The organism is Haloarcula sp. MBLA0138 (genome assembly GCF_055632455.1).
Genome location: NZ_JBVMVU010000002.1, coordinates 220,203 through 334,255, shown reverse-complemented (window position 1 = coordinate 334,255; position 114,053 = coordinate 220,203). Strand labels below are relative to the sequence as shown.

The 114,053-nt window shown below is 67.4% G+C and carries 102 protein-coding genes and 1 pseudogene (2 of these 103 cut by a window edge); 58 read left to right on the top strand and 45 right to left on the bottom strand.

Annotated elements, in window-relative coordinates; translation table 11 throughout:
- From ACV7JO_RS17130 to ACV7JO_RS17105, 6 genes are all read left to right on the top strand, one after another.
- Positions 1 to 787, top strand: the 3' portion of a protein-coding gene (locus tag ACV7JO_RS17130) for an ABC transporter substrate-binding protein (protein WP_470355880.1). It extends 719 nt beyond the left edge of the window; only the last 787 of its 1,506 coding nucleotides appear in the window; its start codon lies off the left edge, out of view; its stop codon occupies positions 785 to 787.
- An 83-nt stretch (positions 788 to 870) separates the two neighbouring features.
- Positions 871 to 1,821: a carbohydrate ABC transporter permease gene (locus ACV7JO_RS17125; protein WP_470355879.1), complete on the top strand. Its 951-nt coding sequence runs from the start codon at positions 871 to 873 to the stop codon at positions 1,819 to 1,821.
- A complete protein-coding gene (locus ACV7JO_RS17120) occupies positions 1,818 to 2,729 on the top strand; it encodes a carbohydrate ABC transporter permease (RefSeq protein ID WP_470355878.1) in 912 nt (303 codons plus the stop codon). The genes ACV7JO_RS17125 and ACV7JO_RS17120 overlap by 4 nt, the downstream gene beginning before the upstream one ends.
- 6 nt (positions 2,730 to 2,735) lie before the next feature.
- A complete protein-coding gene (locus ACV7JO_RS17115; protein WP_470355877.1) occupies positions 2,736 to 3,896 on the top strand; it encodes an ABC transporter ATP-binding protein in 1,161 nt (386 codons plus the stop codon).
- Position 3,897: 1 nt separating this feature from the next.
- Complete coding sequence (locus tag ACV7JO_RS17110; RefSeq protein ID WP_470355876.1) at positions 3,898 to 4,062, top strand: DUF8005 family protein; 165 nt, start codon at positions 3,898 to 3,900, stop codon at positions 4,060 to 4,062.
- A 138-nt stretch (positions 4,063 to 4,200) separates the two neighbouring features.
- A complete protein-coding gene (locus ACV7JO_RS17105) occupies positions 4,201 to 5,010 on the top strand; it encodes an aldo/keto reductase (RefSeq protein WP_470355875.1) in 810 nt (269 codons plus the stop codon).
- Between the two features lie 132 nt (positions 5,011 to 5,142).
- Here ACV7JO_RS17105 and ACV7JO_RS17100 read toward each other — a convergent pair whose 3' ends face one another.
- The 7 genes from ACV7JO_RS17100 to ACV7JO_RS17070 form a co-directional block, all read right to left on the bottom strand.
- Positions 5,143 to 6,240 carry a Gfo/Idh/MocA family protein gene (locus ACV7JO_RS17100; RefSeq protein WP_470355874.1) on the bottom strand — a complete coding sequence of 366 codons (1,098 nt, stop codon included), beginning with the start codon at positions 6,238 to 6,240 and terminating at the stop codon, positions 5,143 to 5,145.
- 178 nt (positions 6,241 to 6,418) lie between these two features.
- Entirely contained in the window at positions 6,419 to 7,768 is a 1,350-nt protein-coding gene (locus ACV7JO_RS17095) for a nickel pincer cofactor-dependent isomerase, group 22 (protein ID WP_470355873.1), read from the bottom strand.
- 69 nt (positions 7,769 to 7,837) lie between these two features.
- Positions 7,838 to 9,172: a glycerate kinase type-2 family protein gene (locus ACV7JO_RS17090; protein WP_470355872.1), complete on the bottom strand. Its 1,335-nt coding sequence runs from the start codon at positions 9,170 to 9,172 to the stop codon at positions 7,838 to 7,840.
- Positions 9,173 to 9,241: 69 nt separating this feature from the next.
- Entirely contained in the window at positions 9,242 to 10,312 is a 1,071-nt protein-coding gene (locus ACV7JO_RS17085; protein WP_470355871.1) for a glycoside hydrolase family 88 protein, read from the bottom strand.
- An 888-nt stretch (positions 10,313 to 11,200) separates the two neighbouring features.
- On the bottom strand, positions 11,201 to 11,458 hold the full coding sequence (locus ACV7JO_RS17080) for a hypothetical protein (protein WP_470355870.1): 258 nt from the start codon (positions 11,456 to 11,458) through the stop codon (positions 11,201 to 11,203).
- A gap of 457 nt (positions 11,459 to 11,915) precedes the next feature.
- Entirely contained in the window at positions 11,916 to 13,271 is a 1,356-nt protein-coding gene (locus ACV7JO_RS17075) for a TIGR00341 family protein (RefSeq protein ID WP_470355869.1), read from the bottom strand.
- 37 nt (positions 13,272 to 13,308) lie between these two features.
- Positions 13,309 to 13,773, bottom strand: coding sequence for a DUF1269 domain-containing protein (locus ACV7JO_RS17070; protein ID WP_470356242.1), 465 nt, complete (start codon positions 13,771 to 13,773; stop codon positions 13,309 to 13,311).
- A 309-nt stretch (positions 13,774 to 14,082) separates the two neighbouring features.
- Between ACV7JO_RS17070 and ACV7JO_RS17065 the strand changes: the two genes are divergently transcribed.
- The 3 genes from ACV7JO_RS17065 to ACV7JO_RS17055 all read left to right on the top strand — a co-directional run bounded on the left by ACV7JO_RS17065 (position 14,083) and on the right by ACV7JO_RS17055 (position 16,529).
- Positions 14,083 to 14,691, top strand: a complete 609-nt coding sequence (locus ACV7JO_RS17065) for an HdeD family acid-resistance protein (protein ID WP_470355868.1) — start codon at positions 14,083 to 14,085, stop codon at positions 14,689 to 14,691.
- Positions 14,692 to 14,724: 33 nt separating this feature from the next.
- Positions 14,725 to 16,113 (top strand): AI-2E family transporter, encoded by a 1,389-nt coding sequence (locus tag ACV7JO_RS17060; RefSeq protein WP_470355867.1) that lies wholly within the window; start codon positions 14,725 to 14,727, stop codon positions 16,111 to 16,113.
- Positions 16,114 to 16,310: 197 nt separating this feature from the next.
- Positions 16,311 to 16,529 carry an STAS domain-containing protein gene (locus tag ACV7JO_RS17055; protein ID WP_470355866.1) on the top strand — a complete coding sequence of 73 codons (219 nt, stop codon included), beginning with the start codon at positions 16,311 to 16,313 and terminating at the stop codon, positions 16,527 to 16,529.
- Positions 16,530 to 16,569: 40 nt separating this feature from the next.
- Here ACV7JO_RS17055 and ACV7JO_RS17050 read toward each other — a convergent pair whose 3' ends face one another.
- From ACV7JO_RS17050 to ACV7JO_RS17010, 9 genes are all read right to left on the bottom strand, one after another.
- Positions 16,570 to 16,962 carry a DUF5518 domain-containing protein gene (locus ACV7JO_RS17050; protein WP_470355865.1) on the bottom strand — a complete coding sequence of 131 codons (393 nt, stop codon included), beginning with the start codon at positions 16,960 to 16,962 and terminating at the stop codon, positions 16,570 to 16,572.
- A 132-nt stretch (positions 16,963 to 17,094) separates the two neighbouring features.
- The gene (locus tag ACV7JO_RS17045) at positions 17,095 to 17,466 is read right to left on the bottom strand and encodes a DUF5518 domain-containing protein (protein ID WP_470355864.1); all 372 of its coding nucleotides are present in this window, start codon (positions 17,464 to 17,466) and stop codon (positions 17,095 to 17,097) included.
- Between the two features lie 107 nt (positions 17,467 to 17,573).
- A complete protein-coding gene (locus ACV7JO_RS17040) occupies positions 17,574 to 18,020 on the bottom strand; it encodes a DUF7970 domain-containing protein (protein WP_470355863.1) in 447 nt (148 codons plus the stop codon).
- Entirely contained in the window at positions 18,017 to 19,003 is a 987-nt protein-coding gene (locus ACV7JO_RS17035; RefSeq protein WP_470355862.1) for a ParA family protein, read from the bottom strand. Before ACV7JO_RS17035 ends, ACV7JO_RS17040 begins: the two co-directional genes overlap by 4 nt.
- Before the next feature lie 556 nt (positions 19,004 to 19,559).
- Entirely contained in the window at positions 19,560 to 19,928 is a 369-nt protein-coding gene (locus ACV7JO_RS17030) for a metal-dependent transcriptional regulator (protein WP_470355861.1), read from the bottom strand.
- A 123-nt stretch (positions 19,929 to 20,051) separates the two neighbouring features.
- Complete coding sequence (locus ACV7JO_RS17025) at positions 20,052 to 21,254, bottom strand: ABC transporter substrate-binding protein (protein ID WP_470355860.1); 1,203 nt, start codon at positions 21,252 to 21,254, stop codon at positions 20,052 to 20,054.
- The gene (locus ACV7JO_RS17020) at positions 21,251 to 22,447 is read right to left on the bottom strand and encodes an ABC transporter substrate-binding protein (protein ID WP_470355859.1); all 1,197 of its coding nucleotides are present in this window, start codon (positions 22,445 to 22,447) and stop codon (positions 21,251 to 21,253) included. The genes ACV7JO_RS17025 and ACV7JO_RS17020 overlap by 4 nt, the downstream gene beginning before the upstream one ends.
- A 103-nt stretch (positions 22,448 to 22,550) precedes the next feature.
- Positions 22,551 to 23,720 carry an ABC transporter substrate-binding protein gene (locus tag ACV7JO_RS17015; RefSeq protein ID WP_470355858.1) on the bottom strand — a complete coding sequence of 390 codons (1,170 nt, stop codon included), beginning with the start codon at positions 23,718 to 23,720 and terminating at the stop codon, positions 22,551 to 22,553.
- Between the two features lie 64 nt (positions 23,721 to 23,784).
- Entirely contained in the window at positions 23,785 to 24,777 is a 993-nt protein-coding gene (locus ACV7JO_RS17010) for a zinc ribbon domain-containing protein (protein WP_470355857.1), read from the bottom strand.
- Positions 24,778 to 24,875: 98 nt separating this feature from the next.
- On the opposite strand from ACV7JO_RS17010, the gene ACV7JO_RS17005 reads away from it, so the two are divergent.
- The gene (locus tag ACV7JO_RS17005) at positions 24,876 to 25,202 is read left to right on the top strand and encodes a DUF7471 family protein (protein WP_470355856.1); all 327 of its coding nucleotides are present in this window, start codon (positions 24,876 to 24,878) and stop codon (positions 25,200 to 25,202) included.
- Entirely contained in the window at positions 25,199 to 25,732 is a 534-nt protein-coding gene (locus tag ACV7JO_RS17000) for a winged helix-turn-helix transcriptional regulator (protein WP_470355855.1), read from the top strand. Before ACV7JO_RS17005 ends, ACV7JO_RS17000 begins: the two co-directional genes overlap by 4 nt.
- 23 nt (positions 25,733 to 25,755) lie before the next feature.
- Here ACV7JO_RS17000 and ACV7JO_RS16995 read toward each other — a convergent pair whose 3' ends face one another.
- Positions 25,756 to 25,923, bottom strand: a complete 168-nt coding sequence (locus tag ACV7JO_RS16995) for a hypothetical protein (protein ID WP_470355854.1) — start codon at positions 25,921 to 25,923, stop codon at positions 25,756 to 25,758.
- A 59-nt stretch (positions 25,924 to 25,982) separates the two neighbouring features.
- On the bottom strand, positions 25,983 to 27,503 hold the full coding sequence (locus tag ACV7JO_RS16990; protein WP_470355853.1) for a sugar transferase: 1,521 nt from the start codon (positions 27,501 to 27,503) through the stop codon (positions 25,983 to 25,985).
- Between the two features lie 150 nt (positions 27,504 to 27,653).
- On the opposite strand from ACV7JO_RS16990, the gene ACV7JO_RS16985 reads away from it, so the two are divergent.
- Both ACV7JO_RS16985 and ACV7JO_RS16980 read left to right on the top strand, forming a co-directional pair.
- A complete protein-coding gene (locus ACV7JO_RS16985; protein WP_470355852.1) occupies positions 27,654 to 28,772 on the top strand; it encodes a glycosyltransferase in 1,119 nt (372 codons plus the stop codon).
- Positions 28,773 to 28,839: 67 nt separating this feature from the next.
- Positions 28,840 to 30,054: a hypothetical protein gene (locus ACV7JO_RS16980; RefSeq protein WP_470355851.1), complete on the top strand. Its 1,215-nt coding sequence runs from the start codon at positions 28,840 to 28,842 to the stop codon at positions 30,052 to 30,054.
- On the opposite strand, the gene ACV7JO_RS16975 is transcribed toward ACV7JO_RS16980, so the two are convergent.
- Positions 29,962 to 30,231 (bottom strand): hypothetical protein, encoded by a 270-nt coding sequence (locus tag ACV7JO_RS16975; protein ID WP_470355850.1) that lies wholly within the window; start codon positions 30,229 to 30,231, stop codon positions 29,962 to 29,964. The two genes, ACV7JO_RS16980 and ACV7JO_RS16975, sit on opposite strands and share 93 nt — an antisense overlap.
- Before the next feature lie 110 nt (positions 30,232 to 30,341).
- Between ACV7JO_RS16975 and ACV7JO_RS16970 the strand changes: the two genes are divergently transcribed.
- Positions 30,342 to 30,554 carry a hypothetical protein gene (locus tag ACV7JO_RS16970; protein ID WP_470355849.1) on the top strand — a complete coding sequence of 71 codons (213 nt, stop codon included), beginning with the start codon at positions 30,342 to 30,344 and terminating at the stop codon, positions 30,552 to 30,554.
- Between the two features lie 616 nt (positions 30,555 to 31,170).
- Here ACV7JO_RS16970 and ACV7JO_RS16965 read toward each other — a convergent pair.
- Positions 31,171 to 32,943, bottom strand: a complete 1,773-nt coding sequence (locus ACV7JO_RS16965; RefSeq protein ID WP_470355848.1) for a PAS domain-containing sensor histidine kinase — start codon at positions 32,941 to 32,943, stop codon at positions 31,171 to 31,173.
- A 162-nt stretch (positions 32,944 to 33,105) separates the two neighbouring features.
- Positions 33,106 to 34,299 (bottom strand): glycosyltransferase family 4 protein, encoded by a 1,194-nt coding sequence (locus ACV7JO_RS16960; protein WP_470355847.1) that lies wholly within the window; start codon positions 34,297 to 34,299, stop codon positions 33,106 to 33,108.
- 111 nt (positions 34,300 to 34,410) lie between these two features.
- Here ACV7JO_RS16960 and ACV7JO_RS16955 point away from each other — a divergent pair, with 111 nt between their 5' ends.
- From ACV7JO_RS16955 to ACV7JO_RS16930, 6 genes are all read left to right on the top strand, one after another.
- Entirely contained in the window at positions 34,411 to 35,343 is a 933-nt protein-coding gene (locus tag ACV7JO_RS16955; RefSeq protein ID WP_470355846.1) for an alkaline phosphatase family protein, read from the top strand.
- Positions 35,344 to 35,403: 60 nt separating this feature from the next.
- Positions 35,404 to 36,624 carry a glycosyltransferase family 4 protein gene (locus ACV7JO_RS16950; RefSeq protein ID WP_470355845.1) on the top strand — a complete coding sequence of 407 codons (1,221 nt, stop codon included), beginning with the start codon at positions 35,404 to 35,406 and terminating at the stop codon, positions 36,622 to 36,624.
- Between the two features lie 182 nt (positions 36,625 to 36,806).
- Entirely contained in the window at positions 36,807 to 37,922 is a 1,116-nt protein-coding gene (locus ACV7JO_RS16945) for a DUF4330 domain-containing protein (protein ID WP_470355844.1), read from the top strand.
- A 214-nt stretch (positions 37,923 to 38,136) separates the two neighbouring features.
- A complete protein-coding gene (locus tag ACV7JO_RS16940) occupies positions 38,137 to 38,724 on the top strand; it encodes a GNAT family N-acetyltransferase (protein ID WP_470355843.1) in 588 nt (195 codons plus the stop codon).
- Positions 38,721 to 40,088, top strand: coding sequence for a lysine N(6)-hydroxylase/L-ornithine N(5)-oxygenase family protein (locus ACV7JO_RS16935; protein WP_470355842.1), 1,368 nt, complete (start codon positions 38,721 to 38,723; stop codon positions 40,086 to 40,088). The genes ACV7JO_RS16940 and ACV7JO_RS16935 overlap by 4 nt, the downstream gene beginning before the upstream one ends.
- A 1-nt stretch (position 40,089) precedes the next feature.
- Positions 40,090 to 41,913 carry an asparagine synthase-related protein gene (locus ACV7JO_RS16930; RefSeq protein WP_470355841.1) on the top strand — a complete coding sequence of 608 codons (1,824 nt, stop codon included), beginning with the start codon at positions 40,090 to 40,092 and terminating at the stop codon, positions 41,911 to 41,913.
- 1 nt (position 41,914) lies between these two features.
- On the opposite strand, the gene ACV7JO_RS16925 is transcribed toward ACV7JO_RS16930, so the two are convergent.
- Genes ACV7JO_RS16925 through ACV7JO_RS16915 form a run of 3 tightly spaced genes read right to left on the bottom strand, consistent with a single transcriptional unit; the run spans position 41,915 to position 45,989 of the window.
- The gene (locus ACV7JO_RS16925) at positions 41,915 to 43,051 is read right to left on the bottom strand and encodes an ABC transporter ATP-binding protein (protein ID WP_470355840.1); all 1,137 of its coding nucleotides are present in this window, start codon (positions 43,049 to 43,051) and stop codon (positions 41,915 to 41,917) included.
- Between the two features lie 3 nt (positions 43,052 to 43,054).
- The gene (locus tag ACV7JO_RS16920) at positions 43,055 to 44,710 is read right to left on the bottom strand and encodes an ABC transporter permease (RefSeq protein ID WP_470355839.1); all 1,656 of its coding nucleotides are present in this window, start codon (positions 44,708 to 44,710) and stop codon (positions 43,055 to 43,057) included.
- A gap of 1 nt (position 44,711) precedes the next feature.
- Positions 44,712 to 45,989: an extracellular solute-binding protein gene (locus ACV7JO_RS16915; protein WP_470355838.1), complete on the bottom strand. Its 1,278-nt coding sequence runs from the start codon at positions 45,987 to 45,989 to the stop codon at positions 44,712 to 44,714.
- A 159-nt stretch (positions 45,990 to 46,148) separates the two neighbouring features.
- Here ACV7JO_RS16915 and ACV7JO_RS16910 point away from each other — a divergent pair, with 159 nt between their 5' ends.
- From ACV7JO_RS16910 to ACV7JO_RS16890, 5 genes are all read left to right on the top strand, one after another.
- The gene (locus tag ACV7JO_RS16910) at positions 46,149 to 47,024 is read left to right on the top strand and encodes a glycosyltransferase family 2 protein (RefSeq protein ID WP_470355837.1); all 876 of its coding nucleotides are present in this window, start codon (positions 46,149 to 46,151) and stop codon (positions 47,022 to 47,024) included.
- 128 nt (positions 47,025 to 47,152) lie between these two features.
- Entirely contained in the window at positions 47,153 to 50,020 is a 2,868-nt protein-coding gene (locus ACV7JO_RS16905) for an FtsX-like permease family protein (RefSeq protein WP_470355836.1), read from the top strand.
- Positions 50,017 to 51,642, top strand: coding sequence for a sodium/phosphate symporter (locus ACV7JO_RS16900; RefSeq protein ID WP_470355835.1), 1,626 nt, complete (start codon positions 50,017 to 50,019; stop codon positions 51,640 to 51,642). The genes ACV7JO_RS16905 and ACV7JO_RS16900 overlap by 4 nt, the downstream gene beginning before the upstream one ends.
- Positions 51,639 to 52,313, top strand: a complete 675-nt coding sequence (locus ACV7JO_RS16895; RefSeq protein ID WP_470355834.1) for an ABC transporter ATP-binding protein — start codon at positions 51,639 to 51,641, stop codon at positions 52,311 to 52,313. Before ACV7JO_RS16900 ends, ACV7JO_RS16895 begins: the two co-directional genes overlap by 4 nt.
- An 88-nt stretch (positions 52,314 to 52,401) precedes the next feature.
- Positions 52,402 to 53,310 carry a DpnII family type II restriction endonuclease gene (locus tag ACV7JO_RS16890; protein WP_470355833.1) on the top strand — a complete coding sequence of 303 codons (909 nt, stop codon included), beginning with the start codon at positions 52,402 to 52,404 and terminating at the stop codon, positions 53,308 to 53,310.
- A 32-nt stretch (positions 53,311 to 53,342) separates the two neighbouring features.
- Here ACV7JO_RS16890 and ACV7JO_RS16885 read toward each other — a convergent pair whose 3' ends face one another.
- A complete protein-coding gene (locus ACV7JO_RS16885) occupies positions 53,343 to 54,263 on the bottom strand; it encodes a DNA adenine methylase (protein WP_470355832.1) in 921 nt (306 codons plus the stop codon).
- A 107-nt stretch (positions 54,264 to 54,370) separates the two neighbouring features.
- On the opposite strand from ACV7JO_RS16885, the gene ACV7JO_RS16880 reads away from it, so the two are divergent.
- Entirely contained in the window at positions 54,371 to 54,592 is a 222-nt protein-coding gene (locus tag ACV7JO_RS16880) for a transcriptional regulator (protein WP_470355831.1), read from the top strand.
- 15 nt (positions 54,593 to 54,607) lie between these two features.
- On the opposite strand, the gene ACV7JO_RS16875 is transcribed toward ACV7JO_RS16880, so the two are convergent.
- The gene (locus ACV7JO_RS16875; protein ID WP_470355830.1) at positions 54,608 to 55,801 is read right to left on the bottom strand and encodes an ArnT family glycosyltransferase; all 1,194 of its coding nucleotides are present in this window, start codon (positions 55,799 to 55,801) and stop codon (positions 54,608 to 54,610) included.
- Between the two features lie 154 nt (positions 55,802 to 55,955).
- On the opposite strand from ACV7JO_RS16875, the gene ACV7JO_RS16870 reads away from it, so the two are divergent.
- The gene (locus ACV7JO_RS16870) at positions 55,956 to 56,984 is read left to right on the top strand and encodes a DUF1616 domain-containing protein (RefSeq protein ID WP_470355829.1); all 1,029 of its coding nucleotides are present in this window, start codon (positions 55,956 to 55,958) and stop codon (positions 56,982 to 56,984) included.
- A 58-nt stretch (positions 56,985 to 57,042) separates the two neighbouring features.
- On the opposite strand, the gene ACV7JO_RS16865 is transcribed toward ACV7JO_RS16870, so the two are convergent.
- Both ACV7JO_RS16865 and ACV7JO_RS16860 read right to left on the bottom strand, forming a co-directional pair.
- Positions 57,043 to 58,512 carry an MATE family efflux transporter gene (locus ACV7JO_RS16865; protein ID WP_470355828.1) on the bottom strand — a complete coding sequence of 490 codons (1,470 nt, stop codon included), beginning with the start codon at positions 58,510 to 58,512 and terminating at the stop codon, positions 57,043 to 57,045.
- Positions 58,512 to 59,105 carry a TetR/AcrR family transcriptional regulator gene (locus tag ACV7JO_RS16860; protein ID WP_470355827.1) on the bottom strand — a complete coding sequence of 198 codons (594 nt, stop codon included), beginning with the start codon at positions 59,103 to 59,105 and terminating at the stop codon, positions 58,512 to 58,514. Before ACV7JO_RS16860 ends, ACV7JO_RS16865 begins: the two co-directional genes overlap by 1 nt.
- 179 nt (positions 59,106 to 59,284) lie before the next feature.
- On the opposite strand from ACV7JO_RS16860, the gene ACV7JO_RS16855 reads away from it, so the two are divergent.
- Positions 59,285 to 59,875, top strand: coding sequence for a TetR/AcrR family transcriptional regulator (locus tag ACV7JO_RS16855; protein WP_470355826.1), 591 nt, complete (start codon positions 59,285 to 59,287; stop codon positions 59,873 to 59,875).
- Here the strand turns inward: ACV7JO_RS16855 and ACV7JO_RS16850 are convergent.
- Together ACV7JO_RS16850 and ACV7JO_RS16845 are read right to left on the bottom strand one after the other, a co-directional pair.
- The gene (locus tag ACV7JO_RS16850; RefSeq protein ID WP_470355825.1) at positions 59,872 to 60,474 is read right to left on the bottom strand and encodes a TetR/AcrR family transcriptional regulator; all 603 of its coding nucleotides are present in this window, start codon (positions 60,472 to 60,474) and stop codon (positions 59,872 to 59,874) included. The two genes, ACV7JO_RS16855 and ACV7JO_RS16850, sit on opposite strands and share 4 nt — an antisense overlap.
- Positions 60,475 to 60,571: 97 nt before the next feature.
- Positions 60,572 to 61,198, bottom strand: coding sequence for a TetR/AcrR family transcriptional regulator (locus ACV7JO_RS16845; protein WP_470355824.1), 627 nt, complete (start codon positions 61,196 to 61,198; stop codon positions 60,572 to 60,574).
- A gap of 211 nt (positions 61,199 to 61,409) precedes the next feature.
- Between ACV7JO_RS16845 and ACV7JO_RS16840 the strand changes: the two genes are divergently transcribed.
- On the top strand, positions 61,410 to 63,341 hold the full coding sequence (locus ACV7JO_RS16840; protein ID WP_470355823.1) for a COG1361 S-layer family protein: 1,932 nt from the start codon (positions 61,410 to 61,412) through the stop codon (positions 63,339 to 63,341).
- Positions 63,342 to 63,360: 19 nt separating this feature from the next.
- Positions 63,361 to 65,835 (top strand): efflux RND transporter permease subunit, encoded by a 2,475-nt coding sequence (locus ACV7JO_RS16835; protein ID WP_470355822.1) that lies wholly within the window; start codon positions 63,361 to 63,363, stop codon positions 65,833 to 65,835.
- Positions 65,836 to 65,918: 83 nt separating this feature from the next.
- On the opposite strand, the gene ACV7JO_RS16830 is transcribed toward ACV7JO_RS16835, so the two are convergent.
- A complete protein-coding gene (locus tag ACV7JO_RS16830) occupies positions 65,919 to 67,319 on the bottom strand; it encodes a hypothetical protein (protein ID WP_470355821.1) in 1,401 nt (466 codons plus the stop codon).
- A gap of 104 nt (positions 67,320 to 67,423) precedes the next feature.
- Between ACV7JO_RS16830 and ACV7JO_RS16825 the strand changes: the two genes are divergently transcribed.
- The 5 genes from ACV7JO_RS16825 to ACV7JO_RS16805 all read left to right on the top strand — a co-directional run bounded on the left by ACV7JO_RS16825 (position 67,424) and on the right by ACV7JO_RS16805 (position 74,425).
- Positions 67,424 to 68,674 carry an outer membrane protein assembly factor BamB family protein gene (locus ACV7JO_RS16825; RefSeq protein ID WP_470355820.1) on the top strand — a complete coding sequence of 417 codons (1,251 nt, stop codon included), beginning with the start codon at positions 67,424 to 67,426 and terminating at the stop codon, positions 68,672 to 68,674.
- Positions 68,675 to 68,861: 187 nt separating this feature from the next.
- Positions 68,862 to 70,304, top strand: coding sequence for an FG-GAP repeat protein (locus ACV7JO_RS16820; protein WP_470355819.1), 1,443 nt, complete (start codon positions 68,862 to 68,864; stop codon positions 70,302 to 70,304).
- 124 nt (positions 70,305 to 70,428) lie between these two features.
- Positions 70,429 to 71,646, top strand: coding sequence for a LolA family protein (locus ACV7JO_RS16815; protein ID WP_470355818.1), 1,218 nt, complete (start codon positions 70,429 to 70,431; stop codon positions 71,644 to 71,646).
- A 182-nt stretch (positions 71,647 to 71,828) separates the two neighbouring features.
- Positions 71,829 to 72,446, top strand: coding sequence for a GAP family protein (locus tag ACV7JO_RS16810; protein ID WP_470355817.1), 618 nt, complete (start codon positions 71,829 to 71,831; stop codon positions 72,444 to 72,446).
- A gap of 179 nt (positions 72,447 to 72,625) precedes the next feature.
- Entirely contained in the window at positions 72,626 to 74,425 is a 1,800-nt protein-coding gene (locus tag ACV7JO_RS16805) for an ABC transporter ATP-binding protein (RefSeq protein WP_470355816.1), read from the top strand.
- Positions 74,426 to 74,533: 108 nt separating this feature from the next.
- On the opposite strand, the gene ACV7JO_RS16800 is transcribed toward ACV7JO_RS16805, so the two are convergent.
- Both ACV7JO_RS16800 and ACV7JO_RS16795 read right to left on the bottom strand, forming a co-directional pair.
- Positions 74,534 to 76,357, bottom strand: a complete 1,824-nt coding sequence (locus ACV7JO_RS16800; RefSeq protein ID WP_470355815.1) for an asparagine synthase-related protein — start codon at positions 76,355 to 76,357, stop codon at positions 74,534 to 74,536.
- 158 nt (positions 76,358 to 76,515) lie between these two features.
- On the bottom strand, positions 76,516 to 77,472 hold the full coding sequence (locus ACV7JO_RS16795) for a hypothetical protein (protein WP_470355814.1): 957 nt from the start codon (positions 77,470 to 77,472) through the stop codon (positions 76,516 to 76,518).
- 167 nt (positions 77,473 to 77,639) lie between these two features.
- Between ACV7JO_RS16795 and ACV7JO_RS16790 the strand changes: the two genes are divergently transcribed.
- From ACV7JO_RS16790 to ACV7JO_RS16735, 12 genes and pseudogenes are all read left to right on the top strand, one after another.
- A complete protein-coding gene (locus ACV7JO_RS16790; protein WP_470355813.1) occupies positions 77,640 to 78,278 on the top strand; it encodes a hypothetical protein in 639 nt (212 codons plus the stop codon).
- Positions 78,262 to 79,230: a hypothetical protein gene (locus tag ACV7JO_RS16785; protein WP_470355812.1), complete on the top strand. Its 969-nt coding sequence runs from the start codon at positions 78,262 to 78,264 to the stop codon at positions 79,228 to 79,230. The genes ACV7JO_RS16790 and ACV7JO_RS16785 overlap by 17 nt, the downstream gene beginning before the upstream one ends.
- A gap of 168 nt (positions 79,231 to 79,398) precedes the next feature.
- Positions 79,399 to 80,427 carry an ABC transporter substrate-binding protein gene (locus ACV7JO_RS16780; RefSeq protein ID WP_470355811.1) on the top strand — a complete coding sequence of 343 codons (1,029 nt, stop codon included), beginning with the start codon at positions 79,399 to 79,401 and terminating at the stop codon, positions 80,425 to 80,427.
- On the top strand, positions 80,424 to 81,266 hold the full coding sequence (locus tag ACV7JO_RS16775) for an ABC transporter permease (protein ID WP_470355810.1): 843 nt from the start codon (positions 80,424 to 80,426) through the stop codon (positions 81,264 to 81,266). Before ACV7JO_RS16780 ends, ACV7JO_RS16775 begins: the two co-directional genes overlap by 4 nt.
- Positions 81,257 to 82,045 carry an ABC transporter ATP-binding protein gene (locus ACV7JO_RS16770; RefSeq protein WP_470355809.1) on the top strand — a complete coding sequence of 263 codons (789 nt, stop codon included), beginning with the start codon at positions 81,257 to 81,259 and terminating at the stop codon, positions 82,043 to 82,045. The genes ACV7JO_RS16775 and ACV7JO_RS16770 overlap by 10 nt, the downstream gene beginning before the upstream one ends.
- Before the next feature lie 106 nt (positions 82,046 to 82,151).
- Positions 82,152 to 82,331 (top strand): annotated as a pseudogene (locus ACV7JO_RS16765) (nickel-responsive transcriptional regulator NikR); the annotation flags it as partial.
- Positions 82,332 to 82,468: 137 nt separating this feature from the next.
- Entirely contained in the window at positions 82,469 to 83,149 is a 681-nt protein-coding gene (locus ACV7JO_RS16760; protein WP_470355808.1) for an energy-coupling factor ABC transporter permease, read from the top strand.
- A complete protein-coding gene (locus tag ACV7JO_RS16755) occupies positions 83,149 to 83,472 on the top strand; it encodes a cobalamin transport operon protein (protein WP_470355807.1) in 324 nt (107 codons plus the stop codon). The genes ACV7JO_RS16760 and ACV7JO_RS16755 overlap by 1 nt, the downstream gene beginning before the upstream one ends.
- Before the next feature lie 2 nt (positions 83,473 to 83,474).
- The gene (locus ACV7JO_RS16750; protein ID WP_470355806.1) at positions 83,475 to 84,287 is read left to right on the top strand and encodes an energy-coupling factor transporter transmembrane component T family protein; all 813 of its coding nucleotides are present in this window, start codon (positions 83,475 to 83,477) and stop codon (positions 84,285 to 84,287) included.
- 68 nt (positions 84,288 to 84,355) lie between these two features.
- Positions 84,356 to 85,159 (top strand): energy-coupling factor ABC transporter ATP-binding protein, encoded by an 804-nt coding sequence (locus tag ACV7JO_RS16745; protein WP_470356241.1) that lies wholly within the window; start codon positions 84,356 to 84,358, stop codon positions 85,157 to 85,159.
- 183 nt (positions 85,160 to 85,342) lie between these two features.
- Positions 85,343 to 85,735: a hypothetical protein gene (locus tag ACV7JO_RS16740; protein WP_470355805.1), complete on the top strand. Its 393-nt coding sequence runs from the start codon at positions 85,343 to 85,345 to the stop codon at positions 85,733 to 85,735.
- Between the two features lie 102 nt (positions 85,736 to 85,837).
- Entirely contained in the window at positions 85,838 to 86,155 is a 318-nt protein-coding gene (locus tag ACV7JO_RS16735; RefSeq protein ID WP_470355804.1) for an RPA12/RPB9/RPC11 RNA polymerase family protein, read from the top strand.
- 123 nt (positions 86,156 to 86,278) lie between these two features.
- Here the strand turns inward: ACV7JO_RS16735 and ACV7JO_RS16730 are convergent, their stop codons facing one another.
- Both ACV7JO_RS16730 and ACV7JO_RS16725 read right to left on the bottom strand, forming a co-directional pair.
- Positions 86,279 to 88,756 carry an efflux RND transporter permease subunit gene (locus tag ACV7JO_RS16730; protein ID WP_470355803.1) on the bottom strand — a complete coding sequence of 826 codons (2,478 nt, stop codon included), beginning with the start codon at positions 88,754 to 88,756 and terminating at the stop codon, positions 86,279 to 86,281.
- On the bottom strand, positions 88,756 to 90,696 hold the full coding sequence (locus tag ACV7JO_RS16725; protein ID WP_470355802.1) for a COG1361 S-layer family protein: 1,941 nt from the start codon (positions 90,694 to 90,696) through the stop codon (positions 88,756 to 88,758). The genes ACV7JO_RS16730 and ACV7JO_RS16725 overlap by 1 nt, the downstream gene beginning before the upstream one ends.
- Positions 90,697 to 91,052: 356 nt before the next feature.
- On the opposite strand from ACV7JO_RS16725, the gene ACV7JO_RS16720 reads away from it, so the two are divergent.
- Together ACV7JO_RS16720 and ACV7JO_RS16715 are read left to right on the top strand one after the other, a co-directional pair.
- Positions 91,053 to 91,400: a helix-turn-helix domain-containing protein gene (locus ACV7JO_RS16720; RefSeq protein ID WP_470355801.1), complete on the top strand. Its 348-nt coding sequence runs from the start codon at positions 91,053 to 91,055 to the stop codon at positions 91,398 to 91,400.
- Positions 91,400 to 91,738: a DUF7521 family protein gene (locus tag ACV7JO_RS16715; RefSeq protein ID WP_470355800.1), complete on the top strand. Its 339-nt coding sequence runs from the start codon at positions 91,400 to 91,402 to the stop codon at positions 91,736 to 91,738. Before ACV7JO_RS16720 ends, ACV7JO_RS16715 begins: the two co-directional genes overlap by 1 nt.
- A gap of 369 nt (positions 91,739 to 92,107) precedes the next feature.
- On the opposite strand, the gene ACV7JO_RS16710 is transcribed toward ACV7JO_RS16715, so the two are convergent.
- The 3 genes from ACV7JO_RS16710 to ACV7JO_RS16700 form a co-directional block, all read right to left on the bottom strand.
- Entirely contained in the window at positions 92,108 to 95,743 is a 3,636-nt protein-coding gene (locus ACV7JO_RS16710; protein WP_470355799.1) for a UvrD-helicase domain-containing protein, read from the bottom strand.
- Entirely contained in the window at positions 95,736 to 98,918 is a 3,183-nt protein-coding gene (locus ACV7JO_RS16705) for a PD-(D/E)XK nuclease family protein (protein WP_470356230.1), read from the bottom strand. The genes ACV7JO_RS16710 and ACV7JO_RS16705 overlap by 8 nt, the downstream gene beginning before the upstream one ends.
- Positions 98,919 to 99,014: 96 nt before the next feature.
- The gene (locus ACV7JO_RS16700; RefSeq protein WP_470356229.1) at positions 99,015 to 99,266 is read right to left on the bottom strand and encodes a PAS domain-containing protein; all 252 of its coding nucleotides are present in this window, start codon (positions 99,264 to 99,266) and stop codon (positions 99,015 to 99,017) included.
- Between the two features lie 311 nt (positions 99,267 to 99,577).
- Here ACV7JO_RS16700 and ACV7JO_RS16695 point away from each other — a divergent pair, with 311 nt between their 5' ends.
- Positions 99,578 to 100,111 (top strand): amino acid-binding protein, encoded by a 534-nt coding sequence (locus ACV7JO_RS16695; protein WP_470356228.1) that lies wholly within the window; start codon positions 99,578 to 99,580, stop codon positions 100,109 to 100,111.
- Positions 100,108 to 101,049, top strand: a complete 942-nt coding sequence (locus tag ACV7JO_RS16690; protein ID WP_470356227.1) for a homoserine dehydrogenase — start codon at positions 100,108 to 100,110, stop codon at positions 101,047 to 101,049. Before ACV7JO_RS16695 ends, ACV7JO_RS16690 begins: the two co-directional genes overlap by 4 nt.
- Positions 101,050 to 101,075: 26 nt before the next feature.
- Here the strand turns inward: ACV7JO_RS16690 and ACV7JO_RS16685 are convergent, their stop codons facing one another.
- Together ACV7JO_RS16685 and ACV7JO_RS16680 are read right to left on the bottom strand one after the other, a co-directional pair.
- Positions 101,076 to 101,753 carry a type I 3-dehydroquinate dehydratase gene (locus ACV7JO_RS16685; RefSeq protein WP_470356240.1) on the bottom strand — a complete coding sequence of 226 codons (678 nt, stop codon included), beginning with the start codon at positions 101,751 to 101,753 and terminating at the stop codon, positions 101,076 to 101,078.
- Positions 101,754 to 102,052: 299 nt separating this feature from the next.
- Positions 102,053 to 102,766, bottom strand: a complete 714-nt coding sequence (locus tag ACV7JO_RS16680) for a type I 3-dehydroquinate dehydratase (RefSeq protein ID WP_470356226.1) — start codon at positions 102,764 to 102,766, stop codon at positions 102,053 to 102,055.
- A 155-nt stretch (positions 102,767 to 102,921) separates the two neighbouring features.
- On the opposite strand from ACV7JO_RS16680, the gene ACV7JO_RS16675 reads away from it, so the two are divergent.
- A complete protein-coding gene (locus ACV7JO_RS16675) occupies positions 102,922 to 103,506 on the top strand; it encodes a GNAT family N-acetyltransferase (protein WP_470356225.1) in 585 nt (194 codons plus the stop codon).
- 422 nt (positions 103,507 to 103,928) lie between these two features.
- Complete coding sequence (locus tag ACV7JO_RS16670; RefSeq protein ID WP_470356224.1) at positions 103,929 to 104,825, top strand: NAD-dependent epimerase/dehydratase family protein; 897 nt, start codon at positions 103,929 to 103,931, stop codon at positions 104,823 to 104,825.
- A gap of 36 nt (positions 104,826 to 104,861) precedes the next feature.
- Here ACV7JO_RS16670 and ACV7JO_RS16665 read toward each other — a convergent pair whose 3' ends face one another.
- A complete protein-coding gene (locus tag ACV7JO_RS16665; protein WP_470356223.1) occupies positions 104,862 to 105,638 on the bottom strand; it encodes an IclR family transcriptional regulator in 777 nt (258 codons plus the stop codon).
- A 114-nt stretch (positions 105,639 to 105,752) separates the two neighbouring features.
- Positions 105,753 to 106,442, bottom strand: coding sequence for a 4-carboxy-4-hydroxy-2-oxoadipate aldolase/oxaloacetate decarboxylase (locus ACV7JO_RS16660; RefSeq protein ID WP_470356222.1), 690 nt, complete (start codon positions 106,440 to 106,442; stop codon positions 105,753 to 105,755).
- Positions 106,443 to 106,656: 214 nt separating this feature from the next.
- Between ACV7JO_RS16660 and ACV7JO_RS16655 the strand changes: the two genes are divergently transcribed.
- Positions 106,657 to 107,700 (top strand): zinc-dependent alcohol dehydrogenase, encoded by a 1,044-nt coding sequence (locus ACV7JO_RS16655; RefSeq protein WP_470356221.1) that lies wholly within the window; start codon positions 106,657 to 106,659, stop codon positions 107,698 to 107,700.
- An 87-nt stretch (positions 107,701 to 107,787) separates the two neighbouring features.
- Here ACV7JO_RS16655 and ACV7JO_RS16650 read toward each other — a convergent pair whose 3' ends face one another.
- Complete coding sequence (locus ACV7JO_RS16650) at positions 107,788 to 108,459, bottom strand: MBL fold metallo-hydrolase (protein ID WP_470356220.1); 672 nt, start codon at positions 108,457 to 108,459, stop codon at positions 107,788 to 107,790.
- Positions 108,460 to 109,076: 617 nt separating this feature from the next.
- Here ACV7JO_RS16650 and ACV7JO_RS16645 point away from each other — a divergent pair.
- Complete coding sequence (locus tag ACV7JO_RS16645; RefSeq protein WP_470356219.1) at positions 109,077 to 110,183, top strand: TRAP transporter substrate-binding protein; 1,107 nt, start codon at positions 109,077 to 109,079, stop codon at positions 110,181 to 110,183.
- Positions 110,184 to 110,294: 111 nt separating this feature from the next.
- On the opposite strand, the gene ACV7JO_RS16640 is transcribed toward ACV7JO_RS16645, so the two are convergent.
- Positions 110,295 to 110,789 (bottom strand): VOC family protein, encoded by a 495-nt coding sequence (locus ACV7JO_RS16640; RefSeq protein ID WP_470356218.1) that lies wholly within the window; start codon positions 110,787 to 110,789, stop codon positions 110,295 to 110,297.
- Positions 110,790 to 111,010: 221 nt separating this feature from the next.
- Between ACV7JO_RS16640 and ACV7JO_RS16635 the strand changes: the two genes are divergently transcribed.
- Together ACV7JO_RS16635 and ACV7JO_RS16630 are read left to right on the top strand one after the other, a co-directional pair.
- Positions 111,011 to 111,430, top strand: a complete 420-nt coding sequence (locus tag ACV7JO_RS16635; protein WP_470356217.1) for a TRAP transporter small permease subunit — start codon at positions 111,011 to 111,013, stop codon at positions 111,428 to 111,430.
- Positions 111,423 to 112,721: a TRAP transporter large permease gene (locus tag ACV7JO_RS16630; RefSeq protein ID WP_470356216.1), complete on the top strand. Its 1,299-nt coding sequence runs from the start codon at positions 111,423 to 111,425 to the stop codon at positions 112,719 to 112,721. The genes ACV7JO_RS16635 and ACV7JO_RS16630 overlap by 8 nt, the downstream gene beginning before the upstream one ends.
- Before the next feature lie 89 nt (positions 112,722 to 112,810).
- Here the strand turns inward: ACV7JO_RS16630 and ACV7JO_RS16625 are convergent, their stop codons facing one another.
- Positions 112,811 to 113,770, bottom strand: a complete 960-nt coding sequence (locus ACV7JO_RS16625) for an AEC family transporter (protein WP_470356215.1) — start codon at positions 113,768 to 113,770, stop codon at positions 112,811 to 112,813.
- A 181-nt stretch (positions 113,771 to 113,951) separates the two neighbouring features.
- Between ACV7JO_RS16625 and ACV7JO_RS16620 the strand changes: the two genes are divergently transcribed.
- A protein-coding gene (locus ACV7JO_RS16620; RefSeq protein ID WP_470356214.1) for a universal stress protein crosses the window boundary here: on the top strand, positions 113,952 to 114,053 show its beginning. It continues 333 nt past the right edge of the window; only the first 102 of its 435 coding nucleotides appear in the window; the start codon lies at positions 113,952 to 113,954; its stop codon lies off the right edge, out of view.

Here is a 114,053-nt window from a genome sequence, read left to right as displayed (position 1 = left end):
ACGGAACCTCGGCTCCATCGCCGGCTACGAGCAGTTGGTCACCAACGGCGGCAACTACTTCGGCGACATGTCGAACCAAGCCGGCCCCATCGGCGACCGACCGGTCACCATCGACGAGGACCAGACCGTCCGGACGCTCCGCCAACTCCGGACGTTCATCTACGGCAGCGACGACCAGCACGCCATCGAGGGCCTCTCCGGCAATATCACCCCCTCCGAATCGCTCGGGTGGGACACCAACCCCTCGATGGAGTCGTTCTCGGCGGGCGAGGCGGTGGCCCACCGCAACTGGTCGTTCGCCATCGCCGACTTCGGCGCGGCGGAGAACTTCGGCGAGGACCTCGGCGTGATGCCCTACCCCTACGGAACGCCGGCGTCCGAAGCGCCCTACGAGGGGACCGGCGGGTCGAACTCCAAACTCGGCGGCTGGCACCTCTCTGTCAACCCCAACACCGAACGACTGGCCGCCACGGTGGAGGTCATCAAGGCGATGACGACCGACGAGTTCTACCTCACCATCTTCGAGGAACTGGGGTCGACGCCGCCCAAGCCGGAACTGCTCGGCACCGACCGCGCGAACAACGTCGACGTCATGAGCCGCCACCTCGACACGCTCCAGTATCAAGCGAACAACCAGTTCGCTCCGCCCATCAACGCGGTGTGGAGCGCGGAGAAGACGGCCATCGGCGAGCAGTTCCTCGCCTGTCTCAAACAGCAGAAGTCGCCGACTGCGGCGGCACAGGCTGCACAGAATCAGGTGGAGCAGATAGAGAATCAGGAGTCCTGAGCTCCCACCGGGGCCGTCACGCTCCCGCGACAACTATCACAAGCTACAAACCGATTGGCTCGGTCTACCCTAGCACACACACAATGATGCAGAAAGTCCAACAGGTGGTATCGCCGGTCTTCCTCAAGATCGAGCAGTTGGACGAGGAGAAGTACGGGTACCTCTTGGTGGCCCCGGTGTTCGCCGTTCTCTCGGTGCTCGCCTTTTACCCGCTGCTCAGAACGCTGTTCTTCTCGTTCCACGACGACTCGCTCACGGGCGTGAGCCCCGTCGGCGCGTTCGTCGGCCTCGAAAACTACGTCCAACTCCTCACCGGAGGGATGAACGTCCTTCTGAACTACCCCTTCCTCAGCCTCGAGGACCCCTTTTCGAGTGCGCTCCCGGTCACGCTCCTCATCACGGGCGTGAGCGTCGCCGTGGGGACGCTGCTGGGGCTGGCGATGGCGATAATCCTGAACAAGGAGTTCCGTGGCCGTGCGCTCGCTCGGACCGTCGTCATCCTGCCGTGGTCGATTCCCATCGTCATCCAAGGGATGATGTTCTACCTGCTGTTCCAGCCGTCGATCAGCTTCCTCGTCGAACCGCTGGCGGCGCTGGGCGTCTTCTCGGGAAATCCGCTGGTGAGCAGTCAGGACTCGACGCTCATCATCATCCTGATAGACATCTGGCGGAAGATTCCCTTCATCGCGCTCATCATCATGGCCGGGCTCGCCAGCATTGACCAGAACCTCTACGACGTGGCGAAGGTCGCAGGCGCGTCGAAGTGGCAGCAGTTCCGATACATCACGCTGCCGCTGGTCAAGCCGGTGCTGTTCATCGGGATGATATTCTACACCATCAGCTCGATGAAGATCTACGGCATCGTCGAGGCGTCGGCGGGGTGTAGCACGGTGCCGACGCTGACGTGTCTGGTGGTGTCGACGTTCAGACAGCAGCGCTGGCCCACCGCCTCCGCGATAGCGTTCCTGTCCGCGATACTCATCGCGGGCATCGTCATGGTGTACGTCCTGCGGTTCCGGGAGGCGAGAGAATGAGCGGCGAGGAGTACACCGGGACGACGGGACGACTCGTCGAGTACGCGGTCCACAACGCGACCGACGTCTACCGGCTCGGCTTCTACGTCGGGCTCACATCGTTCATCATGATCACGCTGTTCCCGTTCTACTGGCTGCTGGTGCTGGCGGTGACACCCAGCGACCGGCTCTACCAGATGGGCGTCCTGCCGGAGTCGTTCAATCCGGACGTGTTCATCACCGTCTTCCAGCAGTACCCGCTGCACCACTACATCTTCAACAGCGTCCTGCTGGCCTCCATCACCGTGGTGTTTTGCATCACGCTCGGGAGCCTCGCCGGCTACGCTTTCGGGCGGGTCGACTTCCCCGGGAAGGGGCCGCTCCTGCTGTTGTTGCTAGTCATCTCGTACTTCCCGGGCATCGCCTTCCTCATCCCCCTGTTCGAACTCCTCACGGGGTCGGTGAGCGTGCTGGGCGTGTCGTCGCCGGACCTCTACAACACGCCGTGGGGGATGGTGTTCCCGTTCACGATGCTCAGCCTCCCCATCACCATCTTCATCCTCACGACGTTCTACGAGCAGATTCCGGACGGCTTGGAGGACGCCGCACGCGTCGAGGGGACGACCCGGCTGGGCGCGCTGTTCCGCGTCATCATGCCCCTGTCCGCGCCGGGCGTGGTGACCGCGGCCATCATCGTCTTCATCGGCGTCTACCGCGAGTTCTTCTTCTCGTTCATCATGACCGACGGCTCGCCGGAGAACTGGGCCGTGTTGGTGTACGGGATTCTGAACTTCCAGCAGCAGTACACGACGCAGTACAACCTGATGGCGGCCGCGAGCCTCATGGGTATCATCCCCATCGCGGTGCTCGTCATCTTCGCGCAGGACCACATCGTCCGGGGCCTGACCTCGGGCGGCCTCAAGGAGTGATACAACATGGGACAAGTCAACCTCACGGACGTTCGCAAAGAGTACGAAGACGTCGTCGCGGTCGAAGGGATGGACCTCACTATCGAGGACGGCGAGTTCGTCTGCTTCGTCGGCCCGTCGGGCTGTGGGAAGTCGACGACGCTCGAAACCGTCGCCGGCCTCACCACGCCGACCGACGGAACGGTCGAGATAGCCGGCCGGGACGTGACCGACAAGCCGCCCAAGGACAGGGAGATAGCGATGGTGTTCCAGAACATCGCGCTGTTTCCCCACATGAACGTCTACGAGAACGTCTCCTTCGGCCTCCGACTGCGAAACTACGACGACGGCGAGATCGAGCGCCGGGTCGAGGAGGCCGTCGAAATCGTCCAACTCGAGGGGATGCTCGACAGGAGCCCGGACGAACTCTCGGGCGGCCAACAGCAACGCGTGGGCATCGCACGCGCCATCGTCCGCCAGCCGGAGGTGTTCCTGATGGACGAGCCACTGGCGAACTTAGACGCGAAGCTCCGGGTGTCGATGCGGACCGAAATCCAGCGACTCCAGAAAGAACTCGGCATCACGACGGTGTACGTCACCCACGACCAAGAAGAGGCGATGACGATGTCCGACCGCATCGCCATCATCAACGACGGCCAACTCCAGCAGTGTTCGCCGCCCCTCGAGTGTTACAACCGCCCGGTCAACACCTTCGTCGCGCAGTTCATCGGCAGTCCCTCGATGAACATGTTCGACGGCCGGGCCACCGCCGACGCCCTCGACGTCGACGAGTTCAGCGTCGCACACGACATGGCCGCGCCGCCGCTGGAACCCGACGAGCCCGTCACGCTGGGGATTCGCCCGGAGGACATCTACCTCGCGTCCGACACCGACGACATCGCGTACCCGAGTCGGTCCGTCACCGTGACCGTCGACGTGCTGGAACCCATCGGGAACCAGACCTACGCGTACTTACTCGTCGGCGACCGCGGGGCCGACGGCGAGACGACGGAACTGCTCATGAGCCTCGACCCCGACGCGGACGTCAGCGAGGGAGACACGATAGAGGTCGCGTTCGCCCGCGACAACGTCCACGTCTTCGACGGCGCGACCGGCGACGCCATCGCACACAGCCTCGTCGACGCCGCCGCTATCGCCGACGGCGTCGCCGCGGAGGGGGAGGTCTGAGATGCCCACGTCCCTCGGCCTCGCCTACATCGGGGCGATGACGGTCCTGTTCGGCCTCTGGATATACGGCGCGGTGTCGCTGTACTTCGATATCCGCCACAAGTTCCTGCCGCTGTTGCGCGGCTGGCTACGGAAGCGGCGGTCCGACAGGCGGCACCTGCTGTAGCGCCGGCCGCCGGGATTCGCCGCCGCTCACTTCTCTCGGATTTCCGTCTAATTGGTACTGTGCGACAGCACCGAGTTCTATCGAGAACCTGTCACACAAACCCGAAGAAATATAGGGGCCGGTAGCGATGTGGCTACCATGAGCGAGCTCCCAGCCATCGGTCTCGGCACGTGGCAGAACACCGACCCGGAAACGTGCGCACAGAGCGTCCAGATAGCCCTCGAAGCGGGCTACCGGCACATAGACACGGCGCAGTACTACGGCAACGAGGAGGCCGTCGGCGAGGGCATCGCGCGGGCCGACGTCCCCCGCGAGGAGGTAATCGTCGGCTCGAAGGTCCACGCCGAGAAGTTCGGCCTCGCGTACGACGAGGTCATCGAGGGGTTGGAGGTCACGCTCGACCGGCTCGGTCTCGACTACCTCGACCTGCTGTACGTCCACTGGCCGGTCGGGAACTACGACGCCGCGGAGACGATGCCGGCCTTCGACGAACTCGTCGACCGGGGGCGCATCGACCACGTGGGCGTCTGTAACTTCAGCACCGACCTGCTGGACGAGGCGATGGCCCACATGGAGTCACCGCTGTTCGCCCATCAGGCGGAGACGCACCCGCTGCTCCAGCAGGACGAACTCGTCGCCCACGCCCAAGACAACGACTACAACCACGTCGCGTACTCCCCGCTGGCCCGCGGCAACGTCTTCGACGTGCCCGAAGTCGTCGACATCGCCGAGAAACACGGCGTCAGCGCGTCGCAGGTCAGCCTCGCGTGGCTCCTCTCGCGGGACAACGTCGGCGTCGTCCCGAAGGCGACCGGCGAGTTCCACATCACGGACAACCTCGCCGCGACGGACCTCGAACTCGACGACGAGGACGTAGAGCGCATCCGGGACATCGAGCGGACCGAGCGCTACGTCAGCCGCGACGGCGCGCCGTGGCTCAACGACTGACCGGCGACTGCGGCTCCGCTTCTCACTTCGACGCACCGACGCCGAGAGCTACCGCTGTCGGTGTGGTGTCGGCCGCGGCCCCGGGACGGTGATACGGTACCGCGAGAACTGCGGTCGGCACGGGACGGTCGATTACCAAGACGTAATCGGTATCTCGCGCAGCGGTTGGGCCAGCGGGATGTCGACCGTCGACCCGGTGTAGTGCGAGAGGTAGAAGCCGACGATGATTTCGAGCGAGCGGGTCGCCTCGACCCCGGGCGAGTAATTCTCCGCCTCGCCGTTCAGGATGTCTTGGACGTGCGTCGCCGCGTTCGCGAACGACCGCTTGTAGTCGTCCTCCCACGTCCACGCCCCGTCGATACCGGGGAGTGACTGCTCGACGTGCTCGCCGTCTTCGAGCGCCCAGTACCGCCACTCGCCGTCGTCGTTGTTCATGTAGAGCTTCCCCTCGGTGCCGATGAAGTTCAGCGTCATCGACGACACGTCCCGGGGAATCGTGCAGTCGACCGTGACGAACGAGCCGTCGTCCATCACGACGTGACCCCCGCCCCCCGCGTCGACCACGTCCTGTGTCGCGTCCAGCGAGTCGACGGCCTCGTTCTCGCCCGTGATGTAGCCCGAGACCCGCTGTGCGCGGGCGTCGAGGAGGTAGACGAGCGTGTCCAGAACGTGCGTGGAGTTGCGCATCAACTCCATCCGGTACTGGGTGCTCACCGACTTGACTTCGCCGAGGATGTTCCGGTCGTGGATGAGGTCGTGGAGCCGCCGGAGCTTGTCGGTGAATCGGAACGAGTGGTTGACGACGAGTTCGGTGTCCGTCTCCGCGCACACCTCGACCATCTCCTCGGCGGCGCTGACCTGCGAGGCGATGGGCTTCTCACACCAGACGACTTCGGGGTCGGCGGCCGACTGCGCGGCGTCGATGGCGTGTTCGTGGTGGAGAAAAGAGGGCGTACAGACCGAGACGACGTCGAGGTCCTCCGCCGCGAGCATCGCCTCGTGGCCCACGTACTGCCGCTCCGACGGGATGTCCCACGCGCGGCCGAACGTCGCCAGCTTCTCCTCGTCCACGTCGGCGACCGCGACGAGCTCTATCTCGTCGGTACTCGCGTACCCGCCGGCGTGGCTGGCGTCGATCTTCTCCGTGCCGATGGCTTCCTCGTCGTGCATCCCGAGGATACCCATGCCTGCGATACCGCCCGTTCCGATTACGCCTGCTCTGTATGTCATGTCTGTATCGGACCCGCGGCTGGTCACAGGGGCGGCTCGCCCGCTATCCGCGGCGCTGACGAGACAGCCCGCTACCAGTGTCGGTCGATATCCGTAGGTAGTGTATCAGTATCACACCATATAAATCTTTGAGTGCGCGTCCGACGCCACCGTCCTCTCCCGCCCCGAAGACGGCCGGCTATTCCCGGAGCGACGGGGCGGCGAACTGCCCGTCGTCGAACTCGATGGGCGACGGCTCCGCGACGACGCGGAGGTCGTCGCGGTCGCGCGCGGCCTCGACCAGCGCCGGCGAGGCGTAGAGGCGGTGGAGATGCATCGTATCGGCCGCGCGGAGGACCCGGACGGTGTCGGTGTCGACGACGCCGATGGTCGACAGCGCGGCCACGAGGCCGGCGCGGTCGGTCTCGACCACCGGCGGGAGCTTCACGCCGCGAATCGTGCTGGCGGTGAGCGCGTTGATGAGCGTCGTCGTCGCGTCGAGTTCGGCGACGATGTCCTCGTGGACGACGTCGGCCGAACCGACGCCCATCGCGTTGCCGTGGGTCGCCTCGGTCAGCCCGCGGGTGTAGATGCGCTTGATGTCCGGGCTCTCGGGCTCCGGCTCGTTGATGGCAAAGGGCCGGCGACCGACGACGTTCGTGTCGATACCCTGTCCGCTGACCTCCTTGCCCTGCCGGTCGAACACCACGAGGTCGAGGTCGTCGAACGGGAGCTTCGGCATCAGGTCGTAGGCCCGCTCCAGCAGTTCGGCCTCGCGGTCGAGAAAGCCGCTGGGCGGGACGCCCTCGACGAGCGTCGTCTCGTCGTGTTGGTCCTCGACGACGGCGACGCCGCCGACGATGGGGAGTTCCGCGAGGAGTTGGCCGGTGATTTCGGGTATCATCCGCCTGAACGACCAGTCGACCGCCCACTTGTGGGCTATCTGTGCGCCGCGTTGCTTGCCCATGCCGATGACGAGCATCTTCGAGAGGCCGCTCTCGACGGTACCGTCGAAGTCCGTGTGTGGCTTGACCCGGTTGACCGGGACGATGGCGTCCGCCGCGACGGCGTTGGCGTCCGCGACGACGGGCACGTCGCGGTCCGGCGTCCGGCCGACCTCGACGACATCCATGCTCGACCGTATCTCGCAGCCGACCGCCGACTCGGTCACGCCGAGTTCGTTCAGCATCTCCCGCTGGCCCTCGCCGGTGGCCCCGCCGTGGCTCCCCATCGCCGGGAAGACGAACGGCTCGTAGCCGGCGTCGGTGACCGCCTCGACGACCCCCGTGACGATGGCCGGGAGGTTGGCGATACCGCGACTGCCGACCCCGAGCGCGACCTCGCCGCCGTCGGGGACGTCGGCGAACGACAGCGACGCGACGGCGTCGGCCGCGTGCGCCGCGGCGTCGCTCGGCGCTATCGGGTCGGTCTCCCAGACCTGTTCGACGACTCCAAGCTCCGGCAACGGCGGGTCGCCGCAGGCGTCGACTATCGTCCCCTCCGGGACGGAGAGCGCATCCACCGCTGTCGCTCGGTCGTTGGCGTCCATACTCGCCGTATCGGCCCGTCCGCTCATAAACGTGCCCCTCGGTCGTCACGGGACCGCTCCGTCGGGTCGCTACCCGTCCGCCTCTGGGACCACCAACACGACCACGTCGTTGACGTTGGTTCCGGTCGGTCCGGTCTCTATCGTCGCGCCGGCGGCCGAGAGATACGACCCCGCGTCGTTCGCGCGGAGCGCCTCTCGGGCTCGTTCGCGGTCGCTCGCCGTCGTCGCGTCGGCGATAGCGCCGGCCGCGTCGGAGCGCCCGTCCTCGCCGTCCGTGTCGACGGCGGCGACGACCGCGGTCCCGTCGTGTTCCAGCGCGCCCGAGAGGACGAGTTCCTGATTGGGACCGCCCCGTCCCCCGTCGCCGGTGACCGTGACGGTCGTCTCGCCGCCCGCCAGCAGCACCGCCGGCGGGTCGACCGGTGTCCCCGTCGCCGCGGCTTCCTCGGCGACGGCGACCAGCGGCTTGGCGACCTCCCGGGCCTCGCCGCGGAGGCGGGCGGTGAGTACGAGCGGCTCGTAGCCCCGCTTGCGTGCCGCGTCGGCGGCGGCGTCGAGTGCGGTGGCGCTGTCCCCGACGAGGTGGTTGGTGGCGCGGTCGAACGCCGCCGCGCCCGGTGCCGGCGTCTCCGCGAGTTCCCCCGCGACGCCGGCGTCGAGGTGGTCGCGGACGGCCGCCGGCGGGACGAGGTCGTGTCGCTCGAACACCGCGCGGGCGTCCGCATAGGTCGTCTCGTCGGGTACCGACGGCCCGCTGCCGATGGCCGAGCGGTCGTTCCCGACCACGTCGCTCAGCAGGAGGCCGGCGACGGTCGCCGGTGCCGCCCGCCGCGCGAGCCGACCCCCCTTCAGCGCCGAGAGGTGTTTGCGGACGGCGTTGACCTCGCCGATGGGCACGCCGCCGTCGAGCAGTCGCTCCGTCGTCGTCCGGAGGTCGGCGACGGTCAGTTCGCCGGCCGGCGCGGACAGGAGCGCGCTGGCACCGCCGGTCAGGGCGAACAGGACCAGCGTGTCCGCGTCGGCCTCGTCGACGACGTCGAGGACCGCCGCCGTCCCCTCGACGTTGCGTTCCGACGGGAGCGGGTGGTCGCCGACCGTACTCCCCACGACGGCGGTGTCGACGGGCTCCTTGACGACGACGTGACCCCCGGTGAGACGCTCGCCGAGGACGGCTTCGAGCGCGCGCGTCACGCCGCCCGCGGCTTTCCCGCCGCCGACGAGGACGACGTCGTCGTACTCCGCGAGGTCGTACGTCGACGCGCCGACGCGCAGCGTCTCGCCCTCCAGCCCGACGGCCGCTCGGGTGGCCGTCTCAGGCGCGGCGGCGTCGATGGCGGCCTCGATGCAATCGAGCGCCACCTCGTGGCCGCGGCTGGCCTCGAGGTCGCTTCTGTTGCGAATCATACTCGCGTTTCCGTGCCGGACGGTAAAAGTCTGCCTCAGCGGGGCGGGGGTTCGCGGGCGGCAGCGCGGTCAGCGAGCGGCGGCCGCCGCCATGAGATACCACCCTTGGCCGTACGGCGTCACAGTCAGAGGGGCCTCCGGTCCGCCCGGGGGGCCGGCGACGCGGCCGACCGCGCCGTCGTCGCCGACGATTCGTGTCACCGCGTCGAGCGCGTCCGCCGCCGCGGGGCCGTACGCCGCCTCGTCGAGCAGTCCGAGTTCGACGCCGCGGTCGAACGCGTATGCGAACATCAGCGTCCCGGAGGACTCGAGCGGAGTGTCCGGGTCGTCGACGAGGTTGTGCCAGAACCCGCTCCCGTCCTGTAGCGGGCGCAGGGCCTCGCAGTGGTCCGTGAACGCCTCGACCAGCGCGTCCCGTCGCTCGTGGGCCGCCGGCAGCCGGTCGAGTATCTCGACGGCCGCCGCGGCGGCCCAGCCGTTGCCCCGCGCCCAGAAGGTCCCCTGCGGGTAGTGGTCGGGCTGCTCGACCCAGATGTGCCGGAACAGTCCGGTCCGCGGGTCGCGGAGGTGTTCGGCGTGGACCAGATACTGCTCGACGGCAGCGTCGTGGGCCGCCCGCTCGCCGGCCGCTTCGGCGTACCGGCTGAAGAACGGGCACATCATGTACACCGAGTCTATCCAGAGGGATTTGATGCCCGCGACCGCCGGGTCGTGGTGTGGAATCCCGCCGTTCTCGGTTCGGTCGACGGACATGAGCCATTCGTACTCGTTTTTTGCCGCATCGAGATACCGCCTCTCGCCCGTCCGCTCGTAGAAGTCGAGGACGCCGTGGCCGATAGCGGTCGTGTTGTTGGCGTTCATGCACTTCTTCACTGTCAGCTCCCAGCTCGCCTCGTACTCCCGGCCGTGGCTGAACACCTCGATGGGGTAGCTCGGGCCGTACCCCAACTGCCCGTCGTCGTTCTGTGTCGCGACGGCCTTGTCGACGAGTTCTCTGGCGGTCGCGACCGACTGCTCGCTTCCCTCCGCCAGCAGGCCGTTGATAGCGACGCCGGTAATCCACGACTTCCCGTCGAGGTCCCGCGCCCGGAGATACGACGCTGCACTCGTTGCTGTAGACGAGAGGCTGTCTGACGACATCTACCGGTGTTCGTCCCCGTACCGTTAAAAAAGTACGTGTACGGGGACCGACCCGGTCGAGACGCTGAACGCAACGGGGGATGCGCGCCGGGGCTCGGTCCGGCTGCCGGTAGCCGTTACGAACCGATGAGCCCGATATGTGTGCCTTTCGCTATCGAAGCAGGTATATGCGAGTGGAATGCTCCAGATTCCCACGAATCAGACTATATCACCCACTCAAAATTCTTATAGATAAATTTACGATTGAAAACTGGTTTTTGGTAGTCATATATCGTATAAAACCTGACTCGCATGTATATCTGATTCGGTAATGAAATATGTGGACGAGATAGAACATATTGCTGAAAGTGAGGCCCTATACGACGACAGTTCGGTTGAAACGAATTCAGGAGATACGCGACGCTATTTCGACGCCGGCCCGCCGTGACGGCCACCGTTGCGCGTCAGGTGCTCGTGACTGCGCTGTCGCCGCGGAGGAATGCCGGATATTTTCCGCTCTTGTACCGTAATTCGGACTATATATCTATATTGTCGGCAAACTGTTCGAGGATACTGAACGGAAATCCGACCCGAAGTCGGTAGCTTCCGACGGAGATAGAGGGGTGGTTCTCGTGAGTATCGATATTTTGCGCCGGAGGAGCGCTCTATCGAAGTGGTATCGCACCCCGTATCGAAAACACGTGTACTTCTGTTATTCATTCTGTTCATCATCGGTGAACGGACTTTTGGCTAGGTCGTACGCCACGGCCGAGAGTAGCGTAACTGCCGCGGCTGGATGCTTCAGAGCGGTGGTGGTCCCCTCCTGAACCGGTCACCGGGTAGGAAATACAGCTGTCGCTCGACACGTCCACGTCCGGGAAGCGGGCCCTCCGCGTCTCGGGCAGCGTTCTAGGCCGCGGTGTCGGGGCGACGGGCGCTACTGCGTTCGCTGACCCGCGGTCTCCAGTGGCGGGTCCGACTGCGCGAGGATTTGATGCCGTCCGACTGCCAGAACAGGTGCAGCCGTTCCTCGTCGAAGGCGAGCGCCAGTTCCTGACCCGTATCGGGTTTGTGGTTCCCCGGAACGCGGCCCCAACACTCCTCGCCCGCAACGTCGAAGTGGAGGCAGTTGTGCGACCCGACCGGCTCGCGGACGTCGAGATACACGTCGACCGCGTTCGGCTCACCCGCTTCGCTGTCTCGACTGGCGGCATGGGACCCGCACGCATCGGCCGGCGAGTTCGGACAGACTCACCGATGGAAGAACAAGATTTAAATACTATCCGCTCCAGATCTTTAGCGGCGGGAGAGCGTAACTCGTAGTCAGTCACAGCCCACCAATCCTCAGCCCACTGCGGACACGCTACTGCGGACTCGGCTCGATGCCACTCTGCTGCCGTACGAAGCGTGTGCCTCCCGCCGCGTCTGTCTCACCGCTGATTCCGTGCGGTGTCACGGTACGAATATAGCTTCGGATTCGCCGAAGATATCCACACTACTGCCAAGAGCGAGAGCGTTACTGATAATACGGGCCCTTTCTGCCAGATATGGAAACAAAAACGAAGATACCGATAGAAATACCCGCTTGTATTTTCATACAGCGTAGTTCCGAATATACCATCCCTCAGCGCGTGATGCGTCGGCGGGGGGTCCGCTCGGGCGACCGAGCCGCCGGCGTGTGCTCGGGCGGGATTTCGCCCGACGTCTGGGCCTCGATAAAGCCCACGCGAACGGTCACGTCGCGGCCCAACTCGCTGGAAAGCTGCGCGTCCCACCGCTCGGCCAAGTCCGGTGGGGCGTCGACCTCACGCAGGATACCGACGAGGACCGTCACCTGCGGGTCGTTGCCGAGGATGCGGTCGTCGAGTTCGTAGTCGACGCTGACCGAGACGAGTTCGACCCCCTCGATGTCCGCCGCGTCGACCCGCTGTTGGAGTTCGGACTGGGCGCGCTGCTCGAACGCCTGCGTCTGGAACGAGGTCCACGTGACGACGCCGAGAGCGACAGAGAGTACGGCTATCCCGACCACGAGGACGACGACCCGAGAGACGACGGACGCGCGGACACCCTCGAACTGCCCGGCGTCGAGCGGCTTGAAACCGGCCGCGTAGAACAGGACGAGCGCGGAGATGTTGATTGCGAGCAGGTTCACGACGACGAGGACCGCCGCGGCGAGGGCGACGCCGGGAAGCCCGAACGCGATGCCGAGTCCGGACGTGGCGGCCGGGGGCACGAGCGCGACGGCGATAGCCACGCCGACGAGCGTCGACCCGGCCCCGCGCATGATACTGAGCGACCCGGCGATGCCCGACCCCAGCGCGAGAAACAACGACAGGAAGTTCGGGCTCGTCCGCTCGGCTATCTGCGGGATGGCCCGGATGTCGAGCCCCGGTGGGATGAGCACGGTCTGCTGGAGCACCCACCCCATGACCGCGGCCGTCGCTATCGCCGCGAACAGCCCCGCGACCTGCAACACGACGCCCCGCCTGCCCATCTCCGGTTCGTCCAGCACCGTCCCGACCGACGCGGAGATGGCCGGCCCCATCAGGGGGGCGACGACCATCGCGCCGATTATCGTCGCCGCGGAGTCGAGCAACAACCCCGTCGTCGCGATGACGGTACTCAGGAGGAGAAAGGCGAAGAACGTGGAGTTCGCCGGGGCGAGGTCTTGGGCCCGCGCGTACAGCTCCTCGCGCGAGATGCGGAGGCCCGGAAAGCGCTCGGTGAGCGCCGAGAGGCGCTGTGAGACGACCGTCTCCGTCGGGAGGACGATGGTGTAGGAGTCCTCGCGGATGCCGGCGTCGACGAGGTCTTCGAGCACCGGCTCGACGCCGCTTGGCGGGACGGGGAACTGGACCATCGCCTCGAAGTCGCCTCGTCCGACCTCGTCGAAGACCGCGTAGTCGATGCCCTCTCCGTCGAGCGCGTCGAGCACCGACGAGCGGTTCCCCTCCGGAATCAGTACTTGGACCAGTCGCATGTGTTCGTTCGAATCCGCGAGCGCCGGCGCGCGACGGTCACCCGGCGACTTCCTCGGCGGCGAAGGTCTCCCGGAGGCGCGTCTCGTCCTCCGGCGAGAGGTTCGTCTCGATGAGTTCGAACTCCACGTCGCCGATTTCCGCCTCGATTCGCTCTAACTGGGCCTCGCGTACGAGGAGAAACAGGGCCGACTGGCCGGGCTCGATGGCCTCGCTCACCTCTTTGATGAAGGAATCGTCGATACCGATGTCACCGAGTTTCCCCGCGACCGCGCCGCTCGCGGCCCCGGCGAGCAGACCGAGCCACGGGGCGAAAAAGAGCAGTCCGATGAGCATCCCCCAGAACGCGCCCCCGAGCGCCCCGGCACCGACGAGGCTGTGTGCCTGTTTGACCTTCGCACGACCGTTCTCGTTGCGGACGACGACGGCGGCGTCCTCCAGTGTTATCAGTTCGCGCTTCTGGAACTCGTACATCTCGTCGCGCATCGTCGCGGCACCGTCCATGTCGTCGAACGCGAGCACGACCAAGGAACTCATACGACTCGCTCGGGGCCATCGGGGTATAGTTATTCACCGGCGAGGGCGGCGTAACAGCGGATTATCCGCAGGCGTCGACACGGCCGCCGCCGCGACGGTCCTCGGAAATCGGAATCGGCTCGCGCGGGTAAGCGAACCTTCACACCGGTAAGGATATACAACTGACAGCAATCCCGGACCCAATCGTGGGAATCGGGTGACGAGTCCGCGAGCACGTCGCAGGAATGCCGCGAATACGGTTATCGGCTGGGGCGGCGAACATGACTGCAGAGTCACATGAGTACTGATACGTCTTCGGTACGTTCGGAATCGGGCGACGAACGGCGGGACTGGCGGTACCTCGTCGGTGCCGGCGTCCTCATCTCGCTGCTCGGCCTGCTGGCGGTCCTCGCCCCGTTCGCCACGGGCGTGGGCGTCTCGCTCCTGTTCGGCGCGCTGCTCGTCGTCGGCGCGGTCACCCACCTCGTCCGGGCGTTTCGCGCCGCCGGCGGCTGGCGGGGGTCGGTCTGGCAGGTCGCGCTCGCGGTCCTCTACGGCGTCGCCGGCCTCTCGCTGCTGGTCAACCCCGTCTTCGGGCTGGCGACGCTGACGATACTGCTCGTCGCGTACTTCGCGGTCGAAGGCGTCGTCGAAGTCGTCGGCGGCCTGCGGATGCGACCGGCGTCCTCGTGGGTCTGGGTCGTCACGAGCGGGGTCGTCTCGCTCCTCTTGGCGGCGCTACTCTGGGTCGGATTCCCGACCACGGCGCTGTGGGCGGTCGGCCTGCTGGTCGGGCTCCATCTCCTCTCGACGGGTATCATGCTCGTCGTCCTCGGCTATCAGGGCCGGCGGACCGCGGCGACCGGCGGCGGCGAGACTATCGGCGGCGAACCGCGGGGCGGCTGACCGCCCGGCGGTCACCACCCGATTGCGCTGACTATGGTCGATACCCCGCCGAGTCCCGGCCGACCGGCCGACGACCCCGACGACGCCAGCGGCGCGGCTACCGGCGAGAGCGGTCGGACGGAACGCGGTGTCGAGGGCGACGCCGCTGGAGCGGCCAGAGAGCCCGACGGCGGCACCCCGGCGCAAGCGACGGCGGGCTCGCTCGGGCTGACGGGCCGTCGGGACCGGGTCGCGTTCTGGCTTGCGACCGTCGCCCTCTCGCTCGCGGTCACGTACGTCCTCTGGCGCTACGTCGGGACCGTCGCCGTGGGCGTGTTCGCGTACTACGTCACCCGGCCGGTCCTCGGCCGCATTCACGGTCGGGTCGCCTCGCGCACGCTCGCGGTGGTGGTCGCGCTCCTGACGGTCGCGCTCCCAGTGTTGGTACTCGTCGGGTGGACGCTCTACGTCGCGGTACGCTCGGTCGCGGACGTGGCCGGGAGCGGCGTCAGCGACGAGCTAACGGCCGCGCTACAGCCCTACGCGGACCTGCCCGCGATAGCCGCCGAGGTGACGGCGACGGTCAGAACTGTCGCCACGGACCCGCTTCGCTTCGCCGGCCCGGAAGTCGGCGGGGCGCTGTCGGAGTCGCTCGCCCTCCTGTTGACCGCCGTCGAGGAGCTGTTCGCCGTCGGGATACACGCGTTCGTCGCACTCATCGTCGTCTTCTACCTGCTCAGAGACGACTACCGCATCGCGGGCTGGGCGCGGGAGACTTTCGTCGCGCCCGGCGGCATCGGCGAACGCTACGCCGTCGCCGTCGACCGCGACCTCCAGAACGTCTTCTTCGGCAACATCCTCAACGCGCTCCTCACGGGCTTTCTGGCGGTCGTGACGTACCTCCTCCTCAACGCCGTCGCGCCGCCGCCGGTCCTGATTCCACAGCCCGCGCTCGTCGGGCTGTTGGTCGGCGCGGCGAGTCTGGTCCCGGTCATCGGCATCAAACTGGTGACCGCTCCCGTCGCCGTCTATCTCTTCGCCAGAGCCGCTCTCGCCGCGCCCGAGACGCTCTGGTTCCCGCTCGTGTTCGTCCTCGTCTCCTTTGTCGTCGTCGACTACATCCCCGACCAGTTGCTCCGGCCCTACGTCAGCGGCCGGACGTTACACGTCGGGGCCGTGATGCTCGCGTACACGCTCGGGCCGATACTCTTTGGCTGGTACGGCATCTTCCTCGGCCCCATCGTCTTGGTCGTCGTCTTCGAGTTCGCCCGGCTAGTCGTTCCGTGGTTCCTCGGCGACGGTACCGAGGCCCCGCTGGGGGAAGACCCCGTCAGCCCGTCGTCGGTGACGGCCGCCGACCCCGGGACCCACGAACGCACGGCTCCGCCCGAGGGAACACCCACCGACGACTCGCCCGACGGGAGCGGGTCGAGCGACGACTGAGGCGTCGCTCGCCCGACCGGCCACCGACCGCGCGGTCGTGCCCCCGGTTTCTGACGGTGCCGCCCAGTCGCTAAGAGCCGCCCGCCGCCGAATGGCTCTCCCTTCTAAGACAGCGGGGGCGAACGGCAGCTACAGGCGCTCGGGGAGCGGCCCCGCAGACGGGGCTGTACGCCGCGCTGGCCGCCGCCGTCGCGTACGTGTTCTTCGCCTCCTCGCCGACGGTGGACTTCGCGGCGGCGGAGTTCCTCGTCGCGCTGCAGCGCGACCTCGACGGTCGGGGGCTCGACCTCGGGATGGCTGGCGCGAACGAGCAGGTCACCGCCATGCTCGACGCGACCGACAGCGACGGGACGACGCGTGACGTACCGAGGCGGTGTAGTGGGTGTGAAGACGTGTGGCGACGTGGCGGTGGATAGCGACGTGACGACGGGGAAAAAGCGTTCGACGGGGCGGCTGTCAGGGCGTCGTTGCGCCCGTTCGGGCCTCACCGCGACCCTTGAGCCAGCCGCCGAGTGCGCCGGCTATCGCGCCGGGAATCGCCATGACGAACAGGGCGACGAGGGCGACGATAGTGCTGCCGACTGCCGGGACGAGTCCGACGAACAGGAGGCCGAGCACCGCGATGACTGCGAACACCGCGAGGGCTCCGACGACGGTCGCCAGACCGCCGTGGACGGCCCCCCGTCCGATGCCAGAGACCATGTAGCCGGCGACGAAGCCGCCGACGAGTCCGGGCAGGGCCAGAGCGATTCCGGTGGTCTCCGCGGGCGGGGCTACCCACGACACGAGTAGCCCGAGGACGACCGCGACAACGAACCCAGTGAGTACTGCTCTCCAGTTGATGGCCATGGGCAAGTGTCGGTACGCTCTCTGTAGGATTAGTAACGAATGCGTTACCCGTGCGGAAAGCTGCTCAGATACTCGCTACGTCCGTACCGGTTGCGTTCCGGTAGCGCACTGTGACTGCGACGGCCGGACCGGTCAGCCGCCGTTGAGCCACCCGCCGACGGCACCCGCAATCCCGCTCGGGATGGCGAACAGGAGCGCGACGACCGCACCGAGGACGAACACGCTCACACCGGCGAAGATGCTCGCCAGCGGGCCGCCGACGGTCGCCACCAGCGCGCCGAACAGCGAGAGGACGACCGCGCTCACGATGCCGCCCAGCGCGCCCGAGACCAGTCCGTTCCACAGCCCGTTCCACAGCCCGCCGCCCGCGATATACCCCGCGACGAACCCCCCGATGACGCCGCCGCCGATGGTTCCGACCACGGGGATGGCGACACCGCCCAGCGAGCCGACGACGAGGGCGACCACGGCTCCGATGACGACCGCCGGCCAGTTGAGAGCCATACCAGACCGACGACAGCCGACCGCATAGTTACCCCCACCTTCCGTCCAGTAACGTCGGGTTACGTCGTGTCCGGGACCGCTGGCGTCGCGGTTTCGGTCCCGCCGGCTCAGTCGAGCGCGCCGAACCCCTCGTCGCGCATCAGGTCGGCCACCCGCTCGGGGTGTTCGAACGCCGCGAGCAGCGCGAACTCGCGGGCGTCCGTCTTCGAGACCGTGTCAGTGTCGAGCCGGTCGGCGAGTTCGCTCCGGAAGCCGGCCTCGCGCTCGGCGACCGCGTCGCGGACGTGTATTTCCAGTCGCGTGTCGCGCTCGTCGCCGACGTTGCTCCGGCGGACGAAGTAGGGGTAGGTCGGCTCCGACGCCTCGCCGTCAGCCGTCGCCCCGCCCGACTCTGCCGTCCGCTCGCTGTTCGCGCCCGACCCGTCGTCGGCCGCTCCGCCGGTGACCGCCGACGGCTCGTCGTCGGCTTCGGTCGTCTCTGTGGCGGCGTCGCCGTCGTCCGTGTCGCCCCCGCCGAAATCGAGGTTCCCGGAGCCGGACTTGAAGTTGTTCATGCGGTCACCTCCCGCTCGCCGCCGAGGTCGATCTCTCTGGTCCCGTGGTCCCGGATGTCGAGTTCGAGCACCGGGTCACCGCCGGCGTCGAACGTCTCGGTCGCGACGAACCACGCGAGTTCGTACAGCCGTCCCAGCGTCTCGACCTCCCGGTCGCGGACGCGGCGCTGGTTCGGCTCGCTGACCATCTCGCCGTCCCGCTGGAAGGTCTTCCAGCGCTCCTCGACAACTTTGAACGCCGACCCCCGGGCCTCCCACATCGCGTCCATGAGGCTCTCGCGGTTCCCGATGGTGACCGGGGTGGCGAACGCCGGCGTGTCCTCGAACTGCTGTTGGTACTGCCGGTGGGCGTTGGTCTGGCCGACGCCCGAGGGGACGACACAGGACAGCCCGATTTCGATGTCCAGTTGCTGCTCCATGTTCCCGACGAGTTCTTCGAGCCCGTCCAGACTCAGGTTCCCCTTGCCGGCGGGCTTGACCGGCGCGACGAGGGTCCGCAGCGCGAAGATGGCGTTGTAGAGCAGGTCCTCGGCCCGGGCGTTCGGGTCGATGAGGACGGCGTCGTACTCCTCGTTGAGGGCCTGCTCGTTCCAGAGCAGGTCGTACAGCAGTTCGAACCGCGGGTACTCCTCGCGGCTCATGTTCTGCATCCCGGTCTCGTAGGATATCTTCTGTTCGAGGTTCGAGGTGAAGTCCCCGAGCATGTCGTGGCTCGGCACGACGTCGACCCCCTCGGCCGTCGTCTCTATCAGGTCCTCGAAGGGACCGTCGGGCATGTCGAGGATGTGTTTGACTAGATTGTCCGCGTCGGGGTCGCTGCGGTTCACGCCCACGTCGAAGAGACTTGTGAGGTTCCCCTCTTGGGGGTCCAAGTCCAGTACCAGCGTGTCGTGTCCCATCCGCTCCAGCGCGACCGCCACGTTGGCCGTCATCGTCGTCTTGTACGTCCCGCCCGATTCGGAGTAGACCACGGCCGTTATCATACGCCGTGGCTTCCGCTCCCGTCGTTATAAATCTGTGTCAGACATCTGTCTGTGTCGTCCGTCAAGTATAGCTGTAACAGACATCCGTCTGTAACTCTACCGTACCGCAACGTCCGCATGCGGTGGCGCTCGCTCGACGCCGTATCGAAAATCTGGTGCAGACGCCCGGTACTTCCGTCTGGGCCGGTCGTCTGCCCGATATGTCTGTTACGGAATTCTGTTAAAGATGTCTGCTACAACTGTCTGTGATTTTTGTCTGTAACATCCGTCTGCTATAGCTTACCATCACGAATCTCTGTGCCGGGCTTCTGTGACGAGCCGCTGTCGTGTACTTCTGTTGTGTCTATCTGCTACAGTCGTCTATCCCGAGTAGATGTACTGGAGAAGCGTGATGGCCCGCTGTCCTATCTCCGTTCAGTCCGTGTGAGGAACTGTATCGGGTGATACAGTGGGCACCGTCGCGGGCGGCGGGCCACACAAGGAGCGACCGGACGTCCGTAACAGTAATCTGTAACGGTATTCTGCCCCGTATTTCTGTAACAGACACCCCGGATTGTCACTCAGTCGAGTGTTCGCCCAGCAGCGTCGCGTCGAGGCGGTCGACGACGGTCGAACTGACGGTGCCGGTCAGCCGCCGGGCCTCGCGCTCGTAGTCGTCGATTTCGAGCACGTCACGGCAGAACCGGACGAGCGTCTGGTACGTCTCGTGGAGGTCGGCGGCGGTTGCACGACCCTCGTCGGTCAGCGTCACTCCCTCGTACGGTTCGTAGGTGGCGAGGCCCCGCGACGCCAGTCGCTTCAGCATCTCTGTAGCGGCCGCCGGTGAGCGGTCGAGCGTCTCGGCGACGCGGCCCGGCGAAATCGGCGGTGACTGCTCCTGCTCGGCCACGTAGACGACCAGCAGGTACTGGGGCTCGCCGGTCATTCGCGGCTCCCGTGTCCGTCGCCGGTACCGCGTCGGTCGTCGGTCAATGAGGTTTGGCTGGGATGCATCGGCTGGATTGTCTCTCGGAGTCGGGGGTGGCGGCGCGCGCGGACCGATACCCGGTCACACGTCGCCGGCGACGATGTCGGCGACGCGGTCGCGGTCGAACAGCCGCTCGGACGCGGGAATCTCGGGGTAGGCCTCGCCGTCCTCGTAACCGGGCCACGCGCCGAACTGCTCGGGGTAGAGCTGCTTTGCGGTCATCTCCAACTGGAAGAGGTTCATCAGCGGTCCTTGGTAGCGCGCGCCCTGCGCGTACACGTCGTCGTTTCGGAGGGCCGTCAGTCGGCTCCCGACCGCGTCGGCTTCGAGGGTCGCCCGGACGTCCGCGATGCTGTAGCTCGACGCCATCGTGAACAACACGAGTATCGCGTCCGGGTCGGCGGCGAGCATCCCCTCGTAGTCGACCTGCGTCTGTGGCCCGTCGAACGTCGCGTCCGCGAACGCGTCGGTCGCGCCGAGGGGGCGGGTGTGGGCCGTCAGGAACCCGTCGACGTTGAGGTGATATACCCAGAACGTCTCGCCCTCACCGTCGAAGACGAGCGCGACCGTGGGGCGCTCGTCGGCCGGGGGCAGCCGCGACTCGATGGTCGAGCGCATCGAAGCGTGGACCTCTGCCAGCGCGGCGGCGCGGTCCCCCGCCCGGAACACCTCGCCGACCCTGCGGAATATCTCCCACAGGTCGTAGTATCGGTACTCCTCGGCCCACCCCTCGGGCGGGTCGCGTCGCCGGTCGCTGTAGTAGTTCCCGAACCACGGGGCGACGTTGTCCCGTATCTCGGCCACATCGTCGGCGTTCAGGTTCTCCAGCGTCGCGGCGTAGGCGGGGTCCGTGAGGTGAACGTCGCTGTCGAGTTCGTAGAACCCCTCCTTGCCGAGGTTCCACGAGTCCGTGAGCCCCTCCCAGTCGAGGGAGACGCCGTCGAGGCGGTCGTAGAAGTGGTTCAGCAGCGTTCCGTGGTACTCCGGGTAGTAGACGGCGTCGACGGCGTCGCTCTGTCCGGCGGCGACGGCCATGTCGACGGTGTTTGGCAGTCCGGTGTAGACCCGCTCGGGGACGGCGTCGAACTCGACATCGCCGACCGGTGAGAGGGTCGCGGTGTAGGAGCCGTCGTCGGTCGACGCATCGGTCAGCTCGCCGCTCGACTCCGAACCGGACCCGGTCGTGCCTGCACAGCCCGCCAGCAGGCCGCCCGCGAGCGTCCCCGTGACGGCCAGCCACTCCCGCCGCGACGGGCGGTCGGGTCCCTCCGCCCCGTCGCTCATCTCTCGACCCCCTCGGTGATAATCGTCGCGAGCCGGTCGCGGTCGAACAGTTCGTCCTCGGCGAAGGCGTCGGGGAAATAGCCCAGCGCGTACCGCTCTATCATGAAGAGGTTGTGCAGCGGGCCGGCGTAGATGGGGCCGCCGCGGAAGACCCGGTCGTTCTGGACGGCCGTCAGTTGGCTCCCGACCTCGTGGTCTTTCATGTACGCGAGGACGGTCTCCTCGAACTCCGCGCGGCTCTTGCCCGACTCGTGGTAGCGCAGCAACAGCGAGTCCGGGTCGATCTCCAGCAACGCCTCGTAGTCGAGCGTCCCGGTGTCACTCGTCGAGAGGCCGTCGACGCCGGTCCCGGCGAACGCGTCCGAGAGGCCCAGCGTGTGGAAGTGTTCCTTGTTGGTGCCGTTACCCGACAACCGGTAGGGAGTGAACTCCTCGGGCTGTTCCCCGCCGAACACGAGCGCGGCGTTGGGCCGCTCGTCGGGGGCCGGCAGACGGGCCTGTACCGTGGCGACGAGGTCGTCGTGCATCGACCGAATCGCCTCGAACCGCGCCCGCTCGTCCATCACCGCCGCCACCTTCTCGAAGGCCTCGTACAGCGAGTAGTAGCGGTAGTCGTGCCACGAGTCGGTCCGCCGGAAGACGACGTTTCCGAGGAAGGGCGCGACGTTCTCGCGGACCTCGTCGAGGTCGGCCCGGTCCCACGCCTGAAACCAGTCGGTCAGCGCGTGGGGGTCCATCAGGTGTAAGTCCGCGTCCATCGCGTAGAACGGCTCCTTCGAGATACCGTCGTTCCACAGCTGCGTCAGCGAGTCGAGGTCGACGGAGACACCGTCGAGGGCCTCGTAGTGCAGCGTCTTGTACCGCCCGCGGTACCAGATGGACTGGGCGGCGTCGCCGTGACCCAACGCCACCAGCATGTCGATGTAGTCCGCGGTGAACGTGGCGACGGTCTCGGGGACGGCGTCGAACTCGACGGTGCCGACCGGTTCCATCGTCACCTCGTAGGGAGCCGTACCGGCCGGTTCGGACACTCCCGATTCGGTCGCGGTCCCGTCGGTCGCCGTCTCCCCATCCGACGTGTTCGACTCGCCGCCGGCACAGCCCGCCAGCAGCCCCCCGCCCACGAGCGCGCCGCCGTACTTGACGTACTCGCGCCGCGTCGGGGCGCGCGTTTCGGTATGATTATCTGCCATATTTTTAGGCCGCCCTAAAAATATAAATACGCTTTGGTTTCTCGACGGCGAACGGCGCGGTCGATGCCACCCGCAACGACGAGACGACACGGCCGACGCGGAGTCAGTCGTCGCCGGCGACGATGTCGGCGACGCGGTCGCGGTCGAACAGCTCCTCGCCGCCGAACTCGTCGGGGTACAGCCCCCGAGCGGCCTGTTCGAGCTGGAAGAGGTGGAGAATCGGTCCCTGATACGTCAGTCCCCCGTAGAAGACGCGGTCGTCCTGAACCGCCGTGAGACTGCTCGCCACGTCGTGGTCGGCCATGTGTGACCGGATGTTCTCGGCGAAGTACTCGTCCGTGATTTCCCCCTGCATCCGGACGGCGATGGCGTCGGGGTCGATCTCCAGCAGCGCCTCGTAGTCCAGCGTTCCGCCGCCGGCCTGCGTGTCTCTGACGCTGTGGGCCGCCAGCGCGTCCTCGACGCCGAGGTCTCGCCAGTGCTTGGACTGAGTCCCCTCGCCGACGAGATAGGGGTAGAACGACTCCGGGGGGACGCCGGCCGGGTAGAGCACCGCTACCGACGGCGTCGACGACGGGAGCCGTGACTGCACGTCCGCGACGACCTCGTCGTGGTAGGCCTCGAACGCCTCGTAGCGCGCCCGCTCCCGGAACACCTCGGCGACCTTCTCGAAGGCCTCGTACAGCGAGTAGTAGCGGTAGTCGTGCCAGTCGTAGACCTGCGTGAACACCGTGTTGCCCAGAAACGGCGCGACGTTGTCCCGTATCTCCGTCACGTCGGCCCGGTCCCACTGGAGCCGGTTCACCATGAAGTTCGGGTCGACGACGTGGAGGTCGGCGTCGAGTTCGTAGAAGACCTCCTTGCCGGTGCCGTCCTGCCAGAGCTGTGTCAGGTCCGCCGCGTCGACGCCGACGCCGGGCAGTTCGTCGTAGTGGTGGGTTCCGAACCGGGCGCGGAGTCCGATGCCGGCCAACCCGTCGCCGTGGCCCAGCGCGACGCCCATGTCGGCGTAGTCGGCCGTGTACGGCACCCACGTCTCGGGGACGGCGTCGAACGCGACGGTGCCGACCGGTTCCATCGTCACCTCGTAGGGCCCCGCCTCGGTCGATTCGGGCGTTCCGATGTCGGTCGCGGTCCCGTCGGCCGCCGTCTCCCCGTTCGTCGTGTCGGTTCCGCCCACGCCGGCACAACCCGCCAGCAGGCTCCCGCCGACGACCGCGCCGCGTCGCAGGTACGCCCGCCGCGTCGGCGTTCCCGTCGCCTCTTTGTCCATGCGAATTAGGCCCGCCTAAACAGTAATAACCCTTTCGAGATTTCGGTGGGCCTAAACACGGCGTTCAGCGCGGCACACCGCAGTTCGGACACATCGGCGGCCCGGGTTCGGGCACGGGCTGCCCGCAGTGGGGACACGCCTCGCCGTCGGGCGCGGTCAGCGCCTCCACCGCTTCCGCCGTCGTCGCGCGGACGGACGCGACCGTTCCGAATCCCTCGTCCGCTCCGTCAGCTCCGCCGTCCGCCGGTACCAGCGCGAACCGGGCGCGCTCGGCGGCGAAGGCGTCGTCCCCGGTGAGGTCCCGCAACGCGTCCCGCGGCCTGTCGTGGTCGACGCCGGCCCGTTCGAGGACCCCGAGCGCCTCGGCCGCGCGCCCCCGGACGTGGAGCGCCGCGTCGTCGAGCCGCGCGGCGAGCGTGTCGCTCGCATCTCGCAACTGCTCGGGGTGGACCGCGCCGACCACGACCAGTGCCGAACTGAGGTGGTATCTCACGAGGTCGCGCTCGTCGCCGAGGGCGTCGGCGAGACGGGAGACGTGGTGTCGCAGCCGGTCGGGGTCGCCGAGAGCGACCCGCTCCAGCGCCGCCGCGTGCTTCTCTCTGGCCTCCGGTTCGTCGAACTCCAGCCCGACGCGGAGGTCGGCCAGCACCGCCGGCGTGACCACCGCGGGGCGTTCGAGCGCCGCGCGGCCCAGTGCTTCGGCGGCCCGCGCGCGGACGTAGTAGAACTCGGCGTCGTCGTGGAGGCGGGCGGCGAGGGGGTCGGCGACCGCGGCGACGGCCGCGGGGTCGGTCTCCGCGACGGCGGCGAACAGTTTCGCGGCGGTGAGGCGGACGGCGCGCTCCGAGTCGGTCAGGAACGGGGCGAGCGACGGGAGCGCGTTCCCGACAGTCGACGGCCGCTCGTCCGCGGCCGACCGGACGGCCTGCAGCGCCGCCTTCCGGTCGTCCGTCGGCGCGGCGCGGAGGTCCGAGAGCGCTGCCTCCGCCCGCTCGGTCGCACCGTCTGCGACGAGGTCGGCGACGCGGCCGGGGGCCGGGGGGTCAGTATCGTCCATCGATGACCGTGCGGTACGTCGACGGACAGTCACAAACCGCTTGCGTTCGCCGCGGGTCGAAACACTCAGATGCGCGGGACCCCGAGTCGGAGACGACAGTGACGGTCGCCCTGCACGCGGTCCCAGCGGTCGAATCGGTCGCGCTGACGGTGGTCCTCGCCCTCGCGGCGATGGGGGCGGCGCTGCTGTTGGGCGTGGCGTTCGCGGCGTTCGTCCAGCGGCGCTCCCGCCCGTACCTCCTGCTCTTCGCCGCCTTCGCCGCGCTCTTTGGCCGCTCCGTCGTCGCGGTCGGCAGCCTGCTGGGCCTGCTCTCGCCGGCGACTCACCACCTCCTCGAACACGGGATGGACGTGGTACTCGTCGCGCTGGTCGTCGCCGCGGTGTACTACGCTCGGACCGTCTCCCGGGAGGTGCCAGCGTCGTGACCGACCAGCGCGCCCGGATTCGAGCGCACGTCGCCGACCACCCCGGCGTCCATTTCAACGAACTCGCGCGCGCACTGGACTTGGCCCCGGGACAGGTCCAGTACCACGTCCGGAAGCTCCAGCGGGCCGACGACGTGGTCGCGGAGTCGCTCTACGGGCGGACCCACTACTACACGCCACAGCGCGACCCGTGGGAACGGCGGGCGCTGGCGGTGTTGCGCCGGGAGACCGCGCGGGACGTCCTCGTGTATCTCATGACGAACGGCCCGAGCGCACCCGCGGCGGTCGCCGACGGCGTCGGCGTCGCCCGCAGCACGCTGGAGTGGCACCTCGACCACCTCGTCGAGCAGGACCTCGTCGGGAAAGAGCGGGACTCGCGCAACCGCGTGACGCTCGTCCTCGCGCGGCCAGAGGCGACCGCGCGGCTCTTGGGCCTCGTCGAGCCGTCGGTCGCCGACCGGCTGGTCGACCGGTTCACCCGGCTGGTCGACGGGCTGCTGGCCGGCAACCGCGAACGAGAAGAGCGCTAGGGACCGCGACGCCGGCCGTCGCGCTACGGCCTGACCTCGACGGTGCTGTCGCTGGCTATCCACGCGTCGGAGTTCCCCGACTCGACGAAGACCGAGCGGCCGGGAACGCTCTCGCAGACGGTCACTTCAGGTCGGTCGGACGGCTCCGCGTCGGGAGCGGAGTCAGCGGGCGAGTTCGTGCTGGCGGCCATCACGTTTTTTAGGTCGTCCTAAATCAAAAGCCTTCGGTTCCCCGGACGCGCCGTGGGCGTCACCCGCTCAGTCGACGGACGCCGGGGACACGCCGCGCAACGAGGCGCGCGATGTCCGTACACACCATCCACAGCTGCCTGACGACGATCTTCACGTCGAACCAGAACGACTGGTTCCGGATGTAAGTGAGGTCGTACTGGAGCTTCGCTCTGGAGTTCTCGCTCGATACCTCGTTTATCTGTGCCAGCCCGGTCAGGCCGGGCTTGACGAACCACCGCTTCTTCCACGTCGCCATCTCCTGCTGGATGAACTCCTCTTCGGCGGTCCACGCCGCCCGCGGGCCGACGACGCTCATCTGTCCGGTGAAGATAGCCCACAGCTGCGGGAGTTCGTCGACGTGGGTCCGTCGGAGGACGCGCCCGACGCGGGTGACCCGCGCGTCGTCCTCGCCCGGCGCGGCGTCCTCGCTCTCGGGTGTCATGCTCCGGAACTTGTACACCGAGAACGTATCGCCGAACTGGGTGGTCCGCTCCTGCCGGTAGAACACCGGGCCGCCGTCGTCGAGCGTGATGGCCGCGGCGACGACCACCGCGAGCGGGAGCGTCACCAGCAGACCGATGCCGGCGAAAGACACGTCGAACAGCCGTTTCGACAGGCGGTTCTGGAGGTCCAGCGGCTCCATGTTGATGCCGATGAGGCGTTTGGTTCGCTCGGCGGAGATAGCGGCCTCCTCCTTGACCAGCACGCTCTCGTTGTGTTCGGTGAGTATCTCGACGCTCACGTCGTGGCCGTGACACGTCTCCAAGACGCCGAAGAACTCGGCGCGGTCGGTCTGGGGCAGGGCGGGAATGACCGTGCCGACGTTCGACCGCTCCAAGATGTCGTCGAGCCGGGAGAGCCCGCCCAGACACTCGTACTGGGAGAGCTTCTCCGGGACGGGCGGGTGGCCGCCGTCCGTGCCGACCCGGTCGTCGGCCGACCCGTAGCTGTCGGTCGGCGAGAAGGCGTAGCCGACGATGGGCTCGGCCGCCGCCTGCACCGCGGCCTCTATCTGGCGCGGGTCGTTGCCGACTATCAGCGTCCCCTCGCTGCGTTTGAGCTGCCACTGCTGGAGGACGACGAACCAGACCGGTAGCGTCACCGCCAGCAGGCCGACGGTGAAAAGCAGCGTCGCCCGCGGGAGCCGGAGCCCGTAGTGGAAGTACCCCGCCGTCGCCACGACGGCCGCGGCGGCAAGCAGCGAGCGCAGCGTCTCCGTGACGGTGTCGAGAATCCGCCGCGGCCGGGGCTTACACAGCGGCAGCGCGGCGACGACCGTCACGAGCGCCGGGAGCGCGAGCGCGGCCGCGCCGACGCCGCCGGCCGGCCGCGCCGGCCCCACCGGTGCGAACGGGAGCCACGCCCCGAACAGGCCATGCGGGTCGACGGCGCTGACGACGCCGAGCGAGAGCGCGGTACAGGCGACTATCCCGGCGACGCCGAGGAACCGATAGACGTTCTTCGGTCGCACCGGCGGGTCGTCGGCCCGGAGTCCGACCCGGGACTCCGACTCCGTACGCGACTCGCGGTCCGCGGTCATTGCACCTCTTTCGGGAAGCCTAAAACAAAAGCATGCAGGTTTCGGCCGCCCTAGGAAACGAAGGTCTTATATCGTTCTCCGGTTGACCCGTGGATATGACATCTCGGGGGCACCGACGAAGGGGGCCGGGCCGGCGCTGACTCCCCGACCATGTGCGCAGCCACGAACGACGACGCCCCCAACGTCTTGCAGGTCTGTACCTACTACTACCCCTTCACCGGCGGCATCCAGAAACTCGTCCGGACGCTTCTGACCGGTATCGACGACGTGAACTTCCGGGTGTTCACCTCCCGGACCCGCGGGCTGGGCGGCGTCGACGAGAGACACGGCGCGCGCGTCGTCCGGACCAGCTGTCTCGGCTCGCTGAAGTCGACGCCGCTCAGCCCGACGTTCCCCGTTCGACTGCGCGAACAGCTCGCGTGGGCGGACCTCGTCCACTACCACCTCCCCTTCCCGCTCGGGCCGGTGAGCCACCTGCTCAACTGGACCGACGACACGCCGGCGGTGGCGACGTTCCACGACGACATCATCGGGAAGGGGCCGGTCGTCTACCCGTACGAGCCCGTCCTCGCCCGCTTTCTCGACGACGTGGCTCGCATCATCGTCACCTCCCCGAACATGCGCGACGAGTGTGACCGGCTCTCGGGGTTCCGCGACAAGACCGCGGTCGTGCCCATCGGCGTCAAGGCCGGCGACGACCTGCGGAACCCGTCGCCGAAACCCCTCGACGGGCGGCGGCTCCTCTTCGTCGGCCGCCTCGTCGAGTTCAAAGGCGTCAGACAGCTCGTCTCGGCGATGCGACACCTCGACGCGTCGCTGTCGGTCGTCGGGAAGGGACCGGCCCGCGAGTCGCTGGAAGCCCACGCCCGCCAGGAGGGGGTCGCCGACCGCGTCACCTTCGAGGGGTTCGTCTCCGAGGACCGGCTCGACGACCTCTACGAGTCGGCCAACGTCTTCGTCCTCCCGTCGACCGGGGCCAACGAGTCGTTCGGAATCGTTCAACTCGAAGCGATGAAACGGGGCCTCCCGGTCGTCAACACCGCACTTCCCACCGGCGTCCCGTTCGTCAGCGTCGACGGGCAGACCGGTGCCACGGTCCCGCCGGGCGAACCCGACCGCATCGCCGCGGCCGCCGCGGAGCTCCTCGACGACCCCGAGCGCTACCGCCGCTACTCCGTGGCCGCACAGCGCCGCGTCCGCGAGCGGTTCAGCAAGGCACAGATGCTCGCTGACACCCGCGCGGTCTACCGCGACGCGCTCGGCGAGTGACCGGGGTTGGCGGCGGCTGACCGGCGACCCGCGAGTATATACGTCGGCCCCGAATACCCCCCGCCGAATGGTCGTCCTCGCCTGCGTCGCGGTCGCGGCCGCGTTCCTGCTCGTCGCCCGGCGGCGCTCGCCGCTGTACCGGCGGGCCGGCGGTTTCGCCCTCGCTGGCCACCTCGTCTTCGCCGTGGGCGTGTTGCCCCTGTTGCCCTACGACTGGGACATCGGCCTCTTCGACGCGATAGCGACGGGCATCCTGCGCGGTGCCGACACGGCCCCGTTCTCGCCGCTCGACGCCTTCGGGACGGTACAGGCCGTCGTCTACGCGACGTTCGGTGCCGACCCGACGACGCTCGCGGTCGTCAACGGACTGTTCGCGGTGCTGACGCCGCTGCCGGTCTGCTATCTCGCCCGGCGGCTCTACCCGTCGCTGGAGGCGACCGACGGCGTCTTGCTCGCAGTGCTATTCTTCCCGCTGCCGTTCCTCTTCGGGAGTCTGCCGATGCGGGACGCGCTCTCGACGCTGCTGGCGGTGACGCTGCTGGCGGCGTGCGTGCGGGCGCTGGCTGACCGCCGGCACTGGTGGGGGCTGGCCGCGGTGCCGCTCTGGGCGATGCTCGCTCTCCTGCGCGAGGAACTCGCGCTGTTGGTGTTGCTCGGGGCCGCCGCGTCGCTGTTGGTCGTCGCCGCCACGCGGGTCGCCGGCGAGCCGGTGACGCTGGCGTCGCTGACTCTGCCCGCCGTCCCCGTCGGCATCTGCGGGTTCGCGCTGTTCGCGTGGCTGTTCCCCGTCGACGCCCTGAACGCACGACTGCAGTACCGCGCCGCGGGCGGGGCCGCCTATCTGGAGTCCATGCGCTACGAGTCGTGGCTGGACGTGGCGCTGGCCGCGCCGGTCCGGGCCGTCTACTTCCAGTTCGCGCCCTTCCCGCTGCACGTCGACGCCGCGTTCGACCTGCTCGCGGTACTCTCCCTGCCGCTGTTGGTCGTCCTCGCCACGGCTGCCTACCGCTCGTTCCGGGCCAACGACACCGATTCGGTCGTGGCCGTCCTCCTGCTGGTGGTCTACGTCGGCGGCGTGGTCGGCTACGGCCTCATCGACTCGAACTTCGGGACGACGATTCGCCACCGCTCGGTGTTCGTGTTCCTGCTGGCCGTCTTCGGCGCGCCGGCGTTGGAATCGTGGGCCGACCTACTCCGCGCTCGGGTCGACGACCCGCTCGGCGAGCACCGCGAGACAGACGAACGCCAGCGCGAAGCTGAGGAACTTCACGCCGGCCCCTAAGTTCGAGGCGAATACCGAGCCGACGCTGACGACTGCAACCACGCCGAGTACCGCGACCAGCGCCCGCTCCCCGTCGAGCGGAGCCAGTACCGCGCTGCTCTCGGTCCACCCCCACAGCGTCCGGAGCGCGCGGTAGGTCCGCGACTCGGAGAACGGCTCGATGTCGCCCCGGTTCATCGGTCGGACGGCGGTAGGGAACAGCCCCACATAACAGTTGCTGTGGCGACGAGGGGTGTGCGAACCGAACGGGGAAAGAACTATTCAGATAGTGGTGGATAGTCTACAGTATGGAGACGGATCAACCGGACTCCGGAAAGCGGTTCGGCTTTTCTTTTCGCCGCGTAGCACTTGTGCTACTCGTCCTCTTTGCCTTCAGAGGCGCTACGGGCGGTCTCCGTGAGTTCGTCGTTGATGGAAACTGGCTGGCTGGCGTCGTCGGTGTCGCGGTTGTCGGTGTGATAGCCTACTGGCTTTTCAATCTCTATCGTAGCGGGGAGTGAGGTCCCTGTACTTCCCAGTGTCTAGAAAGTCGCTATCTCATACCCCAAAACGGGGAGCGGTGATGTAGTCATTCAGCGGGATACGCAGACAACACCTCACGACTGAGCGACGAGGACACCCGCCGAATCAATAAAGCGACGTTGTATCCGACTCGGAACGCCCATCCCTTAGGACGTTGACCCCTGCTACGGCCAAAACTATAGTAGCCATTGAAAATCAATACACACCCGACCGCACGACGGCAGTGCGGTCGGTATGTAAATCGTTGCAATTGTTACTATAACCCACAGACTATGGAAACGAATACGAGTAGTGTCCCGAGATTCCCCAAGATAGCACCGAACTCGTAGCCTCCCATCAGGTAACCCCGTCCAGTCAGGGCGAGTCCCAGCGGGGCAATACCCACCACGACCATTGTCACCCCGAGAGAGATGTCCCCAATCCGTCTCTGATTCATATGGGATGTGCGGAGTCGCTTTTGCTTGGCTCTTCCCCCCGACCGCTCTCGCTGGGTGGGTCGAGCGGCCGGCGTGACTGTAGTTCCCGGCGCGAGGGTTCGAACAGCCGGAGAGCCCCGTCTGCGCCGGGAAGACAGCAGCCGCTACACTCGGCGCGTTACGACTCGGTCACGCCCCGTATCTCGAACCGAGCGCCGCCGGCGTCGCTCTCGGACGGAGTTATCGTCCACCCGTGGGCGTCGACGATACGGTCGATAATCGCCAGCCCGTACCCCGTCCCCTCGTCTTTCGTCGAGTACCCCATCTCGAACAGGCGCTCCCCGTCGCCGTCGTCGAGCCCCGGGCCGTCGTCTTCGAGGTAGAAGCCGTCCGCCAGCGCGCCGACGCTGACCGTCACGTCGGGGCCGCCGTGTTCGACGGCGTTTCGCATGAGGTTCTCCAGTAGCTGCTGGAACCGGCTCCGGTCGGCCGGGAACCGCGTGTCGGACTCGACGACCAGTTCCGCGTCCGAGACGTCGACGGTCTGCCAGCACTGTCTGGCCGCCGCCGCGAGGTCGATGTCGTCGACGGTACCGAGTTCGTCACCGGACTGCGCCAGCATCAGCAGGTTCTCTATCAGGTCCTGACTGCGTGTGAGTGCCCGTTCGACGCTGTCGAAGTGTTCGCCGTCCCCGCTCTCTCTGGCGAGTTCGAGTTGGCCGGCGGCGACGGTCAGCGGGTTCCGGAGGTCGTGGCTGACGACGTGGGCGAACGCCTCCAACTGCTCGTTTTGCCGCTCCAGTTCCCGCTCGCTCTCGCGCTGTTCGGTCACGTCTTGGGAGACGGCCAGTCCCGTGATGACCTCGCCCCCGTCGGTCCGCACCGGCAGCGTCTTGATGCGGTAGTGCTTGCCCTGAAACTCCTGTTCGAAGGTGTGTTTCTCGCCGTCCAGCGCCGCCCGGTAGTGTTCGGCGAGTTCCGCGGCGATGTCCTCCGGGAACAGGTCGAAGGGGGTCTGCCCCTCGACGGCGCTCGACGTGAGTCCGACCTCGGCCAACTCGGCCCCGCCGGCCAGCGTGTACTGGAGGTCGTCGTCGAACAGGAACACCCCCATGTCCGGGATGTGACCCACGAGCGTCTCGTACTGCGCCCGGACGGACTGCAGTTCGGCCTGCTGGGCCTCGCGGCCGGTGACGTCCCGGGTCGTCCCGAGAACGAACGTCTCGCCGGTCGGGCGCTCGACGCCGGTCAGTCGGAGTTCCAGCGTCCGGTCGGGGTCCGGAATCGCGGGGTGTAGCTTCACATTCACGTCGTCGGCGCTGCCGTCGATAATCCGGTCGGCCCCGCTCCGTATCCGCTCGACCTCGCGCTCCGAGAGCACGCCCGTCTCGGCGAAGTACGAGAGGGGACTGTCAGTCCACTCCTCCTCGGACACCTCGTCGAGCGACGACACGCGGAAGTTGACGAACCGAAGCCGGTAGTCGCGGTCGAGGACGTACACACCCTCGTTCATGTTCCCCAAGACGGTCCGCTGCCACACCGCCCGCTGTCGCGCCCGCCGGCCGGTCACCGCGTTGGCGATGCGGTTGGCGAGCAGTGCGTACTGCTCGCCCCCGTCCCCCCGTCGGACGTAGTCGGTCACGCCGGCGTCGATGGCGTCACCGGCCACCCCTTCGTCCTCCGCCGCGGCGAGCAGGACGAAGGGCACGTCCGGCTGCTCCGCCCGAACGGCCGCCAGCAAGTCGAGCCCGGTCCTGTCGGACAGGTCGTAGCCGGCGACGACACAGTCGAAGTCCGTCGCGGAGAGCCGTTCGAGTCCCCCGTCGGGGTCCGTCGTCGTCTCGACGGTGAACCGTTCGTCGGCCCGCTCGAGATGTGATTGCGCGGTCGTCAGAACCGCCGGGTCGTTGTCGACGTACAGGACCCGGATGGGTTGGTTCGAGCGGGACACGAAACTCTCGTTATCAGTACTGTATCGGCAATATCGGTAATAAACCCGATGGTGGGACCAGTCGCTCGGTTATCACGACGCCGCCGTGTACCGGCCCCGGTCGTTCGAGCGAGCGGGTCGGCGACACCGCCCGCGTCGGTGCCAGCCGTCGTGGCCCGAACCCTACCCGCGACAGTCCGCGAAGAGGCGTTCGAGCCGGTCGGTCACGCGTTCCCACGTGTAGCCGGCGTCGAGGACGTACTCCCGGCACGCGTCGCCGGCGGCCGCTCGCTCCGCGACGGGCAGTCGCGCCCACGCGCGCAACGCCGCGGCGAGGGCGTCGGCGTCGCCGGGAGGAACGAGCAGCGACTCCGGGACGGCGGGGTCGTCGGCCAGCGCGCCGAGAATCTCCGGGGTCGCGCCGGCAGTCGTGCCCACCACCGGCGTTCCGGCGGCCAGCGCCTCCAGCGTCGCCAGCCCGAACCCTTCGAGTTCGAGCGTCGGGAGGACGAAGACATCGGCGGCGGCGTACCGCGCCGCGAGGTCGGCCTCGGGGACGTAGCCGAGGAAGGTGACCGCGTCGGCGACGCCGAGCCGGTCGGCCCGGGCTTCCAACGCCCCTCGGAGCGGCCCGTCGCCGCCGACGTAGAGGTGGGCGTCGACGCCCTCGCCGGCGACCCGCGCGAACCCGTCAAGCAGCGTCTCTAACCCCATCCGCGGGGTGAGGCGGCGCACCGTGAGGACGCTGAGTCCGTCCCCTGCGCTCGTCTCGACGCCGTCGGCGGCCACCGTCGGCGCGAAGCGCTCGGGGTCGACGCCGCCGGGGACGACCGTCGGCGGCGGCGCGTCGGGATGGCGGTCCCGGACCCGCTCGCGCATGAACTCGCTCAGGACGACGGTCGCGTCGGCCCGACCGAGCAGGCGGGCCTCGACCCGGTGGCGGAGCGCCTGATTCAGCCGGTGCCACGGGGCCGCCACGCCGCCGGTGTCGCCGACCCGGTCGCGATACTCGACGGCCCAGAGGCCGTGGACCGTGTACGTCCGCGCCACGTCGTCGGGGACGGCGCGGTCGACGGCGAAGGAACTGAGCGCGCCGTGACAGCTGACGAGGTCGACGGGCTCGGTCGCCCGTATCTCCGCCACCTGCTCGCCGACCGTCCGCAGCGTCGCGGGCAGCCGCGGAATCGAGGCGTCGTATCGGTACACGTCCATCCCGTCGACGGTCTCCGCCGTCGGCTGGTCGCCCCGGCGTCGGGTGACTACAGAGACGGTGTGGCCCCGCTCGGCGAGCCGACGGCCGACCTCGTAGTTGTACCGCCCCGACCCCGTCGCGTTCGGGTCCGGATAGAGGTTGTTCGTCGCCGCGAGGACGTGCATACGTCGTCTGGTCGACGGCGCGGAATTAGCCTTTCCGAATCGGTTGCTCGCGGCGTCGCCGGACCCCGGTCCCGTAACACTAATCCCGCGGCTCGCTCGAATAGGGGCCACATGGACACGCGCTCGCGCCTCTCCCGCGCGCTCTCGACGCCGGTGCTGTTCTGCCGGGGGGCAAACCGGCTCTACCACCGCCGGTTCGGGCTCCGGCGCTGCAACGCGGCCGGCACGGACCCGTTCGACGAAGACTGGGACACGCTCGTCGTGTTGGACGCCTGCCGCTACGACATGTTCGAGCGCCGTTCGGACCTGCCGGGCCGGCTCGAACGCCGCCGGTCGCGGGCGTCGACGACGGTGGAGTTCCTGCGGGCGAACGTCGACGGCCGCGACCTCCGCGATACGGTGTACGTCACCGCGAACCCGCAACTGAACCATCACGCCGAGTCGATACGGGCGCGGTTCCGTGACGTGGTCGAGGTCTGGTCGGGCGAGGGGTGGAGCGACGACCACGGCACGGTCCTCCCCGAGACGGTGACCGAGCGGGCCCTGGAGACCGCGGCCGACTACCCGAACAAGCGTCTGGTCGTCCACTACATGCAGCCCCACTACCCGTTCGTGGGCGCGGACGCCGACCTCGCCGGCGACGGGACGGACTTCACCGACCCGGCGGCCGGCGAGAACGTCTGGATGCGGCTGTTGCAGGGCCGACTCGACGCCGACCGGAAGGACGTGTGGGACGCCTACGGGGCCACCCTCGACCGGGCGCTGCCACACGTCGAGACGCTGCTGCACGAACTCGACGGGAGGACGGTCGTGACGGCCGACCACGGGAACATGGTGGGCGAGCGGGCATCCCCCATCCCGTTCCGCGAGTGGGGCCACCCGCGGGGCATCTACACGCCGGAACTGGTCGAGGTCCCGTGGCTGGTCTACGAGGACGGGCCGCGCCGGACCGTCAGCGCCGACGCGCCGACCGGGACCGCCGACCCGCTCGCCGACGACGACGCGGTCGCCGACCGACTGCGGGACCTCGGGTACGCAGAGTAAGGGAACGATGGTGAAGCGACGACCGCCGACGGACGGGCCGACCCCGGAGGTGCCGGCGGCGTGAGACTTGGCTTCGTCCACCCGAGCTACCCGAGCGCCGAGGGGACCGGCGCGGCCCACAGCGCCTCCCGCATCGTCTTCGAGTTGGCCGAACGGGGCCACGACGTAACGGTGTACTGCTGGGAGCGTCCCCCGGAGGGGGCGTGTGCCGACGCCCCGCTGTCGCTTCGCCCGCTGGACCTGTCGGGGTATCCCTACCACTCGGCGCTCCAACTCGTCGACGCGCTGGGCGACCGGGTCGCCGAGTTCGACGACTACGACGTGGTCCACAGCTACGTGATGAACACCATCCCGGCGCTGGGGGAGATAGCAGCCGCGACCAGCGCCGCGACGGTGGTGACGCTGAACGCCTACGGCGGCGTCTGCCCGAAAAACGACCTCCGGTACATGGACCGCGAGCCCTGTACGAGCAACGGCCTCGCCAAGTGTACGGCGTGTGCGCTGGCGACGAGCGGGGGCCACGACGAGGACGGCGCGCTCTACCGCTCGGCCAGCCGGCTCGGCTACCTGAAACTGGTCCGGGACGGGGAGCGGGTAGCCGACCGAATCGACGCCTACCACGCGCTGTCGCCCCACATCGAGTCGACCTACGCCGACTTCGGCTTCCCGGCCGAGCGGCTGTCGGTGATTCCCAACGTACTGGACGAGCGGTTCCGCAGGCCCCACGAGAGCGACTTCGAACCACCCTACGACCTGCTGTACGTCGGCTCGCTGGACGAGCACAAGGGCGTCGACCGCCTGCCGACCGTCCTCGCCGAACTGAACCGACGCGGCGAGGCCGACTTCCGGCTGACCGTCGTCGGCGACGGCGGACAGCGAAGCGCGCTCGAACGACAGGCCGAAGCCGCGGGCGTCCGCGATGCCGTCACGTTCACCGGCTGGCTCCCCAACGACGACCTCCCGGGCGTGTTCGCCGCCCACGACCTGTTTCTCTACCCGGGCCGGTGGGACGAACCGTTCGGTCGGGTGTTCCTCGAAGCGCTCGCGACGGGGACGCCGGTGGTCGCAAGCGACGTGGGCAGCGTCGCGGCCATCGTCGGTGACGGCGGCGTCGTCACCGACGGGAGCGTCGACGGCTTCGTCGCGGAGATTCTGGACCTGACGGCCGACGGCGCGCTGGCGGACCTGTCGGCGGCGGCAACGCGGAAGGTCGGAGAGTACCGGGCCGAGACCGTCGTTCCCCAGTTCGTCGACCTCTACGAGCGCGCGCTGTCTCGGTGACGCCTCACCGCGGGACTGGACGGCCGCTCGGCGGCGTCGCGGTCACCCCACGACGCGGTGCCCGTCAGTCGGCGCGCCGTCGGCGTGAAATGTGAAGGTCTTTGAGGGTCGGTACAGAAGGGGCGGGCAATCGCGGGACTGAGAAGCGAGATGGATACGACACTCCGGCGGGAGGGGACTGCGTGAGGGGTATCGACGAGAGCGGTCGCCTGTTCGGGCGCGTGAACGTCTACGACGCCCTCGTCGCCCTCGTCGTGTTGGGAGCCGTGGGTGCCGGACTCGTCGCCGCCGGCCCCTTCGCCGGCGACGCCGGGGAGCCGGCGACCCGCTACGCGACCGTCGACCTCGGGGCGCAGTCGCCGGCGGTCGCGGACCGCATCTCGGCGGGCGACACCGCCGACGCCGAGGCTGCCCCGGGCGACGTGACGGTCACCGACACCTACGTCGGTCCGGCCGACCCCGGCAACGTCTCGGTCGTCGTCCGCGTTCGAATCAACGGGACGCTCGCCGCCACTGACGGGGCCGACCCGGTGTTCCGGTTCGACGGCGAGCCGGTACGCCGGGGCGAGCGCGTCGCGGTCGAGACCGCCGCCTACGAGGTCGACGGGGAGGTGATGGCCGTGAGCGAGACGAGGTCGCGGTTACAGACCGGGACGCTGCCGGTGCTCGTCGAAGCAAGCGTCCCGCCGGCGACGGCCGCCCTCGTGGAACCGGGCGACCGGTACCGGTTCGACAACCGGACGGTGGCGAACGTCACCGAGACCGTCGTCGCCCCGGGAAGTGAGGGCAACCGGACGGCGATGGTCGGGCTCTCCCTGCGAACGGTCAGCTACGGCGGCGACACCTACTTCGGCGACACGCGGGTGTTGGTCGGCCGAACGGTTCGGTTCAGCACCGACCAGTACGCCCTCGCCGGGTCAGTACAGCGGTGGGGCGACGACTCGCTCCCCGGGACACCCACGACCCGGACCGCGACCGTCAGGGTCGCGGACGCCGAGCCGGAGATAGCCGACGGTATCGAGGCAGGGATGGTCGAGCGCCGCGACGGGACGGCGATAGCGCGGGTCACCGAGGTCCGCACCGAACCAGCGACGGTCGTGCTGACCAGCGACGACGGCAACATCTACGAGCGCGAGCACCCCCGAAACGAGGACCTGTATCTCACCGTCGAACTCCGCGTGCGGCGGACTGAGACCGGCCTCCGGTTCCGGACCGACCCGCTACAGGAGGGGGCGGACGTGCGCCTCGACTTCGGCACCGTCGTCGCCGACGGGACGGTGACGGACATCGGTGGGTAGGGGGCAGTTACTGCCACCTCCGTCGCTCGCCGAGACGCCGCCTACGGGTGTCAGGCTCCCGTCACGACGGGTTTCAGGTGTCCCTAAAAGACGGAAGTATTTTGAGGGTAGCCTAAAAAGATGGGTGCAACGAGGGTACCGTTATGGGACCGCTAGAAACTACGGACGCGGGCAATCAGGGAATCCACGCGCTGGCGAGGCGGTCGGTACAGCGATGACCGGGCCGCGGGAACTCGTCGGTGCGAACTACAGCTACCGGACGACGGCGGCGGCCATCGACCGGGAGGTCGGCTTCCGGGAGGTCGACCTCGAACGCGACCTCGGTCGCCTCCACACGTGGCTGAACAGCGACCACGTGCTCCCCTACTGGGAGCAGGACGACCCGCTGCCACAGGTTCGGGACACCATCCACGAGCGGGCCGAAGACGAGAACCAGACGCTCTACATCGGCTATCTCGACCACGTGCCGATGAGCTACTGGGAGTCGTACTGGGCCATCGAGGACCGCATCGGGGGCTACTACGACGCCGACCCGGCCGACCAAGGCATCCACCTGCTCATCGGTCCGCGGGAGTACCTCGGACAGGGGTACGCGGCGTCGCTGGTGCGGGCGATGGTCGACTTCCAGTTCCGCCACGACGAGACCGAGCGCGTCGTCACCGAACCCGACGCCCGGAACGAGCGGGCCATCCGCGTCTTCGAGCAGAGCGGCTTCGAGCGCCGCCACGAGGTCGAACTACCGAACAAGACCGGCCAGCTGATGGTCTGTGAGCGGGCCTCCTTCGAGGGAGGGGACGCGTGACCGACCGCGTCTACGACCTCGTCGGTATCGGCGTCGGCCCCTTCAACCTCGGGCTGGCGGCGCTGCTGGACGACGCGCCCGTCGACCTCGACGTGGCTTTCCTCGAGAAGGAGCCGTCCTTCGACTGGCACGAGGGGATGCTCATCGAGGAGACGACCATGGAGGTCCCGTTCCTCGCGGACCTGGTGACGATGGCGGACCCGACCAACCCCTACAGTTACCTCAACTACCTCGAAGCGACCGACCGGCTCTACGAGTTCTACTTCTACGAGGAGTTTTTCATCCCCCGGCGGGAGTACAACGACTACTGCCAGTGGGTGGCCGACCGGGTCCCATCGCTTGCCTTCGACAGCCGCGTCACCGACGTTCGCCGGGAGGACGGTCTGTTCGTCGTCGAGACGGTCGACCCGACGAGCGGCGCGCAAACGACCTACGCCGCCGAGGACGTGGTGATGGGCATCGGGACCCAGCGACACGTCCCCGAGCAGTTCGCCGACAGCGTCGGCGGCGACGTGTTTCACTCGGCGTCGTACCTGCACAACCGCGACCGGTGTCTCGACGCCGACTCCGTGACGGTCGTCGGCTCCGGCCAGAGCGCGGCCGAGGTGGTCCGGGACCTGATCGAGCGACAGGGCGACCACGACTACAGCCTCGACTGGATAACCCGCTCGCCCGGCTTCTTCCAGATGGCCGACGCGAAACTCGGCCACATGGTGTACACGCCGGACTACACCGAGTACTTCTACGACCTCGACCAGCCCACGAAAGACGACTTACTCGCCGAGCAGGACAGCCTCTACAAGGGCATCGACAAGCGGACGAGCGCCCGCATCTACGACGCGCTGTACAAGCGCTCGGTCGGGGACAACGAGCCCGACGTGGGGATGCTCGCCGCGACCGAGGTCACCGACATCGGGCCGGCACAGGCGGGCGAGGGCCACCAGCTCATCTGCGAGCAGCGACAGGAGAACGAGCGGTTCGTCCACGACAGCGAGGTGGTCGTGCTGGCGACGGGCTACGCCCGGACCGACCCGCCCTTCCTGCAGCCGCTGGCCGACGACATCCGGCGCGACCGGAAGGGGCGGCTGGCGATAACCGAGGACTTCCGGCTGGAGACGACGCTGTCGACCGGCGAGATATTCGTCCAGAACGCCGAGCTACACACCCACGGCATCAACGCGCCGGACCTCGGACTGGGGCCACACCGCAACGCGACCATCGTCAACCAGCTGGCCGGGCGGGAGGTGTACGACGCCTCGCGGGCGGACACCTTCCAGCGGTTCTCCGTCGAGGAGTTCGTGGCCGAGCGCGACGGCGCGCGGCGGCTCTCGGAGTCCCAGCCCCGGCTCCGCAACGACGACTGAGATGGTCGGCCTATCCGGGGTCTTCGGCGACGGCGCGGGTAGCTGCGCGGTCGAGACCGTCTCGGCGGTCGGCGGCGGCGAAGCCGGGACCGACTACCGCGACAGCGGCGTCGCCGTCGCGGCCACGTTCCACGAAGAGACGGCCGCCGACCAGCCCGTCGAGACCGACGACGGGACGCTCGTCTGGACGTGGGGTGAGGTCTACAGCGTCACCGACGACGCCGGCGACCGGACCACGGTCGACCCCAACGAGTCAGCGCGGGTCTGTGCCCGCCAGTACGCGGCCCACGGCGACGATTTCGTCCCCCGGCTGGACGGCGAGTTCGTCGGTTGCCTCTACGACCCCGCGGCCGGCACCGCCTCCTTTTTCGTCGACCGGCTCGGCGCGCGGCCGCTGTACTACGCCACCGCCGGCGACGCCTTCGCGTTCTCGACGAACGTCCAGACGGTTCCGGTGGTCCCGGGATTCGAGCCGCGTTTTGACGCGGACTACCTCGCCCAGTATCTCCGCTGTCGGCGCACCTACGGCACGAAGACGCCGATAGCCGGCATCGAACAGCTCGCGCCCGCGACGGTGCTGACCTACGACCTCGACACCGGCGCGGTCGACCGCCGACGGTACTGGGAGCCCCGGTACCGGCCCGAGGACCGGCCGCTGTCGTATTTCACCCGCGAACTCGCCGAGCGCTTCGAGCGGGCGGTCGCCGACCGGACGAGCGACGACCGCGACCACGGCCTGTTGCTCAGCGGCGGCAGCGACTCCCGGGCGGTGTTGGCCGCCGCCGACGAGCCGCTGTCGGCGTTTCACCTCGGTGACGGCTGGAACCGCGAGGCCCGCGTGGCGAAGCGGTCGGCCGACGCCGCCGGCGCGTCGTTTCGCCTGCTCGACCGCGGCCCCGACTACCACGCCGAACTCCTCGACCGCGCCGCGCCCGTCATGGAGTTCATCGGCCCGTTCCACACCGGCCACGCCCTCGGGTTCGCCGAGGAGATACGCGCCGAGGCCGACACCCTGCTGACGGGGCTGTACAGCGACGACCTCTTTGGCTCGTGGAGCGTCCCGCAGGCGACGCTCTCGCTCCCCCGGGGCGTCACGTTCTGGCTCCCCTTCGAGCGCCCGCCCGAGAGCGCGACGGCGTTCGTCGACAGGGAGGCGAACGCGGGGCCGGTCCGCCGGCCGCCCTTCGTCGACGCGACGCCGCTTGCGGACCTGTTGAACGACCGCCTCAGCGTTCGGGACGGCCGCGTGCGGTTCCACGGCGTCGACTACGAGTCGGTCGAGCAACTGAGCCTGAACACGTCGCTGTTCCCGATAACGAACGGCGTCGGCTTCGACCTCTACAGCGCGCTCCAGATTCGACCGACGCGGAACCCGTTTCTCGACCGCCGGCTGGTGGACCTACACCTCTCGATGCCGCTGTCCCACCGGCTACGCCACGACCCGCTCCACCGGGCCATCGACCGGCTCGACGGCTCGCTCTCGGCCATCCCCCACGCCTCGACGAAGCTGCCGCTCACCTACCCGAAGGCGGCACAGGCCGTCGCCAACCGCGTGCTGAACCAGACCGACAAGCTCGGGACGGCATCGTTCCGAACCGACGGGCCGTGGCAGGACAAAGACGAGGTCGTCAGGGCGACCGACTTCGTCGGCGAGGCACTCGACGCCAACGAGCGTCTCGGCCGGCGGCTCCCGGGCGTCGACTGGGACGCCGTCCGGGAGACGTATCGCCGGCACCGCGCCGGCGAGATAGACGCCGCCGAGGAGCTGTACCGGCTGGTGACGGTCCTCGAGATGCCGCTCACCGAGCGGGTCGTCGGCGACTGAGCTACGGCGTCTCGTACCACGGCAGCGGGTGGTCGGCCACGAGGTCGACGCTGACCGGCTGGCCCACGTCGAACACCTCCGTGTGGTTCTGGAGACAGCGGACCGTGTCGCCGCTTGCGGTCTCGACGCGGTAGACGAACGACGGCCCCTGATACTGCCGGCGGGTGATGCGGCCGTGGGCGTCGGCCTCGCTGGTCGGCGTCGCCCGGAGGTCGTCGGGGCGGACGAGCACGTCGACCGGCGTCTGCCGGGCGGCGTCGAGGCCGACGATTCGGTCCACGTCTATCGGGCCGATGTCGGTCCGGACCGCGCCGCCCTCGACGGTCCCCGAGAGGAAGCCGGCCTGCCCGAGGAAGGAGGCGACGAAGCGCGATTCGGGGCGCTCGAAGATGTCCTCGGGGCGTCCGATCTGTCGGAGTCGCCCGTCGCTCATCACGCCGACGCGGTCGGCGACCGACAGCGCCTCCTCCTGGTCGTGCGTGACCCAGATGGCCGTGACGCCGGTCTCCTCGATGATGCCTTTGATCTCCTCGCGCATCGACACCCGAAGCCGCACGTCGAGGTTCGACAGGGGTTCGTCGAGCAGCAACACGTCGGGTTCGGGCGCGAGCGAGCGCGCGAGCGCGATACGCTGTTTCTGGCCGCCCGAGAGTTCGTCCGGGTAGTGGTCGGCGTGGTCCGACAGGGAGACGAGTTCGAGCAGTTTCTCGACCCGGCGCTGGCGCTCCGCCTCGTCGAGGTCGGCGATGCCGAAGGCGACGTTCTCGGCCGCGCTCAGGTGCGGGAAGAGCGCGAAGTCCTGAAAGACGAGTCCGATGCCGCGCCGTTCGGGCGGGACGACGGCCCCCTCGGCGGCGTCGGCGACCGTCCGGTCACCGAGCGCGATACGCCCCTCGTCGGGGCGTTCGAGGCCGCCTATCATCCGCAGCGTCGTGGTCTTGCCACAGCCACTGGGCCCGAGCAGCGCCACTATCTCGCCGTCGCCGACCGAGAGCGCGAGGTCCTCGACGGCGCGCTCGCTCCCGTAGGTCTTCCCGACGCCCTGCAGTTCGAGCACGCCCGACTGCCGGGACGTGTCCGCCGCAGTCGGTTCCGTCGTCGACGCCGCCGTCCGTTCCGTTGATGTCTCCTGTGTCACGTGTCAGTCCTCCTGTGAGAGTATCACGACCATCGACAGCCCCGAGACGACTATCAGCACGAGCGCCGGGACGGCGGCCGCACCGTAGTTCCCCGACTCGCGGATGTTCCAGAGGTAGGTGACCAGCGTCTCGAAGCCGGTGGGGTGCAACAGCAGCGTCGCCGGCAGTTCCTTCATCGTCGTCAGGAACACCAGCGCCGCGCCGGCCAACACGCCGGGGGCGATGAGCGGTAGCGTCACCTGCCGGAACGCTCCCAGCGGCGAACGCCCGAGCAGGCGGGCCGCCTCGGTGAGGTTCCGGTCGACGCGCCTGACCGACGACCGCGTCGCGCCGACCGCTTGGGGCAGGAAGCGGACCACGTACGCGAACACCAGCAGGGGCAGCGTCTGGTAGAGCGTGGGGAGGTACGCCGCCGCCGAGACCGTCGCGGCCAGCCCCTCGGCCGCGGACTCGTAGGAGACCGCGAAGAAGACCAGCGCCAGCGCGAGGACGATGCCCGGCATCGCGTAGCCGACGTAAGTCACCCGGTCGAACAGCTCCGAGAGCGCCGAGCGGCGGCGCGCGGCGAGGTACGCGACCGGCACCGCGAGCGCCCCGCAGACCACGGCCGCGCCCCCCGAGGCGACGACGGCGTTGGTCGCGTAGTCCCACTGGAACGTGAAGCCGGTCCGCGCGGCCTCGGTTGAGCCCCGGAGGAACCACGTGAGCAGGACGCCAAGCGGGACGACCAGACACAGGGTGACGACGGCCCCGCAAAAGGCCAGCGCCGGGACTTTCCAGACGCCGAGCGGCAGTTCGTCGCCGCCCTGTCTGTCGGCGCTCGCGCCGACGTACGCGCCCTGACTCCCGTCGCCGACGCGAGACTGGATAGCGAGGATGACTGCGGTGATGGCGAGCAACTGCAGGGAGAGCAGGGCGGCGGTCTCGCGGCCGAAGGCGTTGTACTCGACGTAGATGACCCGCGTGAACACGTCCAGTCGCATGAGCGAGGGCGTCCCGAAGTCCGAGAGGGCGTACAGCGCGACCAGCAGCGCGCCCGAGGCGATGCCCGGGAGCAACTGCGGGAGGGTCACGCGCCGGAAGGCCGCCCACCGCGAGACGCCGAGGGTCTGTGCGGCCTCGACGAGCCGTTGGTCGAACGACAGCAGCGACGCCCGCGTCGTGAGAAAGACGTAGGGGAAGGTGTACAGCGTGAGTATCAACAGCGTCCCCCAGAAGCCGTATATCGGCGGTATCGACTCGATGCCAAGCGGTGCGAGCAGGGCCGCGAGCTGGCCGCTCGGGCCGAACGCCGAGATGAACGTGAACGCGCCCAGATAGCTCGGGATGACCAGCGGGAGGGCGACGGCGATGGTCCAAAAGCGACGAAAGGGGAGGTCCGTCCGCACGGTGAGAAAGGCCAGCGGGACGCCGAGCAGGACCGACGCCCCGGTGACCGCGGCGACGAGCAGGAGGCTCGTCAGGAGGATCTCGGCCGTCGTCGGCCGCAGGAGAATCGAGCGGGCGTAGCCGATGTCGACCTGCAACACGCGCAGGAGAATCCACACCAGCGGCGAGAGTACCGCGGCGGCTATCGCGCCGCTCAGCAGCGTCAGTCCGGTCGACCGGCTGTCCGCGTCGTCCCGCCGGAGCGATTCGAGCCGGTCTACCACTGACATGTTACAGGACGCCGGTGTCGCGCATGAGCTGCAGGGTCGGTTCGAGGTCCGATAGCCGGGCAAGGTTGAGGTCCGGCGGGTTCAGTTCGTCTATCGTCGGGAGGTCCCCGATGGGCGGGACGCTGGGCTGGAGCGGGTACTCGTAGCCCCGCGTCGAGAGGAACTCCTGTGCCTCGATGCTGAGCAGGTGGTGGATGAAGTCGGCAGCCACCTCGCGGTTCTCGGTGCCACGGATGATTTCGGTCCCCGAGCAGTTGATGAGCGCCCCGGCGTCGCCCTGCGTGAAGGCGAGTTCGAGGGGCGCGTCGGGCCGCTCCTCGCGGACCAGCCGCGAGTAGTAGTGGTTCGAGAACCCGGCGCTGAGTTCGCCGCTGGCGACGGTGTTGGCGACGACGAACTCGTTGTCGTAGGTGCCGATGCCCTGCTCCTGCATGCCGTTGAGCCACTCCCGGGTCGCTTCCTCCCCGTTGAGCAGCCGCATGGAGGTCACGAACGACTGGAACGCCCCGTAGGTCGGGGCCCAGCCCATCGCGTTCTCGAAGCGGCTGTCCTCGGCGAAAGCCATTATGTCGTTCGGGATGTCCTCGGCCGCGAACTCGTTCGTGTTGAACGGGATGCTCCGGGCCCGGCCCATGATGCCGACCCACTGGTCGGTCGGGTGGAACGTGTCGGGGACCTCGGAGACGACGCGCTCGGGGAGGGGCAGGGTCGCGTCGTTCTCCGCGACGATGCCGATAGAGCCCGCGTCGATGGCCCAGAAGATGTCCGCCGGGCTCTGGCCGGCGGCCGTCTCCTCGATGATGGTGTTCGCGTGCTGTGAGGACGGCGCACGACGGATGTATACGGTGAAGTCCTGATACGTGTTTTGTATCCGCTGCATCAGGTTGGCGTAGAGGCCGCCCTCGCCGCCGCCGAGATACACCGTCAGGTCACCCCGGAGGTCGGGGAGGTCGAGCATCGAGATACCGGTGTACTCCGAGGGGCGGTCCTGAATCAGCGGCCCGGAACCGCGCCACTCCTCGATGTTGAACAGTTCGTCCTCGGAGTAGGTCTTCGGGCTCTGGGGCGTTCGCGTCCCGGCGTCGCCGGGGGTGGCTGTCGAGTCGCCGTCGCCGCTGCCGCCGTCGCTGCTGCCACCGATGCTGCCACAGCCCGCGAACGCCAGCATCCCGGCGGTCGCGCCGGTCGCCTTGATGAACGCTCGCCGTCCACGACCCGTATCGTGCCGACGCTCCGTCTGTCGGGGCCCGTCTGCCTCGTCGCACCCGTTTTCGGACATGGACTGGTGTTTTTTGGGGTGCCTAAAGTGTCTTTATATTCCCGCGCGCCGCCGTCGGCGAGGGCCGTGCCGTCCGTCGGCATCGACCGGCCTGACTGCGCGGCGCTGTCGGGGAAGCGACGTGCTTAAACCGAGCGCATCTCGACTCATACGGAGAGCGTGCAGACGAGCGTCGTCGTCCCGGTGTACAACGACCCGGAGGGGCTACAGACCACCGTCGACTCGCTGGTCGACCAGACCGCGACCGACTACGAGGTCGTCGTCGCGGACAACGGCTCGACCGACGAGACAGCGGCGGTGGCGCGCGACCTCGCGGCCCGCGAGCGCGTCCGCCGCGTCGCCGAGGACGAGATACAGTCCTCCTACGCCGCGCGCAACGCCGGCATCGAGGCCGCCGAGGGCGACGTCATCGCCTTCGTCGACGCCGACATGTGGGTCGAGGATGACTACGTGGCGTCGATTACCCGGGCGATGACCGAGCGCGAGCGCGACTACATGGGGTGTCACGTCGAACTCGTCGCCGACGGCGGCTCCGTCGCCCGCTACCGGCGCGCGACCGGCTTCCCCGTCGAGACGTACGTCCGGGAACACCGCTTCGCCCCGACCTGCTGTGTCGTCACCCGCCGGCGGGTGTTCGACGACGTGGGCCCTTTCGACCCGTGCCTGCGCTCGAACGGCGACTTGGAGTTCGGCCGCCGCGTCCACGAGGCCGGCTACGAACTCGTCTACGAACCCGACGTGACGCTGTATCACCCCGCCCGGTCGACGGTCCGGGAACTGGTCGCCCAGAACGTCCGCATCGGCCGCGGCCGCGAAGAGATACGGTCTCGCCACGGTGACCGCCTCGACGTGCGCCCGCTCCGGGACCCGCGCAACTACCTACCGGTCCATCCGCGGAACTTCCGCGACTCGGTCGCCGGCGGTTCCGGGTCGCCCGCCGAACTGCCCCTCTGGTACCTGCTCGCCTGCCTGTTGAAGTGGTCGCGGACGGCGGGCTACCTTCGAGAGCGCCGGTCGACGGCGACCGACGGCTGAGTGACCGCAGGCCCGTACGGGCGGCCAGCGGCGCGAGCCGGCGTCCCGAACCCGTACCGTTTTACATTTCGGTCGTCCTAAAACGCTCCAATGCCTACCGGCCGGCCGCGGCAACGCGCGGGAGAGCCATGAGCTACCGGAGCGCGCTCCTGACGCGGTGGTCCGCCCGGGACCGCCTCGCGGTCCTCGTCGTCGCGGTGACGGCCGCCTTCCTCGTCGGGGCGGTCGTCGTCCTGTTGGGCGTCTCCGCGCAGACGACCGCGATGGCCGGCGAACACGGGAGCGAGGTGGCGGTGACGGTCACCCAGACGCCGGACGCGGCCACGGACGGCGGGACGGTGTTCCCGCTCGCGGACGCGACCGTCGACGGCCAGCACCGGACGGTCGTCGGCGTCCCGCGGGGCGGCGCGTACAGCATCGGCGTCCCGGACGGCGTCGCGGGGTCCGACGCGAGTGGCTCGGTCACACTCGCCGGCGAGCGGACCACGCTGACCCGGCCGGCAGTCGACCGGTCCGGCGACGCGCCGTTCCCGGACGCGTGGCTGGTCACCGACGCCGCGACCGCCGCGGCGCTGGGTGCCGACCGCGGGCTGGTGTTCCGCGAGACGGCGACCGCGACCCCCTCGACTGGTGCGCCCCTGACCGGCGCACTGGCCTTCTTCGTCGTCGGGACGCGCCAGCTACTGGCCGTCCTCGGCGTCGTCTGTCTCGGCGTGGCAGCCCTCGTCGGCGTCGTCGTCTTCAGCGTCACGCGGATGACGGTCCGGGACCGGCGCTCGACGCTGGCGGTGTTGCGCGCCACGGGTGCGCCGGCGCGGCGGGTCCGGTGGTTGGTCGCCGCCCGCGCGGGCCTGCTGACGCTGGCCGGCGTCGCCATCGGCTACGGAGTCGGCGTCGTCGTGCCGAACGCGGCCGCTACCGCCGCCGTGACGGCGGGCCTCCCGGTCGCGCTCCCGCTCGACCTGACCGGCCGGACGGCGGCGCTGGTCGGGGCCGTCTGCCTCGCGCTCGTCGCCGTTGGAACGGTCGCCGGGGCGCTCGCGGCCCGGTCGGCCACCCGCGACGCGCCGCTGGACGACCCGACGGCCGACGCGTCCGCCGGCCGCTGGCCCGGCGGGCCGACCTTCCTCCCGGCCGGCGCGGCCGTGCCGACGACGGTGACGCTCACCGTCTTCGTCGCGTTCGTCCTCGTCGTCGCCGCGGTCGGCGGTATCGTCGGGACCGTCGGCGCGACCGGCGGGGACGGCGGGATGGTCGTCGCCCCGGACGCCGTCCACCCCGTCGACAGCCACGTCCCGGTCGCCTACGCCGACCAACTCCGGCGCTCGGGCGCGGCCGCCAGCCCCGAAATCCTGCTCTTTCTCGTCCGCGACGGCGAGCCGGTGCCGGCCCGCGGCGTCGACTTCGAGGCGTACCGCGCCGTGACCGACGCCCGACTGGTCGCCGGCAGAGCGCCGAACGCCACCGACGAGGCCGTCGTCGGCCGAGGGCTGGCGCGGACGCTCGGGCTCGAACCGGGGGACGAGATGGCTGTCGGGGGCAGCACGACGCCGGCGGTCGGCACCGTCGAGGTGGTGGGGACGTTCGCGGCCCGGGGCGCGAGCGACGACCACCTCCTCCTGTCCCTGCCGCTGGCTCGCCATCTGGAGGGCGTACCCGAGGAGAGCGCCAACGTCGTCCGCTTCGACGAGCGCCCCGGGACCGACGCGGGCGGGCGCGTCGTCGCGCTGGGAGTGGACGCGCCGCGACAGGTCGCCCGCGGCGAGTCGGTCCCCGTCTCGGTCCGGCTTCGGAACGTCGGCTCCGAGCGGGCGACCCGGACGGTCAGCGGGCGGTTCGGCGACCAGCGGAAAACGGCGCGGGTCGCCCTCGGTCCCGGCGAGCGCCGGACGGTCGAACTCCGGTTCGACGCGACCGAGGCGGGGACGACCGAGGCGCGCGTCGACGGCCTCTCGCGGCCGGTGCGTGTCCTCGCGCCGGAGACGCTCGCGCTCGCGCCGCTGCCCGAGCGCGGCCCGCCGAACGCGACGCTCCGGGTCGGCGTCGGGACCGTGGCCGGCGGGCGCGTGCCGAACGCGACCGTCGCGGTCGGAAACCGGACGACCCGCACCGACGGCGACGGCGAGGCGCGGGTGCAACTGCCGACAGCGCCCGGCGCGTACACGCTCCGCGTCGCGGCCGGCGACCGGACCGCGACCCGCTCGCTTCGGGTCGTCGCGGGCGCGACACGCCGGCCGGCCCTGCGGCTCGTGACGCCCAACCGGACCGGCATCTTCACCGCACCGACGGCCCGACTCCGGGTCGTGAACCCGTGGTCGAGGGCGCTTTCGCCGACCGTCCGGCTGGACGGCCCGGGCGTCGATAGCTCGCAGACGCTCGGGCTCCCGCCGGGGGCCGACCGGACGCTCGCGCGGCCGCTCGCCCGCCGACCGCCGGGAGCGTACACGGTCCGGGCCAGCGCCGGCGGGGCCGAGGCCGTCGGGCGGTACCGCGTGACCGGCGACGAGCGGCTGGCGAGCGCGGTCGCGTCCAGCGGCCGGACCGCCGGCGGGGGCACCGGCGGGCTGGTGTCGCGGGCCTTCGGCAACGTCTGGCTCGTGCTGGCGACGCTGGTGGGGCTGGGCACGCTGATGACCGTCGGAAGCACGGTCGCGGCCTTCGCCGACGCCGTGCAGGCCCGCCGCCGGGACATCGGCGTCCACCGGGCCGTCGGCGCGGGCCCGGGGCGGGTCGCCCGGCTGGTGGTCGGCGACGCCCTCCGAATCAGCGTCCCGGCCGTCGTCGGGAGCGTCGTCCTCGCCGGCCTCGCCCTCGGGGCGCTCTCGTGGGTCGGGGCGCTGACCGTCTTCGGCGTCCGCGTGACGCCCAGCGTCCCGCTCGCAGTGGTCGCGCCGCTGGCGGTCGGCGCGCTGGCGCTCTCGCTTGCCAGCGCCGGCGTCGTCGCGTGGCGCTACACCGCCGCGGAGCCGACGCGGCTGTTCGGGGGGGAGTCGTGAGCCCGCGCCGCTCGGAGTGGCTGCTCGTCGCCGCCGTCGTCGCGGTCGGCATCGCGGCCCGCCTGTCGTCGCTGGCGGTCTCGCCGCTCCCGTTCAACACCGACGGGTTCGTCTTCGCCAGCAGCGCCGAACGCGTCCTCGCGGCCGACGCCGTCGCGCTCACCGGGTCGGCCGCCCCCGCGCCCGACCAGTACCTGTTCACGACGCTGCTCTCGGTGGTCAGCGCGGTCGCGGGCGTCGAGCCGCTGTACATCGCCCAGCCGCTCGTGGCCGTCCTGTCGGTCGTCCCCGCCCTCGTCGCGGTGAGCTACGCGCTGTCGCTGACGGCCGAGCTACCGCGGCCCTACCGGCGTGGCGCGGCCGCGTTCGGGGGGCTGGCGCTCGCGCTCGACGGCCCCTACCTGTTCCGGACGATGTCGGTCAACGGCGAGGTGCTCGGGCTGGCCGTCCTCGCCTGTCTCGTCCTCGCGCTGGACCGGGCGCTCCGGACGGGTCGGCGGCGCTGGCTCGCCGCGTCGGTCGCCCTCTGCGTGCTCATGCCGGTCACCCACAACCTGAGCGCCTTCGTCGCCGGCCTCGTCGGGACGACGCTGGTCGCGCTGGGGGTCACGCGGCGGCTCTCGACCCGCCGGGCCGCCTACGGGGTCGCCGGCGTGTGTGGCTACTGGGCGCTGACCGCGGGCTACTACGCCGCCGTCGACCTGCCGAAAGCCGGGGCCGTCACCGCGTCGCTGGGCCTGTTTCTCGCGTGGCTCGTGCTGGTCGTCGCGCTCGCGCGCTGGCTCGACACCGCGTCCGCGACCGCACAGCGGACCGTCCCGCTGGCGGCCTTCGGCGTCGTACTGGCCGTCGTCGGCGTCAACGCCGTCGTCCCGGTCTTCCCCGGGACGGCGACCACGTCGCCGCTGCTCGTGGCCCTCACCGCGCCGCTTCTCGTTCCCCTCGTACTCGCGGCGACCGGCTTGCCGCGGCTGGCCTCGGCGCGCGGTCTCGGGCTGTTCGCGGCCGCGCTCGGCCCGCTGGCGGCGCTGGGGTTCGCGCTGACCGCCGGGCGGACGCCGGTCTATCTGGACCTGTTCGTCCGCGCCGGGACCTTCCTCCACCTCGGGCTGGTCGTCGCCGCGGCCGTCGCGCTCGCTCGGCTGGTCCACCGCCGGCCGGCGCTCGGCCGGGCCGCGGCGGCCCTCGCCGTCGTCGCCGTCCTCGTCTCCGCGCCGCTGCCGTTCGCGGGCCCGGCAGCCTACCCCTTCGAGCCGGTCACCGAGCGCGACGAGTTCGACGCCGCGACCTTCGCCGCCGAGCGCGTCGAAGGCGGGTGGACCACGGACGACCACCTCGCGCTCGTCGCCGACAACTACCGGACTGTGTCGGTCACCGACGCCGCGACAATCGCGTGGCTCCGCGACGACGGGCCGCCACCGGAGTGTCCCACGCTGGCGCGGCGGTCGTGGACGACGGTCGGCGCGCCGGCCGTCGCGGAACCGCTCCGCATATCACGCCCGGCCTACACGGAGTGGGTGATGACCGGCGACGTGGTGTACGCGGGCGGTGCCGACGCGCCGATAGTCCTGCGCTGGGCATCCGGCGACTGCGAGGAGACGGCGCTGGAGGCGGGCCGATGAGCGCGCCGTCGGGCGAGCCGGCGGTTCTCAGCGCCCGCGGCGTGACGCTGTCCCGCGGCGACAGGACCGTCCTCGACGGTCTCTCGGTGTCGGTCACCGCCGACGCCCGCACGCTGGTCCGGGGCGCGAGCGGGGCCGGAAAGTCGACGCTGTTCGAGGTGCTGGGCCTGCTCGCGACCCCGGACGCCGGGACGGTCGCAGTCGGCGGCACCGACGCCACCGGCCTCCCCGAACGCGAGCGGGCCGCCCTCCGCCGGGACCACCTCGGCTTCGTCTTTCAGGGGTTCCGACTCATCGACGACCTCACCGCCTACGAGAACGCGCGCGTCCCGCAGGAACACGCCGCCGACGTGGACGAGGCGTGGCTCGACACGCTGTTCGAGCGTCTCGACATCGCCGCTCTCGCCGACCGGCGGCCACCGACGCTGTCTGGCGGGGAGCGCCAGCGAGTCGCCGTCGCCCGCGCGCTGGCGAACCGACCCAGCGTCGTCCTCGCCGACGAGCCGACCGGCCAACTCGACCCGGCGACGACCGACGCCGTCATGGAGACGCTGTTCGCGGTCCGCGAGACGTTCGAGACGGCGCTCGTCGTCGTGAGTCACGACCCGCGGCTGGCCGAACGCTTCGACGACCGGTACACGCTGGCCGACGGGCAGCTTCGGGCGGAGTAGGTCGGCGGCGGTGAAACCGCTCGTTTACTTCGCGCCGTTCAAGTAGTATGTACTGGTAACCTTTCCGTTCCGTTCTTGTGTTGTCACTGTGCCGATTCGTCAACGGCGTCCCCCTACAGACGAGTTCGTCGAAGAGTTTCAGGAGACGATAGTCCCGTCCGCAATCCCGTCCGAGGAGTTCATCGACTGGGACGGTATCGAAGACGAGATCGCAAACTACGAAGTGCAGATCGACGCGATTCTGGATCTACAGGGTGTCTCCGAGGAAGAGTTCGTCAGTGGATTGGCCGACGCCCTGATGTCCGCCGAGGATACGCGCAAGTGGATCGATTTCTACTTCGAACTTCTGGGGGAACGGGGGAACAAGTACAGCGCGCTCGAAGGGGTCTGGAAGTTCTACGACATCCAACGAGCGATCGATTCCGGAGACGACGAAGCCGCCCGTGACCTTGCGGGAATCCTCCAGGAGACCGGCCTCCAGTATGTCGTGGATAGTGCCGATGTACGCGATCACTTTCGGGGCATGCTCGTTGGGATGGAATCCCACGCCCGAAAGAACCGACAGGGAGAGTGCTTTGAGGGTCTAGTCGGCGAGCAGATCGCGGAGATCGTCGCTACGCTCGACGCGGCCGGGTTTTCGGTCGAGATGGACGACGAGTACACGACCGAGTACAACGACGAGTCGGGGCAGAAGAAAACCGTCGACTTCGCGTTGTTCGAGGAAGGCGACCTTCGACTCGTAGTCGAAGCAAACGCCTACAAGGTCGGCGGCAGCAAACCCTCGGAGATACGGCGGTCCTATAATCACGTCGCCGAGCGGATGCGGAACGACGACGTGGCCTTCGTCTGGATTACGGACGGGCAGGGATGGGAGAAATCCCTGACGAACGTCCTTCGGCAGAGTTACACGGATATAACCGACCTCTACAACCTCCATCAGGCGGAAACCGAGCTACCGGGCGATGTCGAACGGTTCTTCGAGACAAAAGAGGTGTAGCGACGACGTTCCCCGCGTCCGGTTACCGTAGCTTAGAAATCAGCGAGTCCCTGTTGGCCCACCTGCCGCCGCTTTTCCGGCGGGACGTTCGTAGCGATGATCTCGTCAACCTCGTCACGGTTTTCGGCGTCGCTATTTATCACCCGAGTAGCACCCTCCAATTCAACGTGGAACCCCGCTTCGTCGTACATCTCGTACATCACGCCGCTGTTGCTCAGAATTACGTTCACCCCCATCTCATCGAGTTCTCGTGCGAACTCCAACAGCCGCTTCTGGTCGTCCTTGTCGAAGCCTTCCGCCGCGTAGTCGGTGAAGTAAGCCGTCGTACTCATCGGTTCATACGGCGGGTCGAAGTACACTAGGTCGTCCTCTGACACCACATCGCGCACACACTCGAAGTCCGCGTTGTGGATTTCCGTGCCATTTAATATCCGGCTCGCCTCCCGAATCTCCGCCGCACGCACCCAATCGGGGTCGCTGTAGCGTCCGATAGGGACGTTGAACCCACCGCTGCTGTTCTCCCGATAGAGCCCGTTGTAACACGTTCGATTGAGATAGCAGAGGCGGGCGGCTTCTTCGAGTTCGTCGTATTCGTCTCCGTAGGGTCGGTTGTTGAATAGCTCTCGTTGCTGGTAGTAGTAGTTCTTTATGTCCTTTTCTTTTCGGTTGGTTTCGGAGAAACGCAGACTCGGGTCCGGGTCGGCTTCGGGGTCGTCGAACGTTCGAAGTCGCGCTATGAGGTCCTCCGGTCGGTCACGGACCTGCTCGTAGAAGTTGATTAGTCGTGGATTCGTATCGTTGATGGTTCCGTCTTCCGGTTCGAGGTCGAAAAACAACGCCCCTCCTCCGAAGAACGGCTCGTGGAAGCTGGCATAGGAGGATGGAAAGCGGTCATATAGCTCGTCGAGAAGTTGGCGTTTGCCGCCGGCCCACTTCAGAATCGGACTGGCCATCTTGTTAGCAGTTGTTGTAGCTTCGTATTTAAACGTTCACCGTTCAATTCAGATTGAATGGTCTTGGGTTCTGCACGCTTAAGCCGACCCCTTCGTAATCGAACGCTGTGACCGCCGACCGAGACGAGGAGTCAGGGCAGTTCACCGAGCAGTATCCTCGGGAGGCGTTTTTGCGCGCGGTCGACGGGATCGAAAACGCGACAACGTCGAAAGTGGCCGAAGAAGTCGGCTGTTCGTACGATTTAGCCTACCGACGGCTCACAATGTTGGAAGACGAAGACGCACTCGACCACACGGAGATCGGATCCTCGTTCGTGTGGTTCCGGTAGTTCGATATCCGGACCTCAATAGGTCAGGTACCGCAGGAACGCCGTCAGCGTCACCAGCACGCCGCCGCCGGCGTACACCGGGTACGGGACGCCGGGGTAGCCGGTCCGGGCCCGGAGGTAGTCGCCGGCGACCCGCACCGCGCGGTCGGCGGCGTATCCCGAGAGGACCGCGGCGGGAACCACGGCCGCCATCACGTAGTGAATCCACGTCGCGGCGGTGGCGACCGAAAACAGCGCGACCGGGAAGAGGAGCCACCAGCAGAGAAAGCGGGCCGCCCGTCGCTCGTCGGCGTCGGCGGCGTCGAACAGGACCAGCGCGCCGCCCAACAGCGTCGGGAGGAAGAACGGTCCCAGATAGGCCGGGAACTGCTGGACGTAGAAGGGGTTGAACGGCCCGACCGTCTCCGTCGGGCCGCCGTGGAGCGGTTCCGTGCCGGTGCCGAACCGGCCGAAGACCTGCTCGGTCAGCATCTGGTGGACGTACGTCGCGGGGTACGAGAGGTAGGCAAAGAGGTTCCACGGGAGCGCGACCGCCAGCCCCGCGGCGACGCCCCGGGCGAGGGCGGCGACGGAGTGGCGCGAGGGCAAGGTGACCAGCACCGGGAGGGCGACGAGGAGGTAGACGCCGGCCGCGACCTGCTTCGACAGCACGGCCAGTCCGCCGGCGACGCCGGCGTAGACGAGGTAGCGGGCGTCGGTGCGGGAGCGCCAGACCCACCAGACGAACAGCGTGCCAAACAGCGTCAGGAAGATGTCCGTCGTCGCCGTCCGGCCCCCGTTCCCGTACCAGAAGACGGCGGGCATCGTCAGGAACACCAGCGCCGACGCGAAGCCGGTGCGGGTGCCATAGAGGCGCGTTCCGACGCGGTAGACGACCACGGCGCAGGCCAGCGACGCCAGCACCGAGGGCAGGCGGACGGCGAACGTCGTGGCCCCGAGGGCCTCGACGCTGACCGCCTGCAGCCAGAACACGAGCGGCGGCTTCTCCAGAAAGACCGTCCCCGCGATGATGTCCGCGTCCCCGGTGTAGTGGGGAATCAGCCAGTGGCCGGCGACGGCCATCTCCCGCGCGATGTCGAAGTAGATTCGCTCGTCGAGGCTCGTCCCCGCCGCCCCCAGCCCCGGCAGGTAGCCGGCGGCACCGACCACGAGAATCGTGACGACCTCCACGTACTCGTGCAACGCCTCGACGCGGGGCGACTCGACCATACCCGAACGCGGAGACGGACCGCCCTAAAGCGTCCGGTCTGGGGCCGCCGAGGGGTCCAGTAGCCGGAGTCGTCGAGGCAGTCGGCGACTCCTACGGCCAGCGGTTCCCGCGGAGCGGAACTGATTTGCCCGCCGGTCGACACCGGGCGAACGAATGAGCGCGCGCTCGCTACGCAGGGCGATACGGCGGTCGCCGGCGGACCTCGCGGCGGTCGCGGCGCTGACGGCGGCGGCGGACCTGCTGGCTCTCGCGCCGGTCCTGCGCGAGACGCCGGTCCGCCCCGTCGTCGCGCTGGCGTTCGTCCTGTTCGCGCCGGGCTACGCGGTCGTCGCCGCGGCGTTCCCGGAACCGGCCCGGAGCGGCGACGAGGGTGGGGACGGTCCCGATGGCGACCCAGCGGGCATCACCGGTCCCGAACGGCTCGCGTTCTCGGTCGTCGCCAGCGCCGTCGTCGCGGCGGCCGTCGGTATCGGGCTGACGGTCGCGGGCGTCGGCGTCCGGACGCTCTCGGTCGTCACCGCGCTGACGCTCGTGACCGCCATCGGGGCGGCAGTGGCGGTCGTTCGCCGCCGTCGGCGTCCCGCGGACGCCCGCTTCACGGTGTCGCTTCCGGCGTCGCTCCGACGCGCGGTCGCCGGCGAGTTCGGCCCCGAGCGGGGCGACGCCGTGGTCGGCGGCGTCCTCGTCGCGGCGGTCGTGCTGGCCGTCGCAGGCGTCAGCGTCGCGGCCGTCGCCCCTGCGGACGGGTACAGCGAACTGTACCTGCTGACCGACGACGGCTCCGACGACGCAGTGGCCGGGGACTACCCGGAGGCGGCGACCGTCGGCGGGTCGGCGAACCTCACCGTCGGCGTGCGGAACCGCGAGCGTGCGGCGACTGACTACACGGTCGTCGTCCAACTCCAGCGCGTTACCGGCGCGAACGCCACGGGACGGCGCGTGACCGACGACGGCGCGGGCGCGGCCGGTCCGGTCACCGTCGGGGAGCGCGTCGAACTGCGACGGTTCTCGACCGCCCTCGCCGCCGGCGAGACGTGGCAGCGCCCCCACTCGGTGACGTTCCCGCTGGCCGGCGAGCGAGTCCGTCTGGCCTACCTGCTGTACGTCGACGGCGTCCCGAGCGAGCCGACGACGCGGAACGCCTACCGCGAGGTCCACCTGTGGCTCACCGTCTCGGCGTGAGAGGGGCACTGCGGGGGGCTCGCAGGAGTGCCCCGGCCGACGCGACACCGACCGCCGCTCAGTCGCTTCCCCCGGCCGGGTCGACGCCGGTCTCGCCGAGGTCGACCTCGGCGTCCGTGACGCTGCCGTCGCGCCACGTGCCCCGCCGGTACCAGAGGTAAGCGATGGCTGCACCGACGACGTTCGAGACTGCAAACGACAGCCAGACGCCCCTCTCGCCCAGCGGGCCGGCTGCGACCCACGCGATGGGGAAGCGGACGACGCCGAGCATCAGCACCGAGATGGCCGCGGCGGTGAGCGTCTCGCCCGCGCCGCGGAAACTCCCGGTGTAGGCCCGCATGATGCCGATGAACCCGAACGTCAGCGCGACGTAGCGGAGGAACTGAGCGGCCACGTCGACCACGGCCGGGTCCGTCGTGAACAGGTCGGCTATCGGTGCCGCGGCGACCCAGACGAGGACGCCGGCGGCGGTCAGCGCGGCGAAGAGGAACCGCGCCGCCAGCCCGGTCGCTCGCCGTGCGCGGTCCGGTTTGTCGGCCCCGACGTTCTGCCCGGTCATCGTCTCGACCCCGCGAGCGACAGCGACGGCCGGCAGGAAGACGACCGAGAACACGCGCGTCCCGATGCCGTAGCCCGCCACGACCGTATCCGGAAACAGGGCGACGATGACGAGCAGGAGGTTCATCGACAGCGCGCGGCCCGTCCCCTCGACGGAGGCCGGCAGACCGATGCGGACGAGCCGCCGCAGGTACGACAGGTCCGGGACCATGTCACGGAGGCGAATCCTGACGCCACGGTCGCTCCGGAACATGACCGCGAGCCCCACCGCGAGGGCGAGACCGCGCGAGAAGACGGTCGCTATCGCCGCCCCCTCGATGCCGAGTTCGGGGAACGCGACCGTCCCGACGAGCGGGGCGTTCTCGACGACCGTCCACCCGAAGATGAGAAACGGGTCGATGAGGATGTTGAGGACGACCGAGCCGAACATTATCAGCATCGGCGTAATCGTGTCGCCGTAGCCCCGCATGAGCGCGACGAAGACGAAGAAACCGAACATGAACGGGAGGCCGAGCGAGATGACCTCCATGTACCGCGACGCCATCGGCAGCACGTCGGCCGACGCGCCGACGAGACCGAGGAAGAAGTCGACGCCGAGGTAGCCGACGACGCCCAACGCGACGGACGCGGCGAGGGCGAACGTCATCGTCTGGGAGGCGGCGTACTCGGCCTCGCGTTCCTCGTCCGCCCCGGTGAACTGGGCGACGAGGACGCTGCCAGCCACGGAGAGCCCCATCCCCAGCGAGATGAGGAGGAAGACGAGCGGGAACGCGAAGGAGATGGCCGCCAGCGCGTCCGTGCTGTACTGGCCGAGCCAGAACGTGTCCGCGAGGTTGTAGGCCGTCTGAAACAGGTTCGTGACGACGATCGGCAGCGACAGGAAAAACAGCGGCGTGGCGATGTCGCCCGACGTGAGGTCGAACTCCTCGGGACCCCTGAACAGCGCGCCGATGCGGCTCCGCAGGCCCATCAGTGCGCCACCTCCGCGGCCCCGTCGACGAGATGGGCCTCGGCGTAACGCGTGACCGTCTCGTGGAGCAGCGCGGACGAGCGGTCGGTGGCAATCGGCCGCAGGTGCGCGCCGACGGCGGCCGTCACGAAGAACTCGGCCGCAGTCGCCGGGTCGACGCGGTCGTCGAACTGGCCCGCGTCGACGCCGGCCGCGACGACCTCGCGGATCTGCTCGAACAGCGCCGCGTCGAAGGCGGCGAGCCTGTCGCGGACGGCGCTGTCGTGGGGCGCGCGGGCTGTCATCTCCAGCATCGCCAGCCCGAACTCCTCGGCCGACGGCGCGTCGGACTCCTCGCCGAGAGTCACGTCGAGGAGCGCGAAGAGCCGGTCTCGGGGCGACTCGCCCTCGACGGCCGCGAGCCGCGCGGCGTAGCGGTCACAGAGGTACTCCAGAAACTCCGCGAAGAGGTTCGCCTTGCTGTCGTAGTGGATAGTCGCCGCGCTCCGGTCGGACTCGGCGGCGATGTCCGCGACGGTGCAGTCGGCGTAGCCGTGCTGGCAGAGCGCCCGGCGGGTCGCCTCCAGAATGTCGGTCGTCGGGTCGTCGTTCATAGCGGTCGTAAGCGAACTTACTGACCAGTTAGTCAAAAGCCTTTGGCCAGTGCGAAAGTATGGTAAAACGGCCTTTAGAGGGGCCCAATGCGGGGGTGAAAGATTACTGAATGGTAGATTAACTTCGTGTGACGGGTGTGGCAAAACCGTTATCTAACCGTAGCCGGAAGTGGGATGCGATGGTCGAGCCACCGGACCGGGACTTCTCGGAGCCAAACGAGGAGATAATGCGAGCGACCTACCGGGCGCTCCGCGACCACGGGTACGCCGACCTCACGGTGAAGCGAATCGCCGAGGAGTACGGCAAATCGACCGCGGCGGTCCACTACTACTACGACACGAAAGACGACCTCCTCGTGGCCTTCCTCGATTACCTCCTCGAACGGTTCGTCGACGCGATACACGACGTGGAGACGACCGACCCGGAGCGGCGGCTCGACCTCCTGCTCGACGAACTCCTCGCCGCGCCCGCCGAACGCCCGGACCTGCTGGTGGCGCTGCTGGAGATGCGGGGCCAGACGCCGTACAAGGACGGATTCCGGGACCGGTTCCAGCAAAACGACGAGTACATCCGCTACATGCTCAAGGCGGTCATCAACCACGGCATCGACGAGGGCGTCTTCGACGACGTGGACGCCGACCACGCGGCCCGAGCCCTGATGACGATAGTCGACGGTGCCCGGACGCGCGCGGTCGTCCTGGACGAGACGGCGGCCCTCGAAACGGCCAGACGGACCGCCGAGGAGTACGTCGACGCCACGCTGCGCTAGTCCTCGACGAGGAGGCAGCGCTCGACGTAGCGCCGGAACTCCGCTTTCGAGTCCTGCAGTTCGGACTCCTCGCAGGTGAGCCGCTCGGCTTGGATGCCGATGATGACCGTCTGGAACAGCGCGGCCGACTGCGAGGGGTCGGGAACGTCGAGGACGCCCTGTTCGACCCCCTCCCGGATGACGCGGGCGATCTGTTTCCGGATGAACTCGTCGCTGCGGCGGAACAGTTCGTGGTAGTCGTCGTCGTGGGCGGCCTGCGCGCGCAACTCGACGACGGATTGGGAGAACCGGTCGACGGGGGACTCGGTGTCGCCGAACATCTGGTCGACGATGTCTGTCACGTACGCCTCGGGGGATTCGTTGGGCAGCGGGACCTGATTCTCCAGTTGCTCCAGCAGGTACTCGAGGAGGTCGACGAGGAGTTCGTCCTTGTCGTCGTAGTGGTGGTAAATCAGCGATTGGCTCTTCTCGAACTGGTCGCCTATCTTCGAAATCGTGAGGTCAGCGTAGCCGTGTTCACAGAGCGCGTCGAACGTGGCCTCCAGAATCTCCTCCCGGGTGTTTCTGGGTTCTTCGAAGAACGTTACGTGGTCGGTCATGCTGCCTGCCCCACCTTTCTGGTCACCCGCGTATTACTCTTGCCGTCGCCTCGGCGGCCCGGGTCGAGGCCGCGCTGTACGCGCCGGACCGCCGGCGTCATCGGTCCCACGGACGGCGGCCGAGGGCCTCGGCCACGCGGTCGAGGCGGTCGCGCTCCCGGTCGAGGCCGCCGTCCCGTTCGAGAGTGACCCGACGGTAGACGAGGCCGTCGAGCCACGTGACGATGTCGCGGGCGCGGCGCTGGGGGTCGACCGCGTCGAACTCGCCCCGTTCGACGCCGTCTTCGAGGAGTGCCGCCAGCCGTCGACGGAACTGCGCGTCGACCCGCGTGAGCCGAGACCGGAACGCCTCGTCCTGAATCGCCCGCGTGCGCAGTTGCACGTACGTCGCCAGCACGTCGTCGTGTCGAGCGCACGCGCCCTCGCCCGCGCTACCCAGAAAGGCGATTTCGAGGAGTTCACGGAGCGAGTCCGCCGACGGAGCGTCGGCCTCGGCGTCGGAGACGCGGTCGAACCGTCCGAGGACGAACTCGAGAAAGGCGAGCAGTAGCTCGTCTTTGTCGTCGTAGTGGTGGTACAGCGTCGACTTGGTGAACCCCGAACAGTCCGCGATTCGCTGTATCGTCAGGCCCGAGTAGCCGTGGTCGCGCATCGTGTCGAAGGTCGCCCGCATGATGGCCTCCCGGGTGTCGGCCGGTTCCCCATCGAACGGTGTCTCGTGCATCCTCATAGAATATTCAATCAGTATTTAAATAGATTCCTCTGAGATGGGTTTCCGGAAGGCCTATGTTAACTGAACGTTCATTCAGCACCGAGAGATAGATGAGACGGACGCACGTTCGAACCCCAGACGGAGCGGTAGACGACGGCGTAACGGCACGGTTTCGGCCTGTTGGGGGCCGTCCGGCCGCCGACACGACGACGGAGCGACGCGGATGAACCGGAGACGCGGGGCCGCGCTCGCGGTGGCGCTGGCCGGCCTGCTCGCCACCGCCGGCGTCGCCACCGCCGCCGTGAGCGGCAGTCCGGAGTTCGACGCGACGGTCAACGACAACAACGTCGTCCCGGGCGAGGAGACCACCCTCGACGTGGTCCTGCTCAACAGCGGCGACATCGACACGGGGTCCCCGACGAACCCGAGCCTGAACAGTGAAGTCACGACCGCTCGCGGCTTGACGGTCGGTCTCGGGTCCGGCGGCGCGCCCATCACCGTCACCACGAACCGGAAGGCGCTCGGGACCTTCCCCGAAGGCGCGTCCAGCCCCCTCTCGTTCGAGGTCAGTGTCGACGAGGACGCGGACACGGGCTCGTACCGCGTTCCGGTTCGACTGGACTACAAGTACACGAGCCTCATCGCCGAGCAGAGCGGTACGCGCGACGAGTCGAGCGTCTCCGAGACGGCGTACGTCACCGTCCGCGTCAGCGACCGAGCGACCTTCGAGGTGACTGACGTGGAGTCGAACGCCCGCGTCGGGTCGACCGGGACGGTGGCGGTCACCGTCGAGAACACCGGAACCGAGCGGGCACGCGACGCCAGCGTCTCGCTCGAAGCGTCAAACGCCGACCTGACGGTCGGCGGGTCGACGGCCAGTTCGCGGTTCGTCGAGAACTGGAGCGTCGGCGAACAGCGGACGCTGCGGTACCGCGTGGGCGCGTCGGCCGACGCCGAGCCCGACCCCTACCAGTTCGGGCTGTCCGTCGACTTCGAGGACGAGAACGGCGTCGCCAGAACGTCGCCGACGAAGGCCGTCGGCATCGCGCCGGCCCCGGAACAGACGTTCTCGGTCCGGAACACGAGCAGCGCCGTCGCCGTCGGTAACACCGGCACCTACGAGGTGGCGCTTCGAAACGACGGCCCCGTCGCGGTCGACGACGCCTCGGTCACGGTCACGTCCCAGAACGCCGACGTGACCTTCGGCGGGTCGTCCTCGACGACGCAGTACGTCGGGTCGTGGGAACCCGGTGCGGTCCGGACCGTCCGCGTCGACGCGACCGCCGGGCCCGACGCCGAGAGCCGGAGCTACGCGCTCTCGGCCGGCGTCCAGTACGACGACCCCGAGGGCGACGCGGGCGTCGACGACGGACTGGCGCTGAGCATCCACCCCGCCCCGGAACAGACCTTCGACGTCTCGTCGGTCCAGTCGTCGCTGCAGGCCGGCGAGGACGGGTCGCTGGAGGCGACACTCACGAACACCGGCTCCCGCGACGTGGAGAACGTCGTCGTCGCGTGGCAGAGCGAGCAGACGACGCTCTCGGCACAGGAGTCCCAGTACGCCGTCGGCAACCTCGACGCCGGCGAGTCGGCCACGTTCACCTTCGGAGTCGACGTCTCCGAGAGTGCCGACGCGGGGCCGCGGCAGTTCGACTTCGGCGTGAGCTACCGCGACGACGGCGGCGACCGCATCGCCGCCGACACGCTGGAGGTCCGCGCGCCCGTCGACGCCAGCCGCGACGAGTTCGACGTGTCGATAGCCAACGAGACTATCGTCGCCGGTCAGACCCGGACCGTCGTGTTCACGGTTACGAACGCCGGCGACCGGACGCTGACCGGTATCGAGGGGCAGACGTTCCTCGACGACCCGCTCAGCAGCGGCGACGACGGGACGTTCATGGCCGAACTGGAGCCCGGCGAGTCCGAGACGGTGGCGATAGAGCTCACGGCCGCCAGCGGCGCGCTCCGGAAGACCTACCCGGTCAATCTGGACTTCCAGTACGAGACGCCCGACGGCGAGACGCGGGTCTCGGACACGTACAGCCTCCCGATAGACGTGGAACAGCCCTCCGGCGGCGGCCCGCCGCTCGTCCTCATCGGCGGTATCCTCGCCGTCGTCTGCGTCGCCGCCGGCGTCTGGTACACCCGCCAGTGAGCCGACACCCTCAGACACGATGGTAGACCACCAGCGGTACGTCGACGCCATCGACGACTGGATAGTCAACCGGGACAGGACAGTCGTCGCGCTGTTCCTCGTCGCCACACTCGTCCTCTCGGGTGGCTTCGGCATGACCGCGACCGACTCCGGGACCTCGCAGTTCACCGAGGGCGTGCCGGCACAGGAGGCGTTCGACGAGGTGAGCGACAACTTCGAACGCGAGCCGTTCGGGGAGGGGACCGGCAGCACGACGCTCATCCAGCGCGACCAGAACGTCCTCTCGCGGGACTCGATACTCGACATGCTGCGGGCGCAGAACCGCCTCGCCGCACACGAGTCACAGAACGTCGTCGGGACGAACAGCTTCGCACAGGTCGTCGCACAGACGCTGGACCCGCAGGCCGACACGCTCCCCGAACAGGTCGACGCCGTCGAGGCCGCCTCCCAGACCGAGGTCAAACGCGCCGCCCGAGCGACCCTCGAAGAACAACCCTCGACCGCGGGACTGCTCAGCAACGACCTGAACCGGCGGGCACCCTCGGCGTCCGCGACGCTGGCGACGGTCACCCACGAGGTGTCCGGCGTCTCGGACAGCGCCGGGACCTCCGGCACGTCGCCGCTGACGCCGATTCAACAGCGTGCGGCCTTCATCGTCGCCACCGTCGACGGCGACATCTCCGTCTTCGGCAGCGGGCTCATCTCGGCGGAGCTGAGCAGCGTCATCGCCGACTCGCTGACGCTCGTGATTCCCGCGGCGGTCGTCCTCATCCTGTTTTTCCTCGTGGTCGCCTACCGGGACCCGTTCGACCTGCTCATCGGGTTGGTCTGTCTCGGCATGGCTATCACGTGGACGTTCGGGTTCATGGGGTGGGCCGGCATCCCGTTCACCCAGATGCTCATCACCGTGCCGCCGCTGCTGTTGGCGGTGGGCATCGACTTCGGCATCCACGCCGTGAACCGGTACCGCGAGGAGCGCGTCGAGGGCCACGAACCGACGCCGGCGATGCGGACGGCGACCGACCAACTGCTCCCGGCCTTCTTCATCGTCACCGGGACCACCGTCCTCGGGTTCGCCGCGAACGGGACGAGCCAGCTCGCGCCCATCCGGGACCTCGGGCTCGTGGCGGCCGTCGGCATCCTCTTTACCTTCCTCATCTTCGGCATCTTCCTGCCGGCGCTGAAACACCTGTCCGACAGGTACCGCGAGCGGCTCGGACTGCCGTCGTTCAGCATCGCGCCGATAGGGTCGGAAGACTCGGCCACCGACCGGGTCCTGAGCGTCGGCGTCGACATCGCCCGACGCGGTCCGCACGTCTTCCTCGCGGTCGTCCTGATTTCGACGGCCGCCATGGGCGCGTACGGGACCGGCATCGACACCCGGTTCACCACCGAGGACTTCCTGCCGCCCGAGGACAACCCGGGCTACGTCGAAGCCCTGCCCGAGTCGGTCGCGCCCAGCGACTACACGGTCACGGAGCGCATCAACTTCCTCGAAGACTCCTTCGAGAGCAGCGACAGCGACTCGGTCACGATATACGTCGAGGGACAGCTCAGACGCGGGTCGGCGTTGGAGGAGATATATCGAGCGAACCAGAACCCGCCCGACTCCTTCGTCACGAGCGGGCGCAGCGCGGACGCGACGAGCATCCTCACCGTCATCGACCAGTACGAGCGGGCCTCGCCGGAGTTCCGTCGGTTGGTCGCACGGAACGACCGGAACGGGAACGGCGTCCCGGACCAGAATCTGGGCGTCATCTACGACGCACTGTTCGAGTCGCAGTACGGCGACCGCGCGGAGTCGTATCTGACCGACGACTACTCCAGCACACGTATCGTCTACTCGGTCAAGTCCGAGGCCAGCCAGCAGGCGGTGACCGAAGACACCAGAGCGGTCGCCGACGAGTTCCGGATGGACGCGACGGCGACCGGCAGCGTCGTGGTGCTGAAGGCGGTCTCCGACGTCATCGCCCAGTCGGCGTACGTCAGCCTCGCGCTGGCGATTCTCTCCTCGGCCGTCTTCCTGTTTTTCGTCTACTGGCTCCTCGAACGGCGGCCGGGACTAGGCGCGGCGAACCTGCTCCCGATACTGCTCACCATCGCGGCGCTGGCCGCGACGATGCGGTACCTCGACATCCCGTTCAACGTCCTCACCGGGACGACGCTCTCCATCGGTATCGGGCTGGGAATCGACTACTCGGCCCACCTCGTCCACCGGTTCTCCGAGGAGTACCGCGGCGAGACGGAGCTGCTGGAGGCGCTCGACGTGAGCGTCCGGGGGACCGGCGGCGCGCTGGCCGGCAGCATGCTGACGACGACCTCGGGGACCGGCGTGCTCGTCCTCGCGGTCATCCCCATCCTCGGACAGTTCGGCCTGCTCATCGCCCTCAGCGTCCTCTACTCGTTCCTGTCGTCGATACTGGTGTTGCCGACGGCCATCGTCGTCTGGGACGAGGCGGGCGCGCTGGTCCGGTCCGCACGCCGGCCCGCGTGAGGCCGGCGGCCGGACAGCACCTTCGAGCGTGAGTCTGCACGCCGCGAGCGCGGTGTCGCCCCGAACCGTCGGGCCGCGGGGCCTCACCCGACGACGACGGGCTGTGAGATAATCCACAGCGAGAGGACGGTGTAGCCGACCATCAGGGCGACCAGCGGGAGGTGGCCGCGGCGGACCGCCGTCGGCGAGTCGTACCGGGCCACGGCGGCGTAGTGCGCGGCGACCACGGCGACGACGTGGCCGAGGACGACGAGGGCGACCTGCGAGCCCCAGAAAGCCGGCAGCGAGAGCCACGCGAGGAGGTCCGGCGGCGCGACGCCCGGGCGGAGCCACTGCACGGAGACCGCGGCAACCTGTCCGACGTTCCGCACCACGTAGGGGTAGTTGTGGGCCACCTCGTAGACCGCCGCTATCGGGACCACCGTCGGGGCGAACCGGCGCGCGGCCGCCCGCCACTCGCCGCCGGCCCCCGTGCCGAGCCGCTCGGCCGCCCAACAGCCGGCCGCGAAGAGGCCGACGAAGCCCGCGAGGCCGGCGAGATACAGCAACACGCTCGTCTCGGCACCGGTCCCGAGCGCCGCCCGGGCCTCGAACAGCACCGTCTGGAACCCGCGGGTGTCGGTGAAGCCGTCGAAGCTCAGCGAGTACACCGTCGCCACGACGAAGGCGACGAGCGCGAGGCTGCGGACGGGGTCGAGACAGCCGGCCCACGGCGGGCGGACCGTGAGCGCGTACGCGCCGTCGTCGGTTCGCTCGACCCCGACGGCGGCGACGCGCCCGAACAGCCGGTAGAGGACGCCGAGCGGGTCGGCGCGCCGGAACCACGTCGGCCCGTAGAGGAGGGCCCCCGCCAGCATCGCCAGCGCGTACGCCGCGAGCAGAACGGTCGTCAGCCGCGGCGACTGCGGGATGACGGTCAGGTTCTCGACGATTCCCAACAGAACGACGAAGCCCGCGACGGCGGGCCACTCGCTCAGCGCGGCGGGGTAGCGCCCGAGCGCGGCGACGGTGCGCCCCTCCAGTCGGACGAGCAGCCGGTAGAGCGTGCGCCACGGTGACAGCAGCGCCCACGGCGTGCCGACGAGTACCGAGAGCAGGGCGAGCCCTCGGAACCAGACCGGCCACGTGAACACAGTAGCGAAGTTCTCCGCCGCGACCTGCCGGCCGGCGAACCCGGCCGCGAGCGCCGTGGCGACACCCGCGAGAAAGACGGCCTGCGCCAGCCGCCGGCCCGGCCGGGCCACGTCGGCCGGCACCGTCGCCAGCCGCCGCTCGGTCTTTGCCTCCGTCCGGTCCGTGACAGTCAGCCAAATCGCGGTCACCGCCACCGTGGCACCGGCTCCGGCGAGCAACAGCGGGAGCGGTAGCGGGGCGGCGAACCGCGACCCGCCGACATCGTGAGCGCTCGCCACACCGGGGCCGACGGCGAGCGCGGCCGGCACGAACGCGACCCGGGAGAACTGCGACAGGCGGCGACACTCCATCGGTCGAGGCTACAGAGTAGTGGCGGATAAGCGGCTGTGGTTCGTCCGTCGAACGCCGCGACGGGAAGCGCAGCCTTTTGCCACTCGACTGGCGAGTGGCGCGCATGCGCCGCCGAACGGCACTAGCGACGGCCGCCCTTCTGGCCCTGCTCGGGGGCGTCGTCGCCGTCGGCCTGAGCGGCGTCGCGTCCGGCGGGACGCTGGAGGAGGCGTGGGTCAGCGACACGCCCCGGGACAACGAGGTCAACCACCACGCCGTCGGCGTGGGTCCCGACGGCGACGTCGTCGTCGCACCGGTCGCGGAGGTGCCAAACAGCGACGTTCCAATCACCGACACCTCCTGTGCGCTGACTCGCCTCGCGCCGTCGAACGGCTCGGTGCTGTGGCGCACCGGCGTCCCGGCCGAGAGCTGTTTCACGCACGCGCTCACCGAACCGGTCGTGGAGGACGTCGACGGCGACGGCACGCTGGAGGTACTCACCGCGACCACGGAGGACGCCCTCGTCGCCTACGACGCCCGGACCGGCACGGAGGAGTGGCGAGCGCCGCTGACGACCTACGGCTACGGGCGGCCGACGGTCGCCGACGTCCTGCCGGCCCCGGGTCCGGAGGTCGTCGCCAGCGACATCGACGGTAACGTGGTGGTCGTCCACGGGAACGGAACCGTCGCGTGGCGGGTCGCGCTGAACGGGACAGTCTGGAACGACCCCATCGTCTGGGACGCCCCCATCGCGGCCGACGCCGACGGCGATGGGGCGACGGAGGTAGTCGTCGCCGGAAACCGCGGCGTGGCGGCGCTCTCGGCCGACGGCCGGGTCGAGTGGCTCCGGAACGGGTCGGCGACCTACGCCGCGGCGGCCAGAGCAGACGAAGACCCGGCACTGGAACTGTTTACCGCGTCCATCTCCGCCGTCCGCGCGCGCGACGGTTCCTCCGGGGCCGTGGAGTGGCGGCGCGAGTTCACGAACGCCCGCCTCCGGGACGCAGCCGACGGCGACGGCGACGGGGCGACCGAGGTCTACGTCGGCCGCGGCGGCGGGACCGTCCTCGCGCTCGACGCGACCACCGGCGCGACGGAGTGGGAGACCGAGATAGCCAGCAGCGACGGAACGACCGTCACCTCGCCCGCGCTGGGCGACGTGAACGGCGACGGCTCCCCCGAGGCGGTCGCCCTGACGGACGGGGGTGCCGTCGTGGTTCTCGACGGCGGGTCGGGCGCGGAACTGGCGCGGTACGAGCGCAACGTGCGCCTCTGGACGTTCGCCACGCTCGCGGACATCGACGACGACGGCCGCGCGGAGATACTCGTCCGCTACGGGGACGGCCGCGTCGTCGCGCTCGACTACGAGGCCTGAGACGGTCGTAACGGTCTCCCGGGCCGCGCCGACCCCGGCTCGCTCCGGAGCGAAGAGGCACCAGTTCGTGTGAGCCCCATCCCGGGACGACTGTCCGGGTCTCCAGCCGAGACCGAACGCGACGGTGCCGCGGACGGGGACAAGCCGCACCGCTACGCTTTTTGAAACGGGTCCGGACTGACCCGGCATGGAACGGAGCAGGCGGGACCTCCTGCAGGCAGTGGGGGCAGCCGCCGTCGCCGGGCTCGCGGGCTGTAACGTCGTCGGTTCGACGACCGAGACACCGACCGAGGACGGACGCGGGACGGCGGCCGGCACAGCGACGCGAACCCGGACGGCGACGCTCACCCCGACGGCGACCGGGACGGAAACGGCGACGCCGGAGCCCGAACCGTCGGGGAACGTGAAGCTGCTGCCCGACAGCGTCGAGAAGAACGACCGGATGGGCAACGACGTGGCCGTCTCCGGCGACGGGACGACGGCCGTCGTCGGTGCCGTGGGCGACGTGACGACGACGGACGACGACGGGCAGGCTTTCGTCTTCGAGTGGGACGGGCGCGAGTGGACCCAAGCGGCGAGTTTCGGCCCGGACGAGCGGGACGCGCCGGGCCTGTTCGGGCACTCGGTGGCGCTGTCGACCGACGGCGAGACGGCGCTGGTCGGCGTTCCGGCGGGCGCGCGGGCGGAGACGCTGCCGTCGGGCACGGTCTACGTGCTCCGGGCTGACGGCGGCGAGTGGACCCGCGAGGCGAGGCTCACGTCGGCGGCCGAGCGCCCGGCCGAGCGGTTCGGGCTCTCGGCGGCGCTGTCGGCCGACGGCGAGACGGCGCTGGTCGGCGCGAACCCGGCGACCGAAGAACGTCCGCACTTGTATCTCGACGGGGCCGCCCACGTCCTCGAACGCGCTGACGGGGAGTGGGCACACCGGACGCGTCTCACCGCCGCGGACAGCGACGCCGCCCACCGCTTCGGCATGACGGCGACGCTGTCGGCCGACGGCTCGACCGCCCTGCTGGGAGCCAGCAAGGAGTCGACCACGAACGGCGAGCAGGCCGGAGCGGCCTACGTGTTCGCGGACGACGGCGACAGCTGGAGCCAGCGGGCCAGACTCGTCCCCGAGGGCGGCGAGGAGTACGGGCAGTTCGGGAGCTCGCTGGCGCTGTCCGGCGACGGGACGACGGCGATGCTCGGCGACCAACTCGACGCCACCGCTGCCGGCGACGCCTCGGGGTCGGTGTCCGTCTTCGGTGCCGACGGCGGCGAGTGGACACAGCGGGACACCGTCGTCCCCGACAGCGTCGAGGGGGGCGACCGGTTCGGAGACGCCGTCGCCCTCACCGCCGACGGGACGCGGGCGCTCGTGGGCAGCGGTGGCGGCGGGACGTTCGAGGACTACAGCGTGGGGTCGGTTCACGTGCTCGAAGCCGACGACGGCGGCTGGACGCAGCGCGACCAGTACACGGTGTTCGGCGACCGGACGCTGAACGACTCCTTCGGGGCGTACCTCGACGTCTCCGCGGACGGAACGGTCGGTCTCGTCGGCGCGACGCGGGACGGCGTGCAAGGGTTGACCTCCGGGGCGGCGTACGTCCTCGACCTGTCCACCGACGGCCGAGACGGGGCGGAGTAGCGGGCGTCTCGGCCCGCCACGGGCGGCGGTGGACGGTCGCGGCGACGCCCCGTCGGTTCTGCAGCCGGCCTGATGGCGAACTTGTATATTCGAGCCATCACAATGGCCCGCCAGACAGCGAGTCATGGCTCCGACCACCGCTTCCGTCCGTTACGGCGTGTGCACCTGTCTGGCGCTGTTGTGTGTCCTGAGCGGGTGCAACACGGCCGTCTTCGCCCCCGACTCGGGAGCGCAACTACCGACGGAGTCGGAGGCGGCGGCGAGCCACGAGCGGTTGGAGACGGTCAGCGCGACGGTGACGACCGTCCGAGAGCGGAACAACCGGACGCGGACGACCGTCGTACAGCGACAGGCACGCGTCGACAGGTTCGCGTACCGGGAACGGGTGGTGTCGGTCGACCGCTCCGGCGGTGCGCGGGAGCCGTTCGTCCCGGCCGGCGGCATCGTCGTCGCCAACGGGTCCGAGATGGTCACCTACGACCCGGAGTCTGACCGCCTCCTCCGTATCTCGTTCTCCCCGAGCAACGGGTCCGCGACGACCCAGTACGCCCGACTGGTCGGTGCCGCGCGGTCCGGGGTGCCGGTCGCGACGCCGACCCCGGGCGTCGCGCCGCTGCCGGCAGTTCCGGGCGGTGACACGGACGCCGACGGAAACGCGACGGCGTACCGGGAGGGGAACGTCACCGTCGAGTACGCCGGCACGGCGACCGTCGACGGCCGGACGACCTACCGGCTGGAGCTGACGCCGGTGTCCGAGCGCATGTCGCTGGAGTCACAGACGCTCTGGCTGGACGCGGAGTATCTGCATCCGCTCAAGCGCCACACCGAACTCACCGCGAACGGCGACGACTACGCGTTCACCGTCACCTACCGGAACGTGACCTTCGACCCGACCTTCGAGCGGGGCCTGTTTAGCCTCGACGCCGACGAGTTCGGCCCGCGCGAGGAGACCGTTCGGATTGCGAACTACGACAGCCGGGCGGCGCTCGCGGCCGAGGCCACGGTGCCACTCCCGGAGCCGGTGGTCCCGTCGGGATACGAGTTCCGCGGCGGGAGCTACCGGGCGGCCGACCCGGCGCTGGCGACGCTCCGGTACGGCACCGCGGACCGCGACAGGGACCTCCGGGTGACGGTCGTCGGCGACGCGTGGAACGACACCGGTGCCGAACACACCGCGGCGGCGACCCGGGTGACGGTGGGGAACCGAACCGCCTATCTCACCCGGCGCGACGCCGTCCGGTCGGTCTCGTGGAGTACGGAGCGGCGGACGTACACCGTCAGCGGACCGGTAGACAACGAGACGCTGCTCGGCGTGGCCGAGTCGGTCGCCGGGACAGCGTAACCGCCCCGGAGCGCGACAGACTCGGGAACCATCCCGCCGATAATCGGTCACTAGTTATGAACATCGGTCGCGTACGTCCGGCAGACCATGGGACTCTCGGGCGTTTCCGCGGCGTCAGCTCGGCAGGACCGTCGCAAGTCGAGCGGGCGTCCGTCGGCGTCGACCGTCGGGTGCGGGCCACCATGAGCTTCCTTACGGTTCTCCCGCTCGCGGTCGTGATGGTCGCCGGGCCACAGCTTCTGAGCGCCATCTTCCTGGCGACGAGCGAAGAGTGGCGGCGCAACTCGGCCGCCTTCGTCGTCGGCGCGGCGGCGTCGATTTCGGGTATCGTCGCCGCCGCGTTTCTCCTCGGCTTCGGTGCCGTCGGCGCGGGACAGCCACGCACGGCGCTCGACGTCGCCGTCCTCGTCATCATCAGCGTCGCCATGGTCTACACCTTCCGGGACCGCAAGCAGTCCGACCCGCCGAAGTGGATGGGGCGGCTGGAGCGGGCCACGCCGCGGTTCTCGCTCCGCCTCGGCTTCCTGTTGCTTGGCTTCTTCCCGACCGATTTCATCACCTCCGTCACCGTCGGCTCCTACCTCGCCGGACAGGGCTCGCCGCTGACGGACGCGGTTCCGTTCGTGCTGGTGACGCTGCTGTTGCTGGCGCTGCCGTCGCTGGCCGTGGCGCTGTTGGGGAGCCGCGCGGAGTCCGCGCTCCCGAAGGTCCGGGACTGGATGAACGCGAACTCGTGGCTCGTCAGCGAGGCGGTGTTGCTCTTCTTCGCACTCCTCGTGCTGAACGGCCTCCGGGGGTAGGCACCGGCCCCCGAGACCGGACCACCAGCGCGTTCGTCGACCGGCACACGGCTCAGACACATCTGTTTGGGTAGCCTAAACAACAACGTTTCAGCTATTTTCGGGGCGAAATACCGAGATGAGTGGATTTATACGGCCGAACAAAGAGCAACGTTGTACGAACGACCCCTCGAACCACAATGCCAGAGACCGATACGCCGACCGCGACCCGCCGCGAGAAGCTCGATGCCCTTCGCAGTGTGCTCGACTACGACCCGCGACTGACGGGGCTTATCGTCGGCGTTGGCATGGTTGCGGCCGTGCTGGAGGGGGTGGGGCTGAGCTTCATCCTCCCTATCATCGAGCTGGTCCAGTCGGGTGGCGGGTCAGTCGAGGGAGGCAACGCCGAGCTGTTCGCGGCCCTCTACCGGGCGCTGAACGTGCCGCTGACGCTGGCGACGGCCGTCGCCGGCGTCGCGCTCGTGATGACCGTCCGCTTCGCGGCGAGTTTCCTCGTCGCGTGGCTCCGCGAGCGCCTCCGGATGTCCTACATCGAGTACCTCCAGACCACGGCGTTCTCGAACGCCTTCCGGGCGGAGATTACCTATCTGGACGAGACCGGGTCGGACGACGTTCTCAACGCGCTCATCACCCAGACCTACCACGCGGGGCAGGTCATCCGCCGACTCGTCCTGTTCATCGAGCAGACGTTTCTCGGCGTCGTCTACGGGCTCATCGCGCTGTTCATCTCGCCGTGGCTCACGCTGCTGACGGCCGCCGTCCTCGGCGGCGTGACGCTGCTGTTGCGCGGCGTCGTCGACCCGGAGGACGACCTCGGCGACCGCGTCGCCGACGCCAACGAGCAGCGACAGGCGGCCGCCCAAGCCGGCACGCAGGGGATGCGCGAGAGCCGGATATTCGGGCTCACCGGCGAGCTGTACGGCGACTTCGTCGACGCCGTCGAGCAGTACACGAGCGCCCGCGTCAAGCTGCGCCGCAATCAGGCCGCGATAAACAACGCCTACCAGCTGACCGTGGCCGTGTCGGTGTTCGTACTCATCTACATCTCGCTGACCTACGTCGAACTGACGCTGAGTTCGCTCGGCCTGTTCCTGTTCGCCATGTTCCGACTCGGGCCGAAGGCCAGCCGGGCCAACGAGCTGTACTACCGTATCGGGCAGGACCTGCCCCACCTCGTGCGGACCCGGAACTTCACGCGGGAACTGGCCGAGAACGCCGAACCCGACCGCGCCCGCCGCGAGGTTCCCGACCGGGTCGACTCGCTCACCTTCGACGACGTGAGCTTCGCCTACGACGCGGAGACGACCGTCCTCGACGGGGTCGACCTCTCGGCCGAGCGCGGGGAGTTCGTGGCCTTCGTCGGCCAGTCCGGTGCCGGCAAGTCGACGGTTGTCTCGCTGCTCGCGCGCATGCACGAACCGACCGGCGGCGAGATACGCGCCGACGGGGTCCCGATAGACGAGATGGACGTGACCGAGTGGCGCGACCGCGTCGCCGTCGTCGGTCAGGACCCCTACATCTTCGACGACACCCTCCGGTACAACCTCACCATCGCCGACCGCGACGCCGACCGGGAGGAGATAGAGCGAGTCTGTGCGATAGCGCGGGTGGACGAGTTCCTCGACGACCTGCCAAACGGGCTGGACACCCGCGTCGGCGACGACGGCGTCCGGCTCTCGGGCGGCCAGCAACAACGCGTCGCCATCGCCCGGGCGCTGCTCGACGACGCCGACGTGCTGTGTCTCGACGAAGCGACCAGCGACTTGGACGCGAACCTAGAACGGGAGGTCCAGCGCGGTATCGAGCGGATGGACCACGAGTACATCACCGTCACCGTCGCCCACCGGCTGTCGACCGTCGAGAACGCCGACCGCATCTATACCCTCGAAGACGGCCGGATATCGGAGGCCGGCGGTCACGACGAACTGCTGGAGAAAGAGGGAGAGTACGCCGACCTCTACGCGATGCAGCGTCGGTGAGCGGGGCTCGCCGCAGCGTCGGGAGGGGCCCACACAGTGTCGGCGAACCGGGTCCGGGTCGGTGTCCGAGCGTACCGACCGTGACCGGCGGGTCGGCCCCGCTCGACCTCAGGAATCGAGAATGCGCCCGGCGACCGGGCTCTCGAGTACCGTCGCGAGGCGGTAGAGTTCCTCGGCGGCGTCTATCTCGCCGGCGCGGTGTTGCCGGTAGGTCTCCTCGACGCCCGACCAGTCGACGCAGGACAGCGCCCGACCCCGCGACTCGTTGCGCTCCAGCGCGCGGCCGAGGAAGTCACTCGCCCGAACCACCTCGTTTTTGTCCTGCAGGGGGCCCTCCGTCCGGAACGACTCGGGCCCGCGCAGTTTGTCGAGTTGGTTCGTGACCCGGTTCCCGACGAGGTGGGCGACCCGGTGAGCGCCGACCGGAACGCCCGAGGAGGCGTGGCGGACGGCCGCCAGCGACGGGGCCAGCCGTTCCAGTGCGCGTCCGACCGGGTCGGCACGCAGCCGGTGTTTCAGCGGCATCGACAGGTGTAGGTCGATCAGCCGGCGGTCCAGCAGCGGCGTCCGGGTCGGGGCTATCTGTGCCGAGGCGAACATGTCGAAGCCGATGCCGTTCGTGACCGGGTAGAGATACGTGCTGAGCGAGAGCGCCCCGACGGACTCGTACGCGACGCCGTGGTCGTCGATGCGGTCCCCTCGGGTGGAGAGGTTCGCAGTCAGAATCGACTCGTAGGGAGGTGCGTCGACGAACGTGGTGTCTCGGGCCATCCCTCGACCGGCCAGCCAAGCGGCGTGGCCGTCGGTCGTCGTCGGCACGTCCGCGACGGGCGGCCACAGCGTGACGCCGAGCGGCAGCGACAGTTCCAGTTGCGGGACGGCCCACGCCCCGAACAGCACGTCGGAGTACAGCCCCGTAAACAGCGCGTCGTTCTCGGCGAGGGTGTCCGCGTAGCCGAGCATGTGTCCGGACTGGAAGGGCCCGAGGAATTCCTGAATCGGCGCTGCCCGCTCCAGTAGCGTCTCGTGGTAATCGACGCCGCGGTCGAGGCGCTCGAACCCCGCACCGACCGCTTCGGCCGCGTCCCTAGCGTACCGGGCCTCGCGGCTCCACCCGTCGGCCATGTGGTAGCAGTCGAACGTCGAACCACCGGCCCCCAGCACGGCCCGGGAGTCGCTCCCGCCGCTCAGCAGGAGGCCGTAGTCGCCGTCCGAGCGGGGAGTCCGGTCGGCGACCGCCGCCTCGAACCGCTCGGCGAGTTCGCCGACGAAGTACGACAGCGGCTTGTCGACGGGGTCGTACTCCGGGGTCCAGTAGTGGCGGCCGTCGAGGCGGTCGCGCTCGGGGTCGTACGACAGCAGCGTCGCGGGGGCGATCTGTTCGACCCCGTCGACGGGCGTCTTCGTGCCCTGTGTCCGTCGGGAGTAGAGGTACTCCGCGAGGTAGTCGTCGGCGAAAGACGGCTCGAACCCCGGGACCGCCGGCACCGTCTGGATACTCGTCGAGAAGGCCAGTGTCCCGTCGCCGTGTGCGTGATACAGCGGGCGCGCGCCGACGCGGTCGACGAAGAACGTCGCCGTCCCCTCGTCGGGTTCGTAGACCAGCCCGACGAACTCCCCGTCGAGCCGGTCGACGAACGCCGTCCCGTATTCGGCGTACTCCTCGGCGCAGACCCGCGCGGACTCGGTCGGGTCGACCCGTTGCCGCTCGCCGCGGTCGTCGGTGACGCCGACGACCTCGCCCCACGTCCAGACGAGGGTCCCGTCCTCGGTCTCGACCGGTTGCTCGCCCGCCGCGCCCTCGTGGAACGCCGAGCGGACGGCGATTCCCGCGTCGCGGTAGGTGCTGGTGCGCTCGTCGTCGACCGTCGGTGGAACCGTCTCGACAGCGACGGCGGCGTGTTCGCCGACGACGCCGGAGAGGCCGACCATCTACGACCGCCCGGCGCGACCCGCGCCCCGTTCGCTCCGTGTACAGCCCGTCCGATGCTCGTTGGTCATACCCCACCGGTACGTTTAGGTGGGACTAAAACTTTCGCTCCCGGGCCGCTCGGGGGCTACAGGGCGGCCGCGGGTTCGGGGGGCGACGCTCACAGCAGCGGGAAGACGGCGAACCAGAGCGTCCGCGCGAGCCCGGTGGCGAGGATCAGACACGTCGCGTAGGTCACGAACGCGAAGACGACCGCGGCGACCCGACCGCCACCGAGCGGTTCACCGCGGCCGCGGTGGTCCAGCCAGACGGCGGCAACCGCCACCGCGACGGCCGGGACGACGTAGAAGGCGACCGAGACCACGCTGAAGCGTATCCAACTGATCGGACCGAAGGGGAAACCGCCGCTCCCGAGCAGGCGGCCGAGTTCCCAGAACAGTCGGGGATACCCGAACCCGAAGACCGTCCCGGCCGTCACGACGAGCGTCGACAGCTCGCCGTCGCGGCCGGTCACTTGCCGGACTGCGGCAGGGTAGCCCGCGGCCGCGCTACCGGGGCGGCTCCACAGGTAGGCACCGAGTCCGAGGACGGACCCGGCGAACCCGCCGACCGTCGCGAGACCGGTAATGGGGTGGGCGGGTCGGCCCGCCACCAGCGCGGTGAGGCCCAGCACGAGCAACGCCGCGACGATAGCGCCCGAGAGGGGCGTCGCGACGCGTTCGGCCCCCGCCTCGACCCGCTTTCCGACGGTTCGCCAGAGGACACCGGTCCCGAGAGACTGCACGAGGAAGACACCGGACAGGAAGTACCACGGCTTGAAGCGGACGTGGCGGCAGGCGGCGAACGTCTCCCCGCACAGCACCGTCTCGAAGGCCCCGAAGGTGAAGAGCAACACCCCGAGCGTCGCGGCCAGCGCCGTTCGCGGACGCCCGCTCGTCGAGACCGTCGTGAGGATTCCGCCGACGAACGCACCGAGCATGAACGCGTGGACCTCCAACGGCTGGCTGAACAGCGTCCGGAACCAGCCGCCGAGACCCCGGGTCTGTACGAGCGGACCGAGGCCCCACGCTCGCACGGGGAACCCGCCCGGTCCGACGAGAGTCAACGGCAGAGACACGAGTCTACGTTATCGCCCGCTCGGGAAAATCTGTGGGGTCGACCCCGCCCGCGGCACGTGGCTTCCCGTTTCGTCGGCCGCGCTCGTCTCTCGTGACCCGCCCGAGAGTGTCCGAGACGCGTCGAAAACACAATTATTTTTAGGTTTCCCTAAATAATCGGGGCGTGATGGTCGACCTCTCGTACTACTTCTCTATCTGCGTCGCGTTAGCGTTCGTCGCGTCTGGACTCGGGGTGATAGCCGCCGTCGGGCGCTCCGACGACCCGCGGGTCCGAAAGTCGTTCGTCGCGCTCTTTTTCGTCGGCCTCCTCACTATCAACCTCCTTCCGTTTCCCCCGCTCCTCCCGTTCACTCACCTGCATAAGTACACGGAGGCGAGTTCGAATCCGACGACGTACTACGAAGTATACGTGGTCGACGCGGACGGGGACGAACTGCGGTACGACGGGGACGCCGCCCCACCGGCGGGGACGATTACCAGATTCGGAACGGGAATCGCCACCGGGTACGATGACACCAGAGCGGAATCGGCTGCAGAGTACCTGCTCGACCGTGCGAGACGCTATCGCCGGCACGTCCGAACCGGTCGAGGAGCGGGTGCCCGTGTGGACTTTCCGCCACACGCTCTGGGGTTTCGTTGGGACAGCGAGACGCTCGCACGGTACGACGACTTCGTCGGGTTGCGGGTCTACACCGTCGAACTCCGGTACGAGGAGTCGGGACTCGGTATCGAAGAGCGCGACCGGACACGCGTCGCAACTCTGACCGGCGGGGGTGAGTTCGTTCGCAATGGGACCGCTTCGTAACGCGTTCCTGAACTACTACTCCGGTGACTCGGACGGGGCAGCGATAAACGTTGCAGTGGCGAGGGTCATCCTCTCGGCGCTGGGAATCTGGAAGCTCGCCTCCTACGACTGGGCGTCCATCCAGCAGTGGCCGGTGTACGCGAACGACTACTACCTGTTGGTCGTTCCCGAGTGGATTCAGCCCTACCTCGTCTTCGAGAAGTACCTCGCCCTCGTCGGACTGTGCCTGTTCGCACTCGGGGTCTCACACCGCTATCTGACCCCGGCAACCGCGGTCCTCGTCGCCCATCTGGGTGCGGCGCGGTTCACGCTCGACCCCTCGGGCGGGTCGCAGGCGCTTTTCACACTCAGTTACTTCCTCGTGTTCTTCGCGGTCTACCGGTCGACGGACCCGATATCGTTCGACGGCGTTCGAGCCGGTGGGTCCGCCGACCCGGCCGACTCGAACGCGTCCTCGCAGACGTGTGACGGTACCGCGCCGAGGGCGACCGACTCGATACTGAAGTGGGGGCTGCTCACTGTCGGCGTTCTCTACTTCGGGTCGGGGGCCACGAAGGTCGTCTACGGACCGGCTTGGGAGTGGGCGACCGCTCGGAGTCTCGGTCAGTACATCCTCTGGGCCCAGTCCTACTTCGGGGTCGGTCCCGAAGCGAGTCGTCTGCTCCTTCAGTACCCCCGGGTGGTTCAGTTGGCCGCTGTCGGCACGTTACTACTGGAAACCGGATTCCTGCTCTGGATTCTCGCGGGGCGAGACATCACCCCGTTCGTCGTCGGTCTGCTCGGGATGCACGTACTCGTCGCGGTCGTGATGGGACCGTTCTTCTTCGACCAGATAGTGTTATTGCTCCTGTTTGCGGACTGGGCGCGCCTCTTGCGCTGGGTCAGAGACGGCTCCACACGGGGGAGCCGTCTGCGACGGATACTCGGCGTCAACCGTGGGCGGGGCAAGTAGTCCACCCCGACCGTCGGCTACCTTGGCCCGCTCGCCGATTGGAACTAACTCCGTCTCGTTCTTCTCGACGGGTCTAGCAACGTCGATGAACCCGAACCGCAGGAGTATTAAATACTCTCTTCTAAACCACAGAAGTTATTAGAATTGTACCTATAGTTATTAACACCGATGGTCCACATCTCACGCCGAAAGCTGCTCCAGAGGGCGGGCACGACCACCGCTGCTGTGGCGGGAGTTACAGGCTGTCTCGGTCGGAGAGGAGGGTCGCTCGATTCCGTCACGGTCGCGTACGTCCCGATTTACCCGAACATGCACCACTACGTGATGGAACGCGAGGGCTACTACGAGGCCGTCTCGGCGGATGTCACGATAGAGCGGTTCAGCTCTGGCCCCAGCGTCGTCAAGGCGTTTGCCAGCGGCGACGTCGACGCCGCACTCTTCGGAATCACTCCTGCGATGGTCCTCGTCGACAAAGGCACCGACGCCGGCGTCCTCGCGGCGAATTCGAGAAACGGCTTCAAGGTCATGGGGACGACCGACCTCGCTGACCGCTACGACCGGGAGGGGGCGGCTACGTTCGGCCGGTTCGAGGAAGAACACGGTCGGAAGGTCCGATTCGGTGCCCCACCGGACGGAAGCGTCCCCGACATCCTCCTCCGGTACTGGATACAGGAAGCCCTCGACCTCGGTGAGATGGAGTCCGTCATCGACAAGTCGAAAGTCCCGCCAGCGAAGGCGGTCCAGACGGTCCAATTGGGTGATATCGACGCGACGATCGTACAGGAGCCGTTCGCGACAATCATCGGCCGGGACGACGGCTTCGAAGAACTCGTCTGGTCGGGGAGTATACTGGAGAACCACCCGGTAACGGTGCTGTTCGCGAACCAGCGAGTCCTCGACGACGGCGAAGTCGCCCAGTCGCTGGTCGAACAGCACGTGGCGGCGACCGAATTCACGGACGACTCACCGGATACCGCTGCCGCCCACGCTGCCTCTGTGATCGGCTCCGGCGTGAGCGAGGACCTCGCGACGGCGGCCATGGACTCACGGGCGTCGGATTTCTTCTCGGACCCGCACGCGGTGACCGACCAGGCCGCGACGATGGGCGAGTTCGTCGCGAACGTGGGCAACACCGAGGAACCGGTCGCGACCGAGAACCTGTTCACGTTCGAACCCTACGACGCCGTCCAAGAATGAGTACGCGTACCGATACCAGCGCCGGCACGGTGGTCGCCGACAGTTTCGAGGGGGACCTACAGCGGTATCTGCGCGGTCTCGGGGGCCTCCTCGTGTTCTTACTCGTCTGGTGGGCCGGAGCAGTGACGACCCAGCCGTCGTATCTGGTGCCGGGACCGCTCGACTCGGCGCGGGCGTTCGTCGACCTATTCGCGACCTCGACTACGGTCGTCGTCCCCGCCGTTGGCGCGACTCTGATGTTGCCGACGGGGCTCGCACATCTCGCACAGACGCTATTTCACTACGTTCCCGGTCTCCTCGTCGGTGCGGGTTGTGGAATCAGTCTCGGCCTTGCGATGGGATGGAACGGGGCGCTGGCCGACTGGCTGCGGCCACTCGTCCGGGTCCTCCGGCCCATCCCGCCGCTGGCGTGGGTCGTCTTCGCTATCGTCTGGTTCGGCATCCACCACACCGGCGCGGCGTTCATCGTCTTCGTCGGCGCGTTCTGGATCAACTTCTACGGTGGCTACGGTGGGGTCGAAGGCGTCTCCAGCGACCTGACCGATGCGGCGTCGACACTCGGCGTGGAACGGGACCTCTCGATGCTGAAACTCGTCGCACTCCCGAGCGCCGCTCCGCAGGTGTTGACGGGGTTCCGAACGAGCATCGGCCGGTGTTGGATGATCGTCGTCGGTGCCGAGTTGTTCGGCGCGCCCGGGGTGGGGTACGAGATAATCAACGCCTCGAACAACCTCGCGATGGCGACCAGCGTCGCCTACATGTTCCTAATCAGCCTCGCGTTCCTCTGTATGGACGTCGGGTTCCGACTGCTCGAACGGAGGGTACTCGCGTGGCGCTGAGTTCGGACTCGGCCACCGGTCGAGAGGCGCGCGAGAAGATTACCGTCCAGAACGTCAGCAGGTCCTACGAGTCGACCCGAGCGCTCGCAGACGTCTCGTTCTCGATTGCAGAGGGTGAGTTCTGCTGTATCGTCGGTCCGTCGGGGTGTGGGAAGACGACGCTGCTGCGGGCAATCGCCGGGCTCGACGACCCGGAGGGCGGGTCGATACTGGTCGGTGGCGACCCGGTTACTGGTCCCGGTCTGGACAGAGGGATGGTCTTTCAGGAGTACGCACTGTTCCCGTGGCGAACGGTCCGCGGAAACATTCGGTTCGGCCTCGACCGGCCTGCGTGTGACTGTCCTGACTGCGAGGCACGGGTCCGGGAGTTGATCGACCTCGTCGGTCTCGACGGCTTCGAAGACGCGTACCCGAAAGAGCTGTCCGGCGGCATGAAACAGCGCGTCGGGATTGCCCGTGCGCTCGCCGTCGGCCCGGAGATACTGTTGATGGACGAGCCGTTCGGCAGTGTCGACGCTCGGACGCGCGACCGCCTTCACGCCGAACTGCTCGACATTTGGACACAGACCGGACAGACCGTCGTCTTCGTCACGCACGACATCGACGAGGCAGTGACGCTCGCCGATCGCGTGGTCGTCATGGACGCAGACCCGGGAACCGTGCAGTCGACGTTCCCGGTCGACATAGAGCGCCCGCGTGAACGGACTTCGCGTGCCTTCGTGGACCACGTCGCGCGGATTAGGGGGGAACTCGGGAGTCCGGGTGGCACTAACTCGTAGCAGACTCTTGTGTTAAAAATGCTAACACACCTGTACTAGCCCGCCATGCATATTATCGTCGTAGTTATTTTTAATATATGCCTATCGTTAGCACCTCGATGACAGTACGAACTCTCACAACTGCCGCGAAGATAACGCGGGCTGTGTCGAGGCGTTCGTCATCGAAGCCACAGACGGCGACACCTTGCGGTTCATCGGGACTGTTCGCGGAGCAGACGAATCGGTCTCGGTCGAGTACACGGCCGTCCCCGTCGATGTGGTGAACACACCCATCGGCGGACAGTAAGCGCGAGACCGCTTTCGCGGACAGGAGTGTCGACCGCCGATGCCAAGATGGGTCGCCACTCTCAATTATGATTGTTATCTAAGTCATTCTAGTACAGCAAACTTATTATATCTAGCCTCAGAATTAACAAACCACACATGGCACACATTCATCTCGGAGAAGGGTCGTTCCCGCTGTGGGCACTGGCACTCTGGACGCTACTGGGCACCGGACTCATCAGCGCCGTGGTCTACCGAGTCCGGAGAGGCGGTATCGAGACGCATCAAATCGCGCTCGCGGGCATCGGCGCGGCGGCGAGTTTCGCGGTCTTCCAACTGAACATCCCGGTCTGGGGCGGTATCCACATGAATCTCACCGGTCTCGTGGGGATTCTCGCCGGGCCGCTGCTCGGGGCGCTCATCGCGCTGGTCGTGAACATCTTCTCGGCGGCGCTCGGCCACGGTGCAGTCGGCCTGCTCGGAGCGAACACGCTCGTCAACGCGAGCGAAGCCATCGTCGCCTACTACGCGTTCAAGACCCTGATGGGGATGGACTGGGACGTCTTCCCCGCCAGCGCCAGCGCGGCGACGCTCGGCCTCTCGGCCGGGGCCTTCCTGATGGGGGCGATCATCGTCATCAGCGGTGTGAACGGGAGCGCGCTGCCGCGCGGTGACCTGACGATTGCCGTCGCCGGTCTCGTCGGGCTCAACCTCGGCGTCGCAGTCATCGAGGGTATCCTGACGGGCTTCATCGTCCAGTTCCTCGCCTCCGTCCGCCCCGACCTCGTCGGCCTCGCCGACCGTGACACCCAGGAGGAGCCGACCGGGGTGACGGCCTGATGCAGCGCTGGAAGCAGTACGGCGGCCTTTTCGGACTGTTCGCAGCCTTCCTCGCAGCCGGCTACTGGGGCTTCACCGCAACCGGCGGCGCACTGCCGTGGGCCAAACGCTCAGCGAAAGCCCTCCAGCGCGGTGTGCAGGAGGGCGGCGGTTCGCTCGTCGACTTCGGCCGCGGTATCGTCGTCGCCGGCCCCATCCGAAAGGGCGGGTTGCTGCTCGAATTCGGCGGACTCGTCCTCGTACTGGTCGTCCTCGGTATCGGGCTGTACGTCTACGTCGACCGCTACGGTGGCTTCGAAGACGGCGAACGCCCGGCCCGGTAACCGTGACGACACTCTCGAACCACGTCCCGGACCCGCGGCTCATCACCGCGTTCGCAGAACGACGAGACGGGCCGCTGCACCGCGTCAATCCGTGGACGAAAGCCGGTACCGTCGGTGTACTCGTCCTCTCGGTCACGGTGTTCGACCGGCTCACGCTGCTGGCTGGCCTGTACGGGACCGTCCTCGCGGTCTACGGACTGGCGGGACTGCCGTATCGCCGGTTGGCTGGCTGGTACACGCTCCCGATGCTGTTCATCGTCTCGGTCGCCGGGCCGCTGGCGTTTCTCGAACCGGGAACGCCGATGGGTGGCGCGCTCTCGACGCCGCTCGGTGAACTTTCTGTCACGTGGGCAGGGCTCGTGCTCTTCGGGGAGCTCAGTTGTCGGTCGCTCACTGTCGTCACGTTTGCCCTGACGGCGTCGATGACGACCAGATACACCGATGTCGCGTACGTGCTCGGACGGTTGCTCCCGCGGCCCATCGACCAGATCGCGTTGCTCACCTACCGGTTCACGTTCGTGATGATCGAAACGCTCGAGGACCTCGTGAAAGCCGCGCTCTCCCGCGGTGCGAACTTCTCCGAGTTCTGGTCGAACAGACGACTGTACGCCAGAATCCTCGGCACGACGATGCTGTCGGCGATCGAGCAGTCCGAACGGCTCGTCAAGTCGATGGAGTCCCGTGGCTACAACGGCGACATCACGCTGTACGGCGACGTCTCGCGGCCACCGATTCACGAACTATTCGTCGTGGTCGGGTCGTACGCCGCTGTCGTCGGCTACGCAGCAGTCGCGGTCTACGGGGTGAGACTGTGAGTCGAGACGACGCACCGCTGGTCGACCTCCAGTGTGAGGCCCACACCTACCCCGACGGGACGGTCGGTATGCACGACATCGACTTCTCGGTGTCCCCCGACGAAGTCGTCGCACTCGTCGGCGGCAACGGTGCCGGGAAGTCGACGCTCCTCGAACACCTGAACGCGACGCTCGTCCCCGACGACGGGGAACTGGTCGTCGACGGCACGCCGATTACCGAAGACGACAGGGCACACGCGCGGAAGGAGGTCGGCTTCGTCTTTCAGGACGCCGATACGCAACTCGTCGCCCCCACGGTCCTCGACGACGTGATGTTCGGCCTCCAGAACGACGGCGTCCCCGGTGACGAAGCGAGAGAGCGTGCCCGTGCGGCGCTCGCCACCGTCGACGCGAGCCACCTCGAAGACCGGATTCCACACTATCTGAGCGGTGGCGAGAAACGCCTCGTCGGCCTCGCCGGCGTACTCGTCCTCGAACCGAGCGTGATCGTGCTGGACGAACCCCTCGCGGGGCTCGACCCCGAGCGGTCCCAACTGGTCGCCGAGCGAATCGAGCGGATTCACGAGGACGGTATCAGCGTCGTCCTGTCGACCCACGACCTCGAATTTGCCGCGGAGGTTGCAGACCGCGTCTGCGTGATGGCCGACGGCAACGTCGTCGGGAGCGGGACCCCACGAGAGGTGTTCTACGACGAGGTACTGTTGGCGAAGGCGAACCTCCATCCGCCGAGTGCTGTCCGGGTGGCTCGCGATGCGGGGCTGGGGGCGACGGCACAGCCAGTGACGGAAGCGGACCTCGTGGCGCTCCTCACGGACGCCCGTGATTCGGAGCCCGTACAGACGCCCTCACCTGAGGGTAGCGGCGACGACTGAGGTCTTCCCCGGTATCTCGCGTCGCCGCTTCGACAGGCCCTGCCCGTCGCGCTCCGGTACGTGTGGGTAATCGTCGCTTCGCTCCCGAATTCCGGCAGTTCGAAACGCGCAGGGACGGACGATATCACGTACGACCACCACAACTAAGACCCGTGTCGCGAACACGTTCTGGCAAGCGCCAGTATGCCGGGCCCGCTTCGGTTGCTCACTGGACTGGAGGGGAAAGCCACGATAGAGCAGTCAGAGCTGAACGTGTATCTCGCGGGGGAGATGGCGGAAGTCGAGGGGACGGAGGTCGTCTACCAGATGGGATACGGGTTCTCGCAGGAAGACATCCCCGAGCGTGAACTGAGGAATCGCGGGCTCGAGGAACTGCGCCGGGAATACGAGGCGCTCGTCAGGGAGTACGGCTCGGAGTTCGTGGATTTCATCGCACCGGAACCGGAGTGGAAGCAGGTGACGGTCTGGGGCGAACTCGTCTCGCAGTACACGGACGACAAAGTAGGTATCTACCCCTACAGCGAGACGGAGAGAGACGAGGCACTGAGTGCGCTCTTCGACGATACGAGAGAGTAGCGCTGTCGTCGGCCACGTTTCAGTCGCCACGAGCGGTACCCGAAATCCGCGACGGGGCGGAAGTTAACACATATATCGGATAGGCGTGTCGTTTTACTTTATATGAAATTCTGTGACGAGTGCGGTTCGATGATGCACACGGCGGGCGACACGTGGCTGTGTCGCTCCTGTGAGAACGAGGCGTCGCGGGACTCGCAAGTGGAAGCGGGGATGGCGGTCGAAGATAGACAGCACGACGACGGGGCACCCGCCGTCGCCGATGCGACCCAGAACACCGCCGAGACGATGCAGGAGCCATGTCCAGCAGACGACTGCGATAGCGACCGGGCCTACTACGAGATGCTGCCGAAGCCGGGCGGCTCCTACGAGGTTCGGCTGTTCACCTGCGTCGAGTGCGGCCACAAGTGGCGCGAGTCCTGACTCCCTCCAACGGGTTGAATGCGAGATGGCCTTCGAGAGAGCCACGAATAGACCGCTCGCACGTCGCTGTAGAAAGCAGAGCGCGACTGGGCCGTCGAAAGGGCCGCGGCTGCGGGGCACATCCTATTGTCGGACCGGATGGAGACGCGCTATCAGATCGAGATCACTCTGATGTATCCGTTCCCAGAGCAACACTGCGGGTGGGAGTGCGATCACCGCCGCGAGGAACGAATAGGTGACACTCAAGCCGATCAGGACCCCGAAGTTGCCGAGAATCGGAGTAATGGCCAGCGCGAGCGCGCCGGTCCCCAGCGCGGTCGTCAGCATGCTTCCGAACAAAGCGCCGCCGGTCCCCGTCAGCGTTACCATCATCGCTTCGTGGGCACCCGTCGTCGCATCGTATTCGTCGATGAACCGATGAGTGGTGTGTACCGAATAAGCGATTCCGACCCCGACCGAGATGGAGAGAATCGTCGCTGTCAGTGCGTTCAGCGTGATGTTCAGGTATCGCATCGTCCCGAGCAAGAACGCGATCGCTACCAGTATCGGGAAGATGTTGACCACACCGAGCAGTGGCTTCCGTTCCAAGACACCGTAGATTATCACGAGGAATGCGGCAGTCAATCCGACTGCCATGACGAGTCCCTGAATCGCGGACTGGAAGATACGATCCATCACCGCTGCAAGGACGACGACACTCCCCGTAGCTGTCGCTTCGAACCGGAGTCTGTCCGCTAGTTCAGCCCCGCCAGCCGTCACTTCTGTCTGTGAGGCATCGGAGTCAGTCCGATATTCTATCTGCGCGGATCGATAATCTTCGGTCATGTATCGTTCGGCCCGGTCACTCGCCGCGGACGAGAACAGTTCGTCGTAAATTCGGTCGAGATTCTGGTCGGGGATTCCGTCGTCGTTCTGGTCGTTCCGGGCGACCAAGGCGGCGAACTCTTCGTTTTCGTTCGCGTGAGATTTGATGACGGTCACGATACTTCGTGCTTCTGCTTGTCCGCCGGGGCCAACTGCAAGAGCCGCTGGCGGATTGTCGTTCGGAGCGGCGAGGGCTTCCAGCGCGTGATCCTGTTCGAGATTCCCGCGGACGTATACCTTCACGGTACTCCCCTGACTGCTCCCGAATCTGTCGTCGAGCAAGTTGATCGTCGACGTGACGGTATACGTACCGGGACTGAGCGGTTCGGGCAACTCCGAGAGGTAGGCTGGAATCTCCTCGGGCGGAAGGAAATCCTCGTTCTCGAACGAGGTGCCGACACCCGACCCGTACGCGCCCATGACGCCACCGGACAGGAGTAGCCCCAAGACGATCACCGTTGGGGCGTACTGGCTCACCTGTGCGGGAAACGCTAATACTCGTCCGAGGACTGAGTCCTCCGATGCAATCGGGGCGGAGTTGAATTCCGGAACGCCGAGACGCGTACGTACGTCGTCGCTCACCAACTTGGCTGCGGGTAAGAACAGCCCGAAGATGAGGAACGTGAAGAGAATACCGACTGCTGAAGCGATGCCTAGGTTCCGAATCGGTGCGAGGGTGGAGATGACGTTCGCACCGAATCCGAACACCGCAGTCACGGTCACGATGACGAACGCGACGATGAGCTGGTTGTTCGCTTCTCGCATCGCTTCGACCGCTGTGAACCCGCGCTCTGTCTCTTCTCGATAGCGATTGATGATGTGGATACCGAAGTCGACGCCGACGGCGAGCAGTAACACCGGAACTGATATCATCTGTTGGCTGAACGGAATCCCCGCGTATCCGAGGAATCCGAACGTCCAGATAATCGTCATCACGAGCGCGACCAGTCCAAGCAGTACGTCGATAGGGTCACGGTATGCGACCACCAAGAAGAACAGTAGCAGTAGTATCACCACTGGCATCACGATCAGAAGCGAATCCGACATAGACTGCCGTATCTCTGCTTCGGTAGTCCCCGACCCGAACGCACGAACGTCGCCGGGCATATCGTCAGCGACCGATTGGATGTCCGTCTGGACAGCGGTCACATCGTCTAAGCTCGCGGGGAAGTCGTGCGAGACCGTCGTGATGGATGCGGACGCCGAGACGCTAGTGGGATTGAAATCGTTCGAGACCGACCCGGTCAGTCGCGACCTCTCTTCGAGTTCTCGAACGGCCTGTCTGATTTCGGACGGGGTCGCACGTTCGAGCGTTCGCCGGTAGTCCTCCGGCGTCGACGCTGACGGATTCAGCTGCTGTGCAATTATCGGAGCCGGACCACTAGCCGATTCCATCCGGAGGTCATCGCGCTCCGCAACGCGTTCGAGAAGGCGTGCGTCACGGACGAGTGCCTCTTTGGTCAGAACGTTGCCGTCCGTCCGGATGAGTTGTGTCGTGTCCTGAGTGTCCGTCTGAAAGGGGCCCTCGAACCTCTGGGTGACTTCGTCTTCGGCTTCCTGTTCCGGTAGTCCGTCCGTGAACGCGTCGAGTCCGCCGGCGCTCACCTGTACGGACCCCAGACCGCCGACGAAGACCGCAGTAAGGAGCAGAAATACGACGATAACCGCTCGCGGGCGGTCCACGATTGTCGTGTTGAGACGTTCTGTCGCCGTTTCGACCCTGTCCGCCAGTGACATCAGTCGCGCCTCCAGTAGACGACTGCGACGCTACCGACGACAATCACACCGATGCCTAGGATGAGTCCGAGAGGTGGCCCGCCACCGCTCTGGGCGGTCGCATCAAGCGGTTTCCTGAACGTATCCGACAGGTGGGTGTTGCCGTCGGTATCCGTATACCGGAAGTCGAAGGAAATCGGATACGTGCTTCCCGCCGTTGCTGAGGACGACGACGCCACCTCGAACGCCAGCGTCGTGGACTCACCGGGCTCTAGGGATTCGATGTAGCTGGTGTCCGGTCCACTAGTACTGAGTGGGTCGTCGGCAAACAACCGCGCCTCGATATCGGTGACCGTCTCGTCGAGGTTGTTCGTCACTTCGACCGTGACGACCCGTGCGTTCCCCACGGTAATCGTCCGGTCTGCGACCGCGAGGTCGAACTCGTCCTCGCTTTTGGCGACGGCGGACTGGACCGACAGCGTGTCGCTCGTCTGCTGGTCACCGTTGTCGTCCGCGTAGCCGACGGTGAAGTCGAACTGGCGTGGTCCCTCGCGGGCGCTGGCGGAGGCGTCGACGCCGAAACTCACCGTCGTCGACTCACCGGGTTCGAGGCTGCCGACGGCGTACTGCGTTCCCTGCGGGGAGAGGCTGGAGTGGTCGCTCTCCCAGTTGACCACGGCGTTCTCGACGCCTCGGGGGCCGTCGTTGACCAGCGTGGCTTCGAGCGTGCCGTCCGCGCCTGCCTGCAGGGTTCCGGAAACGTCCGACAGCGAGAACTCCTGTTTCGGTGTGGTCTCTATGCCCAGCGAGAGCGTGTCGTCGGTGCCCGCGTCGCCCTCGGGGTCGTCGTACTGGACCGACGCCGACAGCGCGTACGAGCGGACCTCGGCGTTCGAACCCGCCGTCGCGTCGACGGTCACGGTTCGAACCTCGCCGGAACGCCACTCACCGACGAACTGCGAGGTGGAGCTGGCTTCGCCGAAGGTGATGTCGCTGCTCTGTGCGGTGACCGTCACCGTCGCGTCGTCGACGGTGACCGGGCCGTCGTTGCGAAGCGTCAGTTCGTACGGGCCGGTATTGCCGACAGCCACCGCGCTGGAGGTATCGACGACCGTGAACGACTGCTCGGGAGCGGGAGCGATACCGACCGTGCTTCCGACGGACTCCTCGCGGACGCCCCCGCTGTCGTCGAAGGCGACGGAGAGTCCGAAGTTGTACGGTTCGGGCTCGGCGTCGCTGCTCGCGCCGACGCGGTACTGGAAGGTGCGGTTCTCGCCGGCCGCCCACGCATCGACGAAGCGAGAGCTCTGCTCATCGCCGCCGACGGTGAACTCGCCGTTTTGGCTCGTCAGCGTGATTGCGGCGTCGGTCGCGGCGCTCGAACCGGTGTTCTGGACGGTGAGTTCGACGCCGCCGGTCGAACCGACGCGCGCGCTGGAGTTGACACCCACCACGTCGAAGGTAGCGTCGTCGCTCACACGGACGGTGACGTACTCGGTCAGGGAGACGCTTCCCTCGTTGCGGGCCCCTCCAGATTCGGAGATGAGATTGTAGTAGTCGTACTCCAGATCGACGGGGACGCGATAGGTGCCGGATTCGGCGTCGTCGTCGACGCTGACGTCGAACGACACGGTTCGGGGCGAGCCCGTGGCTAGGTCACCGGTAAGCTGCCGTGAGGTCGTTACCGACAGCGGGGCATCGCCGGCGTCGACATCGACCGCCAGACCGCGAGCGGTAGTTACCTCGGTGTTCAGACTCGGGTTCGTACTCGACCCGGTGTCGAGGTCGCCCCTGTTCGAAAGTACGACGTCCAGTGACGTCTCCTCACCGGGCGAGACGGTGTTGTCCGCGAGTGCGACTTCTATCTCAGGGCTGCCCGACACGGCGGCGGCGGCAGTTCCGGCCGCCGCCGACAGCACGACCGCAGTCAAGAGGATGCTCGCGATACCGCTACGCTCCATTACGTATCTCCCGTGCAGCTTCGATGGCTGTGAAAAGGCTATCCAGTAACAACGGGATAGTTGTAATAGCCGCTGACGTTGACTGAGAGATGTGCCGAAGTGATTCGCGTATCACGGGAGTACAGACGACGAATGGGTAATTAAACGCAAATCCAGATTTTCCACGTCAGAAAAAGCCGTTGTTGTCAAGCCTTGTGCCCGGATTCGTCCGGACGATTCGTGACCGAGACCGAGACCAGATTGGGGCCGACAAGGGCTGTGAAGAGGGTTAGTGAGTCTGTGTAAATAGGGTGAATACGTTTTCAGAGTCGGAAAATCAGCAATCATACAAAGCATGCTTGCAAGAATTGCTACGTGTGAGTGAGGAGACACGGTCAAGCGAGATTTACGCCCTCCTTGACGACAGATACGCTCGTGCTATCCTCACAGCGACGAACGCGACTGCGAAGTCCGCGAAGGAACTCAGTCGGGAGTGTGATGCGTCGTTGCCGACGATATACCGGCGCACCGAGCGCCTCGTCGACTGCGGACTGCTAGAAGAACAAACCCAACTCGCAGACGAAGGCCACCACCACAGTGTCTACAAGGCACGACTCAAGCGACTCACAATCGAACTGGAGGACAATGAACTCAAAATCGACATCGAAGAACAGCCAGAGGAAAAGATGGCGGATCGCTTCACCAACATGTGGGAAGAACTCTAATGCAACCGTCCCAAGTTAGACCCGCCTTGATTCCCTCGTACTATCTCGTTCTTCTCCTAATCGTGTTACTCGCTACTGCGATGGGGCTATTTCTAGTCTATCAGGCGTACCAAGGGTATCGGAGAAACGAACGGCGACAGATGCTATTCCTCGCTATCGGTCTCGGACTCGTTACGGTCATCTCACCACTGGTATCGCTCGTAGTAGCGTCTATTGGATTCTCCTTCAGAGTGGATCTTATCGTGTACACGTTTTATTCGCCATTAATAAGCAATGTACTCAAGATAGCCGGTATCGGATTCATAATCTATTCACTCTCTCTGCGGAGTCATTCTTGACATCGTCACAGGGTTCACCGATCACCACCTATAGTAGCCATTGAAAATCAATACACACTCGACCGCACGACGGCAGTGCGGTCGGTGTGTAAATCGTTTCAATTGTTACTATAGTCGTGTGACGCGCAGAGAATACCGACCTCGGTGTCAGGTATCGAGAGAGGAAACAGGCACAGCGATGAGCTTCACCAACCGAAGTGGCGCATTCATCGAACTGCCCGGAGAGCTTACGCAAGCGGTCCCGAGTGCATTCGCGTCGTCGGGTACTGCTATTCGACGAGGCTACCGGACTCGAATCACTGCCGGAGCACCGGGCAGTTATTTAGAGTGGATGTATGCTGAGCGCCTCTTCGAGCTACTGGCATGTGACTACTCGAGCAGGTCGATCATCGACCGTAGTTCGGCTTCCATCTCCGCCACCTGAGCCGACGCCCAACTGAACCGCTCCGCTACCCCCTCGTCAGTAAACCGAAGCGAGGCCCGCACAGCCCGGTTCTCGTCGTGTTGCAGGAGCGCGAGAGCGTACGCGAGCATCTGCGGCCGATAGTGGTCCGCGAGCGCACTCGCCGTCGTCGACGAGAGGTCGTTGGTCTTGTAGTCGATGATGTGGTAGGCGTCTGGAGTGACGAGCAACCGGTCGATGTCACCGACAATCCGCGAGTCATCGATTCGAGCGACGACAGCGTACTCGTCATAAACCGCTTCGAGTTGGGCATCGGACTCGACTCGGTCGACAAATGCGACCGCGTCAGCGGCATGGTCGACAGCATCGCGGCGGTCTGCGTCCGTCGGCTCCTCGCCGGCCATCCGACTCAGACGGCGGATCACGGCCGGCCACTCGTCTCTCGGCGGGCGGAGTTCGGTGATTCGGTGGACAACGGTCCCGAACGTCGTGGGGCTCAGCCCGGCTGCCTCCTCACGCTGGGAGTAGCTGTGGCCGTCCGTAGACGCATCCGCGACCGCGTTCACGAGCGTCGTCGCCGCGACCCGTGTCGACGACGCCAGCGGCGGCGGCGAGGGAACCGAAATCCCGGGGACAGAATCCACGGTGTCGGTATCAGTGTCACGGCTCACCGGGCGCGGCGGCATACGAACGGTGTAGCTAGCCCCGTCGATCTCGCCAGCGGCCTGCCCGTCTCGAAACGCCGCCGTGACGATATCATCGTCGAGCAGCGCCGGCTGAAGCCAGTCTCGCCACCGACCCGCGTCGTCGAATGCTTCCGCCTCACCGAGTTCGATTGTGCCGGACTCGTCGACGGCGATGTCGTGCGTGCCACAGAGGAGGAGGTGGTCCCGAGCCCGCGTACACGCGACGTAGAGGAGACGTTTCGACTCCGCTCGCTCCCGTGGACGCGACTGACGGTCGGCGTACTCGTGGACGGCCGTCCGCTCGATAGCGAACGCATCGCCCGGGTTCGGCCCGCCGACCGCCGGCACCGGCGGCGCGTCAGCAGTGCCGTCCGCGAGACGAACGTGCCCGTGGTCGTCGACGGAGCGACCGAAGTTGAGGTCGCTTCCGAGGTCGGGGACGGTGACGATTGGGAACTCGAGTCCCTTCGCGGAGTGGATCGTCAGTATCCGCACGCCCTCGGCGTCGCCCGGAATATCTGCCTCCCCCTCCCGGGGGTCGATTTCGGCCTGCCGGTCGATACGGTGGAGCAACCCGGCAGCGGTGTGAACACCGTTCTCGCTCCACGTGCGCACGTGGTCGCGGAACTTCTCGACGTTTGCGACGGCCTGTCGACCGCGTTCGTCGGCGCTCACGCTCGCCAGATACCCGGTGTCGTCGATCACCCGGGACAACAGGCGGTGCCACGGGAGGACGCCGTCTTCGGACGGCGTTGCACAGCCGCTGAGGGTCCGCCACGTCGTGAGCAGGTCGAACGCGTCCGCGAGCTGTGGGTCGTCCGTCTCGGCGAGCGCATCCCACACCGAACCGGCCTCCGCAACTTCCGGCGCGAGACGGTCGTCAGCGAACCCGAACAACGGCGACCGGAGGACACCGTAGAGTGAGACGTCGTCCGCCGGGTCACCGAGTACCCGAAGCAGGTTCGTGAGCGCCTGAACCTCGGGGGTATCGTAGAACCCGACGCCACCGACGACAGTGTAGGGGATGTCGTACTCCTCGAGGGCGCGCTGATACCGGTCCAGATGGGTTCGCCGGCGGAGGAGGAGCGCCGTGTCGTCGGGCGTGGCCTCACGGTGAGTTCCCGTGTCGGGGTCTTGGACTGTCGGCGGCTCGTCGAACAGGTGGGTGAGTCGAGCGGCGAGCGCCCGTGCCTCGGCCTCGATGGTGTGGTCGAGCGCGCCCCCGGCGACCGGATGGTCGTCGCCGAAGAGCGCCGCTGCCGTATCGGCGTCGTCGGGCACGGGGAGATACTCGACACTCCCGGTCAGTCCCTCGATGTCCTCGACACGGTCACGTTGCGTGGTCAACTCCTGCGGTGGCGCTTCGTAGGGTTCGTGGCTGTCACCCTCCGGCTGGAACAGGTACTCGAAGAGCTCGTTCAGGAACGATAACGGCTCGTCCAACGTCCGGAAGTTCCCGGAGAGTTCCAGCGCCGTCGGACTGTCGGCCTCGCTGTCGGGGACAGTATCGACCCCACGGGCTTCGTTGACGGCCTGAAGTTCCGCGCGTGCCTCCCCGAACGTCGTCACGTCGGCCCCGCGGAACCCGTAGATGCTCTGTTTCTCGTCGCCGACCAGGAAGACGTTCGACGCCGTCCGCTCGTCGACGCCCGTGAGGAGCTTGACCAACTCCCACTGGCGCGGGTCCGTGTCCTGAAACTCGTCGACCATCACGGCCGCAAACTGCTCTCGTAGCCGTTCCGTGACCGCGTCGTTGGCTCGCAGGAACTCGAGGGTCGTCTCGATAACGTCGGGGAAATCGAGCGTGTCGCGGCGCTCTTTCTCGTCGGTGTAGGCGTCGAGGACGTCGTCGAAGACCCGCATCAGAGCCAGCGCGTAGTGAGCGCTATTCGCTTCCAGTTCACCGGGCGTCGTCTCGACTGCATCCGCGTGGGGTTCGACGGCCGCGATGACCGCGTCGATGGCGTCCTTCAGCTCGTTGTAGACGTCACCGTACTCATCCCAATCGTCCCGGTCACCGACAACGTATCCCGAGCTGCTGTACAGACCGCCGTTCTTCTTCTCACAGGCCTCGTAGAGCTCGAGGATTGCCCGCTGACAGTCGCGGGGGTCGCTTTCGTCGGGGTCGTCCGAGAGTGTCGCCGCGACCTCGGAGAAGGTCCGGTAGGCCCGAAGACCGTCCTCGTCGGCGATAGCGCCCTCGCGGTCGACGCGGTCCGCCACCGTGCGTAGCCGTTCGAGGAGCCCGCCCGCATACAGCGTCTGTCGGGCGTCGGCCGCGTCGAGGTCACAGACGACCTCCCAGCAGACGTCGACGTAGTCGTCGACCTCCGCGTCACGCCACTCGTCGAGGACGGCCTCGCTCTGCGGGCGTTCGTCGAGGAGGCCAGCGAGGACATCGACCAACTGGTCGCGACGCCAGAGCTGGGCGAGGAGCGCCACGTCGTCGCCGTCCCGATTTCGTTCGAGGAACTCGGTCACGACCTCGCGTTGGAGTGTCGCCGCGCCGTCTTCGTCGAGCACGTCGAACCCGAGCGGGACCGGAGCCTCGACGGCCCGTTCGCGCAAGAGCCGGGTACAGAAGGCGTGAATGGTGTGGACGTAGCCGTCCTCCAAGTCGTCGAGGACGGTTCGCCAGCGGTTGTAGGCCTCCGGGGAGTCGACGGTCTCGATCCGGTCGTACACCTCCTCTCGGACGCGCTCGGTCAGTTCGGCGGCGGCTTTTCGCGTGAAGGTTATCGTGACGACGTTCTCCGGTGTGAGCGACGGGTTCTCGGCCAGTATCCTCACGTACCGCTCGGTGAGCGTCGTCGTCTTCCCCGTCCCGGCACCGGCAGTGATGGCAACGTTCCGGCCCCGGACGAGCGCGTCCTCCTGTTCCTCAGTGAGCTGAATCTCCGCGCTCGTCTCAGTCATCGCCCATCACCGCCTCGATGTCCTCGTCGTCGCGAACGCGGAGGGGCACGTACGCGGCGTCGTCCTCGTGAACCTCGTCGACGAACTCCCGCTTGCGGTGATGCCGGACATCGCACGCCCGCCGGTAGTCGCAGTACCGGCAGTTCACACCGCGGGCGGACAGGAGCGTCGTGTGGAACCGTCCGTTGGCAATCGCCTCGTCGATCTGGCCCAGCCACTCCGGGACGACGTCGTTCAGGAATCGTCGGAGTTCCCCCGTCGAATCGAACTTCGACTCGACGCCGCGTGGCACCCTGAGGTCGTTGGGCGGGCGCACCTGATAGTACGTCGCCGAGAGCGACCCCTGCTCGAACAGGTCACCGTCGACGACGTCGGCGGCGGCGAGCAGATAGATGGGGAGCTGGAACTTCGTGCCGCCGGTGGTCTTGGTCATATACGGCGCTCGCCCGGTCTTGTAGTCGTACAGCGCAAGCGACGGTTGCTCGTCGCCCGGGCTCACGTCGATGCGGTCGATGTATCCGCGAATCGAGACGGGCGAGCCGTCCGGGCGTTCGACGGTGAACGGACCGGCATCCGAGTCGGGAAGCCCCTCGCCGAACGGAGCCTCGAACAGATGTGGGCGGCCAGCGCCATCCCGCGAGAGTTCGTTGTCGAGGAAGGTAGCGAACAACCCCCGTTCCGGTGCGTCGTGGGGTTTGCTTCCGACCTCGTACGGGACGCGCTTGTCGCCCAAGCCCGCGAACAGCTTCGCCTTCCACCGCTCGTAGAACGGGCCGTCGTACTCGAAGTCGGCGTCCCGGAGCTCCGCGACCGCAATCTCGCGAAGGTGTGTCGCGAGTTCGTCCCGGTCGAACGCCGCGAGGTCGACACTGTCCTCCGTGTCGTCCTGCAGCCCCGTGAAGAACCGTTCGAGGACGTCGTGGACGTACGAGCCGGTTTCGAGGGGGGTGGGAGCGACCTCGACATCGTCGGGGTCCTCGATTCCGAGTACTTCGTCGGCGTAGAACTTGAACCCGCACTCGACGTACCGCTCGATTCGACTCGCGCTGTAGGGTTCCCGCTCCGACAGAGGGTAGACTTCCGCGACGGTCTCGGGGTCCAACACGCCGTCGTGTTCGGAGAGCCCAGCCGTGCCCCTGTTGGCCGCACAGCGGAGTCCCCTATCCGTGCGTTTGGTCTGCTCGGGGGAGAAGTCGCCCCGGTCGCCGGCGTGGCTGACCGCCACGCGCCGGTCGGCCGTTGCAGCGACGTGGCGCTGGAGGTCTTCGCGGGAGCCGACGCGGTCGTCGACGCCGGCTTCGGGGTCGATGCCGGTCACGCGCTGGAGTTCGTCGAGGACCGGCGACCGGACGACGGCGGACTCGTCGTCGCCCGTCTCGGGCGTCGTGATGGTGAGTTCGTCGACGTTCGCCAGCAGCGTCGCGAAGAGATAGCGGCCGCGGAGCCGCTCGTCGCCGGTGTCGAACCGCGGGTGAGCGTCGGTCATCTCGTCGAAGAAAGCCGGGCGTTCCGGCGTCACCGGGAAGTGCTCGCTCGTCACTCCCACGAGAAACACCCTCTCGAACGAGCGCATCCGGGCGTCGAGCATCCCCATCACCTCGACGCGGCCGCCGGCGGCACGTTGGGGCACCCGAATCGGCACGCCATCGAAGGCACGAGTGAACAGCGCCAACGGGGAGAGGTCGCTACTGACGGTCGCCAGCGACTCGAACGAGGAGAGCACCTCGTCCACGAGGTCGTAGGCCCGCTGTTCGACGGCTCGCTCGGTGCCGCCGGCGTAGTCCTCCGTCGCCGCCGCTAACTCGAAGCGGTCGTCCAACAGCCGGCGGAGTGTCTCGGTCGCGTCCTCGACGTCGCCCGTTCGAAGCGTCGCCAGCGTCGCCAGTAAGTCCTCGATCACCGTCGCCGCCTCGTCGTCGAGGTCATCGAGCAGGGGCGACACGGAGACGGTGTCATACCGGCGCGCAGCGGCCGTGACAGCGTTGGCTCGGTCGGTGTCGACGACGTCGACGAGCGGATTCGAAAGCAGCGACGTGAGGCCTTCGGCCCGCGGGTCGGGTTCGGCGAGGCTCAGGAGGTCGTGTACGACGCCTCCGGTGACCGTCTGGTCGAGTTGTGAGGCGGCGGTCGTGACGTGCGGGACGTCGAACGTATCGAACGCGTCCGCGACGTACCCCGAGTAGGCCGCTGTCCCCGGAACGACGACGGCTAGGTCGTCGGGGTCACGGCCGTCGGCCAACTCGGACCGGAGTTCGCGAGCGACGAAGCGAATCTCGCGCTCGGGCGTCGGCAGTTCCCGCCACCGGAGCGCGTCCGGAACAGGGACAGTGTCGGGGTCCGGGCGGTAGAGCGCCTCGGTGATGGTTCCGAATGCCCGCGACTCGGCGTCGGGCTCTATCTCCACTCGCTCGAAGTCGAGCGCTTCGTAGACCGACAGCGCGTCTTCCGCGACGGCGTCGGCTCCGCCCCGACCGTCCTGATGGAGCGGGAGGAGCGCAATCACCGGGAGTTCGTCGACGAGGCGTTCGACGAGGCGGCGTTCGACGGGACGGAACTCGTGATACCCCGAGAGGACGACGACGTCGAGCTCGGGGGAGAGGGCCGAGAGAGACTGCTCCGCCGTCGCGACGGCGTCGAACATCTCTCCCCGGGTACGGACCCACTCGTCGACGTGGTCGGTGTGGAGGTCCCGGTAGTGGCGGTACGTGTCGACAGTGGCTGTCGCGATACGCTCATCGAGAGGTGAGCCGTCGAACTCCGTCGCCAGTGCGTCGGCGGTCCCGACGCCGGCGTCGTCGAAGAGCGAGAAGCGGCTGCTAAACGAATCCGCGAGGGCGGCCGAGGCCGGTTCGCCGGCGAGAGTACCACCTGTTTCGGCGGTCGTTCTGTCGAGTGCGTACTCCGCGAGCCGACGGTTCAACTGTCCAGAGAGGGGGCGGACCGGACCGTGGAGATGCTCGTACCAGTCTCGAACGACCGCATCGAGCGTCTCGGCGCGAAGCCGGAGTGGGTCGTACGACGCGGCCCAGCCGTCCTCGACCGCACTCCGGCGAGCGTCGTTCCGCGTTATATACAGGACGGAGCCGAGCAGGTCACCAGCCATCTGGTCCGCCCGTTCGAAGGCGGCTTGCTCCAAGCGTGAATGTCGGGAACCAGTTAGAAGCGTACTGTTCATCGAATACTGCCCAACAAGAGGTCCGCCGCACTTCACTCTTGGCGAGACAATTTCGTCGGCGGGATAGTCCCAAAACACTCGTATCGGGATTTACTGTCACGTTCGCCGGGTCGAGGGCTTCGCCTCGATGTTTTTACGAACCGTGCCCCGGTCGTCGGGGTGGATGGTCTCGAGGAGCCTGTCGACGTCGTCCTCGACTTCGGCGGGCGGGATGCCCCAGATGTCTTCGAAACCCGCGCTGACGTACTCGAACTTTCCGGGCTCAGTCACCGTCCAGAGCGCCACGCCGTCGAGGGCGTCGAACAGCGTCCGGAAGTCACGGCGTTGGCCGAGTGCCGCGTTGTTCATGCTAAGTGTCTGGGTAGCGGCTGGCATAAAAGGGGCGTGCGAATCTCGACCGGCGAGAGCGCCGCGCGGCCAGTCCAGCGTTCGCCGGCGGCGACGGGACGTACACGCCGGGGTCAGCCGGCTCCGTCGCTCGGTGGGCCACCGACAGGCCGGCGGACTCGGCGAGGGCAGCGTTGTCTCAGCCACCGGGCGACGACCCCACAGCACCGCAGGCACGGGGAGCGCAGCGGCGTCCCAAGTATAGAAGGGCATAATAGTCTCCGTCCGACAGTCCCACCAATGACAAGTCCCACCCCGGCGGTGGTCGTGCGATGAGCGACTCACAGACGGATATCCGCGCGTATACGCTCCGACTCGAACTAGTCGACGAGCCGGGCGAACTGCTCCGGTCGCTCCAGCCGATAGCCGAACACGGCGGGAACCTGCTCTCTATCTTCCACGAACGAGGCAACGTCACCCCGCGGGGGCACATCCCGGTCGAGGTCGACATCGAGGCGACGCCGGACCGGTTCGAGACCATCGTCGACAGCCTCCGAGACGCCGGCATCAACGTGATTCAGGCCGGAACCGAGCGGTACAGCGAGGGGCTGACCGTGATTCTGTCCGGCCACCTCATCGACACGGACCTGTCGGACACCCTCTCGAAGATTCAGGAGACCAAGAGCGCGACCGTCATCGACATCTCGCTGTCGGCCCCCCAAGGCGCGTCGGACATCTCCAGCGCCCGGTTCCAACTGGCCGCGGAGTCGGGGTCGACCGAGCAGGTGCTGGCGTCGATTCGGGACATCGCCGACGAGAAGGACCTCCGTCTCGTCGAACCGCTCTCGACGGGAGGGGCCGTATGAGAGTCGCCGTCGTCGGTGCCGGCGCGGTCGGGACCGCCGTCGTCGACCTCGCCGACGAGTTCGGGCACACCGTGACCGCGTTCTCGGACTCGCAAAGCGCCCGAGTCGACGGCGACGGCATCGACGCGGAAGCGGCGCTGGCCGCGAAGCGGACCGACGGCATCGTCGGGAGCGAGGCCCCCGAGGCGGCGCTTGAAGGCCCGTACGACGTACTCGTCGAGGCCACGCCGACGACGCTCGGCGACGCGGAACCGGGCTTTACCCACGTCGGAACCGCACTGCAACGCGACCGCCACGTCGTGCTGGCGAACAAGGGCCCGGTCGCCGAGCGGTACGACGAGGTCGCGGCCCTCGAATCTGAGAGCGAGGGGACGGTGCGGTTCGGTGCGACGGTCGGGGGTGCCCTGCCGGTCATCGCCACCATCGAGGACTTCTCGCGCTCCCGCATCACCGGCATCCGGGGCGTGCTGAACGGGACCGCCAACTTCATCCTCTCCCGGATGGCCGCCGAGGGGCTGGACTACGAGCACGTCCTCGCGGAGGCACAGGACCTCGGGGTCGCCGAGGCGGACCCGGCCTTCGATGTCGACGGCACCGACGCCGCGCTCAAGGGCGTCATCGTCGCCAACGTGTTGGACCCGGAGACCGAGTACGCGCTGTCCGACGCTTCGGTCGACGGGATTCAGGACCTTCCGGGGAGCATGCTCGAGTTGGCACAGGAAGACGGGCGGACGATTCGACTCATCGTCGAGTTCGACGGCGAGCAGGTTCGGGTCGGTCCCCGCCTCGTCCCGGAACACGCCGCGCTCGCGCCGACCGGGACCCGCAACGCCGTCCAACTGGAGACGAAGGGAGCGGGCCGGCTCAACGTCTCCGGGCGCGGTGCCGGCGGGACGGAGACGGCGACCACGGTGCTGGCAGACATCGGCCGACTGTAGCCGGAGGGTGAGAATTCGGCGGGCACTCAGTCGGAGATGGTAATCTCTTGGGGGACCGCGACTTCCGCTTCTTCGAGCGTGTTGATGAGGTGTTCGTCGGCACTGGCGTTTTTCGTCATCTCGACCAAGGCCGCGAGCTTCTCCAAGGGTATCTGCCCGGGCGCGTACTCCTCCTCGTCCGCCTGCAGCGGTGCGTATCCGAGCTTCGAGCCGTAGAGGTGGCCGACGACGCGGGTGTGGCTTCCGAGTTCCCCCATCGAGATGCCGGCGGCGTCGATGCCCTCCTGTGTCGCCGTGTTGATCGCTTCCAGTAGCGTGAGCGTGTCCGTCTGGTCCTGCGGGAACGTGGCGACTTTCGCTACGTCACCGTACTGGGCGCACTGGGCGATGATAGCGTCGAGTATCTCCTGACTGGGGGTCTCCTCGAAGTCGTGGTGCGAGATGATGAGGCGAACGTCGTTCTCGCGGAACTCCTGCAGTATCCAGTCTTTCGCGCGTGCCGTTTCGAGCTCGATGTCGACGAACGCCACCGAATCGAACCGAGAAGCGGCAAAGAGGTTGTCGAGTCGGCCGTCGTCGCTCGCCTTCCCGCCGAACCATCTGGTTCGGTTCGTCGCGATTATCGGGGTCGGTCCCTCGTACGCAGAAAGTTGCTCGATAGGGTTCGCCGCCTTGTCCATGCGAAATTCGATGAGGTCTGCCACTCCCCGGGCGTCTGTCTCCCGTGTGAGGTCGTTTGTTGTGGCCGCGAGGGCGAACTCGTCGATTTTCATGGTACATCTTACCATTCCACCGCATATAAAATTTGGTTGTCTATCGATAACGGTTGTTAATACGAGTCTGACGGCGTGGTGTCGTCGGTCTCGGCGAAGACCGCGCTCGGAAGTCGGATTCGAGTGTGCGTATTCCGGACTTCTGTATCGTTCGGTCCCGAAATAGAGACGAATATCCCACTTATAGTTTCTTTCTCCCCAGTTACGATTCCTTTTGGCACAGAAAGGAATCAGAATTCGCTCGGAGCCCGGTCTATCGGTTCAGCGTGGTCGCCACCGCGGACGGTCGTCTCCAACAGCTCCGCGAGTGCACGCAAGTCGAACTCACTCCGGTCGGACGCGTCACCGTCGAGACTGACAGGTGCGTAGCAGAGTTCGGCCCCGTAGAACGCCCCAATGACGCGCGTGTGATAGCCGATATCGCCCACCGAGAAGCCCGCAACTCGCGTGCCGCGTCGGGAGGCCGCGTTGAGACAGGCCAAGAGCGTCAGCGTGTCGTCCCGGTCGGTCGCGAGAACGGACACCTTGGAGACATCCCCGTACCGGGCACACTCGGATATCGACCCCGCTAATTCGTCTCTATCCGGCGTTTCGTCGAGGTTGTAGTACGACACGACCAGTTCGACGCCGTTCTCTCGAAGCGCCGCTTCCGCCCGGTCGGTCCCGGCTACCGTCTCCAGTTCGACGTCGACCAGTTCGACCGCATCGAAAGCCGCGGCAGCGAGGAGGTCGTCGAGACGGCCGGCGGTTCCGGCGGTGCCACCCGCCCACTCCGGACGGTTCGAGACGACGAGGGGGACGTCCGACTCGTAGTCGGTCAACTGGTCGAGGGGGGCAGTCGCCTCGTCTATCCGGAACTCGACGTAGTCCGCGATATCCGCGACCTCGGGCACCGCCCCCAAATCAGCCGTAACACCTACCAGTTGGTACGCCGCGTCGTTCATGCTACCGTGTAGCAACCGTGCGTATAAAAAATTTCTCTGTCCCCGTCACCGGATGGGGACTGGAACCGACGAGCGCGGGGACCCGGTCGGCGACTGAAGAACACCCGACGATGTGCGGGGAAAGAGCGGTGGGCGTGCGATGTGGGTAACAGAACATGGAGAGCGAGCGAGTGTGTACCCTCTGGGACAACGCCGGCTGTGAGGGGACCCCGAACTGTCCGGCGCGGTGTCCTCGGTTTTTCGATACGGAAGGGGAACCGCTCTTGGTCCGGCGGTTCGACGACGACTTGCCGGCCCTCGTGGAGATGTACGAGTCCATCCCGCCGGCAGACCAGACGATGGGCATCCCGCCGCAATCGGAAGCCGCCACCGAACAGTGGCTGCGGACGAAAGTGGCCGACGGCTGGAACCTGCTGGCGACACACCGCGGGACCGTCGTCGGGCACGTGGCGGTGACCCCCGCATCGGCAGCCGACCCGGAGTTCGTCGTCTTCGTGCGCGACGGGTACCGGAACCGGGGTATCGGGACGGAACTGCTCAAGCAGTTGCTGGCCCGCGCCGAGGCGATGGACCACGAGCGGTTGGTACTAGACGTCTCGCGGCACAACCGACGGGCGATAGCCGTTTACCGGAACATCGGCTTCGAGACCGCGGAGCGGACGGCAATGGCCCAGCGGATGGCCGTGTCACTGGAGGACCGCGTCGTCGAGGCGTTGAGGAAGCCGCCGGCGGAGCGCTGAGCGCCGGCCGCCGCGGCGGCCGAGTTGAGAGACGGAGACCCGCTCACTGTTTCAATATCGTTGAAAGTGTCCGTTCCGAGGGACCGGACTCTCGGTCCCGAGTCCCGGGACGGAACCGAGAGGCCGCGTCGGTGGGTCCACTACGCGGAGGAACTCACACCGAGACCCGGCCGCGGCGAGAGCGCGTGTGACCGTCTAAATAACAGCCGTACATCCGTTACGTCCCGTAGGCGGAGACGGGTGAGAGCTCCGACAATGTTGAAACAGCCGCGGTAGCGGCCGGCATCGGTCAGTCGCGGGGCCCGACAGCCGTCGCCGGTCGAGAAGGCAGTGGGGCAGGCCGGTACGGCCGGTCTCGACGCCCCGTTTGTCGGGCACGAGAAAAAGATTTAAATAGTGTAGTTTCATACCGGATAGTACCGATGGCCGAGCTAAATGTGCTTGTTACGGGTCCGTTCGGCGAGGCTGGGGAAGCTATCCTCAACCACCTAGCGGACGAGGAGCGATACGAGTTTACCTATCTCAACCGGAGCGACCACCCGGAGTACGAGACGTTCGTCGCCGACATCGCCGACTACGACGCGATACGCCCGGCGTTCGACGGACAGGACGCCGTCATCCACCTCGCCGCCCAGTCGGACGCGGGCGCGGAGTTCGAGGACATCGTCGACCCGAACATCGTCGGGACGTACAACGTACTCAAAGCGATGGAGGACGCGGGGGTCGAAAAGCTCGTGTTCGCGTCGTCCCAACGCGTGATGGGGCTGTACGAGGAGGACCACGCGCCGGAACTCTACGAGGAGGACTACCCCAGCGAGTTCGACCCGTTCCGCCTGACACACGAGACGCTCCCGAAGCCGGACGGCTACTACGGCGCGTCGAAGATGTTCGGCGAACACATCTGTCGGGCGCACGCCCGCCGGGAGGGGGCACCGAGTCAGGTCTACTCGCTCCGGATTTCGAGCGTGCGGACGAAGCAGTACGACCACCCCTACGGTGACGCCGAGCGCGGCGTCGACCGCGGCGAGGAACACGCCGTCGGCGAGGACGAGGTGTGGGACCAGTCACAGGCCGGGTCGTGGGAGCGCGGGAGCGAGGAGTACGAGCGGATGGTCAAGCGTCTCAAGGCGTCGTGGACCTCCCAGCGCGACTTCGCGCACCTGCTCGAGTGCTGCCTCGAAGACGAGTCGGTCACCTACGACACCTTCTACGCCGTCAGCGGGAACGAGGCACGGTGGTTCGGCATCGAACACGCGAAAGCCGTACTCGGCTACGAGCCGGCGGACGACGCCTCCGAGTGGGACAACCCGCCCCAGTAACCGCCGTCCGAGGTCCGGGAACGGGCGCGAGGGGCGCTACTCGTGCTGTCGGATTTTCAGCTCGATGATGTTCTTCTTGTTGAGCAGCGCCGGGGCCAGCTCGTCCTCGATTCTGTCCGGTTCCATGCGGCTGAGCGGCCCGCTGATGCTGATGCCGCCGACCGCGTCGTCCGGCTCCGAGACGATGGCCGTGCCGACGGCGCAGACGCCGGGGAAGTGTTCACCGCGGTTTATCGAGTAGCCGCGGTCACGGATGACGTCGAGTTCGTCGTGGAGCGTGCGCTCGTCGGTGATGGTCTCGTCGGTGAGCGCCGGCAACCCCCGGTCGGCGAGTATCTCGTCGACGCTCTCTCGGGACAACTGCGAGAGAATCGCCTTGCCGGTCGCCGTCGAGTGGAGGTAGAGGTGTTCGCCCAGCGGCGCGTCGTCGTCGATGGACTGGGGGCTGTGGGACTTGTACAGTTGGACCGCGTAGCCGTTCTCCTCGACGGTGGCGTTGGTGTGTTCCTCGGTCTGTTCCCGGAGGTCGTCCAGTTCGCCCTTGGCGGCCTGATAGAGCGCCATGCCGTCGCGCATCCCGCCGCCCATCCGGAGGAACTGAAAGCTGGTGTCGTACTCGCCGTCGCGCTTGACCACGTACCCCGTCTCGACGAGCGTGTTGAGGTGGATGTGGGCCGTACTCAGCGGCATCCCCAAGTCCTCGGCGGCTTCCGAGAGCGTCGCACCCCCGGCGTCGTGCAGATAGCCGATCACGTCGAACGACTGGCTCACGCTCTTCAGCCGCCGCGTATCGGAGTCGTCTGCGTCTGTCATGCGTAGACGTTGCACCCGGAGCGGTTAAGCGCTACGGATTTTCAACTATGTTGAATCCGACTCGGTCGACAGCCAGTCGTCGGGAAAACCCCGCAGGCGGCCACACGCGGTAGTCTACTGGATAGAGTCCTCTGGACCGACGACGTTCAGATTATCGAATAGCTCGTCGTACCCGTTGCGTTCGAAGAGGTACTCGCCCGCCATGACATCCTCGCGGACGCTGTCCTCCGCGTCGAGTTTCTCTCGGGAGCGTTCGAGGACCCCCGCAGCTCCCTCGCGCGGAATGACGGCTAGCCCGTCGTCGTCGCCGATGACGATGTCTCCGGGGTTGACGCTGACGCCGCCGGCGGAGATGGTCACGTTGACCGACCCGGGGTCCTGCTTGAGCGGCCCCTGTGGGTTCGTGCCGCGACCGTAGACGGGGAACTCCATCTCGGCGATTTCGCGGCTGTCCCGGTAGGCGCCGTCGATGACCAGTCCCGCGAGGTCGTTGGCCTGACAGGAGGTACACATCAGTTCGCCGATGTGGCCGGTGTCGGTGTACCCGTTGCAGTCGATGACGAGCACGTCGCCGGGTTCGGCCATCGTTATCGCCTTGTGGATAATCAGGTTGTCACCGGGGGAGGCCTTGACCGTGATCGCCGTCCCGGCCATCTCGATACCGTCGTAGGCGGGTTCCATGCCGGCGTCCATCGTCAGGCCGATGTTTCCCGTCACGTCCGAGACGATGGTGCTGGGAACGTCCTCGAACGCGTCGACGATGTCGCGGTCCGGCCGCTGCACCTCTGGCTCGATGGTGTGCATACACGGTACCAAGATTATCGCCCGGCATTAATCTATTGGTCGGTGGACCCCGTCCCCGGAGCGAACAGCGGCAAAGCGCGGGTCCCGACCGCTGGGAACAACGGCGTGTCGCAACGCACTACCGGACCGACGAACGGTCCGGGACAGGCGGCGTCGGCCGCAGAGTTCTTGCGACATGCCATTGATTTATGTTGGTCCGGTATATACGAACACTATGCGCGGGTTAGCCAAGACCGCCCCCAACGCCGGATGTATGGAGATTATCGACGTAGAGAAGCCGACACCGGGGGACGGCGAGGTACTGATAGAGATCGACTTCGCGGGCCTCTGCGGGAGCGACGCGGGTATCTACCAGTTCAAGCCCGCTTTCGAACGGATGGACTTCCCGACCGTCATCGGCCACGAGTACACCGGGCGGGTCGTCGAGACGGGCGCTGGCGTGACGCAGTTCGGTGTCGGCGACCGCGTCGTCGAGCGACCGATTCGGGGCTGCGGGGAGTGCCACCAGTGCAAGATCGGCCGGGAGAACATCTGTCAAGACACGGCGCTCACGGGCATCGACCACGACGGCGCGTACACGCAGTACATCGCCGCGCCCGTCGGTTCGCTACAGGCGGTTCCGGACGACATCGCCCCGCGCCACGCCGCGCTGGTCGAACCCACCGCCATCTGCACCCGGGCAGTTATCGAGAACTCGCGGGTCGCGCCCGGCGACACCGTCCTCGTCGCCGGGCCCGGACCGATGGGGCTGCTCTCGGCGCAGATAGCGGACGCCCAAGGCGGCGATGTCGTCGTGGCCGGCGTCGACAGCGACACGAACTACCGCCTGCCACTCGCCGAGAAGCTTGGCTTTCCGACGATGAACATCCAGTCCGACGACCGGGCCGCCTACCGCGACGAACTGACCGACGGCATCGGTTACGACGTGGTGTTCGACACGACGGGCCACCCGTCCGGTCTGCCGCTGGCCGCCGACGAGGTCCAGAAGGGCGGACAGATAGTGCTGGTCGGCCAGACCGGCGAGACGAGCGTGGATTACACGCCGCTGGTGCGGGCAGAGGTCGACCTCCAGTGTACGTACGGGGCGATGTACCGGGACTTCGAGCGGGCGCTCACGCTGATCGGAACGGGCGACGTCGACCACGAGACGTTCCTCGACGACCGGTTCAGCCTGCGCAACCCCGAAGAGGCCTTCGAGGCGTTCTTGGCGGGAGAGACCTGCAAACCCGTCTTCGACCTCTCCGAACTTCGCTCGTAGCCGGCGCGGGCGAGTCGCCGACTGTCCGGGCGTCGTGTCCGCGTCCCCCGAGGCGAACGCGTCGACAAAACGGTCGACAGAAAGGCGCTACTCGGTCCGCGGGTCCCACTCGTTCCACTCACGCTCGACGAGGAAGTCGTCGAGTTTCCCCATGGGGTCCTCGAACACGTGTGAGCCGTGGAATACGAGCAGCGTCTCGAACTCGTGTTCGAGGAGGTTGTAGAGGTTGAGTTCCGCGGCCTCGTGGTCGTCGTTGAACAGCGCGGGTGGCGGGAGGAGATAGCCCGGCGGGAGCCCGCCGCGGTCGGACCCGTCGAGCGTGTCGCCGGAAATCAGGATGTCTCTGTCCTCGAGCAGCAGGGCCGAAGTCGCCTCGGTGTGACCGGGCACTTGGACGACCCGGATGTTCCCGTCCAACAGGTCACCGTCCTCGTAGGCCACGTCGGGTTCGAAGTCGTACCCCTCCTCTTCGAGGTGTTCGTAGAGCTTCGACTCGTCGGCCGGCATGGCGAGCGACGGCGAGAACGCGTCCATGACGTGAGAGAGGCCGCCGTGGTGGCCGTGGTCGCCGTGGGTGATGATGACCCGGTCGACGCCGCCGTACTCCTCCCGCAGCGTCTCGACGAGCGCCGGGCCGTTCTCGTCGAACGCGGTGTCGACGAGCGTCACTTCGCCCTCCGGAACGTCTTCGAGCACCAGCACGCGGACGTTCTCGAACTGGATCTGGTCGATACCCGTGACTACGTTGCTTACCGCCATTGTACCTGACTGTTGTTAGCCTCGGAACTTAAACCCGGTGGTTGCGTTTAAAAGTAGCGAGTGGCTTTACCCCGGTTGCGGGCGGTGACAGACCGGCCGGTCGGCCTCCAGCGAGCCGCTCGAACGCTATCCTTGGACCCAGACCCCCATCATACGGGCTTCAATATGGTCGAAAGTTATCGATAGCCGGTCAGAACGGGTGTTGCGTGCATCTCCAGATGCAGAAAACACACGTACACCTGTTATCTGAAGCGTAAATATCGAGGAACGAGTTTCAATATAGTTGAATACAGAGGACAGCACCGACGTGTAGGACAGCGCGATACGACCGCCCGGCAGCGCGTCCGCACTGGTCGGAAGCGCGGAGTTTGTCGAACACGCGAGTGCGCGGGCGACAACTCAGAGATTAACACCCGAGCCGACAGCCCGGGTCGGTCACGCAGAGTGCCGGCCCGGGACAGCACGGCGGTCCCGGTCACGAACTGTCAGACAGTCGGCTGCCACGGCCCGGCGTCCGACTCCGGATTCACGTTCGCCCCGATATTCGGGGCCGGTTTTGATTGCTCATCCACACTTTCATCACAATCTTTATTTCATATCAGGATATTTCATCAAGCATGGCGCGTGAGAAGCAGTCAGTATCGCGGCGGAGTGTGCTGAAAAAGAGCGGTGTCGCACTCAGTGCCGGCGTCGGGCTGGCCGGGTGTTCCAGCAACGACGGCGGCAGCGGTGGCGACGGCGGCAGCGGTGGCGGCGGCGACGGTGGCGGCGGCACCACCGCCGGGACCACAGAGAGCGGCGGCGACGAGTTCGAGCTCACCATGGCAACGACTCAGCCGCCGGAGAACGTCTCCGTGCAGGCAGCCCAAGAGCACTTCATCGACGTGCTCGAAGAGGAGTCGGGCGGCCGCATCTCGGTGAACCTCGAAGCGGCGACGCTCGGTGGGACGGAGGACAACTTGGCCGCCCTCGAATCGGGGACCGTCGACGTCCTGAACGAGAGTCCGACCGCGCTGTCACAGCGCTACGCCACGGAGTACTCGTTCGCGGGCGACCCGTTCGTCATCGTGGACATGGAGCACTACTCCGCCGTCACCGACGAGTTCCTGAAGCCCGAGGACGGCCTGAACGGGATTCTGATGGAGAACAACGTCCGGCTCGGCGACGCGTTCTACGTCGGGAACCGGTGCTTCACCAGTAACTTCCCCGTGACATCGCCGGAGGACGTGCAAGGTGTCAAGCTCCGCCTGCCCCAGTACGAGACGTGGACCTCCGTCTGGAACGAGATCGGCGCGGACGTGACCCCCGTCGCGTACGACGAACTGTACTCGGCGCTGCAGACCGGGGTCGTCGACGCGTCCGAAGGCCCCATCTCGCAGTTCCTCGCCGTCAGCCTCAACGAGGTCCAGTCGCACTTCAGCGTCACGAACCACCTGCTGGACACGAAGCACTTCCTCTACAACGACGAGTTCATGCAGGGCCTCAGCACCGAGGACCAAGAACTCATCACGTCCACGGCGAGCGACGCGGTCGAGCAGATGACGAGCGACATCAAAGAGCAGGAGGCGAACCTGTACGAGGACGCTCGGGAGGCCGGCACTACCGTCGTGCCCGCCGAAGACGTCGACCGCCCCGCCTTCGTCGAGGCCGGAATGCCGGCCCTCCAGGAACTGTCGGAGAGCCGGTGGGCGGTCAACATCGACGAAGTCCAGAACCTGGCCTAACCCGCACGGGGAGTCACACCGACCGAGAGGAGAGTTCGCTCGGGACAGTCTGCTCGGAAACCGGGCGACCAAGCGCTGTTCGGTGGAGGTGTCGGGATGGTGGCGGGCCGATTACGAGTCGTCGCCGGTCTGCATCCGCTCGTGGCCGTGCGAGTAAATCTCTATTTTGTTGCCGAACGGGTCCTCGCAGTACGTGAGCCGATACTCCTCGTCGTCCTCGTAGAGTCGCCAGACGTCGGCGTAGTGGTCCCCGCCGCGCCGGTCGATCTCTGCTGCCAGTCCGGCGACGTCCGGGTCGACGACGCAGATGTGGAAAAAGCCGGGGTGCGTCGGGTCCCGCTCGGACGGCGCGCTGTCCACGTCGAACTCGAACAGTTCGACGCCGACCCCGTTGCCGGTGAGGAGGTGTGCGACCCGCATCTCATCGTACTCGCCGAGGAGGTCGACGGCGCGTTCGCCGCCGTACCCCTCGTGTGCTGTCGACGACCGCGGGCCTTTGAGATGCGTCCAGTCGAACACGTCGACGTACCAGTCTATCGCGGCGTCGATGTCCGGAACGGTCAGTCCGACGTGGGCGAAATCTCGCGGTTTCGGATGGTCCGCCATACCGTCGTTTCCCCCCGCAGTAGCAAAAATGTTCGAGTCGGGCGGGCCGTCGTCGGCCGACGACCTGAACCGGGCGCGGACGCGGGCGTCGGCGCGTCACGGGCGGGAACGGCGGCGCAGAAACTCACAATCTTTTTTTATCGTCAGGGAGTGTTACGCCTATGGCGTCAGACCGGTTTGACAGGGTCATTCAGGCGGTCGGAGTGGCTATGTTGAACATCATGCTAGTCGTAGGGGTGTTGCAGGTCTTGAGCCGGTACATCACGTTCCCCATCGAGATCTACTGGACGTACGAGGTGGCGCGGACGTTCCTCGCGCTGATGACGATCGTCGCGATTCCGTACCTGTTCAAAAACGAGGCCGACATCTCGTTTCTGCCGGTGTTGGAGCGGGTGACAGACCGGACCGACGAACTGCTGTTGCTCAGGAACGGCCTGATGGCCTTCCTCGCGTTGACCCTCGTCCTGTCTGCGTACCGCGCCACGATGGTCGCCGGCGACGTGACCCTCCCCCTCATCAGCTGGTTCAAGGTGGGCTGGGGCTACTCGCTGCTGGGCGTGAGCGCCGCCGTCCTCTTCGTCGTCGTCCTCGGCGATACGCGGAACCGAATCGGCGAGCTTCGTGGTGGTAGCGATGTCTGAGCTGCTGCTGGTGACCTTCCTCGGGCTGCTCCTGTTGTTGTACGGGGTCGGCGTCCCGGCGGCGTACTCGCTGGGACTGACCGTGCTCTTCATCATGATTCTCCCGCTCGGGCCGCCGCTCAATCTGGTCGTCATCACCCAGCGGTTCTGGGCCGGGATGAACTCGTGGGTGCTCCTCGCCGTGCCGTTTTTCCTCATGGCGGGCCGCATCATGAACATCACCGGCATCACCGACGACATGTTCAACTTCGCCACCGAACTCGTCGGGCCGGTCCGGGGCGGGCTCGCGCAGGTGAACGTCGTGGTGAGCCTGATATTCTCCGGGATGAGCGGCTCCGCCGTCGCCGACGCTGCCGGCATCGGGAGCGTCGAGTACGAGGCGATGACGAGCAACGGCTACGACGGCGACTCCGCCGTCGGCATCACCGGCGCGTCGGCGATCATCGGGCCGATTATCCCCCCGAGCATTCCCATCGTCATCTACGCCGTCTTGGCACAGGAGTCCATCGGGACGCTGTTCATCGCCGGCATCGTCCCCGGGCTCCTGATGGCGGTTGCCATGGCGGGGACGGCCTTCTATCTGGCCCGAAAACAGAGTTGGCCCCGTGAGGGCAGTTACGACCTGTCACAGCTGTTCGAGTCGTTCGTCAAGGCCGTCCCCGGGCTTATCACGCCCGTCATCATCATCGGCGGCATCCTCGGGGGCATCTTCACCGCGACGGAGGCCGCACTGGTGGCGGTGGTGTACGCGATACTGCTGGGGTTCGTCTACTACCAGTCCATCGACCTGCAGGACCTCTACGAGGTCGGCAAGGACACGTTCGAGGACACGGTCAGCATCGTCGTCATCTTCGGGTTCGCAAACCTCTACGCCTACTGGCTGACGCTCGCGGGCATCCCGGACCTCATCGGCGAGATCGTCGTCGGCGTGTCGGCGAGTCCGGTCGTGACGATGCTGATGCTCGCCGCCGTCCTGCTGGTTCTGGGGACGTTCATGGAGGGTATCGCAGTGTTGCTTATCATGGTCCCGATGCTCGTCCCGCTGTACCCGGAACTGGGTATCGACCCGGTTCACTTCGGAATCGTGATGGTCGTGACGCTGATGTACGGGCTCATCACGCCGCCATTCGGCCTGATACTGTTCGTTCTCGAACGGGTGACCGACGAGTCGCTGTACGACGTGATGCGGTCGATGCTCCCGTACTACCTGCCGCTAGCGCTGGTGTTGCTCCTCATCATCCTCTTTCCGGAACTGTCGCTGGCGGTGCCGAGAGCGTTCGGGCTCATCTGACGCGGGCCGGCTATCGAACGCCGGCGGCCGGTTCCCCTCCCCGTGTCTGGCGATACAGCACGTACTGACCGGGGTCGCTCGCACCGGCGTCAGACGATGGCACCGGATTGCAGTACGGTGACGACGAGCGTGAGAACCGGGACCGAGAGCAGCGTCGAGACGAACACCGTCGTCGAGACGAACTCCGGCAACGTCACCCCGCCGACCGTAGTGTCGCTGGCGAACTCCACGACGAAGATGACCGGGGCCACGGCGACCGGCATCGCAGTCAGGAGGACGAACACCCGTGCGACAGTGGGGTTCTGGAACCCCAGCGCCAGCGCCACCGCGAGGCCGACGGCCGGGGAGACGAGGAACCGGAGTAGAATCGGCGAGACCGACATCGACAGCGCGCTCCGGTACTCCGTCTCCGCGAGTTGGACGCCCAGAATGATGAGCATCACGGGAATCGAGGCGTCGCCGACGAGCCGAAGCGTCTCCATCGCCGCCGAGTCCCCGGTCGGAACGACGCCGAGCGCGCGAGCGGCGACGGCCAACAGGACGGCGTACACGAGCGGATACCGAAACACCCGGCGGAGACTTGCGGCTCCCGACCGGCCCCCGGAGTTCGACGCGATGGCGAAGCCGACCGTGAACACGAGCACACCGTGGACCGCGGCGAAGAGGACGGCGGCCTGCCGGCCGACCGCGCCGAACGCGAAATCGGCCACTGGAATCCCGAGCGCACCGGTGTTGCCGAAGGCGGCGGTCAGCACGAAGGCGTCCAACTTCGAGTCGCCCATACCGAGTCCGGTCCCGAGGACCCAACTCACCGCGAGGACACAGGCGAGAAACGCGCAGACGCCGCCGGACAGTTTGAGCAGGACACCCATGCCCAGCGTGGTGGACGTGATACTGTGAACGACCAACGCCGGCATCAGCGCGAAGATGGTCAGCGTGTTCAACGGGCCCGGGTCGATGTCCTGCGTCCGACTCAGGGCGACCCCGACACAGATCATCGAAAACGTCGGCAGGATAGCGGACACGACCGTCTCGGCTAGAGCGGACATCTCACACTGACGGTTTCGGCGAGATACGTAAATGTCCCCCGGAACCGGTCGGGCGAATCGGTTCACCTGTGACACATACGTGGGAGTTCGTCGCTGTGCGGGCGTCGAGAACCCGTTCCGAGCGGCGAAAACATCCCAGTCGAGAGCCAACTTATATTACGGGCGAGAGTATACCGAGCGTATGGTCATCGTTGCAGCAGTCGACCGTTCGGACCGGGCACCGGGGGTTCTCGCAGAGGCCAACACGCTGGCGGAGAAGTTCGACGACGCGGTCCACGTCGTC

Coding starts and splice junctions, on each gene's coding strand:
- ACV7JO_RS17125 (WP_470355879.1), top strand. CDS start 871: ATGATGCAGAAAGTCCAACAGGTGGTATCGCCGGTCTTCCTCAAGATC.
- ACV7JO_RS17120 (WP_470355878.1), top strand. CDS start 1,818: ATGAGCGGCGAGGAGTACACCGGGACGACGGGACGACTCGTCGAGTAC.
- ACV7JO_RS17115 (WP_470355877.1), top strand. CDS start 2,736: ATGGGACAAGTCAACCTCACGGACGTTCGCAAAGAGTACGAAGACGTC.
- ACV7JO_RS17110 (WP_470355876.1), top strand. CDS start 3,898: ATGCCCACGTCCCTCGGCCTCGCCTACATCGGGGCGATGACGGTCCTG.
- ACV7JO_RS17105 (WP_470355875.1), top strand. CDS start 4,201: ATGAGCGAGCTCCCAGCCATCGGTCTCGGCACGTGGCAGAACACCGAC.
- ACV7JO_RS17100 (WP_470355874.1), bottom strand. CDS start 6,240: ATGACATACAGAGCAGGCGTAATCGGAACGGGCGGTATCGCAGGCATG.
- ACV7JO_RS17095 (WP_470355873.1), bottom strand. CDS start 7,768: ATGGACGCCAACGACCGAGCGACAGCGGTGGATGCGCTCTCCGTCCCG.
- ACV7JO_RS17090 (WP_470355872.1), bottom strand. CDS start 9,172: ATGATTCGCAACAGAAGCGACCTCGAGGCCAGCCGCGGCCACGAGGTG.
- ACV7JO_RS17085 (WP_470355871.1), bottom strand. CDS start 10,312: ATGTCGTCAGACAGCCTCTCGTCTACAGCAACGAGTGCAGCGTCGTAT.
- ACV7JO_RS17075 (WP_470355869.1), bottom strand. CDS start 13,271: ATGCGACTGGTCCAAGTACTGATTCCGGAGGGGAACCGCTCGTCGGTG.
- ACV7JO_RS17070 (WP_470356242.1), bottom strand. CDS start 13,773: ATGGACGGTGCCGCGACGATGCGCGACGAGATGTACGAGTTCCAGAAG.
- ACV7JO_RS17065 (WP_470355868.1), top strand. CDS start 14,083: ATGAGTACTGATACGTCTTCGGTACGTTCGGAATCGGGCGACGAACGG.
- ACV7JO_RS17060 (WP_470355867.1), top strand. CDS start 14,725: ATGGTCGATACCCCGCCGAGTCCCGGCCGACCGGCCGACGACCCCGAC.
- ACV7JO_RS17050 (WP_470355865.1), bottom strand. CDS start 16,962: ATGGCCATCAACTGGAGAGCAGTACTCACTGGGTTCGTTGTCGCGGTC.
- ACV7JO_RS17045 (WP_470355864.1), bottom strand. CDS start 17,466: ATGGCTCTCAACTGGCCGGCGGTCGTCATCGGAGCCGTGGTCGCCCTC.
- ACV7JO_RS17040 (WP_470355863.1), bottom strand. CDS start 18,020: ATGAACAACTTCAAGTCCGGCTCCGGGAACCTCGATTTCGGCGGGGGC.
- ACV7JO_RS17035 (WP_470355862.1), bottom strand. CDS start 19,003: ATGATAACGGCCGTGGTCTACTCCGAATCGGGCGGGACGTACAAGACG.
- ACV7JO_RS17030 (WP_470355861.1), bottom strand. CDS start 19,928: ATGACCGGCGAGCCCCAGTACCTGCTGGTCGTCTACGTGGCCGAGCAG.
- ACV7JO_RS17025 (WP_470355860.1), bottom strand. CDS start 21,254: ATGAGCGACGGGGCGGAGGGACCCGACCGCCCGTCGCGGCGGGAGTGG.
- ACV7JO_RS17020 (WP_470355859.1), bottom strand. CDS start 22,447: ATGGCAGATAATCATACCGAAACGCGCGCCCCGACGCGGCGCGAGTAC.
- ACV7JO_RS17015 (WP_470355858.1), bottom strand. CDS start 23,720: ATGGACAAAGAGGCGACGGGAACGCCGACGCGGCGGGCGTACCTGCGA.
- ACV7JO_RS17010 (WP_470355857.1), bottom strand. CDS start 24,777: ATGGACGATACTGACCCCCCGGCCCCCGGCCGCGTCGCCGACCTCGTC.
- ACV7JO_RS16995 (WP_470355854.1), bottom strand. CDS start 25,923: ATGGCCGCCAGCACGAACTCGCCCGCTGACTCCGCTCCCGACGCGGAG.
- ACV7JO_RS16990 (WP_470355853.1), bottom strand. CDS start 27,503: ATGACCGCGGACCGCGAGTCGCGTACGGAGTCGGAGTCCCGGGTCGGA.
- ACV7JO_RS16985 (WP_470355852.1), top strand. CDS start 27,654: ATGTGCGCAGCCACGAACGACGACGCCCCCAACGTCTTGCAGGTCTGT.
- ACV7JO_RS16980 (WP_470355851.1), top strand. CDS start 28,840: ATGGTCGTCCTCGCCTGCGTCGCGGTCGCGGCCGCGTTCCTGCTCGTC.
- ACV7JO_RS16975 (WP_470355850.1), bottom strand. CDS start 30,231: ATGAACCGGGGCGACATCGAGCCGTTCTCCGAGTCGCGGACCTACCGC.
- ACV7JO_RS16970 (WP_470355849.1), top strand. CDS start 30,342: ATGGAGACGGATCAACCGGACTCCGGAAAGCGGTTCGGCTTTTCTTTT.
- ACV7JO_RS16960 (WP_470355847.1), bottom strand. CDS start 34,299: ATGCACGTCCTCGCGGCGACGAACAACCTCTATCCGGACCCGAACGCG.
- ACV7JO_RS16955 (WP_470355846.1), top strand. CDS start 34,411: ATGGACACGCGCTCGCGCCTCTCCCGCGCGCTCTCGACGCCGGTGCTG.
- ACV7JO_RS16940 (WP_470355843.1), top strand. CDS start 38,137: ATGACCGGGCCGCGGGAACTCGTCGGTGCGAACTACAGCTACCGGACG.
- ACV7JO_RS16930 (WP_470355841.1), top strand. CDS start 40,090: ATGGTCGGCCTATCCGGGGTCTTCGGCGACGGCGCGGGTAGCTGCGCG.
- ACV7JO_RS16920 (WP_470355839.1), bottom strand. CDS start 44,710: ATGTCAGTGGTAGACCGGCTCGAATCGCTCCGGCGGGACGACGCGGAC.
- ACV7JO_RS16915 (WP_470355838.1), bottom strand. CDS start 45,989: ATGTCCGAAAACGGGTGCGACGAGGCAGACGGGCCCCGACAGACGGAG.
- ACV7JO_RS16905 (WP_470355836.1), top strand. CDS start 47,153: ATGAGCTACCGGAGCGCGCTCCTGACGCGGTGGTCCGCCCGGGACCGC.
- ACV7JO_RS16895 (WP_470355834.1), top strand. CDS start 51,639: ATGAGCGCGCCGTCGGGCGAGCCGGCGGTTCTCAGCGCCCGCGGCGTG.
- ACV7JO_RS16885 (WP_470355832.1), bottom strand. CDS start 54,263: ATGGCCAGTCCGATTCTGAAGTGGGCCGGCGGCAAACGCCAACTTCTC.
- ACV7JO_RS16875 (WP_470355830.1), bottom strand. CDS start 55,801: ATGGTCGAGTCGCCCCGCGTCGAGGCGTTGCACGAGTACGTGGAGGTC.
- ACV7JO_RS16870 (WP_470355829.1), top strand. CDS start 55,956: ATGAGCGCGCGCTCGCTACGCAGGGCGATACGGCGGTCGCCGGCGGAC.
- ACV7JO_RS16865 (WP_470355828.1), bottom strand. CDS start 58,512: ATGGGCCTGCGGAGCCGCATCGGCGCGCTGTTCAGGGGTCCCGAGGAG.
- ACV7JO_RS16860 (WP_470355827.1), bottom strand. CDS start 59,105: ATGAACGACGACCCGACGACCGACATTCTGGAGGCGACCCGCCGGGCG.
- ACV7JO_RS16855 (WP_470355826.1), top strand. CDS start 59,285: ATGGTCGAGCCACCGGACCGGGACTTCTCGGAGCCAAACGAGGAGATA.
- ACV7JO_RS16850 (WP_470355825.1), bottom strand. CDS start 60,474: ATGACCGACCACGTAACGTTCTTCGAAGAACCCAGAAACACCCGGGAG.
- ACV7JO_RS16845 (WP_470355824.1), bottom strand. CDS start 61,198: ATGCACGAGACACCGTTCGATGGGGAACCGGCCGACACCCGGGAGGCC.
- ACV7JO_RS16840 (WP_470355823.1), top strand. CDS start 61,410: ATGAACCGGAGACGCGGGGCCGCGCTCGCGGTGGCGCTGGCCGGCCTG.
- ACV7JO_RS16835 (WP_470355822.1), top strand. CDS start 63,361: ATGGTAGACCACCAGCGGTACGTCGACGCCATCGACGACTGGATAGTC.
- ACV7JO_RS16830 (WP_470355821.1), bottom strand. CDS start 67,319: ATGGAGTGTCGCCGCCTGTCGCAGTTCTCCCGGGTCGCGTTCGTGCCG.
- ACV7JO_RS16825 (WP_470355820.1), top strand. CDS start 67,424: ATGCGCCGCCGAACGGCACTAGCGACGGCCGCCCTTCTGGCCCTGCTC.
- ACV7JO_RS16820 (WP_470355819.1), top strand. CDS start 68,862: ATGGAACGGAGCAGGCGGGACCTCCTGCAGGCAGTGGGGGCAGCCGCC.
- ACV7JO_RS16815 (WP_470355818.1), top strand. CDS start 70,429: ATGGCTCCGACCACCGCTTCCGTCCGTTACGGCGTGTGCACCTGTCTG.
- ACV7JO_RS16810 (WP_470355817.1), top strand. CDS start 71,829: ATGAGCTTCCTTACGGTTCTCCCGCTCGCGGTCGTGATGGTCGCCGGG.
- ACV7JO_RS16805 (WP_470355816.1), top strand. CDS start 72,626: ATGCCAGAGACCGATACGCCGACCGCGACCCGCCGCGAGAAGCTCGAT.
- ACV7JO_RS16800 (WP_470355815.1), bottom strand. CDS start 76,357: ATGGTCGGCCTCTCCGGCGTCGTCGGCGAACACGCCGCCGTCGCTGTC.
- ACV7JO_RS16790 (WP_470355813.1), top strand. CDS start 77,640: ATGGTCGACCTCTCGTACTACTTCTCTATCTGCGTCGCGTTAGCGTTC.
- ACV7JO_RS16785 (WP_470355812.1), top strand. CDS start 78,262: ATGGGACCGCTTCGTAACGCGTTCCTGAACTACTACTCCGGTGACTCG.
- ACV7JO_RS16780 (WP_470355811.1), top strand. CDS start 79,399: ATGGTCCACATCTCACGCCGAAAGCTGCTCCAGAGGGCGGGCACGACC.
- ACV7JO_RS16775 (WP_470355810.1), top strand. CDS start 80,424: ATGAGTACGCGTACCGATACCAGCGCCGGCACGGTGGTCGCCGACAGT.
- ACV7JO_RS16760 (WP_470355808.1), top strand. CDS start 82,469: ATGGCACACATTCATCTCGGAGAAGGGTCGTTCCCGCTGTGGGCACTG.
- ACV7JO_RS16755 (WP_470355807.1), top strand. CDS start 83,149: ATGCAGCGCTGGAAGCAGTACGGCGGCCTTTTCGGACTGTTCGCAGCC.
- ACV7JO_RS16745 (WP_470356241.1), top strand. CDS start 84,356: ATGCACGACATCGACTTCTCGGTGTCCCCCGACGAAGTCGTCGCACTC.
- ACV7JO_RS16740 (WP_470355805.1), top strand. CDS start 85,343: ATGCCGGGCCCGCTTCGGTTGCTCACTGGACTGGAGGGGAAAGCCACG.
- ACV7JO_RS16735 (WP_470355804.1), top strand. CDS start 85,838: ATGAAATTCTGTGACGAGTGCGGTTCGATGATGCACACGGCGGGCGAC.
- ACV7JO_RS16730 (WP_470355803.1), bottom strand. CDS start 88,756: ATGTCACTGGCGGACAGGGTCGAAACGGCGACAGAACGTCTCAACACG.
- ACV7JO_RS16725 (WP_470355802.1), bottom strand. CDS start 90,696: ATGGAGCGTAGCGGTATCGCGAGCATCCTCTTGACTGCGGTCGTGCTG.
- ACV7JO_RS16715 (WP_470355800.1), top strand. CDS start 91,400: ATGCAACCGTCCCAAGTTAGACCCGCCTTGATTCCCTCGTACTATCTC.
- ACV7JO_RS16710 (WP_470355799.1), bottom strand. CDS start 95,743: ATGACTGAGACGAGCGCGGAGATTCAGCTCACTGAGGAACAGGAGGAC.
- ACV7JO_RS16705 (WP_470356230.1), bottom strand. CDS start 98,918: ATGAACAGTACGCTTCTAACTGGTTCCCGACATTCACGCTTGGAGCAA.
- ACV7JO_RS16700 (WP_470356229.1), bottom strand. CDS start 99,266: ATGAACAACGCGGCACTCGGCCAACGCCGTGACTTCCGGACGCTGTTC.
- ACV7JO_RS16695 (WP_470356228.1), top strand. CDS start 99,578: ATGAGCGACTCACAGACGGATATCCGCGCGTATACGCTCCGACTCGAA.
- ACV7JO_RS16690 (WP_470356227.1), top strand. CDS start 100,108: ATGAGAGTCGCCGTCGTCGGTGCCGGCGCGGTCGGGACCGCCGTCGTC.
- ACV7JO_RS16680 (WP_470356226.1), bottom strand. CDS start 102,766: ATGAACGACGCGGCGTACCAACTGGTAGGTGTTACGGCTGATTTGGGG.
- ACV7JO_RS16675 (WP_470356225.1), top strand. CDS start 102,922: ATGGAGAGCGAGCGAGTGTGTACCCTCTGGGACAACGCCGGCTGTGAG.
- ACV7JO_RS16670 (WP_470356224.1), top strand. CDS start 103,929: ATGGCCGAGCTAAATGTGCTTGTTACGGGTCCGTTCGGCGAGGCTGGG.
- ACV7JO_RS16665 (WP_470356223.1), bottom strand. CDS start 105,638: ATGACAGACGCAGACGACTCCGATACGCGGCGGCTGAAGAGCGTGAGC.
- ACV7JO_RS16660 (WP_470356222.1), bottom strand. CDS start 106,442: ATGCACACCATCGAGCCAGAGGTGCAGCGGCCGGACCGCGACATCGTC.
- ACV7JO_RS16655 (WP_470356221.1), top strand. CDS start 106,657: ATGCGCGGGTTAGCCAAGACCGCCCCCAACGCCGGATGTATGGAGATT.
- ACV7JO_RS16650 (WP_470356220.1), bottom strand. CDS start 108,459: ATGGCGGTAAGCAACGTAGTCACGGGTATCGACCAGATCCAGTTCGAG.
- ACV7JO_RS16645 (WP_470356219.1), top strand. CDS start 109,077: ATGGCGCGTGAGAAGCAGTCAGTATCGCGGCGGAGTGTGCTGAAAAAG.
- ACV7JO_RS16640 (WP_470356218.1), bottom strand. CDS start 110,789: ATGGCGGACCATCCGAAACCGCGAGATTTCGCCCACGTCGGACTGACC.
- ACV7JO_RS16635 (WP_470356217.1), top strand. CDS start 111,011: ATGCTAGTCGTAGGGGTGTTGCAGGTCTTGAGCCGGTACATCACGTTC.
- ACV7JO_RS16630 (WP_470356216.1), top strand. CDS start 111,423: ATGTCTGAGCTGCTGCTGGTGACCTTCCTCGGGCTGCTCCTGTTGTTG.
- ACV7JO_RS16625 (WP_470356215.1), bottom strand. CDS start 113,770: ATGTCCGCTCTAGCCGAGACGGTCGTGTCCGCTATCCTGCCGACGTTT.